This is a genomic window from Nocardioides sp. Z13_37 (assembly GCF_058355585.1).
Genome location: NZ_JBZGDV010000002.1, coordinates 54812 through 167495, shown reverse-complemented (window position 1 = coordinate 167495; position 112684 = coordinate 54812). Strand labels below are relative to the sequence as shown.

107 protein-coding genes (2 of these 107 cut by a window edge) are annotated in these 112684 nt (G+C 72.8%); 51 read left to right on the top strand and 56 right to left on the bottom strand.

The genetic code is table 11. The annotated features are described in order from the left end of the window. Positions 1-192, top strand: partial view of a tyrosine-type recombinase/integrase gene (locus AC4H2S_RS05735; RefSeq protein WP_491496010.1) — the final stretch only. Its footprint begins 924 nt before the window's first position; 192 of the gene's 1116 nt are visible here — the last part of the coding sequence; its start codon lies off the left edge, out of view; its stop codon occupies positions 190-192. 42 nt (positions 193-234) lie between these two features. On the opposite strand, the gene ychF is transcribed toward AC4H2S_RS05735, so the two are convergent. The 3 genes from ychF to AC4H2S_RS05720 all read right to left on the bottom strand — a co-directional run bounded on the left by ychF (position 235) and on the right by AC4H2S_RS05720 (position 3256). After that, entirely contained in the window at positions 235-1311 is a 1077-nt protein-coding gene (ychF, locus tag AC4H2S_RS05730) for a redox-regulated ATPase YchF (protein WP_491496009.1), read from the bottom strand. A 108-nt stretch (positions 1312-1419) separates the two neighbouring features. Next, on the bottom strand, positions 1420-2256 hold the full coding sequence (locus AC4H2S_RS05725) for a M57 family metalloprotease (protein WP_491496008.1): 837 nt from the start codon (positions 2254-2256) through the stop codon (positions 1420-1422). 178 nt (positions 2257-2434) lie between these two features. Next, positions 2435-3256 carry a zinc metalloprotease gene (locus AC4H2S_RS05720; RefSeq protein WP_491496007.1) on the bottom strand — a complete coding sequence of 274 codons (822 nt, stop codon included), beginning with the start codon at positions 3254-3256 and terminating at the stop codon, positions 2435-2437. A gap of 189 nt (positions 3257-3445) precedes the next feature. Here AC4H2S_RS05720 and AC4H2S_RS05715 point away from each other — a divergent pair, with 189 nt between their 5' ends. Continuing rightward, positions 3446-3949: a PH domain-containing protein gene (locus AC4H2S_RS05715; protein WP_491496006.1), complete on the top strand. Its 504-nt coding sequence runs from the start codon at positions 3446-3448 to the stop codon at positions 3947-3949. Continuing rightward, on the top strand, positions 3946-5559 hold the full coding sequence (locus AC4H2S_RS05710) for a PH domain-containing protein (protein ID WP_491496005.1): 1614 nt from the start codon (positions 3946-3948) through the stop codon (positions 5557-5559). Before AC4H2S_RS05715 ends, AC4H2S_RS05710 begins: the two co-directional genes overlap by 4 nt. Positions 5560-5569: 10 nt before the next feature. Here AC4H2S_RS05710 and AC4H2S_RS05705 read toward each other — a convergent pair whose 3' ends face one another. Together AC4H2S_RS05705 and AC4H2S_RS05700 are read right to left on the bottom strand one after the other, a co-directional pair. Then, positions 5570-7375: an acyl-CoA dehydrogenase gene (locus AC4H2S_RS05705; protein WP_491496004.1), complete on the bottom strand. Its 1806-nt coding sequence runs from the start codon at positions 7373-7375 to the stop codon at positions 5570-5572. Positions 7376-7472: 97 nt separating this feature from the next. Next, positions 7473-7595 carry a hypothetical protein gene (locus AC4H2S_RS05700; RefSeq protein WP_491496003.1) on the bottom strand — a complete coding sequence of 41 codons (123 nt, stop codon included), beginning with the start codon at positions 7593-7595 and terminating at the stop codon, positions 7473-7475. A gap of 174 nt (positions 7596-7769) precedes the next feature. Here AC4H2S_RS05700 and AC4H2S_RS05695 point away from each other — a divergent pair, with 174 nt between their 5' ends. Continuing rightward, positions 7770-8549, top strand: a complete 780-nt coding sequence (locus tag AC4H2S_RS05695; protein ID WP_491496002.1) for an exodeoxyribonuclease III — start codon at positions 7770-7772, stop codon at positions 8547-8549. 13 nt (positions 8550-8562) lie between these two features. On the opposite strand, the gene AC4H2S_RS05690 is transcribed toward AC4H2S_RS05695, so the two are convergent. Then, entirely contained in the window at positions 8563-9876 is a 1314-nt protein-coding gene (locus AC4H2S_RS05690) for an MFS transporter (protein ID WP_491496001.1), read from the bottom strand. 72 nt (positions 9877-9948) lie between these two features. Here AC4H2S_RS05690 and AC4H2S_RS05685 point away from each other — a divergent pair, with 72 nt between their 5' ends. The 3 genes from AC4H2S_RS05685 to AC4H2S_RS05675 are packed head-to-tail and all read left to right on the top strand — an operon-like array spanning position 9949 to position 12683. Beyond that, positions 9949-10947 (top strand): GlxA family transcriptional regulator, encoded by a 999-nt coding sequence (locus AC4H2S_RS05685; RefSeq protein ID WP_491496000.1) that lies wholly within the window; start codon positions 9949-9951, stop codon positions 10945-10947. Positions 10948-10999: 52 nt separating this feature from the next. Further along, positions 11000-12220: a DNA recombination protein RmuC gene (locus AC4H2S_RS05680; RefSeq protein WP_491495999.1), complete on the top strand. Its 1221-nt coding sequence runs from the start codon at positions 11000-11002 to the stop codon at positions 12218-12220. A 22-nt stretch (positions 12221-12242) separates the two neighbouring features. After that, positions 12243-12683 carry a DUF6542 domain-containing protein gene (locus AC4H2S_RS05675; protein WP_491495998.1) on the top strand — a complete coding sequence of 147 codons (441 nt, stop codon included), beginning with the start codon at positions 12243-12245 and terminating at the stop codon, positions 12681-12683. Positions 12684-12698: 15 nt separating this feature from the next. Here AC4H2S_RS05675 and AC4H2S_RS05670 read toward each other — a convergent pair whose 3' ends face one another. After that, on the bottom strand, positions 12699-13322 hold the full coding sequence (locus AC4H2S_RS05670; RefSeq protein WP_491495997.1) for an L-threonylcarbamoyladenylate synthase: 624 nt from the start codon (positions 13320-13322) through the stop codon (positions 12699-12701). A 13-nt stretch (positions 13323-13335) separates the two neighbouring features. After that, the gene (locus AC4H2S_RS05665; RefSeq protein WP_491495996.1) at positions 13336-14334 is read right to left on the bottom strand and encodes a 4-hydroxy-3-methylbut-2-enyl diphosphate reductase; all 999 of its coding nucleotides are present in this window, start codon (positions 14332-14334) and stop codon (positions 13336-13338) included. Positions 14335-14404: 70 nt separating this feature from the next. Between AC4H2S_RS05665 and xseA the strand changes: the two genes are divergently transcribed. Next, positions 14405-15658 carry an exodeoxyribonuclease VII large subunit gene (xseA, locus tag AC4H2S_RS05660; RefSeq protein ID WP_491495995.1) on the top strand — a complete coding sequence of 418 codons (1254 nt, stop codon included), beginning with the start codon at positions 14405-14407 and terminating at the stop codon, positions 15656-15658. Continuing rightward, positions 15651-15851 carry an exodeoxyribonuclease VII small subunit gene (locus tag AC4H2S_RS05655; protein WP_491495994.1) on the top strand — a complete coding sequence of 67 codons (201 nt, stop codon included), beginning with the start codon at positions 15651-15653 and terminating at the stop codon, positions 15849-15851. The genes xseA and AC4H2S_RS05655 overlap by 8 nt, the downstream gene beginning before the upstream one ends. A gap of 30 nt (positions 15852-15881) precedes the next feature. Here AC4H2S_RS05655 and AC4H2S_RS05650 read toward each other — a convergent pair whose 3' ends face one another. Continuing rightward, positions 15882-16418 (bottom strand): DUF4245 domain-containing protein, encoded by a 537-nt coding sequence (locus AC4H2S_RS05650; RefSeq protein WP_491495993.1) that lies wholly within the window; start codon positions 16416-16418, stop codon positions 15882-15884. 141 nt (positions 16419-16559) lie between these two features. Here AC4H2S_RS05650 and AC4H2S_RS05645 point away from each other — a divergent pair, with 141 nt between their 5' ends. Genes AC4H2S_RS05645 through glpX form a run of 5 tightly spaced genes read left to right on the top strand, consistent with a single transcriptional unit; the run spans position 16560 to position 20496 of the window. Further along, the gene (locus AC4H2S_RS05645; protein ID WP_491495992.1) at positions 16560-16967 is read left to right on the top strand and encodes a TOBE domain-containing protein; all 408 of its coding nucleotides are present in this window, start codon (positions 16560-16562) and stop codon (positions 16965-16967) included. Next, positions 16964-17716 (top strand): molybdate ABC transporter substrate-binding protein, encoded by a 753-nt coding sequence (gene modA / locus AC4H2S_RS05640; protein WP_491495991.1) that lies wholly within the window; start codon positions 16964-16966, stop codon positions 17714-17716. Before AC4H2S_RS05645 ends, modA begins: the two co-directional genes overlap by 4 nt. After that, positions 17713-18504, top strand: coding sequence for a molybdate ABC transporter permease subunit (modB, locus tag AC4H2S_RS05635; RefSeq protein WP_491495990.1), 792 nt, complete (start codon positions 17713-17715; stop codon positions 18502-18504). The genes modA and modB overlap by 4 nt, the downstream gene beginning before the upstream one ends. A 23-nt stretch (positions 18505-18527) precedes the next feature. Beyond that, positions 18528-19481 (top strand): sulfate/molybdate ABC transporter ATP-binding protein, encoded by a 954-nt coding sequence (locus tag AC4H2S_RS05630; RefSeq protein WP_491495989.1) that lies wholly within the window; start codon positions 18528-18530, stop codon positions 19479-19481. Positions 19482-19491: 10 nt separating this feature from the next. Next, positions 19492-20496, top strand: coding sequence for a class II fructose-bisphosphatase (gene glpX, locus AC4H2S_RS05625; protein ID WP_491495988.1), 1005 nt, complete (start codon positions 19492-19494; stop codon positions 20494-20496). On the opposite strand, the gene AC4H2S_RS05620 is transcribed toward glpX, so the two are convergent. Next, entirely contained in the window at positions 20461-21294 is an 834-nt protein-coding gene (locus AC4H2S_RS05620; protein WP_491495987.1) for an alpha/beta fold hydrolase, read from the bottom strand. The genes glpX and AC4H2S_RS05620 overlap by 36 nt on opposite strands. A gap of 91 nt (positions 21295-21385) precedes the next feature. Between AC4H2S_RS05620 and AC4H2S_RS05615 the strand changes: the two genes are divergently transcribed. After that, a complete protein-coding gene (locus AC4H2S_RS05615) occupies positions 21386-22315 on the top strand; it encodes an alpha/beta fold hydrolase (RefSeq protein WP_491495986.1) in 930 nt (309 codons plus the stop codon). Between the two features lie 126 nt (positions 22316-22441). Here the strand turns inward: AC4H2S_RS05615 and galK are convergent, their stop codons facing one another. Beyond that, entirely contained in the window at positions 22442-23566 is a 1125-nt protein-coding gene (galK, locus tag AC4H2S_RS05610; RefSeq protein ID WP_491495985.1) for a galactokinase, read from the bottom strand. Between the two features lie 156 nt (positions 23567-23722). Between galK and AC4H2S_RS05605 the strand changes: the two genes are divergently transcribed. The 4 genes from AC4H2S_RS05605 to AC4H2S_RS05590 are packed head-to-tail and all read left to right on the top strand — an operon-like array spanning position 23723 to position 28067. Continuing rightward, the gene (locus tag AC4H2S_RS05605) at positions 23723-25009 is read left to right on the top strand and encodes an extracellular solute-binding protein (RefSeq protein ID WP_491495984.1); all 1287 of its coding nucleotides are present in this window, start codon (positions 23723-23725) and stop codon (positions 25007-25009) included. Further along, positions 25006-25956 carry a carbohydrate ABC transporter permease gene (locus AC4H2S_RS05600; protein ID WP_491495983.1) on the top strand — a complete coding sequence of 317 codons (951 nt, stop codon included), beginning with the start codon at positions 25006-25008 and terminating at the stop codon, positions 25954-25956. Before AC4H2S_RS05605 ends, AC4H2S_RS05600 begins: the two co-directional genes overlap by 4 nt. 1 nt (position 25957) lies before the next feature. Next, on the top strand, positions 25958-26797 hold the full coding sequence (locus AC4H2S_RS05595) for a carbohydrate ABC transporter permease (RefSeq protein ID WP_491495982.1): 840 nt from the start codon (positions 25958-25960) through the stop codon (positions 26795-26797). Positions 26798-26804: 7 nt separating this feature from the next. Next, positions 26805-28067 (top strand): ABC transporter ATP-binding protein, encoded by a 1263-nt coding sequence (locus AC4H2S_RS05590; RefSeq protein WP_491495981.1) that lies wholly within the window; start codon positions 26805-26807, stop codon positions 28065-28067. 64 nt (positions 28068-28131) lie between these two features. Here AC4H2S_RS05590 and AC4H2S_RS05585 read toward each other — a convergent pair whose 3' ends face one another. From AC4H2S_RS05585 to AC4H2S_RS05575, 3 genes are all read right to left on the bottom strand, one after another. Beyond that, a complete protein-coding gene (locus AC4H2S_RS05585) occupies positions 28132-29214 on the bottom strand; it encodes an ABC transporter ATP-binding protein (protein WP_491495980.1) in 1083 nt (360 codons plus the stop codon). 131 nt (positions 29215-29345) lie between these two features. Then, positions 29346-29990: a DUF1707 SHOCT-like domain-containing protein gene (locus AC4H2S_RS05580; RefSeq protein WP_491495979.1), complete on the bottom strand. Its 645-nt coding sequence runs from the start codon at positions 29988-29990 to the stop codon at positions 29346-29348. Between the two features lie 46 nt (positions 29991-30036). Further along, positions 30037-31125, bottom strand: coding sequence for an NAD(P)-binding domain-containing protein (locus AC4H2S_RS05575; protein ID WP_491495978.1), 1089 nt, complete (start codon positions 31123-31125; stop codon positions 30037-30039). Between the two features lie 79 nt (positions 31126-31204). On the opposite strand from AC4H2S_RS05575, the gene AC4H2S_RS05570 reads away from it, so the two are divergent. After that, on the top strand, positions 31205-31975 hold the full coding sequence (locus AC4H2S_RS05570; RefSeq protein WP_491495977.1) for an isocitrate lyase/PEP mutase family protein: 771 nt from the start codon (positions 31205-31207) through the stop codon (positions 31973-31975). A 4-nt stretch (positions 31976-31979) separates the two neighbouring features. On the opposite strand, the gene AC4H2S_RS05565 is transcribed toward AC4H2S_RS05570, so the two are convergent. From AC4H2S_RS05565 to AC4H2S_RS05550, 4 genes are all read right to left on the bottom strand, one after another. Continuing rightward, positions 31980-33029: an ABC transporter ATP-binding protein gene (locus AC4H2S_RS05565; RefSeq protein ID WP_491495976.1), complete on the bottom strand. Its 1050-nt coding sequence runs from the start codon at positions 33027-33029 to the stop codon at positions 31980-31982. Beyond that, positions 33026-33814 (bottom strand): ABC transporter permease, encoded by a 789-nt coding sequence (locus AC4H2S_RS05560; protein WP_491495975.1) that lies wholly within the window; start codon positions 33812-33814, stop codon positions 33026-33028. The genes AC4H2S_RS05565 and AC4H2S_RS05560 overlap by 4 nt, the downstream gene beginning before the upstream one ends. Beyond that, complete coding sequence (locus AC4H2S_RS05555) at positions 33811-34572, bottom strand: ABC transporter permease (protein ID WP_491495974.1); 762 nt, start codon at positions 34570-34572, stop codon at positions 33811-33813. The genes AC4H2S_RS05560 and AC4H2S_RS05555 overlap by 4 nt, the downstream gene beginning before the upstream one ends. Before the next feature lie 119 nt (positions 34573-34691). Further along, positions 34692-35816: an ABC transporter substrate-binding protein gene (locus AC4H2S_RS05550; protein ID WP_491495973.1), complete on the bottom strand. Its 1125-nt coding sequence runs from the start codon at positions 35814-35816 to the stop codon at positions 34692-34694. A gap of 250 nt (positions 35817-36066) precedes the next feature. Between AC4H2S_RS05550 and AC4H2S_RS05545 the strand changes: the two genes are divergently transcribed. After that, complete coding sequence (locus AC4H2S_RS05545) at positions 36067-36489, top strand: PLD nuclease N-terminal domain-containing protein (protein ID WP_491495972.1); 423 nt, start codon at positions 36067-36069, stop codon at positions 36487-36489. A gap of 11 nt (positions 36490-36500) precedes the next feature. Beyond that, positions 36501-38195, top strand: a complete 1695-nt coding sequence (locus tag AC4H2S_RS05540) for a fumarate hydratase (protein WP_491495971.1) — start codon at positions 36501-36503, stop codon at positions 38193-38195. A 45-nt stretch (positions 38196-38240) separates the two neighbouring features. Here AC4H2S_RS05540 and AC4H2S_RS05535 read toward each other — a convergent pair whose 3' ends face one another. Next, positions 38241-39107 (bottom strand): MerR family transcriptional regulator, encoded by an 867-nt coding sequence (locus AC4H2S_RS05535; RefSeq protein WP_491495970.1) that lies wholly within the window; start codon positions 39105-39107, stop codon positions 38241-38243. A gap of 113 nt (positions 39108-39220) precedes the next feature. Here AC4H2S_RS05535 and AC4H2S_RS05530 point away from each other — a divergent pair, with 113 nt between their 5' ends. After that, the gene (locus tag AC4H2S_RS05530; protein ID WP_491495969.1) at positions 39221-39472 is read left to right on the top strand and encodes a hypothetical protein; all 252 of its coding nucleotides are present in this window, start codon (positions 39221-39223) and stop codon (positions 39470-39472) included. A 161-nt stretch (positions 39473-39633) separates the two neighbouring features. Here AC4H2S_RS05530 and AC4H2S_RS05525 read toward each other — a convergent pair whose 3' ends face one another. Beyond that, the gene (locus AC4H2S_RS05525) at positions 39634-40503 is read right to left on the bottom strand and encodes a MerR family transcriptional regulator (protein WP_491495968.1); all 870 of its coding nucleotides are present in this window, start codon (positions 40501-40503) and stop codon (positions 39634-39636) included. A 143-nt stretch (positions 40504-40646) separates the two neighbouring features. On the opposite strand from AC4H2S_RS05525, the gene AC4H2S_RS05520 reads away from it, so the two are divergent. After that, on the top strand, positions 40647-41357 hold the full coding sequence (locus tag AC4H2S_RS05520) for a spermidine synthase (RefSeq protein ID WP_491495967.1): 711 nt from the start codon (positions 40647-40649) through the stop codon (positions 41355-41357). 26 nt (positions 41358-41383) lie between these two features. Here the strand turns inward: AC4H2S_RS05520 and AC4H2S_RS05515 are convergent, their stop codons facing one another. The 3 genes from AC4H2S_RS05515 to AC4H2S_RS05505 are packed head-to-tail and all read right to left on the bottom strand — an operon-like array spanning position 41384 to position 44290. Continuing rightward, on the bottom strand, positions 41384-43306 hold the full coding sequence (locus AC4H2S_RS05515) for a penicillin-binding transpeptidase domain-containing protein (RefSeq protein WP_491495966.1): 1923 nt from the start codon (positions 43304-43306) through the stop codon (positions 41384-41386). Between the two features lie 58 nt (positions 43307-43364). Beyond that, positions 43365-43907, bottom strand: coding sequence for an SRPBCC family protein (locus AC4H2S_RS05510; protein WP_491495965.1), 543 nt, complete (start codon positions 43905-43907; stop codon positions 43365-43367). Continuing rightward, entirely contained in the window at positions 43904-44290 is a 387-nt protein-coding gene (locus AC4H2S_RS05505; protein WP_491495964.1) for an ArsR/SmtB family transcription factor, read from the bottom strand. The genes AC4H2S_RS05510 and AC4H2S_RS05505 overlap by 4 nt, the downstream gene beginning before the upstream one ends. A 102-nt stretch (positions 44291-44392) precedes the next feature. On the opposite strand from AC4H2S_RS05505, the gene AC4H2S_RS05500 reads away from it, so the two are divergent. Together AC4H2S_RS05500 and AC4H2S_RS05495 are read left to right on the top strand one after the other, a co-directional pair. After that, positions 44393-45784: a class II fumarate hydratase gene (locus AC4H2S_RS05500; protein WP_491495963.1), complete on the top strand. Its 1392-nt coding sequence runs from the start codon at positions 44393-44395 to the stop codon at positions 45782-45784. A gap of 20 nt (positions 45785-45804) precedes the next feature. Next, positions 45805-46395: a GNAT family N-acetyltransferase gene (locus tag AC4H2S_RS05495; protein ID WP_491495962.1), complete on the top strand. Its 591-nt coding sequence runs from the start codon at positions 45805-45807 to the stop codon at positions 46393-46395. A gap of 7 nt (positions 46396-46402) precedes the next feature. On the opposite strand, the gene AC4H2S_RS05490 is transcribed toward AC4H2S_RS05495, so the two are convergent. From AC4H2S_RS05490 to AC4H2S_RS05475, 4 genes are all read right to left on the bottom strand, one after another. Next, positions 46403-47953, bottom strand: a complete 1551-nt coding sequence (locus AC4H2S_RS05490; protein WP_491495961.1) for an MFS transporter — start codon at positions 47951-47953, stop codon at positions 46403-46405. 269 nt (positions 47954-48222) lie between these two features. Beyond that, a complete protein-coding gene (locus AC4H2S_RS05485; RefSeq protein WP_491495960.1) occupies positions 48223-48960 on the bottom strand; it encodes an aggregation-promoting factor C-terminal-like domain-containing protein in 738 nt (245 codons plus the stop codon). Between the two features lie 258 nt (positions 48961-49218). After that, a complete protein-coding gene (gene phoH2, locus AC4H2S_RS05480) occupies positions 49219-50544 on the bottom strand; it encodes an RNA 5'-3' helicase PhoH2 (protein WP_491495959.1) in 1326 nt (441 codons plus the stop codon). A gap of 217 nt (positions 50545-50761) precedes the next feature. Then, the gene (locus AC4H2S_RS05475) at positions 50762-51541 is read right to left on the bottom strand and encodes an isoprenyl transferase (protein ID WP_491495958.1); all 780 of its coding nucleotides are present in this window, start codon (positions 51539-51541) and stop codon (positions 50762-50764) included. 91 nt (positions 51542-51632) lie between these two features. On the opposite strand from AC4H2S_RS05475, the gene trhA reads away from it, so the two are divergent. After that, complete coding sequence (gene trhA / locus AC4H2S_RS05470) at positions 51633-52373, top strand: PAQR family membrane homeostasis protein TrhA (protein WP_491495957.1); 741 nt, start codon at positions 51633-51635, stop codon at positions 52371-52373. Between the two features lie 10 nt (positions 52374-52383). Here the strand turns inward: trhA and AC4H2S_RS05465 are convergent, their stop codons facing one another. Genes AC4H2S_RS05465 through AC4H2S_RS05430 form a run of 8 tightly spaced genes read right to left on the bottom strand, consistent with a single transcriptional unit; the run spans position 52384 to position 61885 of the window. Continuing rightward, on the bottom strand, positions 52384-53307 hold the full coding sequence (locus AC4H2S_RS05465) for a DUF1353 domain-containing protein (protein WP_491495956.1): 924 nt from the start codon (positions 53305-53307) through the stop codon (positions 52384-52386). A 31-nt stretch (positions 53308-53338) separates the two neighbouring features. Further along, on the bottom strand, positions 53339-54610 hold the full coding sequence (locus tag AC4H2S_RS05460) for an FAD-binding protein (protein ID WP_491495955.1): 1272 nt from the start codon (positions 54608-54610) through the stop codon (positions 53339-53341). Then, positions 54607-55278, bottom strand: a complete 672-nt coding sequence (locus tag AC4H2S_RS05455; protein ID WP_491495954.1) for a polysaccharide deacetylase family protein — start codon at positions 55276-55278, stop codon at positions 54607-54609. The genes AC4H2S_RS05460 and AC4H2S_RS05455 overlap by 4 nt, the downstream gene beginning before the upstream one ends. Continuing rightward, positions 55275-57620: a glycoside hydrolase family 3 N-terminal domain-containing protein gene (locus AC4H2S_RS05450; protein WP_491495953.1), complete on the bottom strand. Its 2346-nt coding sequence runs from the start codon at positions 57618-57620 to the stop codon at positions 55275-55277. Before AC4H2S_RS05450 ends, AC4H2S_RS05455 begins: the two co-directional genes overlap by 4 nt. Next, positions 57617-58681: a LacI family DNA-binding transcriptional regulator gene (locus AC4H2S_RS05445; protein ID WP_491495952.1), complete on the bottom strand. Its 1065-nt coding sequence runs from the start codon at positions 58679-58681 to the stop codon at positions 57617-57619. Before AC4H2S_RS05445 ends, AC4H2S_RS05450 begins: the two co-directional genes overlap by 4 nt. Positions 58682-58695: 14 nt before the next feature. Next, the gene (locus AC4H2S_RS05440) at positions 58696-59553 is read right to left on the bottom strand and encodes a carbohydrate ABC transporter permease (protein ID WP_491495951.1); all 858 of its coding nucleotides are present in this window, start codon (positions 59551-59553) and stop codon (positions 58696-58698) included. 5 nt (positions 59554-59558) lie between these two features. Beyond that, a complete protein-coding gene (locus tag AC4H2S_RS05435) occupies positions 59559-60551 on the bottom strand; it encodes a carbohydrate ABC transporter permease (RefSeq protein WP_491495950.1) in 993 nt (330 codons plus the stop codon). A gap of 50 nt (positions 60552-60601) precedes the next feature. Next, the gene (locus AC4H2S_RS05430) at positions 60602-61885 is read right to left on the bottom strand and encodes an ABC transporter substrate-binding protein (RefSeq protein ID WP_491495949.1); all 1284 of its coding nucleotides are present in this window, start codon (positions 61883-61885) and stop codon (positions 60602-60604) included. 441 nt (positions 61886-62326) lie between these two features. On the opposite strand from AC4H2S_RS05430, the gene AC4H2S_RS05425 reads away from it, so the two are divergent. The 7 genes from AC4H2S_RS05425 to AC4H2S_RS05395 all read left to right on the top strand — a co-directional run bounded on the left by AC4H2S_RS05425 (position 62327) and on the right by AC4H2S_RS05395 (position 69623). Beyond that, complete coding sequence (locus AC4H2S_RS05425) at positions 62327-62569, top strand: hypothetical protein (RefSeq protein WP_491495948.1); 243 nt, start codon at positions 62327-62329, stop codon at positions 62567-62569. Between the two features lie 80 nt (positions 62570-62649). Further along, on the top strand, positions 62650-63807 hold the full coding sequence (locus AC4H2S_RS05420) for a glycosyltransferase (RefSeq protein ID WP_491495947.1): 1158 nt from the start codon (positions 62650-62652) through the stop codon (positions 63805-63807). After that, complete coding sequence (locus AC4H2S_RS05415) at positions 63804-65999, top strand: peptidase domain-containing ABC transporter (RefSeq protein ID WP_491495946.1); 2196 nt, start codon at positions 63804-63806, stop codon at positions 65997-65999. The genes AC4H2S_RS05420 and AC4H2S_RS05415 overlap by 4 nt, the downstream gene beginning before the upstream one ends. Then, positions 65996-67261, top strand: coding sequence for a glycosyltransferase family protein (locus tag AC4H2S_RS05410; protein WP_491495945.1), 1266 nt, complete (start codon positions 65996-65998; stop codon positions 67259-67261). The genes AC4H2S_RS05415 and AC4H2S_RS05410 overlap by 4 nt, the downstream gene beginning before the upstream one ends. 63 nt (positions 67262-67324) lie before the next feature. Continuing rightward, positions 67325-67735 (top strand): GntR family transcriptional regulator, encoded by a 411-nt coding sequence (locus AC4H2S_RS05405; RefSeq protein WP_491495944.1) that lies wholly within the window; start codon positions 67325-67327, stop codon positions 67733-67735. Next, positions 67732-68874, top strand: a complete 1143-nt coding sequence (gene nagA, locus AC4H2S_RS05400; protein WP_491495943.1) for an N-acetylglucosamine-6-phosphate deacetylase — start codon at positions 67732-67734, stop codon at positions 68872-68874. Before AC4H2S_RS05405 ends, nagA begins: the two co-directional genes overlap by 4 nt. A 140-nt stretch (positions 68875-69014) precedes the next feature. After that, complete coding sequence (locus tag AC4H2S_RS05395) at positions 69015-69623, top strand: class I SAM-dependent methyltransferase (RefSeq protein WP_491495942.1); 609 nt, start codon at positions 69015-69017, stop codon at positions 69621-69623. 25 nt (positions 69624-69648) lie between these two features. On the opposite strand, the gene AC4H2S_RS05390 is transcribed toward AC4H2S_RS05395, so the two are convergent. After that, entirely contained in the window at positions 69649-74394 is a 4746-nt protein-coding gene (locus AC4H2S_RS05390) for a 3-keto-alpha-glucoside-1,2-lyase-like domain-containing protein (protein WP_491495941.1), read from the bottom strand. A gap of 140 nt (positions 74395-74534) precedes the next feature. Between AC4H2S_RS05390 and AC4H2S_RS05385 the strand changes: the two genes are divergently transcribed. Further along, on the top strand, positions 74535-76679 hold the full coding sequence (locus AC4H2S_RS05385) for an MMPL family transporter (protein ID WP_491495940.1): 2145 nt from the start codon (positions 74535-74537) through the stop codon (positions 76677-76679). On the opposite strand, the gene AC4H2S_RS05380 is transcribed toward AC4H2S_RS05385, so the two are convergent. Both AC4H2S_RS05380 and mca read right to left on the bottom strand, forming a co-directional pair. Then, positions 76676-76915, bottom strand: coding sequence for a hypothetical protein (locus tag AC4H2S_RS05380; RefSeq protein ID WP_491495939.1), 240 nt, complete (start codon positions 76913-76915; stop codon positions 76676-76678). The genes AC4H2S_RS05385 and AC4H2S_RS05380 overlap by 4 nt on opposite strands. A gap of 23 nt (positions 76916-76938) precedes the next feature. After that, the gene (gene mca / locus AC4H2S_RS05375) at positions 76939-77853 is read right to left on the bottom strand and encodes a mycothiol conjugate amidase Mca (protein ID WP_491495938.1); all 915 of its coding nucleotides are present in this window, start codon (positions 77851-77853) and stop codon (positions 76939-76941) included. Between the two features lie 37 nt (positions 77854-77890). Between mca and AC4H2S_RS05370 the strand changes: the two genes are divergently transcribed. Both AC4H2S_RS05370 and greA read left to right on the top strand, forming a co-directional pair. Beyond that, a complete protein-coding gene (locus AC4H2S_RS05370) occupies positions 77891-78289 on the top strand; it encodes a DUF4307 domain-containing protein (protein ID WP_491495937.1) in 399 nt (132 codons plus the stop codon). Positions 78290-78469: 180 nt separating this feature from the next. Beyond that, complete coding sequence (greA, locus tag AC4H2S_RS05365; protein WP_491496741.1) at positions 78470-78961, top strand: transcription elongation factor GreA; 492 nt, start codon at positions 78470-78472, stop codon at positions 78959-78961. A gap of 10 nt (positions 78962-78971) precedes the next feature. On the opposite strand, the gene ilvA is transcribed toward greA, so the two are convergent. The 5 genes from ilvA to AC4H2S_RS05340 form a co-directional block, all read right to left on the bottom strand. Next, complete coding sequence (gene ilvA, locus AC4H2S_RS05360; RefSeq protein WP_491495936.1) at positions 78972-80183, bottom strand: threonine ammonia-lyase; 1212 nt, start codon at positions 80181-80183, stop codon at positions 78972-78974. After that, entirely contained in the window at positions 80180-81574 is a 1395-nt protein-coding gene (locus AC4H2S_RS05355) for an AI-2E family transporter (RefSeq protein WP_491495935.1), read from the bottom strand. Before AC4H2S_RS05355 ends, ilvA begins: the two co-directional genes overlap by 4 nt. Positions 81575-81584: 10 nt before the next feature. Then, positions 81585-82988: a glutamate mutase L gene (locus tag AC4H2S_RS05350; protein ID WP_491495934.1), complete on the bottom strand. Its 1404-nt coding sequence runs from the start codon at positions 82986-82988 to the stop codon at positions 81585-81587. A 32-nt stretch (positions 82989-83020) separates the two neighbouring features. Continuing rightward, the gene (locus tag AC4H2S_RS05345) at positions 83021-84181 is read right to left on the bottom strand and encodes a cystathionine gamma-synthase (RefSeq protein WP_491495933.1); all 1161 of its coding nucleotides are present in this window, start codon (positions 84179-84181) and stop codon (positions 83021-83023) included. A gap of 81 nt (positions 84182-84262) precedes the next feature. Next, a complete protein-coding gene (locus AC4H2S_RS05340; protein WP_491495932.1) occupies positions 84263-85021 on the bottom strand; it encodes a hypothetical protein in 759 nt (252 codons plus the stop codon). Positions 85022-85175: 154 nt separating this feature from the next. On the opposite strand from AC4H2S_RS05340, the gene msrA reads away from it, so the two are divergent. After that, the gene (gene msrA / locus AC4H2S_RS05335) at positions 85176-85826 is read left to right on the top strand and encodes a peptide-methionine (S)-S-oxide reductase MsrA (RefSeq protein WP_491495931.1); all 651 of its coding nucleotides are present in this window, start codon (positions 85176-85178) and stop codon (positions 85824-85826) included. A gap of 28 nt (positions 85827-85854) precedes the next feature. Here the strand turns inward: msrA and AC4H2S_RS05330 are convergent, their stop codons facing one another. Further along, positions 85855-86868, bottom strand: coding sequence for an NAD(P)-dependent alcohol dehydrogenase (locus tag AC4H2S_RS05330; protein WP_491495930.1), 1014 nt, complete (start codon positions 86866-86868; stop codon positions 85855-85857). Positions 86869-87068: 200 nt separating this feature from the next. Here AC4H2S_RS05330 and AC4H2S_RS05325 point away from each other — a divergent pair, with 200 nt between their 5' ends. Further along, entirely contained in the window at positions 87069-87803 is a 735-nt protein-coding gene (locus tag AC4H2S_RS05325; protein ID WP_491495929.1) for an alkylmercury lyase family protein, read from the top strand. 16 nt (positions 87804-87819) lie between these two features. Here the strand turns inward: AC4H2S_RS05325 and AC4H2S_RS05320 are convergent, their stop codons facing one another. After that, positions 87820-88227, bottom strand: coding sequence for a DUF6220 domain-containing protein (locus AC4H2S_RS05320; protein ID WP_491495928.1), 408 nt, complete (start codon positions 88225-88227; stop codon positions 87820-87822). A gap of 45 nt (positions 88228-88272) precedes the next feature. After that, positions 88273-89331 carry an FAD-dependent monooxygenase gene (locus tag AC4H2S_RS05315; RefSeq protein WP_491495927.1) on the bottom strand — a complete coding sequence of 353 codons (1059 nt, stop codon included), beginning with the start codon at positions 89329-89331 and terminating at the stop codon, positions 88273-88275. 211 nt (positions 89332-89542) lie between these two features. On the opposite strand from AC4H2S_RS05315, the gene AC4H2S_RS05310 reads away from it, so the two are divergent. From AC4H2S_RS05310 to AC4H2S_RS05300, 3 genes are all read left to right on the top strand, one after another. Beyond that, a complete protein-coding gene (locus tag AC4H2S_RS05310) occupies positions 89543-91099 on the top strand; it encodes a multicopper oxidase family protein (RefSeq protein WP_491495926.1) in 1557 nt (518 codons plus the stop codon). A gap of 39 nt (positions 91100-91138) precedes the next feature. Further along, entirely contained in the window at positions 91139-91513 is a 375-nt protein-coding gene (locus AC4H2S_RS05305; protein WP_491495925.1) for a PaaI family thioesterase, read from the top strand. 77 nt (positions 91514-91590) lie between these two features. After that, complete coding sequence (locus AC4H2S_RS05300) at positions 91591-91932, top strand: YciI family protein (protein WP_491495924.1); 342 nt, start codon at positions 91591-91593, stop codon at positions 91930-91932. A 6-nt stretch (positions 91933-91938) separates the two neighbouring features. Here the strand turns inward: AC4H2S_RS05300 and AC4H2S_RS05295 are convergent, their stop codons facing one another. Then, positions 91939-92484 (bottom strand): hypothetical protein, encoded by a 546-nt coding sequence (locus tag AC4H2S_RS05295; RefSeq protein ID WP_491495923.1) that lies wholly within the window; start codon positions 92482-92484, stop codon positions 91939-91941. An 82-nt stretch (positions 92485-92566) separates the two neighbouring features. Next, positions 92567-93196: a GNAT family N-acetyltransferase gene (locus AC4H2S_RS05290; RefSeq protein WP_491495922.1), complete on the bottom strand. Its 630-nt coding sequence runs from the start codon at positions 93194-93196 to the stop codon at positions 92567-92569. 143 nt (positions 93197-93339) lie between these two features. On the opposite strand from AC4H2S_RS05290, the gene AC4H2S_RS05285 reads away from it, so the two are divergent. Both AC4H2S_RS05285 and AC4H2S_RS05280 read left to right on the top strand, forming a co-directional pair. Then, the gene (locus AC4H2S_RS05285; RefSeq protein WP_491495921.1) at positions 93340-94464 is read left to right on the top strand and encodes a sensor histidine kinase; all 1125 of its coding nucleotides are present in this window, start codon (positions 93340-93342) and stop codon (positions 94462-94464) included. After that, positions 94461-95123, top strand: coding sequence for a response regulator (locus AC4H2S_RS05280; RefSeq protein WP_491495920.1), 663 nt, complete (start codon positions 94461-94463; stop codon positions 95121-95123). Before AC4H2S_RS05285 ends, AC4H2S_RS05280 begins: the two co-directional genes overlap by 4 nt. 109 nt (positions 95124-95232) lie before the next feature. On the opposite strand, the gene AC4H2S_RS05275 is transcribed toward AC4H2S_RS05280, so the two are convergent. The 3 genes from AC4H2S_RS05275 to AC4H2S_RS05265 all read right to left on the bottom strand — a co-directional run bounded on the left by AC4H2S_RS05275 (position 95233) and on the right by AC4H2S_RS05265 (position 98650). Further along, entirely contained in the window at positions 95233-95790 is a 558-nt protein-coding gene (locus AC4H2S_RS05275; protein WP_491495919.1) for an RES family NAD+ phosphorylase, read from the bottom strand. Positions 95791-95802: 12 nt separating this feature from the next. Next, complete coding sequence (locus AC4H2S_RS05270) at positions 95803-96465, bottom strand: antitoxin Xre/MbcA/ParS toxin-binding domain-containing protein (RefSeq protein ID WP_491495918.1); 663 nt, start codon at positions 96463-96465, stop codon at positions 95803-95805. Between the two features lie 82 nt (positions 96466-96547). Beyond that, on the bottom strand, positions 96548-98650 hold the full coding sequence (locus AC4H2S_RS05265) for an MMPL family transporter (RefSeq protein ID WP_491495917.1): 2103 nt from the start codon (positions 98648-98650) through the stop codon (positions 96548-96550). A gap of 339 nt (positions 98651-98989) precedes the next feature. On the opposite strand from AC4H2S_RS05265, the gene AC4H2S_RS05260 reads away from it, so the two are divergent. Next, complete coding sequence (locus AC4H2S_RS05260) at positions 98990-100342, top strand: ABC1 kinase family protein (RefSeq protein ID WP_491495916.1); 1353 nt, start codon at positions 98990-98992, stop codon at positions 100340-100342. Between the two features lie 12 nt (positions 100343-100354). Here AC4H2S_RS05260 and AC4H2S_RS05255 read toward each other — a convergent pair whose 3' ends face one another. From AC4H2S_RS05255 to AC4H2S_RS05245, 3 genes are read right to left on the bottom strand one after another with little or no spacing between them, the layout of a single operon-like run. Further along, positions 100355-102352, bottom strand: coding sequence for a VWA domain-containing protein (locus tag AC4H2S_RS05255; RefSeq protein WP_491495915.1), 1998 nt, complete (start codon positions 102350-102352; stop codon positions 100355-100357). After that, the gene (locus AC4H2S_RS05250) at positions 102349-102894 is read right to left on the bottom strand and encodes a GNAT family N-acetyltransferase (RefSeq protein WP_491495914.1); all 546 of its coding nucleotides are present in this window, start codon (positions 102892-102894) and stop codon (positions 102349-102351) included. Before AC4H2S_RS05250 ends, AC4H2S_RS05255 begins: the two co-directional genes overlap by 4 nt. Further along, positions 102887-104296: a sigma 54-interacting transcriptional regulator gene (locus AC4H2S_RS05245; RefSeq protein ID WP_491495913.1), complete on the bottom strand. Its 1410-nt coding sequence runs from the start codon at positions 104294-104296 to the stop codon at positions 102887-102889. Before AC4H2S_RS05245 ends, AC4H2S_RS05250 begins: the two co-directional genes overlap by 8 nt. 115 nt (positions 104297-104411) lie before the next feature. Here AC4H2S_RS05245 and AC4H2S_RS05240 point away from each other — a divergent pair, with 115 nt between their 5' ends. The 4 genes from AC4H2S_RS05240 (at position 104412) to AC4H2S_RS05225 (ending at position 107788) form a co-directional block, all read left to right on the top strand. Then, the gene (locus AC4H2S_RS05240; RefSeq protein ID WP_491495912.1) at positions 104412-104675 is read left to right on the top strand and encodes a hypothetical protein; all 264 of its coding nucleotides are present in this window, start codon (positions 104412-104414) and stop codon (positions 104673-104675) included. 49 nt (positions 104676-104724) lie between these two features. Next, positions 104725-105657, top strand: a complete 933-nt coding sequence (locus AC4H2S_RS05235) for an SPFH domain-containing protein (RefSeq protein ID WP_491495911.1) — start codon at positions 104725-104727, stop codon at positions 105655-105657. 73 nt (positions 105658-105730) lie between these two features. After that, complete coding sequence (locus AC4H2S_RS05230) at positions 105731-106171, top strand: pyridoxamine 5'-phosphate oxidase family protein (protein ID WP_491495910.1); 441 nt, start codon at positions 105731-105733, stop codon at positions 106169-106171. 33 nt (positions 106172-106204) lie between these two features. Then, positions 106205-107788 carry a GAF domain-containing sensor histidine kinase gene (locus AC4H2S_RS05225; protein ID WP_491495909.1) on the top strand — a complete coding sequence of 528 codons (1584 nt, stop codon included), beginning with the start codon at positions 106205-106207 and terminating at the stop codon, positions 107786-107788. Between the two features lie 59 nt (positions 107789-107847). Here the strand turns inward: AC4H2S_RS05225 and AC4H2S_RS05220 are convergent, their stop codons facing one another. Beyond that, on the bottom strand, positions 107848-108441 hold the full coding sequence (locus AC4H2S_RS05220; protein ID WP_491495908.1) for a hypothetical protein: 594 nt from the start codon (positions 108439-108441) through the stop codon (positions 107848-107850). A gap of 129 nt (positions 108442-108570) precedes the next feature. Then, complete coding sequence (locus AC4H2S_RS05215) at positions 108571-109221, bottom strand: response regulator (RefSeq protein WP_491495907.1); 651 nt, start codon at positions 109219-109221, stop codon at positions 108571-108573. A 318-nt stretch (positions 109222-109539) separates the two neighbouring features. Between AC4H2S_RS05215 and AC4H2S_RS05210 the strand changes: the two genes are divergently transcribed. Next, a complete protein-coding gene (locus tag AC4H2S_RS05210) occupies positions 109540-112266 on the top strand; it encodes a beta-glucosidase (RefSeq protein ID WP_491495906.1) in 2727 nt (908 codons plus the stop codon). A 39-nt stretch (positions 112267-112305) separates the two neighbouring features. Further along, positions 112306-112684, top strand: the beginning of a protein-coding gene (locus AC4H2S_RS05205; RefSeq protein ID WP_491496740.1) for a NosD domain-containing protein. The gene runs 1076 nt beyond the window's last position; only the first 379 of its 1455 coding nucleotides appear in the window; its start codon is at positions 112306-112308; its stop codon lies off the right edge, out of view.

Sequence of the window (112684 nt, the reverse complement as noted above, 5' to 3'; positions counted from 1 at the left end):
GGGCTGATCGCCTCGGGCTGTGACGTGGTCGCCGTCCAGCGCGCCCTCGGGCACGCCAAACCAACCACGACGCTCACCACTTATGCGCACCTGTGGCCAGCGACCGAAGACCGCGTGAGGGACGCCGCGGCGCGCCTCGTGGCTGAAGTCGTTGCTTCTGGTGAGGGCACAGTGAGGGCAGAACAGGCCTGAAGAGGCTCCACATGCCCTCTGACCTGCGCAAACAGCGAACCGTCAGACGTTGAAGCGGAACTCCACGACGTCGCCGTCGGCCATCACGTAGTCCTTGCCCTCCATGCGCACCTTGCCGGCCTCGCGGGCCTTGAGCATGGAGCCGGCGGCCATCAGGTCGTCGAAGGAGACGACCTCGGCCTTGATGAAGCCCTTCTGGAAGTCGGTGTGGATGACACCGGCGGCCTCGGGGGCGGTGGCGCCCTTGGGGATGGTCCAGGCCCGGGTCTCCTTGGGGCCGGCCGTCAGGTAGGTCTGCAGGCCCAGGGTGTCGAAGCCGACGCGAGCGAGCTGGTCCAGGCCGGACTCGGTGATGCCCATCTCGGCGAGCATCTCGTGCGCCATCTCGTCGTCGTCCATCTCGGCCAGGTCGGCCTCGAACTTCGCGTCGAGGAAGATCGCCTCGGCGGGCGCGACGATCTCGCGCATCCGGTCCTTGAGCTCCTCGTCCGCGAGCTCGTCGGCGTCGCAGTTGAAGACGTAGATGAACGGCTTGGCGGTGAGCAGCGAGAGCTCGCGCAGCAGCGACCGGTCGATGTCGGTGGCGATGATCGGGGTGCCGGCCTCGAGCGCGTCCTTGGCGGCCCGGGCCGCCTCCAGGTTGGGGACGAGCTCCTTGACCTTGCGCGACTCCTTCTCGAGCCGGGCGATCGCCCGCTCGACGGTCTCGAGGTCGGCGAGGATCAGCTCGGTCTGGATGGTGGAGATGTCGTTGGCCGGGTTGACCTCGCCGTCGACGTGGGTGACGTCCTCGTCGCGAAAGACGCGGGTGACCTGGCAGATGGCGGCCGACTCGCGGATGTGGGCGAGGAACTTGTTGCCCAGCCCCTCCCCCTGCGAGGCGCCGCGCACGATGCCGGCGATGTCGACGAACTCGACCGTCGCCGGCAGGATCTTGGCCGACCCGAAGACCTCCGCCAGCCGGGGCAGCCGCTCGTCCGGCACCCCCACGACACCGACGTTGGGCTCGATCGTGGCGAACGGGTAGTTGGCCGCGAGCACGTCGTTCTTGGTCAGGGCGTTGAAGAGGGTCGACTTGCCCGCGTTGGGGAGACCGACGATGCCGATGGTGAGAGCCACGGGCGGGGAGTCTACGGGCGCGCGGCGTGCCGGGCGAAACGCGGAGGGGCGACGGGGAAGGGCCCGGCCGGTCGGCCGGGCCCTCCTCCGTGCGTTGCTCAGCGCAGGTCAGGACCCGTAGACGGCGCGGACGCCGGAGCGGTCGGTGTTGGTCATCGACAGGTTGCTCGAGGACCCGTTGCACTGGGGGTAGTGCATGATCGAGGCCGAGTCGTACGGCGTCAGCGGGCGCCAGTTGTTGTCCTCGAAGCACGTCCGCGCCTCGGGCCGCGTGTGCTCGTGGCGGAAGCCGAGGGTGTGCCCGAGCTCGTGGGCCATGATGTTGGCCGGCGTCCAGGAGCCGCTGCTCACCAGCGACCTCGCGTTGACCAGCACGTTGCGCTGGCTGTCCGGGCTGCTGGGGAAGAACGCGCGGGCGATGTACTGGGTGGTGGTGGTCGGCTCCACGGAGAACAGCACGGCGTTGTTGGAGGTGCGGCAGTTGCTGTCTGCCGAGGGGACGTAGGTGAAGTTGACCCCCGACGAGGCGGCCTCCCACTGGGCTGCGCCGCTGGCCATCGCGTTGACGACGGTGGTCTTCTGGGTGCCGAAGCCGTTCGACACGCAGTAGGTGAGGGTGCGCGCCTGGGTCGCCGACCACCGGTCGTCGCGACCGTAGACCCGGTTGATGATCAGCTCGCTCGACGGACCGCCCTCGACGTCGTGCTCGTAGGAGGCGATCATCTCGTCGTAGTAGGCGCGGAGCTCCTTGGCGTTGACGATCGTCTCGTCGCCGTTGACGACGTACTGGCCGCCGGCGTCGATGAAGGTGGCGGCCTGGAACTCCTCGAAGGAGGGGACCTGGTCCCTGGCGGGGGCTGCGGTCGCGGACGAGCCGAGGGTGACGGCGACCGCGGCTGCGGCGAGGGCCGCGGTGGCGGCCCTGATGATCCTGCTGTTCGACATGGGTGCGTCCTCTGGGGCAGGGAGTGGATGGTGTCCCTCCAGACCACACCCGGTGCACGGCGCCCGGGAAGCGCACCCGGGTCGCAGGTGTGTGCACTGCAGGAACTTGCACGTCCGGACACGGCAGAGGGCCCGGCCACCGGCCGGGCCCTCCCTCCCTCGGGCGCGTGAGCGTCCGTCAGGAGCCGTAGACCGACCGCACCCCCGAGCGATCCGTCTCGGTCATCGACAAGTCGCTCGACGATCCGTTGCACTGCGGGTAGTGCATGATCGACGACGAGTCGTACGGGGTCAGCGGGCGCCAGTTGCTGTCCTCGAAGCAGGTGCCTGCCTCGGGGCGGGTGTGCTCGTGGCGGAAGCCGAGGCTGTGGCCGAGCTCGTGGGCCATGATGTTGCTCGGCGTCCACGAGCCGCTGTTCATCAGCGCCTCGGCGTTGACCAGCACGTTGCGCTGCGAGTCGGGGCTGCTCGGGAAGAACGCCCGCGCGATGTACTCCGAGGTGTCGGTCGGCTCGACCGAGAACACCACGGCGCTGTTGGACACTGCGCAGCTGCTGTCCGCGGAGGGGACGTAGGTGAAGTCCACCCCGCCCGACGCGGTCTCCCACTGGCCGGCACCCGACTCCATCGCGGAGACGACGGCGGCCTTGTCGGCACCGAAGGCGTCGCTGACGCAGTAGGTGAGGGACTGCGCCTGGCTGGCGCTCCAGACGTCGTCGGCCCCGCCGACGGTGTTGACCACGAGCGAGGTGGAGCCGGTGTCCTTCGTGGTGACCATCGCGTCGTAGTAGTCGCGAAGCTTCTTCGTCGTCGAGATCGTCTCGTCGCCGTTGACGACGTACTGCCCCCCGACGTCCTGGAAGGTGGCTGCCTCGAACTCCTGGAAGGTGGGTACGTCGTCCTGCGCGCGGACAGCGTTCGCGCCTGACTGCGCCGAGACGGCCAGGGCGGCGGCCCCGAGTGTCGCGGTGGCGAGCCGGCTGATCCTGCTGTTCAACATGCGGTTTCACTTCTTCCGGTTGGGTACGGATTGACCCCTCCAACCAACCGGCCCGCTCCGCGCGGTGGAAGGTTCGGGACGGGTCAGGTGTGTGCACTGCACGAACCTGCAGAAGTCGGCGATCCGCCACCAACGGCGCACGCCGTTGCACAAGTTCGCCGTCATCGGTGGACCTGCAAGACTCAGCGCATGACTGACGTGGGGGCTACGCCGGTGCTGCGCGCGCCGGCCAACCGGGTCTCGCCGCAAGCGATCCCGTTCTGGACCGTGGGGGCACTGATCGGCGACAGCGTGCTCGTCGTCGGCGCCGCGCTCGTCTGGCTGCTCGTGCCGGGCGTGCCGGGATGGGCGGGGTTCGTGGTGCTCCTGCTCGCGGTCGCGGCGGTGCTCCACGTCGCGTTCATGCCCCGCATCCGCTATCGCGTGCACCGCTGGGAGGTCACCGACACCGCGGTCCACACCCGCTCGGGGTGGATCGGTCGCGAGACGCGCATCGCGCCGATCAGCCGCGTGCAGACCGTCGACTCGCGCCAGGGTGCGCTGATGCGGCTGTTCGGGCTCGCCTCGCTCACGGTCACCACCGCGTCGGCGGCCGGGCCGATCACCGTCGACTGCCTCGACGCCGAGACCGCCCGCGCCGTCGTCGCCCGGCTGACCGAGATCACCGCCGCGACGGAGGGCGACGCGACGTGATCCCGGCCCCCGGCGAGGGCTACGTCCGGCTCAGCCCGCGCAAGCTGCTGCTCGACCCCGTCAAGGCCATCGGCCAGGCGATCGTGCCCGTCGTCGTCGCGCTCGTCGGCATCAGCCGCAGCGACACCAAGTACTGGCCGATCATCCTGCCCATCGCGGTGCTGGGGCCGCTGATCCTCGGCGCGCTGCCCTGGCTCACCACCTACTACCGCCTCACCGACACCCAGCTGCAGGTGCGCCGGGGCGTCCTCAACAAGACCACCTCGACCGCGCCGCTGGACCGGGTGCGCAGCGTCGACCTCGAGGCCTCGCTGCTCCACCGCATCCTCGGGCTGCAGAAGGTCCAGATCGGCACCGGCGTCGACGACGACCGCATCACCCTCGACGCCCTGGCCGCCGCCGACGCCCACGCCCTGCGTACGACGCTGCTGACGCGCCGCACCACCGCCGACCAGCGGCAGGCCGTCGGGCAGGGCCGGGCGGTCGCGCAGGGCCAGGGGGCCGCGCCCGTGCCCGGGGCGCCCGGCGCCGCGGACGGGTCCGCCGATCCCACGCCCCACGGCGCGCCGGTCGATCCCGCTGCCGCTCCGGTCGCCGCGCCGCCCTTCACGCCCCCGGCACCACCCGTCGCGCTCGCGGCCATCGACTGGTCCTGGCTGCGCTTCGCCCCCTTCAGCCTGGGCCGCCTCGTGCTGCTGCTCGGCGGCCTCGGGGTGCTCTCCCAGTTCGCCGACAACCTGCCCATCTGGAACGAGGACACCGCGACGACCGCGTGGGAGTGGCTCACCCAGTTCGCCGTGCTCGCCATCGTGCTGGCGCTCGCCGTGGGCGGCACCGCGCTGTGGCTCGTCGTCTCGGTCGCCGGCTACGTCCTGCAGTGGTGGGGCTTCCGCCTGGTCCGCGAGCAGGGCTCGCTCCACCTCACCTCCGGGCTCGTCACCACCCGCTCGATCACGGTCGAGGAGGCCAAGGTCCGCGGCGTGGAGCTGACCGAGCCGGCGCTGATGCGTCTGGTCGGTGGCGCCGAGCTCGCGACCCTGGCGACGGGCGTCGAGAACGGCGTCACCCAGGTCCTGCCGCCGTGCCCGCGCGACGTCGCCGTCACGGTGGGCGAGGCGGTGCTCGACCGTCCCGGCCCGCTCACCGGCCCGCTGGTGGAGCACGGGCCCAGGGCCCGCCGCCGCGCCTGGTTCCGCCAGCTCCGCAACGCGCTGGAGGTCACCGCGCTGCTGGCCGTCGGGTGGTGGTGGTTCGACCTCGACTGGTCGTGGCTGGCGGGCATCGCCGTCGTCCTGCTCGGGCTCGCCGCGGCGGCCGGCGAGTCGTCCTACCGCCACCTCGGGCACGCCCTCGCCACCGACCACCTGGTCGCCGGCAGCGGCACCTTCGCCCGCGTCCGCACGGTGCTCGAGACCGAGGGCATCATCGGCTGGGTGGTCTCGCAGTCGTGGTGGCAGCGCCGCAGCGGCCTCGCCGACCTGACCGCCACGACGGCGGCCGGCGCGGAGCGCGTGGTCGTGCGCGACGTACGCCTCGACGTGGCCGTCGCGCTGGCCGACGGGGCCACCCCCGGGCTGCTGACCCCGTTCGTGGAGCCGGCTCCGGCCTAGAAGCTCCGGCCTAGAACCAGTCCCGGCGCATCTCCAGCGTGGTCGTGTCGCCGGAGGCGAGCAGGTCGAGCATCGAGCCGACCTTCGGCAGCTCCCAGCGGTGGAAGAAGCGGGCCGCCGCCCGCTTGCCGTCGTAGAAGTCGCCCTGCCGGTCACCGACCGCGACGAGCTGCTCGAGCCACATCCAGGCGACCACGACGTGCCCGGCGGCCTCGAGGTAGACCGTGGCGTTGGCCAACGTCTGCTCCGGGTCGTCGAACGCCGCCAGCGTCGCGGTGACCACGCCCAGCCGGTCGAGCGCCGCCGCGAGGGCGTCGGCGTGGGCCGCCGGCTCGCCGCCGAGTTCGCGCGCGCGGGCTACGGTGTCGCCGACCCGGGCAGCGAGCGTCGCCAGCGACGCGCCCCCGCCACCGAGCACCTTGCGACCGAGCAGGTCGAGGGCCTGGATGCCGTGGGTGCCCTCGTGGATCGGGTTGAGGCGCTGGTCGCGCCAGTGCGCCTCGACGTCGTGGTCGCGGGTGTAGCCGGCGCCGCCGAGCACCTGGATCGCCAGGCTGCAGCCCTCCTGGCCCCACTGCGCGGGCCACGACTTCGCGATCGGGGTGAGCAGGTCGAGCAGGTGGGCCGTCTCGGTGCGCTCGCGCTCGTCGCGGGCGGTGGCCTGCAGGTCGAGCAGCCGCGAGCAGTAGAGGTTGAGCGCCAGCGCGCCCTCGGCGTACGCCTTCTGCGCCAGCAGCATCCGGCGCACGTCGGCGTGCTCGATGATCGGCACCTGGGGCGAGGCCGGGTCGGCCGCCGTCAGCCGGCGACCCTGCGGGCGGGAGCGGGCGTAGTCGAGCGACTTGAGGTAGGCCGTGTAGGCGGTGGTCGCGGCGGACATCCCGACGCCGAGGCGGGCGGCGTTCATCATGTGGAACATCGCGGACAGTCCCCTGGCGGGCTCGCCGACGAGGTGGCCGACGGCCCCCGGCGCCCCACCGGGTGTGAAGGCGCCGCCGCCGAAGACGGGCGCGGTGTTGACCGTGCCGCGGTTGCCGAGCTTGTGGTTGATGCCGGCGAGCGCGACGTCGTTGCGCTCGCCGACCGTGCCGTCCTCGCCGACGAGGTGCTTGGGGACGATGAACAGCGAGATGCCGCGGGAGCCGGGTGGGGCGTCGGGCAGCCTGGCCAGGACGAGGTGGACGACCGTGTCGCCCATCTCGTGGTCGCCGCCGGAGATCCACATCTTGGTGCCGAAGATCCGGTAGGTGCCGTCGTCGGCGGGCACCGCGCGGGTGACCACGTCGCCGAGGCTGGAGCCGGCCTGCGGCTCCGACAGCGTCATCGTGCCGAAGAACCGCCCCTCGAGCATCGGCCGCACGAAGCGGTCCACCTGCTCGGGCGAGCCGTGGGCCAGCAGCAGCCCGGCGTTGGCGACGGTGAGGAACGCGTAGGCCGCGGTGCCGATGTTGGCCGCGGTGAACCACGCCATGCACGCCGCGGTCACCACCTGCGGGACCTGCTGGCCGCCGACCTCCTCGTCCAGGCTCAGGGTGAGCAGGTCGGCGCGGGCGAAGGCGTCGAGGGCCGCGGCGATCTCGGGGATGAGCCGGACCCGCTCGCCGTCGAATGCCGGCTCCTCGGTGTCGCTCCTGCGGTAGTGCGGCGCGAAGTGCTCGGTGGCGAGCTGCTCGCACAGCGCGAGCAGGGCGTCGTAGGTCTCGCGGTCGTGCTCGGCGAACCGGGGGCGCTCGGCCAGCCGCTCCACGTCGAGCCACTCGTAGAGCATGAACTCGAGGTCGCGCGCGGAGAGGATCGTGGACATCGGCGTGGGCACGCGCCGACGCTACCCCGCGGTGCCCGGCCGGAGGAGCCGTCCGAACGGGACGAACGCCCCCTCCGCTCGGGACGGAAGGGGCGTTCGCGCTTGGTCCTCAGACGAGGCGACCGGGGCAGGTCGGGAGCCGGGCCGGCCCGTCGCCGTCAGGCTGAGGTTGCTCGAGGTGGCGGCGCGCCGAGGCGCCGAGGGCGATCGCCCCGGGTCGGCTGCGCTGCATGCTGATCTTCTCTCGTGAGGGGGTTGGCACCCGCCGTCTCGGGGGTCGAGCAGCATGGGAGGTCGTCCGAGGGGGTCCAGCGCAGGGCTGGTGCACGAGTACCCGAGAGAGGTGCGTACCTACGAACGTCCCCCACGGAACGCCCCGTGTAAAGACCCTCCTTAGGGTGGGCCCGTGCGCATCGCGACCTGGAACGTCAACTCACTCCGCTCCCGCATCGACCGCGTCGAGGCGTTCGTCCAGCGCCACGACATCGACGTGCTGGCCCTGCAGGAGACCAAGGCACGCGAGGACCAGCTGCCCCTCATGGGCCTGCAGGCACTCGGCTACGACGTCGCGGTCGCCGGGGTGAACCAGTGGAACGGCGTCGCGCTGCTCTCGCGCGTCGGCCTCGACGACGTCGAGGTCGGCTTCCCCGGCATGCCGGGCTACGGCGACCCCCTGGCGGCCGAGTCTCGGGCCATCGGCGCCACCTGCGGCGGGGTGCGGATCTGGTCGCTCTACGTCCCCAACGGCCGCAAGCCCGACGACCCGCACTACGTCTACAAGCTCGACTGGCTGGCCCGCCTGCGGGCCGCCGCCAGCGGCTGGCTCGACGGCGAGACGGCGCTGGTCGGCGACTGGAACGTCTGCCCCACCGACAACGACGTCTTCGACGTCAAGCAGTTCGCCAAGTCCACCCACGTCACCCCGCCCGAGCGGGCCGCCTTCCAGGCGTTCCTCGACGACGGCTACGCCGAGGTGACCCGCGCCCACGACCCCGGCTACACCTACTGGGACTACTACCGTCAGCGCTTCGAGCGCGACCGCGGGCTCAAGATCGACTTCGTGCTCGCCTCCCCCGCGCTCGCCTCCCGGGTGACCGGCGCGTTCGTCGACCGCGACGAGCGCGACCCGGCCCAGGGCACGGGTGCCCCGTCGGACCACGCGCCGGTGGTCGTCGACCTGGCCTGACCCGGCCCGAGCGTCACATCACTCCGGCGGACGGCTGTGCGGCCGGCTGCGGCGTGCGCCGGATGGCGTACGACATCACCGCGGCGACCGCGCAGAGCCCGGCCGCTGCGTAGAACGCGGGGTCGTAGCCGCCGGTGAGGTCGCGCACCACGCCCGCGCTGGTCGCGGCGATGGCGGCGCCGACCTGGTGGCTCGCGAAGACCCAGCCGAAGACGATCGGGCCGGCAGCCGCGCCGAACCACTCGCGGCACAGCGCCACGGTCGGCGGAACGGTCGCCACCCAGTCGAGGCCGTAGACGATGATGAAGACCCACATGCTGGGCGCGACGTGCGGGGCCATCAGCGCGGGCAGCACCATCAGGCCGACACCGCGCAGGGCGTAGTAGCCGACCAGCAGCAGCCGCGGGTCGACCTTGTCGGTGAGCCACCCCGAGGCGATCGTGCCCACGACGTCGAAGATGCCCACCACGGCCAGCAGCGAGGCGGCGGTGGTGGCCGGCATGCCGTGGTCGTGGGCGGCCGGCACGAAGTGGGTGGCGATGAGGCCGTTGGTGGTCATCCCGCAGATCGCGAACCCGCCGGCCAGCAGCCAGAACGTACGACTGCGCGCCGCGTCGCGCAGCACCCCGAGGGCGCGGCCGGCGCTCGAGCCGACCTGCTGGTGGGGCGGCGGCCCGGGCTCTGCGTCGGTGGCGCCGAAGGCCCGCAGGCCGAGGTCGGCCGGGTGGTTGCGCAGCAGGAGCAGGACCAGGGGCACGACGGCCAGCGCGGCCGCGGCGGCCAGCAGCGCGGCGGTGCGCCAGCCGTGGTGGGTGGCGAGCCAGGCCACGACGGGCAGGAAGATCAGCTGCCCGGTGGCGTTGCCCGCGGTGAGGATGCCGCTGACCAGCCCACGACGCGCGACGAACCAACGGCTGGTGATCGTGGCGACGAAGGCCATCGACATCGAGCCGGTGCCCAGGCCGACGAGCAGGCCCCAGCAGAGGATGAGCTGCCAGGGCTCGGTCATGAAGACGGTCAGGCCGCTGCCGAGGGCGACCGTCAGCAGCGCGAAGGTGACGACCGGCCGGACGCCGAACCGGTCCATCAGCGCGGCGGCGAACGGCGACATCAGGCCGAAGAGCATGAGGTTGAGCGAGACCGCCGAGCCGATCAGCCCGTGCGACCAGCCGAACTCCTCGTGCAGCGGGTCGAGCAGCACGCCGGGCACCGAGCGGAAGGCGGCCGCACCGACGAGCGTCACGAACGCGACGCCCGCCACCACCCACGCCCAGTGCAGGCGCTGGGGTCGCTCGACGGCGGGCTCGGGAGGGGTCGTCGTGGTCACGCGCACCATCCTCGAGGCCCTGCGGCCACGCTCACGAGTGGCCGGAATGCCAAGATGTGAAAGGATTCGGCCATGACGTCCCGAGCCCCCGAGCCGCACCGTGTCGTGGTGCTCGCGGTCGCACCGGTCATCGGCTACGACCTCACCATCCCGCCCCAGGTGCTCGGCGAGGCGTACGACGCCGCCGGGCACCCGCTCTACGACGTCCAGGTGGTGAGCCTCGACGGCGCCCCCGTGCGAGCCACCCGCGGCTACGCCATCGCCCCCTCGGCCGGGCCCGAGGCCCTCGCCACCGCGCAGACCGTGATCGTCCCCGGCACCCAGCTCGCGGGCCCGCGCCGCGACGGCACGCTTCCCGACGACCTGCGCGCCGCCCTCGCCACGGTGCCCGCCGACGCGCGCTGGGTCTCGATCTGCACCGGGGCGTTCGTGCTGGCCGCGGCCGGCGTGCTCGACGGCCACCGCGCGACCACGCACTGGAAGTACGCGGCCGACTTCCGCCGGCTGCACCCGGACGTCGCGGTCGACGAGGACGTGCTGTTCACCGACGACGGGCGGGTGCTCACCTCCGCCGGGCTGAGCGCCGGCATCGACCTGTGCCTGCACCTCGTGCGCAGCGACCACGGCACGGCCGTGGCCAACGCCGTCGCGCGCCACATGGTGGTGCCGCCCTGGCGCGACGGCGGGCAGGCGCAGTACATCGAGCGCACCGTCCCGCAGCGCGCGGACGAGACCACCGCTGCTGCGCGCGCGTGGGCCGAGGCCCGCCTCGACCAGCGCCTCGACGTCGCGACGCTGGCCGAGCACGCGTCGATGAGCGTGCGCACCTTCACCCGCCGCTTCCGGGAGGAGACCGGCCAGTCGCCCGGCGCCTGGGTGACCCAGCAGCGCGTCCGGCACGCCCTGCACCTGCTCGAGGCGAGCGACCTCGGCGTCGACGAGGTGGCGACCCGCGCCGGGATGGGCACCGCGGCATCGCTCCGCCAGCACCTCCGGGCCAGCGTCGGGGTATCGCCCTCGGCCTACCGGCGCACGTTCCGCGGCGCACCTCCCGCGACGACGGACGCCTGAGCGCGGGCCCGACCTCCGCGGGGGTGTCGGTGCCGCGGTCCATGCTGGGGCCATGGACACCTTCCCCCTCGTGCTCACCCTGGCGGCCGTCCTCGCCCTCGGCCTGGCCCTCGGCGCCGTCATCGGTGTGCTGTGGTCGCGCAGCCGTCCTGCCGACGACCCCGCGATCGCCGCGCTCCAGCAGCGGGTGGCCGACCACGCCGTCGTCCAGGACGGGCTCGAGCGCCTCCAGGACCAGCTCAGCGACCTCGCCCACGACCGCACGGCGTGGCAGGCGCAGCTGCACGAGCAGGTCGCCGACATGCGCCGGTCCACCGAGACGCTGCGCCGCGAGACGACCACGCTCGCGACCGCGCTGCGCAAGCCGCAGGTGCGCGGGCAGTGGGGCGAGCTCCACCTGCGCCGCACGGTCGAGCTGGCCGGGCTGGTCGACCACTGCGACTTCGCCGAGCAGGTGCGCGTCGACGACGGCCGGCTGCGTCCCGACCTCGTCGTCACCCTCGCGGGCGGACGCACCATCGCGGTCGACGCCAAGGCGCCGCTGGCCGCCTTCCTCGACCTCACCGCCGCCGACGACCCCGACGAGCAGGACCGGGCCCTGGCCCGCCTCGGCCAGCACGTCCGCACGCACGTCGCCGACCTCGGCTCGCGACGCTACTGGGAGGCGCTGGCCGGCACCCCGGAGTTCGTCGTGCTGTTCCTGCCCGGCGAGGCGATCCTCCAGGCGGCGCTGCAGGCGGTGCCCGACCTGGTCGAGCAGGCGGCGGCGCGCAACGTCGTGCTTGCCACCCCCTCCACCCTGATCGCCCTGCTGCGCACCGTCGCCCAGGGCTGGCAGCACGAGGTGCTCAACGCGCAGGCCGCGCAGGTGCAGCGACTCGGGCAGGAGCTGCACGCCCGCCTCGCCTCGATGGCCGGTCACCTCGACCGGGTGGGCCGCTCGCTCAACGCCAGCGTCGTCGCCTACAACCAGGCGATGGGCTCGCTCGAGGGCCGCGTGCTGGTCTCGGCCCGTCGCTTCGCCGACCTGGGCGTGACCACCGAGCAGCTCGACGGCCCACGCCAGGTCGAGACGGTGCCCCGCTCGGCCGCCGCCCCCGAGCTGACGACCCACGAGACCGGGGCCACCGACCTCAGCCTCCTCGACGACGTCCCCGGGGCCACCGGCGACCCCACCCTCGACGACCTGCTCGACGAGCAGCCGTCCAGCCCAGCGTCCGGCCCCGTGTCCGGCTCGGTGTCCGACGCGGCGCGCCGCGCGCGGGGCGCCTGAGATCGGTCCTAGGTTGAGCCTCGTGACACGGACCGGCGCGTTCTGGCAGGTCGGGCAGGAGCCGGGCCGGCAGGTGGTGTGCCTCGGGGTCGCCCTCGCGCTGAGCGCCGTGGCCCTCGACGTGCTCGGGGTCGGTCGCCTGACGCTGTTCTTCGACCTGTGCTTCGTGGCGCTGTGCCTGGGCCTGGCCGCGCTGGTGCGCCGGCAGGACTTCTACCTGGTGGCGGTGCTGCCGCCCGTGCTGATGCTCGGCGTGTTCGGGTTCGTCGCCCTCGTCGAGCGCGGCGCGGTGGCCGACCCCCGCGACAGCGTCCTGCAGGCGGTCGTCTCCGGGCTCGCCACCCACGGCATCGCCCTGTTCGCCGGCTACGCGGTGTGCCTGGGCTGGCTCGGCTGGCGCCTGCACCGCAGGGGCGACCTCGCCTCCGAGCTCGAGCGCGAGCTCGGTCAGTCGCCCGGCTGAGCCGCGCTCGCCCGCTCAGACCTCGAAGCGGTCCGGGTCGCCCGCCCCGCGGCGTACGACGACAGGCTCGGGTCCCGACCAGTCGATGACGGTGGTCGGCTCGGCGGTGACCTCGCCCGACTCGACGACGACGTCGACGACGTGGTCGAGGTCCTCCTTGATCTCCCAGCCCATCGTGCGGGCCTCGGTCTCGCCGGGCAGGATCAGGGTGCTGGTGAGGATCGGCTCGCCGAGCTCCTCGAGCAGCGCGCAGACCAGCCGGTGCTCGGGGATGCGCACGCCGACGGTGCGCTTCTTGGGGTGCATCAGCCGCTTGGGCACCTCGCCGGTGGCGGGGAGGATGAACGTGTAGGGGCCGGGCGTGGCCGCCTTGATCGCCCGGAACGCCGAGTTGTCGACGTGGACGAACTGGCCGAGCTGGGAGAAGTCCTTGCACATCAAGGTGAAGTGGTGGCGCTCGTCGAGGTCGCGGATGCGCAGGATCCGGTCGCGACCGTCGCGGTTGCCGAGCTGGGCGCCGAGGGCGTAGCCGGAGTCGGTGGGGTAGGCGATGAGCTGGTCGTCGCGCAGCGCCTCGACGACCTGCCTGACCAGCCGCGGCTGCGGGTTGTCCGGGTGGATGTCGAGGTAGCGGGCCATCTCGTCTCCCGGCTCAGGCCCGCTGCGCCGCGCGGAGGTCGCGCCGCAGCTCGGGCGGCAGCGCGAAGATCAGCGACTCCTCGGCCGAGTGGACCGCGCGGGCGTCGGGGAAGCCGCGCTCGGAGAGGAAGGCGAGCACCCCCTCGACGAGGTCCTCGGGCACCGAGGCGCCGGAGGTGACCGACACGGCCTCGACCCCCTCGAGCCAGGCCTCGTCGATCTCGGTGTGGTCGTCGACGAGGTAGGAGGCCCTGGCGCCGGCCTCGAGCGCGACCTCGACGAGCCGCACGGAGTTGGAGGAGTTGCGCGAGCCGACCACGATCACCAGGTCGGCGGCCGCGGAGATCTCCTTGATGGCGAGCTGGCGGTTCTGGGTGGCGTAGCAGATGTCGTCGCTCGGCGGGTCGAGCAGCAGCGGGAACCGCTCGCGGATCGCGGCGACCGTCTCGAGGGTCTCGTCGACGCTGAGCGTGGTCTGCGAGAGCCAGGCGACCCGCGACGGGTCGCGGACCTCGATGCCGGCCACGTCGGCGGGGCTCTCGACCAGCTGGATGTGGTCGGGCGCTTCGCCCGCGGTGCCCTCGACCTCCTCGTGGCCGGCGTGGCCGATCAGCAGGATGTCGTAGTCGTCGGAGGCGAACCGCTTGGCCTCGTGGTGCACCTTCGTCACCAGCGGGCAGGTCGCGTCGATGGTCTTGAGGCCGCGCTCGGCCGCCTGGGCGTGCACCGCGGGCGAGACGCCGTGGGCGGAGAAGACCACCGTGCGGCCCTCAGGGACCTCGTCGAGCTCCTCGACGAAGATCGCGCCGCGCGCCTCCAGGTTGGCCACCACGTGCTTGTTGTGGACGATCTGCTTGCGCACGTAGACCGGGGCGCCGTAGAGGTCGAGCGCCTTCTCGACGGTGATGACGGCCCTGTCGACGCCGGCGCAGTAGCCGCGGGGCGCGGCGAGCAGCACGTTCTTCGCGGTCTCGGGATCGAGGACTCGAGGATGGCCGAGGTCGGTCGTCATGCGCCGAGTCTACGGGCCGCGCATGGCCCGCCTGCCCGGCCGTGTCCGAGGCCTCCCCTATCCTCGCCGCGTGCCCACACTCCGCGACGCCACGGCCGAGTCACCGGCCCCGGTGCGGGCCGTCGCCAACGCCGTCGCCCAGTGGATCGACCGGCTCGGCGGGGTCTGGGTCGAGGGGCAGATCGCCCAGGTCAACCGGCGCCCGGGCGTCAACACCGTCTTCATGACGCTGCGCGACACGGTCGCCGACATCTCGGTCACCCTCACCTGCGCGCGCTCGCTGTTCGACTCGATGAACCCGCCCCTCGTCGAGGGCGCGAGCGTCGTCGTGCACGCCCGGCCCACCTTCTACGCCAACCGCGGCTCCTTCTCCCTGTCCGCCCGCGAGATCCGCATGGTCGGCATCGGCGAGCTGCTCGCCCGCCTCGAGCGGCGGCGCCAGCTGCTGGCCGCCGAGGGCCTCTTCGCGCCCGAGCTCAAGCGCGACCTGCCGTTCCTGCCCGGCTGCGTCGGCCTGGTCACCGCGCCCAACAGCGCCGCCGAGCGCGACGTCCTCGACAACGCGCGTCGCCGGTGGCCGGCGGTGCGGTTCGAGGTGGTCCACGCCGCGATGCAGGGCACCCGCTCGGCCACCGAGGTGATCGAGGCGCTCGAGCGGCTCGAGCGCCATCCCGACGTCGACGTGGTCGTCGTCGCCCGCGGCGGCGGCTCCATCGAGGACCTGCTGCCCTTCTCCGACGAGGCGGTGCTCCGCGCGGTCCACCGCATGCGTACGCCGGTCGTGTCCGCCATCGGCCACGAGCCCGACCAGCCGCTGCTCGACCTCGTCGCCGACGTGCGGGCCTCCACGCCGACCGACGCCGCCAAGCTGGTCGTGCCCGACATGGCCGAGGAGGTGCAGGGGGTGATCTGGGCCCGCGAGCGGCTGCGCCAGGTGGTCACCCAGCGCATCGCGCGCGAGCAGGAGTGGCTGGCCCAGGTGCGCTCGCGCCCGGCGATGGCCGACCCCCGCAACCTGCTGACCGCCCGCTCCGACGAGCTCGACGAGCTGCTCGCCCGCGCCCGCCGCACGCTGTCGCACCGCCTCGACCGCGCCGCCGACGACATCGGCCACCAGCGCGCGCGGGCTCGGGCGCTGTCGCCGCTCGCGACCCTGCAGCGCGGCTACGCCGTCCTGCAGGACGCCGACGGCCACGTCGTCACCTCGGTGGCGCAGGCCGCGGTCGGCGCCACCGTGTCGGTGCGGGTCGCCGACGGCCGCATCCACGCCACGACGGACCGCGTCGAGGAAGCCACCATGGTCGAGGAGGACCCCGATGAGTGACGCCCCCAGCTATGAAGAGGCCCGCGAGGAGCTCATCGAGGTCGTGCGCACCCTCGAGGCCGGGGGCACGACCCTCGAGGAGTCGCTCGCCCTGTGGGAGCGCGGCGAGGCGCTGGCCAAGGTCTGCCAGCAGTGGCTCGACGGGGCACGCCAGCGCCTCGACGACGCGATGGGCGCCGAGTCAGACGACTGACCCGCGTCGTCGCCCCTCGGGGTGGAACGCTCAGCGGGTGAGCAGGCCCATGAAGGTCTCGATGTCCTCGACGGGCGCGGAGCCGTAGACCAGCAGCGCCTCGTCACCGACCTCGGTCGAGTAGCCGTGGTCCCCGCCCTCGTCCGACCACGTCTGCCACGTGTCGGTGATGTCGGAGTCGACGGTGGCGTCGCCTCCGGGCTCGGCGTCCTCGTCGATGTAGCGCTCGACGAGGTCGCGCACCGGGGCGTCCTGCTGGCGGAGGCCGACGAACTTGCCGTCGTCGGTGAGCACGCCCATCCCCCATCGCGGCTCGTCGCCCGCCACCAGGTCGGTGCTCGTCGCCGTCCAGCCGGCCGGCAGCTCGCGTGGGCGGACCACGCCGAGGTCGGCCCGTTCGGCGATCTCGACGCTCTCCTGCCAGTCGACCGCCTCGACGCTGTCGTCGATGTCGGCGCGCCACAGCCCGCGCCAGGCCACGAAGACCAGCACGGCGATGACGGTGACGATGAGGGCGCCGGTCATGCCGCTGAAGGAGCGGGTGTAACGGCTCGGCTGCTCACTCACGCCACCCATTCTCCCAGCCCGCCGGTCACGGCGCGTCGCCGGGTTGCAACCCTCCTCGTGGCGCGCGGACGCGGCGCGCCCTGGTTCCGCACGTGCGGGCGATCCTGTCCCACGGGGCCGCAGGTGCGGCATACTCCCCGCATGGTCACCTACCGAGTCGCGGAGGCCGCGGAGATCCTGGCCGTCAGCGACGACACCGTACGCCGCTGGGTGGACGCCGGGCGGCTGCCCGTGCACCGCGACGGTGGGCGGGCCACGGTGACCGGCCGCGACCTCGCCGACCTCGCCGAGCAGCTGGTGGAGTCGGGCGAGCTGGCCGAGCGCGACCGCACCCGGGCGGGCACCGTCAGCGCGCGCAACCGGATGAGCGGCATCGTCACCCGGGTCAAGCGCGACCCTGTGATGGCGCAGGTGGAGATGATCTGCGGCCCCTACCGCGTCGTGTCGCTGATGAGCACCGACGCCGCCGACGAGCTCGGCCTCGAGCCCGGCGTGCGCGCCATCGCCAGCGTGAAGTCGACCAACGTCGTGGTGGAGGTGCCCCGATGAGGCGGCTGGCCGCGCTGGTCCTGCTGCTCCCCGTCGCCGCCTGCGGGGGCGCCGGCGACGGCGGAGACGCGGCCGGAGGCGGCGGGGGCGGCGAGCTGACCGTCCTGGCGGCCTCGTCGTTGACCGACGTCTTCGCCGAGCTCGCGGCGCCCTTCCAGGAGGAGCACGGCGCCGAGGTGGGCTTCTCCTTCGGCTCGAGCACCGACCTCGCCGGGCAGGCCGCCGACGGGGCCCCCGGTGACGTGCTGGCCACGGCCGACGACGCCTCGATGGCGGTGGCGGAGGACGCGGGCGTGACCGGCGACGTCGAGACCTTCGCGACCAACGTCCTGACGATCGTGGTGCCCGCCGGCAACCCGGCCGGGATCACCTCCCTCGACGACCTCGAGGGCGCGACGTGGGTGCGGTGCGCCGACGAGGTGCCGTGCGGCACGGTGGCCGTCGCCGTGCTCGACGCGGCCGGGGTCACCGCGGAGCCGGTCAGCCTCGAGGACGACGTGCGGGCCACGCTCGACAAGGTCGTCTCGGGCGAGGCCGACGCCGGCCTGGTCTACGCGAGCGACGCCGTCGCCGCGGCCGACGACGTCGACAGCGTCGAGATCCCGGCCGCCGAGGAGGTGCCGACCTCCTACGCCGTGGTGGCGCTGAGCCAGTCGCAGGACCCCGCGCTGGCCGCCGACTGGGTGGCGTGGGTGACCTCCGACGAGGCCCGCGCGATCCTCACCGACGCCGGCTTCGGCGTCCCGTGAGGGACCGGCTCGGCCGGCCGCCGGTGCTGCTGGTCGCACCCGCGGCCCTCGCCACGCTGCTGCTCATCGTCCCGCTCGTCGCGATGGTGGCCGGCGCCGACTGGCGGGCGCTGCCCGGGCACCTGACCTCCCGCACCGCGCTCGACGCCCTGCGGCTGTCGTTGCTCACCTCGACGATCGCGATCGCCTTCTGCCTGGTCCTCGGGCTGCCGCTCGCGTGGCTGCTCGCCCGGGTCGACTTCCGCGGGCGCGGCGCGCTCCGGGCGCTCGTCACCGTCCCGCTGGTGCTGCCCCCGGTGGTCGCCGGCGTGGCGCTGCGGGCGGCGTTCGGCCGCACCGGCCTGGTCGGCGAGCCGCTGCTCGACTGGACGGGCTTCGCCTTCCCCTTCACGACGTACGGCGTCGTGCTGGCCCACGTCTTCGTCTCGATGCCCTTCGTCGTGATCGCGATCGAGGGGGCCCTGCGCTCGGCGGACCCGAGGTACGACGACGCGGCCGCCACGCTGGGCGCGACCCGGTGGACCACCTTCCGCCGGGTCACCGTGCCGCTCGCCCTGCCCGGCGTGGTCGCCGGGACCGTCCTGGGGTGGGCGCGCTCGCTGGGCGAGTTCGGCGCCACGATCACCTTCAACGGCAACTACCCCGGCACCACGCAGACGATGCCGACGCTGATCTACGTCACCCGGCAGGCCGACCAGGACGCCGCCCTGTCCCTGAGCCTGGTGATGCTGCTCGTCTCGATCGGCGTGCTCGTCGCGCTGCGCGACCACTGGCTGGGGACGCCGTGAGCGGGGCCCCGACGAGGCGGCTCGTGGCCGACCTCCGGGTGGCGGACCGGGTCGAGGCCGCGTTCACCGCCGAGCCGGGCGAGGTGCTGGCGATCATCGGCCCCAACGGCGCGGGCAAGAGCTCGCTGCTCCACGCCGTGGCGGGCCTCGTCGACGTCGAGGGGACCGCGCACCTGGCGGGCACCGACCTGCTGGCGCTGCCCGTGCGCGAGCGGCGCGTCGGGCTGGTGTTCCAGGGCCAGCTGCTCTTCCCGCACCTGTCCGCGCTCGACAACGTGGCGTTCGGCCCGCGCTCGCGCGGGGTGCGGCGCACGACCGCGGAGGCGGTGGCGCGCGACTGGCTCGACCGCTTCGGCATCGCCGACCTCGCGGCCCGCAGGCCACGGGAGCTGTCGGGCGGCCAGGCCCAGCGGGTGGCGATCGCCCGCGCCCTGGCCACCGACCCCGACGTGCTGCTCCTCGACGAGCCGTTCACCGGCCTCGACGTCTCGGTGCAGATGGCGCTCCGGATCGAGCTGGGGCGGCACCTGCGCGACTTCCCCGGCATCGCGCTGCTCGTCACCCACGACGCGATCGACGCGCTGACCCTCGCCGACCGCGTGCTCGTCCTCGACGAGGGGCGGGTGGCCCAGGCGGGGCGGCCGGCCGAGGTGGCCGCCGAGCCGCGCACGCCGCACGTCGCCCGCCTCGTGGGCCTGAACCTGGTCGCCGACGGCGACGAGCTCATCGCGTTCACCCCCGACTCCGTCGTGGTGTCGCTGCACGAGCCCGAGGGGTCGACGCGGCTGCGCTGGCACGGCCCGGTCGGCACCCTGGCCCCGCACGGCGACGCCGTACGCGTGCTGGTGCACGCCGGACCCGACCTGCTGGCCGACCTCACGCCCGCTGCCGCGACGGAGCTGGGGCTGCTGCCCGGGCGGGAGGTGTGGCTCTCGACCAAGGCGACCGCGGTGAGCCGCTACCCCGCACGTCGATAGAGTTCCCGGCATGAGTGCCAGCGCCCCGAAGCCCGAACGCAACCTCGCCCTCGAGCTGGTGCGGGTCACCGAGGCGGCCGCCATGGCGGCCGGCCGCTGGGTGGGCCGCGGCGACAAGAACGACGCCGACGGCGTCGCGGTCGAGGCCATGCGGGTGATGATCTCCACGGTCGAGATGCGCGGCACGGTGGTGATCGGCGAGGGCGAGAAGGACAACGCCCCGATGCTCTTCAACGGCGAGGAGGTCGGCGACGGCACCGGTCCCGAGTGCGACGTGGCGGTCGACCCGATCGACGGGACGACCCTGACCGCCAAGGGCATGAGCAACGCGGTGTCCGTGCTGGCGGTGTCGCCGCGCGGCACGATGTACGACCCCAGCGCCGTGTTCTACATGGACAAGCTCGCGACCGGTCCCGAGGCCGCCGACGTGGTCGACATCCGGCTGCCGGTGAAGGAGAACATCGCCCGCGTGGCCAAGGCCAAGGGCATGTCGATCCACGACGTCACCGTCGTCCTGCTCGACCGGCCCCGCCACGCGCGGCTGGTGGAGCAGATCCGCGAGACCGGCGCACGGATCAAGTACATCACCGACGGCGACGTCGCCGGCGCGATCATGGCGGCCCGCCCCGACACCGGGGTCGACCTGATGCTGGGCGTCGGCGGCACCCCCGAGGGCATCATCACGGCCTGCGCGATGAAGGCCATCGGCGGCACGATCCAGGGCCAGCTCTGGCCCCAGGACGACGACGAGCGCCAGCGCGCCCTCGACGCCGGGCACGACCTCGACCCCGACTTCGTCCTCGGCACCGACGACCTGGTCACCGGCGACGACACCTTCTTCGTGGCCACCGGCATCACCGACGGCGAGCTGATGCGCGGCGTGCGCTACCGCGGCGACGGCGTCACCACCCACTCGCTCGTGATGCGCTCGCGCAGCGGCACGGTGCGCTCGATCACCGCCGAGCACCGGCTCTCCAAGCTACGCGGTCTGTCCTCGATCAACTTCGACAGCTGACGCGGCAGCGCCCGGTCGCAGCGCGGCCGACACCGCGGCGATGACGACGGGGTCGAACGCCATCCCCACGTGGGAGGAGCGCACCTCCACCGCCCGCGCGGCCGGGTCGAGGCAGGCGCGCCAGTCGACGATGCCGTCGCGCCGGGAGAAGAGCGCGGTGAAGTCGACGCCCTCCGGCATCGGCGCGCGCGCCTGGTCGAAGCTCTCCCGGGCGCAGGCCCCGGCGACGCAGTCCTCGGCCATCAGCCCGCGCACCCCGGCGCGGTTGAGCCGCACCAGCACCTCGACGCTGCGCGCGAGCGACACGTGGTGGGCGCCGGGCGCCAGCACCGGGCTGCCCATGGTCACGATGCCCGCGACCAGGTCGGGGCGCCGGGCGGCCACCCCCCTGGCGAGCATCCCGCCGAGGCTGTGGCCGACGACGCGCACCCGCGAGCCGCGCCGCCGGGCGACCTCCGCGATCCGCTCCTCGAGCTGGGCGGCGGCCGACAGCGTGCAGCCGACGTTGGCGCGTACGTCGGCGCGGTAGGTGCGGAAGCCCAGGTGGCGCAGCGTCCGGCTCATCGGGCCCAGCGAGGCGTCGCCGGCCAGGAACCCCGGCACCAGCACCACCGGCTCCCCCGCCCGCTGGGGGCGGGCGCCGAGCGGCGTACGACGGCGTGCCCCGCGGGCGCCCCAGGCCGACACGGCGTAGCGGCCGGCCTCGGTGAGCGCGGAGCCCTCGCGCAGCACCGCCACCCCCGAGGGCTGTGAGAAGCCCTCCGGGGTGAGGAAGGCGGCGAGTGTGCGCTGCGTCACAGTCGTCGAACCTAGCCCACAGCTCGCTTCGCAGGCGGGATGTGGGCGGCATCGGCTGCTCCGGCCGACGGCCGTCGTGTTGACTGGGCCCATGTCCGAGCCCCGTCCAGACAACCCCCAGCCGCCCGTCGGGTCCGACGAGCTCCGCGCTCCGGTCGGCAACGAGGTCGAGCTGTGCTACCAGACCTTCGGCGACCCCGACGCCGAGCCGCTGCTGCTCGTGATGGGGCTGAGCGGTCCGATGACCTGGTGGGACCAGTCCTTCTGCGAGCAGCTCGCCGCGGTGGGCTTCCACGTGGTGCGCTACGACAACCGCGACACCGGCAGGTCGTCGCGGGTCGCCGCCCCGGTGCACCCGGGCCAGCTCGTGCGCGCCTTCGTCACCGGCAGCGCGCAGGCGCCCTACTCGATGTCCGACCTCGCCGGCGACGCCGTCGGCCTGCTCGACCACCTCGGCATCGACTCGGCCCACCTCGTCGGCGTCTCGATGGGCGGCATGATCGCCCAGACCATCGCCGTCGAGCACCCCACGCGGGTGCGGTCGCTGACCAGCATCAGCTCCACGACCGGGCGCCGCACGGTCGGCTGGCAGCACCCCTCGCTCCTGCCGCGGCTGATCGCGCCGCGCCGGGCCGGGCGCGAGGCCTACATCGAGAGCAGCCTCGCGATGTGGTCGCTGATCGGGTCGGCGGGCTATCCCACCGACCCCGACGCGCTGCGCTCGCGCGCCGCCGAGACCTTCGACCGGGGCGTGAGCAACCCGGGCGCGCTGCGCCAGATGCTGGCGATCCTGACCCAGGAGGACCGCACGCCCCGGTTGCGCCGCGTGCACGTCCCGGCCCTGGTCATCCACGGCACCGCCGACAAGATGGTCCACGTCAGCGGCGGCCGCTCGACCGCGGCCGCGATCCCGGACGCCGAGCTGCTGACCATCGACGGCATGGGCCACGACCTGCCCCCCGGCCTCTTCCCCACCTTCGTCGAGGCGATCCGCCGCACCGCCGACCGCGCCTCGGCCTAGCGGGGGCGTCTCCCCCGGCCCTCGGGGTTTCCCCGGCTAGCCGGGGAAACCCGAACTTCCGGTGTGTTGCAAGCACCGAGAAGTTCGCGACTCGCGGAAGAAGTCCGTCTTGAGTCTCCGGGCGACTCAGGGAGCAGGGTCGGGGGCAGTCACCCGGTGGGCGCCACGGGCGGGCCGGGCGGTGAAGAGCGAGGGCTCGGTGAACGCCGCGTCCGCGAAGGCGGCGCGTACGGCGTCGCCGGCGCGCTCGACGTCGCGCTCGGGCACCAGTCCGATCACGCACCCGCCGAATCCCCCGCCCGTCATGCGGGCACCCAGCGCGCCTGCCCCGAGCAGCGCGGCGACGGCCGTGTCGACCTCGGGCACCGTGATCTGGAAGTCGTCGCGCATCGACCGGTGCGAGGCGGTGAGCAGCGGGCCGATGTCGGCGAGCCGGTCGTCGTCGAGCAGCCCGACCACCGACAGCACCCGGTCGTCCTCGGTGACGACGTGGCGCACGTAGCGGCGCAGCTCGGCGTCGTCGAGGCGCGCGAGCGCGTCGTCGAGGTCGTCGGCGGTGACGTCGCGCAGCGCGGCCACCCCGAGCCGGCGGGCGGCCTCCTCGCAGCCGCGGCGGCGCGCGCCGTACTCGCCGTCGGAGTGCCGGTGGGGCGCGCGGGTGTCGGCGACCAGGACCGCCAGGCCGTGGCCGGCGAGGTCGAGCGGCACCGGGCGGGTGTCGTGGCTGCGCATGTCGCAGAAGAGGGCGTGGCCCTCCTGCCCGCGCAGGCTCACCAGCTGGTCCATCCCGCCCGTCGGCGCGCCCACGGCGTCGTTCTCGACGTCGCGGGTCAGCGCGAAGAGGGCGTCGTCGTCGAGCCCGAGGCCCAGGTGGTCGTCGACGGCCCGGACGACCGAGCACACCAGCGCCGCCGACGAGGAGAGCCCCGCCCCGGTCGGCACGTCGGAGTCCACCTCGACGGCGAGCGGGGGGACGTCGACCCCTCGGTCGGTGAGCAGCCACAGCGCGCCGAGGACGTAGCGCGACCAGTCCGGCACCTCGGGCGCGTCCCCGAGGCCGGTGCGCGGCACCGACACGGGCTGCGACTCCTGCGCCGAGCGCACCCGCCAGCCGTCGTCGCCGGACCCACGCGGCGTCACCCCGGCGGTGCAGCCCACCTCGAGGGCGAAGGGGAGGACGAACCCGTCGTTGTAGTCGGTGTGCTCCCCGACCAGGTTGATGCGCCCCGGGGCGCGCCACACCGCCGTCATGTCGTTCCCTTCCCCACCCTGCCCGTTGGAGTGGGATCTGTTGCCAAATGGGTCGTGGGCCACTAGACCAGAGACTCAGACTAGGCATGAGGAGGGGCGCGGATGTCACGAGCATCGTCGATCCGGCAACGAGGTCGGCCCAGGCCGATACGGAGAGTGGCATCGCTCGCCGCCCTCGCGCTCGCGGGCGGGCTGCTGTCCGCGTGCGGCGGCGACAGCGGGAAGGCGACGCTCAACTGGTACGTCAACCCCGACGGCGTGGACACGTTCCGCACCTGGGCGGAGAAGTGCAGCACCGACCAGTACGACGTCGAGGTCCAGCAGCTGCCCTCCAGCGCGACCGACCAGCGCACCCAGCTCGCGCGGCGCCTCGCGGCCGAGGACTCCTCGACCGACATCATGAACCTCGACCCGGTCTTCGTCGCCGAGTTCGCCAACGCGGGCTGGCTCCAGGAGATCCCCGAGGAGCTCGCCACCGAGATCACCGACGGCGGTGACTACCTCGAGGGTGCCGCCGACACGGTGGTGTGGGACGACACCGTCTACGCGATCCCGCTGTGGGCCAACACGCAGGTCCTCTGGTACCGCAAGTCGATGGCCGAGGCCGCCGGCCTCGACATGGCCAAGCCGGTCACCTGGGACCAGATCATCGACGCGGCCGCCGAGGAGGGCGGGACCGTCGGCGTGCAGGCCAACCGCTACGAGGCGTACGTCGTGTGGATCAACGCCCTCATGCAGGGCGCGGGCGGCGCCATCATCACCGACACCGAGGCCGGCCGCGACGCGACCGTCGAGCTCGACACCGATGCCGGGCGCGAGGCCGCGGCGATCATCGCGAAGCTTGCCAAGAGCGCCGCCGCCCAGCCCGACCTCACGGTGTCCAACGAGGGCACCAGCCTCGGCCAGATGTTCCCCGCCGACGGGCCCGGCGAGTTCATGGTCAACTGGACGTTCGTCTACGCCAACTACAAGGGCCTGATCGGCAAGCCGGGCGGCCCGGCCGACGAGCAGGAGTTCGAGGACCTCGGCTGGGCGCGCTACCCCGAGACCGTCGAGGGCGAGCCGTCCAAGCCGCCGATCGGTGGCATCGACATCGGCGTCGGCGCCTACTCCGAGCACCCCGAGTGGGCCATGGAGGCCGCGCAGTGCATCACCTCCACCGACGTCCAGGTCGACCTCGCCATCAACGACGGCCTGATGCCGTCGACCAACTCGGCCTACGACGAGGTGGTGGCCAGCGGGGAGTTCCCCGAGAGCCTCATCGAGCTCTACCGCACGAGCGTGGACGAGGGCGGGCCGAGGCCGAAGAGTCCCTTCTACAGCCAGATCTCCAGCGCCGTGCAGTCGGTCTGGCACTCACCGACGTCGGTCAACCCTGACTCGACACCCCGGGAGTCGGAGAAGTTCCTGTCCGACGTCCTCGCCGGAAGGAGCCTGCTGTGACGCACACGACCGTGGCGCCCGATGACAAGCGCGACGTGCGGCGGGCCGAGAAGGCCGCCGCCAGTGACCGGTCCAAGGCGGAGAACAGCCTCGGGATGAAGCTGGTCGCACCGGCCATCGTCCTGATGCTGCTGGTGACCGCGTTCCCGATGCTGCGCGCGATCTACCTCAGCCTCTTCAACTACAGCCTCACCGCCCCCGACGACCGCGAGTTCATCGGGCTCTCCAACTACTTGACCGCCCTGACCGACTCGCTGTTCTGGGAGACGACGCTCAACACCGTCTTCATCATGGTCGTGACCGTCGCGTTCGAGCTGGTGATCGGCTTCGCCTTCGCCATGGTGATGCACCGCGTGATCTTCGCGCGCGGCATCATCCGCACCTCGATCCTCATCCCCTACGGCATCATCACCGTCGTCTCGGGCTTCGCGTGGCAGTTCGCGTTCAGCAACAACAACGGCTTCGTCAACGAGTGGCTGCCCTTCGTCGAGGACGGCTTCAACTGGTTCGGCCAGTACGGCTCGGCGATGGCGGCGATCATGGTCTCGGAGATCTGGAAGACCACGCCGTTCATGTCGCTGCTCCTGCTCGCCGGACTGGCGCAGGTCTCGGAGGACATGCTCGAGGCCGCCAAGGTCGACGGCGCGACCTGGTGGCAGCGGCTGTGGAAGGTGATCCTGCCCAACATGCGCTCGGCGATCATGGTGGCGGTGCTCTTCCGCGCCCTCGACGCCTACCGCATCTTCGACAACATCTACGTCATGACGGCGGGCGCGCAGGGCACCGAGTCGATCTCGTTCCTCACCTACCGCCAGGTGATCGAGCAGTTCCAGCTGGGCATCGGCTCGGCGTTGTCGGTGCTGCTGTTCCTCTCGGTGCTGCTGATCGCCTTCCTCATCGTCAAGATCTTCCGCGTCGACCTCGCCGCGGCCCGACAGGAGGGATGACATGTCCGCGAAGAACAAGGTCGGCGTCGTCGTCGGCGCCATCCTCATCCTGGTCTGGTGCCTGCTGCCGGTCGCGTGGATCATCTCGCTGTCGTTCAAGAGCCAGGAGTCCATCACCAACGGCAGCCCGGGCTTCCTGCCCGCCGAGGGCGGCAGTGCGGGCTGGCAGAACTACCGCGACGTGCTGGCCGACGACCAGTTCCTGCGCGCGATCCTCAACTCCGTCGGCATCTCGCTGATCGCGACGCTGCTGTCGGTCGTCATCGCCACGCTCGCCGCCTACGCCATCGCCCGCCTGGAGTTCACCGGCAAGAAGTTCGTGCTGACGCTCGCCCTGGTGATCGCGATGTTCCCGGTGGTGTCGCTGGTCGGGCCGCTGTTCGACATGTGGCGCACCTTCGGCATCTACGACACCTGGCCGGGGTTGATCATCCCCTACATGTCGTTCACGCTGCCGCTGGCGATCTGGACCCTGTCCGCCTTCTTCCGCGAGATCCCGTGGGAGATGGAACAGGCCGCCCAGGTCGACGGCGCCACGTCGTGGCAGGCGTTCCGCAAGGTGATCGTCCCGCTCGCCGCACCCGGTGTGTTCACCGCGGCGATCCTGACGTTCTTCTTCGCCTGGAACGACTTCGTCTTCGGGATCTCGCTCACCTCGACCGAAGCCGCACGACCCATCCCGGCGGCCCTGTCGTTCTTCGTCGGGTCCGACCCGTTCAACCGGCCGGCGTCGCTGCTGGCCGCGGGGGCCGTCGTCTCGACGATCCCGATCATCGTCATCGTCCTGCTGTTCCAGCGCAAGATCGTCGCCGGCCTCACCTCCGGCGCAGTGAAGGGGTGATCAGCTCATGGCTGGCATTCAGATGAAGAACATCGTCAAGCAGTACGGTGACGGCTTCCCGGCCGTCAACGACATCAGCATCGACGTGGACGACGGGGAGTTCCTGATCCTCGTCGGGCCCTCGGGCTGCGGAAAGTCCACCCTGCTGCGCATGATCGTGGGACTCGAGGACATCACCTCCGGCGACATGATCATCGGCGACAAGCGGGTCAACGACCTCGCTCCGCGCGAGCGCAACCTGGCGATGGTGTTCCAGAACTACGCGCTCTACCCGCACCTCACCGTCTACGAGAACATCGCGTTCCCGCTGCGGCTGGCCGGCAAGTCCGACGCCGAGGTCGACGAGAAGGTCCGCGCGGCGTCCAAGACGCTGGAGCTCGACGAGCACCTCGAGCGCAAGCCCGGCAACCTGTCGGGTGGTCAGCGCCAGCGCGTCGCCATGGGCCGCGCGATCGTCCGCGACGCCGAGGCGTTCCTCTTCGACGAGCCGCTGTCCAACCTCGACGCCAAGCTGCGCGGCCAGATGCGCACGGAGATCTCGCGCCTGCAGAAGCGGCTGGGGATCACCACGGTCTACGTCACCCACGACCAGACCGAGGCGATGACGCTGGGCGACCGCGTCGCGGTGCTCAAGCGGGGCGTGCTCCAGCAGCACGCGACGCCGCGCGAGCTCTACGAGAACCCCGCCAACCTCTTCGTCGCGGGATTCATCGGCTCCCCGCCGATGAACTTCCTGCCGGCGAAGGTCGACGGCAACCGGGTGGAGCTGCCCTTCGGGACCGTGACGATGCCCGAGGACCGGGTCGCCCGAGCGCAGGGCAAGGGCCTGCTGATCGCCGGCATCCGGCCCGACCACTTCGAGGACGCCAGCGTCGTCGACAGCGACAAGGTGACCGACGAGGCCACCTTCAAGGCCACCGTCGACGTGGTGGAGTGGCTCGGCAACGAGGCCTACGCCTACATCCCCTTCGAGGCGCCGCCGGAGGTGCGCGAGCAGCTCGCCCAGCTCGAGAAGGACCTCGACGGCGAGTCGCTGCGCACCCAGCTGGTGGTCTCCCTCGACGGCTCGAGCCGGATCCGGGAGGGCGACGAGGCCACGATCTGGGTCGACGCCCGCCAGATCCACCTCTTCGACCCGGCCACGGGAGACAACCTCACGATGGACGCCGAGCACGCCGGCATCATCCCGGGCGAGAACGCGATGGCGAAGGCGGAGCAGGTCGGGGAGCAGCAGGACAACGTGGAGCCCGCCGCCGACCAGGCCACCTGAGGCGCGCGACAGGGCCCCCGGGAGCAGTGCTCGCGGGGGCCCTGTCGTCGTCGGGGCAGACGCGTCACTCGGAGAGGCGCTCGCCCGACTCGGTGTCGAACACGTGGACGTGCTGGGGGTCGGTCGTCACGTAGAGCATCTCGCCCTTCTGCGGGTGCTTGCGCCCGCTCAGGCGGACGATCACGTTGGCGGGCGTGCCCTCCACGTCGCAGGTGCCGTAGACGAAGCTGTCGGCCCCGAGCTCCTCGACGACGGTCACCCGCACCGGGAGACCACCGTCCTCGGCGCCGACAAGGCGCCAGCTCTCCGGGCGGACCCCGACCGTGACCTTGCCCGACATCTTGCGCTCCGCCGCCGGGTCGACCGGGACGGTGTAGCCGCCGACCTTGACGTCGCCGTCGACGGCGACGCCCTCCATCAGGTTCATCTGGGGCGAGCCGATGAACCCGGCGACGAAGAGGTTGGCGGGCTCGTCGTAGAGCTTGAGCGGGGTGTCGACCTGCTGGAGCACGCCCAGCTTCATCACCGCGACGCGATCGCCCATCGTCATCGCCTCGACCTGGTCGTGGGTGACGTAGACCGTGGTCACGCCGAGGTCCTGCTGCAGCCGGGCGATGTCGGTGCGGGTCTGCACGCGCATCTTGGCGTCGAGGTTGGACAGCGGCTCGTCCATGCAGAAGACCTGCGGTGCGCGGACGATCGCGCGGCCCATGGCGACGCGCTGGCGCTGGCCGCCGGAGAGCGCCTTCGGCTTGCGCTCGAGGAACTCGGTGAGGCCGAGCAGCTCCGCGGCCTTCGCCACGCGCTCCTTGCGCTCGGCCGTGGGCACCTTGGCCATCTTGAGGGAGAACGCCATGTTCTCCTCGACCGACATGTGCGGGTACAGCGCGTAGTTCTGGAAGACCATGGCGATGTCACGGTCCTTGGGCGGGACGTCGGTGACCTCACGGTCGCCGATGTAGATGTGCCCCGAGTTGACCTCCTCCAGCCCCGCGAGCATCCGCAGGGTGGTGGACTTGCCGCAGCCCGAGGGGCCGACGAGCACCATGAACTCGCCGTCCTTGATCTCGAGGTCGATGCCGGGCACGGCCGGCTCATCGGTGCCGGGATACCAGCGCTGCGCGTTCTCGAACGTCACTGATGCCATTTTCTGCTCCTTCACCGGCAGGTACGTGCCGGACGATCCGTAGTGAAGTGACCCGGGCCACAGTAGGTGCCGGAGCAGGGTGGGGCAATCAACGGTCCACGGGCGCCGTTGCGGGGCGCGACCGGGCGGGCTCAGTAGGTGCCGAGGTACTTCTTGGGCGTGCCCGGGGCCGGCTGGCGCTGCACGGTGACCGAGCCCATCAGCGCCATCCCGCGGACCCGCACGACCGGCGAGCCCGGGCCGAGCTCGGCGGGCACCTTGTCCTTGGCCTGGCTGAACTCGCCCATGATCGGGGTGCCGTCGAGCACGATGTGCATGTCGGCCGGGACGATCACCTTGACCTCGCCCATGATCGCGCTCGCGTTGATGAGGGTCTCGTGGGCGGAGAGCTGCGCCTGCCGCAGGTCGATGACCACGGCACCCATCAGCGCGAACGCACTGTGGTGCTCGGGCACCGCCCAGACCCCCTTGCGCGCGGTCTCGCTCATGATCGCGATCGAGGAGTTGTGGCCGACCGCGGGCAGCCCCGGATCCGGGCGCCGCACGGGGGACGCCGGGTGCGGCGCCGGACCGGGCGCCTGCAGGTCGAGGGTGATGGGCACCAGCTCGCCGTAGGTCTTGGCCTGCCAGGTGAGCTCCAGGCGCTCCTCGAGCTCGTCGAGGTCGAGGCGGCCGTCACCGGCGGCGTCACGCAGCACGTCGGCGACGCGCTGACGGTCGGCGTCGGAGATGCGCATCTGCGACGGGTCGTGCGGGCGGTTCTCGATCTCCCCCATGGGGACCAGCCTAGCGAGGTCGCGGCGCGCCGACCCGTGACGGGCGTCAGGCCGCGACCGCGCTCAGGTGCCGCGACACCGCGAGCGCGGCCTGCCGCCCGGCTCGCGAGGCGCCCAGCGTGCTGGCGGACGGCCCGTAGCCGACGAGCTGCACGCGCGGGTCGCGGGCCGCCGTGGTGGCCCCCTGCACGTTGCCGGGCACGGGGACGAGCGCGATCCCGCCCGACGGCGAGCGCAGGCCGAGCGGCGCCAGGTGGTCGACGGCCGGCCGGAACCCGGTCGCCCAGATGATCGCGTCGACGCGCTCGAACCGGCCGTCCGCCCACCGCACGCCGTCGGGCTCGATCCGCTCGAACATCGGCAGCCGTTCGTAGGCCCCGAGCCGCGCCGCCTCCTGCTCCTGGGGGCGCACCAGCAGCCCGGTCACGCTGACCACGCTCGCCGGCGGCAGCCCGCGGCGTACGCGCTCCTCGACCGCGGTCACCGCGGCGAGCCCGGCGGAGGAGTCGAAGTCGCCCTCGCGCCACACGGGCGGGCGCCGGGTCACCCACAGCGTGTCGGTCACCGGCGCCAGCTCGCCGAGGTGCTGGACTGCCGAGGCACCGCCGCCCACGACCAGGACGCGCCGGCCGCGGAAGTGCTCGGGGCCGGGGTAGCGCGCGGTGTGGACCTGCTCGCCGCGGAACGACGCGGCGCCCGGGTAGTAGGGCACGAACGGACGCGTCCAGGTGCCGGTGGCGTTGACCAGCGTGCGCGTGCGCCACACCCGCTCCCCCGCGTGCACCACGAGCAGCGCGTCGTCGCTCTCGACGCGGTCGACCCGGACCGGACGCACGACCGGCAGGTGGTGCCAGCGTTCGTAGTCGTCGAAGTAGTCGGGCACGACGAGGTTGGCCGCGCGCTCCGAGCCGTCGGGCGCGCTCGAGCCGGGGAGGTCGGACACCCCGTGCACGTCGTGCATGCTCAGCGAGGCCCAGCGGTGCTGCCAGGCGCCGCCGGGCTGCGGGTTGGCGTCGAGGACGAGGTGGTCGATGCCGCGGCGGCGCAGGAAGTAGGACGCGGCGAGACCGGCCTGGCCGGCGCCGATCACGACCGCATCGAGCACGTGGTCGCGCCCGGTGTCAGGAGCCTGCATGACGGGTGAACGCCCGCGGGCGCGAACCTATGCCCCCGCAGGCCTGTGCGGGGCCGCTCGCGCGTGGCAACCTCGGGGCATGGCCTCCCTCCCCGCCCTCGCCACCCGCCTCCTCGAGCTCCACCACACCGGCTCGACGCTGGTCCTGCCCAACGTCTGGGACGCCTGGTCCGCGACGGTCGTCGCCGGCGCGGGCTTCGAGGCGCTGAGCATCGGCAGCCACCCGCTGGCCGACTCGCGCGGGCAGGGCGACAACGAGGACATGACGCTCGACGACGCCCTCGACGGCGTGCGCCGCATCTGCTCGGCCGTGCCCGACGTGCCGGTCACCGCCGACATGGAGGCCGGCTACGGCGCCGCGCCCGCCGACCTGGTCGAGCGTCTGCTCGAGGCCGGGGCGGTCGGGCTCAACGTCGAGGACACCGTCCACTCCGAGGGCGGGCGGATGCGCTCGGTCACCGAGCACGCCGACTACATCGGCGGGCTGCGCCAGGCCGCCGACGCCGCGGGCGTCGACCTGGTCATCAACGCGCGCACCGACGCCTTCGTCGCCAAGGGCCGGTTCGACGACCCGGTCGCCGAGGCGATCACCCGGCTGCTGGCGTGCGAGGAGGCCGGGTCGCGCTGCAGCTATCCCGTCGCCGCGCCCGACGCCGACTCGCTCCGGCGCATCCTCGACGCGCTGGCCGGCCCGGTCAACGTGATCGCCAACCCGCGGCAGGGCTCGGCCGCCGGGTCGCTGGACGACCTGCAGGCGATGGGGGTGCACCGGGTGACCTTCGGGCCGCTGCTGCAGAAGGAGCTGGCCCCCGACCTCGCCGCGCTGGTCGCCCCCTGGAAGCGGGACTGACGACTCAGGCCACCACGAGCACCGCGGTGGGCGCGATGTCGAGGCGCACGGCGTCGCCCGGCGAGAGGCGCAGGGCGTCGGAGCTGGCGAGCTGCGCGATCACGTCGGTGCCGTCGGCCAGCGTGCAGGTGACCCGCGACGTCGCCCCGAGGAACATCACGGTCGCGACCCTGGCGTGACCGTCGGCGTCGGCGACCAGCGAGACCGACTCGGGCCGGATGAGCGCAAGGCCGCGGTCGGTGGCAGACCCCGGCAGGACGGGCACGTGGTGACCCAGCACGGACGCGACCCCGTCGCGGACCTCGGCGGGGAGACGGTTGCTCAGGCCGACGAACTCGCCGACGAACGCAGTCGCCGGAGCCTCGTAGAGCTCGGCCGGGGGCGCGATCTGCTCGAGCCGGCCGGCGTTGATGACGCCGACCCGGTCGGCCACGGCGAGCGCCTCCTCCTGGTCGTGGGTGACGAACAGGGTCGTGGTGCCGACCTCGATCTGCACGCGGCGGATCTCCTCGCGCAGCTGCACGCGCACCTTGGCGTCGAGGGCCGAGAGCGGCTCGTCGAGGAGCAGCACCGACGGCTCGATGGCCAGGGCGCGGGCCAGGGCGACGCGCTGCTGCTGGCCGCCGGAGAGCTGGTGGGCGTAGCGGTCGGCGTGCTCGGAGAGCCCGACGAGCTCGAGCATGTCGCCTGCCCGCGCCCGTCGCGCGGCGCCGTCGCGACCGCGGAGCTTGAGCCCGAAGGCGACGTTGTCCATGACCGTCATGTGGGGGAACAGGCTGTAGGCCTGGAACACCATCCCCATGTCGCGCTTGTTGGCCGGCACCCTGGTCACGTCACGACCGCCGACCGACACGGTGCCGGACGTCGGCTGGTCGAGGCCGGCCAGGATCCGCAGTGCCGTGGTCTTGCCGCAGCCCGACGGGCCGAGCAGCGCGACGAGCTCCCCCGGCGCGAGGCTCAGCGTCAGCCCGTCGAGCGCCCGCACCGCGCCGTAGACGCGGGTCAGGTCGGACAGCTCGACGGCGAGACCCCGCTCGCCCGGGTGGTCGCTCATGAAGAGGCTCCTTGCTTGTGCCGGTCGCGGCCGAGGAACGTGAGCCCGACGAGGAGCAGGGCCACGAGGATCATGGAGGCGAGCGCGGCGGCCATCGCGGCCGGCCCGTTGTTCTTGTAGAGCGCTGCCATCGCCACCGGGAGGGTGTCGAAGTGCAGCAGCGAGGCGAAGACGTACTCGCCGAGCACGAGCGCCACCGAGATGAACGCCGCTCCCAGCACACCTCCGGTGATGTTGGGCAGCACGATGCGCACGATGACGGTGATCCACCCGGCGCCCAGCGACCGCGCCGCCTCGGCGAGGGTGGCGACGTCGATGGCCGACAGCGCGGCGTCGATCGCCCGGTAGGAGTAGGGCAGCACGAGCACGACGTAGGCGAACGTCAGCACCAGTGGCGAGTCGCCCAGCAGGTAGGTCACCCACGAGTAGACGTTGCTGATGCCGACCACGATGACCAGCGCCGGGATGGTCAACGGCAGCAGGCACAGGAACTCGATCAACCGGCGCGCACGCGGCACGCGCAGCCGCACCCACACCATCGTGGGAACCAGGATGACGACCATCAGCACCACGGTGAACAGCGCCAGCAGCAGCGAGGCGACGATCGAGGAGCGCAGGTCCTCGTCGGTGACCATGAATCGCCAGTTGTCCCACGTGCGCCCCGGCGCGCTGCCGCGCACCTGGGTGGAGAAGTCGAACATCGCCAGCAGCGGGACGAAGAAGTAGGCCGCGAAGACCACCAGCAGGACGGCACGGGCGATCCGGAAGCCACGGGTGGGGGTCATCGCATCCACCTCGACGCACGCCGCAGCAGGAGGTTGTAGGCCACCATCACCAGGGTCACCACGACGATCATCTCCAGCGCCAGCGCGAACCCGACGTTGGCCTGGCCCAGCAGCACCTCGCTCGTGATCGCCTGGCGGATGAGCAGCGGCAGGATCGGCTGGCCCTGGCTGACCAGCACGGCCGCCGTCGCGTAGGCCGCGAAGGCGTTGGCGAACAGCAGCAGCAGCGCGCCCAGGAACGCGGGGGTGAGCAGCGGGAGCGCGACGTGGCGCCAGTAGTCCCACGTGGTCGCGCCGAGGTTGACCGCCGCCTCGCGCCACTGGGGACGGAGCCCCTCGAAGGCCGGGGCGAAGACGATCACCATCAGCGGGATCTGGAAGTAGGCGTAGACGACCACGAGGCCGGGCAGCGCGAAGAGCCAGCCCGAGCCGTAGAGGTTGGCGCCGGTGAGCTCGAGCACCGCCTTGGTCACGACGCCGACGGGCCCGATGGTCGCGATCCAGGCGAACGCCAGCACCACCCCGCCGAACTGTGCGAGCACGCCGCTGACCGCGAGCGTGGCGCGGCGCAACAGGCTCTGCGGCGGCATGGAGACCACGAGGTAGGCCAGCAGCGCGCCGAGCAGGGCGCCGATCAGCGCCGTCGACGCCGCGAGGATGAGCGAGCCCCGCAGCGCGGTGAGCGCGGCGTCACTGGTCAGCGCGTCGAGGTTGCCGAGCGTCGGGCGGCCGTCCCCGTCCTGGAAGGCGCCGACCACCACGGTCAGCGTCGGGACGACCAGGAAGATCAGGACGAAGACGAGGAAGGGCAGCAGCGCGAGGGCCGGGCCGACGGTGAACCGTCGGGCCCGCCCCCCTCGGGTGGCCGCCGCCGTGCTCAGCGGATGGCCTTGGACCAGTTCGCTGCGAGGTACTCGCCGGCGGCCTCCGTCTGCGCGTCGGTGAGGATCACCGGGTCGCCGGTGACCTCCGGCAGCGCGTCCCACAGCGCGGCGTCGATGGTGCCGTCCTCGGCCATCTGCTCACCGCGCACCGGGCGGGCACCCCCCGCAAGCCAGAGGTTCTGGCCCTCGTCGCTGTAGAGGAACTCCTGCCACAGGCGCGCCGCGGCGGGGTGCGGCGCGTCGGCGTTGATGGCCTGGAAGTAGTAGCCCGCGATGACCGCCTCCGAGGGCACGACGGTCTTCCAGGTGTCGACGTTGGCCGCGGCGGCCTCACCGAGGTAGTCCCAGTCGATGACGACCGGCGTCGTGCCCTGCTCGATGGTGGTCGAGTCGGGGTCGACAGTGAGGAAGTTGCCGGCCTTCTTGAGGTCGGTGAAGAAGTCGACGCCCGGTGCGATGTCGTCGGGGGACCCGCCGTTGGCGATGGACGCCATCATCACGCCGCTGAAGGCGGCGCCGGCCTGGGTCGGGTCGCCGTTGAGCGCGACCTTGCCCTTGAACTCCGGCTCGAGCAGGTCGGCCACCGACGTCACGTCGGGGACGACCGCGGAGTCGTAGCCGATCGACATGTAGCCGCCGTAGTCGTTGACCCAGGCGCCGTCGGCGTCCTTGAACTCGTCGGGGATGTCGTCCCAGGTCTCGACCTTGTAGGACGCGAACATGTCGGTGTTGGCCAGGGCGACGGACTGGCCGAGGTCGAAGACGTCGGGCGCGCGCTCGGTGCCCTTGAGGTCGTTGGCCGCGTTGATCTCGTCCTGCGAGGCTGCGTCGGGCTGGGCGGAGTTGACGTCGATGTCGTACTTGTCCTCGAAGGTCGAGATGATCTCGCCGTAGTTGGCCCAGTCGGGCGGCAGCGCGATGACGTTGAGCTCGCCCTCGTCCTGGGCGGCCTTGACGAGCTCGTCCATCCCCCCGAAGTCCTCGGCGCTCGTGGCCGACGCCGCGTCGACACCGCCCTCGGTGGTGGTGTCGTTGTCCTTCTCCGGCGCGGCGCACGCCGCGAGCGAGACGACGGTGGCTGTGGCGGCGAGCGAGGCGAGCATCGTGCGGGTGTTCATCGAACCTCCAGGGGAGCAGCTGCTGCGGGTCGGCGTACTGTGCCGCGGGGAGCCTCGTCGGTCCCGTCCATTCGGAGGCTACCCCCGAACGGACGTGGTGCGTCCGGCGGGTGAACACCTGGCCCGCCGCCGCACCGGTGCGGCGGCGGATCTGCCTGCGCCACGGCTGCGCTCGCGCTACCCTCCGGACACGCCGGGTCGCTCCCCGTCGTCCGGGGCCCCGGCAGGGCCGACCTGCGGGGGTCCTCACGTGCGGATTCTGCTGTTCCTGGTGCCACTGGTGCTGGCCGTCTATTGCCTCATCGAGGCGATCTCGAGCCGCGACGACGAGGTCCGCCACCTCCCCAAGCTGTGGTGGATCCTGCTCGTGCTGTTCTTCCCCTTCGTGGGGTCGATCGCCTGGCTCGTCGCGGGACGACCCCAGCGCGCGCCCCGACCGCGCGGCGGCTACGAGCGGGGCGCGGGGGCGTTCCCGGAGTACGACCGGACCGGCCGCTTCGCCGCGTCCGACCCCGCCGCCGACGAGGCGTTCCTCAAGCGGGTGCGCGAGCGCGCGGAGGAGCAGCGCCGGATCGCGCGCGAGCAGAAGGCGCGCGAGGCGGAGGAGGCAGAGCGACCCGCGTCACCGCCGGAGCCCGAGACCGGATCCGGCGAGGAGCCCGGCCGGGCGTAGCATCTGGCGCCGTGAGCGCCGCCGACTTCCACTACTCCGACCTCCTCCCCACCGCCGGGTCCAACGGGGCACCGGCCACTCCCTACCGGCTGGTGACCACGGAGGGCGTCTCGAGCGTCGAGGTCGGGGGACGGACGTTCCTGCAGGTCGAGCCCGAGGCGATCCGCCGGCTCACCGAGGAGGCGATGCACGACATCAGCCACTACCTCCGGCCCGGGCACCTGGCCCAGCTGCGCCGGATCATCGACGACCCGGAGGCCTCGGGCAACGACCGCTTCGTCGCCCTCGACCTGCTCAAGAACGTCAACATCTCCGCCGGCGGCGTGCTGCCGATGTGCCAGGACACCGGCACCGCGATCGTGATGGGCAAGAAGTCCGAGGGCGTGCTCACCGGCGCTGACGACGGTGAGGCGATCAGCCGCGGCGTGTACGACGCCTACACCCGGCTCAACCTGCGCTACTCCCAGCTCGCGCCGCTGACGACGTTCGAGGAGAAGAACACCGGCACCAACCTGCCTGCGCAGATCGAGCTCTACTCCACCCCCGCCCAGGACGTGCCCGAGTACAAGTTCCTCTTCATGGCCAAGGGCGGCGGGTCGGCCAACAAGTCGTTCCTGTTCCAGGAGACCAAGGCGGTCCTCAACCCGACGCGTCTGATGGAGTTCCTCGACGAGAAGATCCGCTCGCTCGGCACCGCCGCGTGCCCGCCCTACCACCTCGCCGTCGTCATCGGGGGCACCAGCGCGGAGTTCGCCCTCAAGACCGCCAAGTACGCCTCCGCGCACTACCTCGACGACCTGCCGACCGAGGGCTCGATGAGCGCCCACGGCATCCGCGACGTCGAGCTGGAGGAGAAGGTCTTCGAGCTCACGCAGTCCTTCGGCATCGGCGCGCAGTTCGGCGGGAAGTACTTCTGCCACGACGTGCGCGTCGTCCGCCTGCCGCGCCACGGCGCCTCGTGCCCGGTCGCGATCGCCGTGTCGTGCTCGGCCGACCGGCAGGCGCTCGGCAAGATCACGCCCGAGGGCGTCTTCCTCGAGCAGCTCGAGACCGACCCGGCGCAGTACATGCCCGACGCCGGGATGGCCCACGACATCGAGGGCGGGGCGGTCGTCCCGATCGACCTCAACCAGCCGATGCCCGACATCCTCGCCGAGCTCACCAAGCACCCCGTCAAGACGCGGCTCTCGCTGACCGGCCCGCTCGTCGTGGCGCGCGACATCGCGCACGCCAAGATCAAGGAGCGGCTCGACGCCGGCGAGGAGATGCCGTCCTACCTCAAGGACCACCCCGTCTACTACGCCGGGCCGGCGAAGACCCCCGAGGGCATGGCGTCGGGCTCCTTCGGCCCGACCACGGCCGGCCGGATGGACTCCTACGTCGAGCAGTTCCAGGCCGCGGGCGGCTCCTTGGTGATGCTGGCGAAGGGCAACCGGTCCAAGCAGGTCACCGAGGCCTGCGGCGCCCACGGTGGCTTCTACCTCGGCTCGATCGGCGGTCCCGCCGCACGGCTGGCCCAGGACTGCATCCGCTCCGTCGAGGTCGTGGAGTACGAGGAGCTCGGCATGGAGGCGGTCTGGAGGATCGAGGTCGAGGACTTCCCCGCGTTCATCGTCGTCGACGACAAGGGCAACGACTTCTTCACCGACCCGTCCGGGACGGTGACGGTGCCCGTCTCGGGGATCCGCGTCCGCTCGGCGCAGTAGGCGCCACCCGGCAGCCAGGTCAGTCGGCGGGGTCAGTCGGCGGGATCAGTCGGCGGGCTCGCCGTTGAGCCGGTCGGCGAGACGGGCCGCCGCCTCCCCGATCCGGTGCCCGAGGGCGTCGACGCCCTCGACGCGCGACTGGTGGGCGCCGCCGAGCAGCACCGGGGCGATCGGGCCGATCGCCTGCGCCGCCTCGCGGACCGCCGGGAGGTCCTCCACGGTCGGCACGGCCAGCACCACCGCGTCGGGCAACAGCGCGCGGACCGTGTCGATCCAGCTCTCCACGGGCAGGTCGGCGCCGAGGTAGGTGACGTGGACGCCCCTGCTGCGCAGCACCATCGCGAAGGCCATGATGCCGAGCTCGTGGCGCGCGCCGCGGGCCAGTCCGACCATCACGTGGGGCGCGTCGGGAGCGGGGTGCGGGAGCTGGTGGAATGCCTGCGCGAGCCGGCGCAGCACGGCCGCGCTGACGAAGTGCTCGCCGGCGACGCCGACCGTGCCCCGCTGCCACGCCTCGCCCAGGCGCACGAGGGACGGCATCAGCCACTCGTCGACGGCGACGGCGAGGTCGGGCTCGGCGAACCCCTTGTCGAGCACGCCCTCGAGCCGCACCACGTCGAAGTCCTCGCCGCACGCGGCGAGGTCGTCGATCCGCGTGAGCGGCGATCCCTCCGCCGCCGGGGTCGTGGCGCGCTCCGGCTCGGCGAGCACGCGGCGCGCCGCCTCCCGTGGCGACCACCCGGAGTCCACGAGGTCGCGCATCACCGACAGGCGGCGGACCGCCTCGTCGTCGTAGAGGCGGTAGTTGCCCTCGGTGCGGGCCGGCGCCACCACGCCGTACCTCTGCTCCCACTTGCGCAGGGTCTCGCGTGGCACTCCGGTGAGCTGGGCGGTGCGTCCGACGGTGTACACACCCCGAGGGTAGCGAACTTTGGACAAACCGTGGACAGCGTTCTAGTCTCGGTTTGTCCACCAACAGTGGACAAACTGTGGACAAGCCGCAGGGGTACCCCCAGGAGGACCCGATGATGACGACGGCGATCACTGCACGACCCTCCGCCCGGCCGGGCCTGCGTCCGCAGGACCGCGCGGGCCAGCGCCTGCGCGCGGCCGGCATCGCGGCCCTCGCCGCGGCCGCCCTCGGCTCCGTCCTCGGCGCCTCGCCGGCGGCGACCGACGCTCCGGGCACCGGCAACCCGTGCCGGATGGACATCGTGGGCAGCTACTGGTTCAGCACCGGGTGCGCCGAGGGGTCCGGCGGGAGCACGGCGCGCTGACGCTAGCTCACCGCCCTACCGGGCGCGCGCCATTGGGCGGTGAGCCAGCAACCGAACCGGCCCAGCAGAAGGTTGCCTGCTCACCGCCGACCAGACGTACGCCGACCCGCGGTGAGCCAGCAACCAAACCAGCCCGGCAGAAGGTTGCCTGCTCACCGCTTTCAGCTCACCGCACCGAGGCGGGTGGCCAGGGCGGCAGCGGCTGCCCCGGCATCGTGGCCGAGGTGCGTCCCCCCCGCGACCCGGTCCTGGAAGGCGCCGCCGAGCAGCACGTCGGTGAGGGGGGTGAGGGCGCGGACCGCCTCGCGGACGGCCGGGAGGTCCTCGAGCGTCGGCGCGGCCAGGACGGCCGCCGCGGGCCGCACCAGGCGCACGGCGCTCAGCCAGGCCTCGAGCGGGAGGTCGCCCCCGAGGTAGGTCACCGCGACGCCCCGCGAGCGCAGCACCGTCGCGAAGGCGAGGACCCCGATCTCGTGCCGCGAGCCCCGCGCGAGGCCGACGACGACACGCGGCCCGCCGCTGGGCGCGGGCGCGATCGACTGGAAGGCGAGCGCCAGGCGCCGGTGCACGGCGGCCGTCACGAAGTGCTCCCCCGCGACCGAGATGAACCCGCGCTGCCAGGCCTTGCCGAGGTGGACCATCGACGGCAGCAGCCAGTCGTCGACCACCGACACCACGTCGATGTCGCCGAAGCCCTCCTCGAGCAGGCGCTCGAGCCGGGGCTCGTCGAAGTCCTGGGCGCAGCCGACGAGCGCCTCGAAGCGCTCCTCGAACGGCGGCTCCTGCGGTCGTCCGAGCTCGGCCTCGGCCGCGGCCACGTTCTCGACCACGTGGCGGGCCGCCTCCTGCGCGCTCCATCCGGCGTCGACGAGGCTGCGCATGACGCTGAGCCGGCGCACCGCCTCGTCGTCGTAGAGGCGGTAGTTGCTCGGCGATCGCTGGGGCACGACCACCCCGTAGCGCTGCTCCCACTTGCGGAGGGTGCCGGTCGGCACCCCCGTCAGCTTTGCGGTGCGCCCCACGGTGTACACGGAGCCACCGTAGACGCGGAACATGCGGCTGGGCAGGCATTTGGTCCAGCGTCTCGTCGCGGCGACATTCGACAGATCCTGCCCGGGAGGGCCGTCGCACAGCCCACTTCCGCGTGCCCGCGACCGGTTGGCAGGATGGCGCCATGGCCGGCCCCCTGAGTCCCGAGAGCGCGAGCGCCGGGACCCCCGAGAGCTCCGAGATCGCCCGGGCGGAGTCCCCACGAGGGGAGGTCGTGCTCCGGCGGCGCAGCTCCGGCGCCGGTGCCGACGTGCTCGAGCTGCGGGTCAACGGGGTCTTCGTGATGGACACCCTGGAGACGACCAGCGAGATCGAGCTCGCCGCCCAGGCCCTCGACCTGGTCGAGCAGCCGGCCTCGGTGCTGGTCGGCGGGCTCGGGCTGGGGTTCACGCTGCAGCGGGTGCTCGCCGACCCGCGGGTCGAGCGGGCCGTGGTGGTGGAGATCGAGGAGTCCCTGATCGGGTGGATGCGCGACGGGACGGTGCCGCACGGGCCGGCCGTGCTCGCCGACACCCGCGCGAGCGTGGTCAACGCCGACATCGCGATGGCGATCGCCGAGGCCCGCTCCACCTACGACCTGGTGCTCCTCGACGTCGACAACGGGCCCGGCTACCTCGTGCACGAGCGCAACGAGGCGGTCTACGAGGAGCAGTTCCTCGAGCGGTGTCGCGCCGTGCTGTCGCCCGGGGGCGTGCTGGTCGTGTGGTCGGCGAGCGCCGCGCCCGAGCTGCTCGCCGCGCTGCGCACGGTGTTCGGCGCGGCCGAGGAGCAGGCCCACGACGTGCTGCTGCAGGACCGGCCCGAGGAGTACTTCCTCTACCTCGCGCGCCGCTGACCCCGCGCGCCGCGCTCCGGGCACGCTCAGCGCAGGAACGCCTCCAGCAGCGGACCGGCGGTCTGCGAGCCGGAGGCGCCGGTCTCGACGAACACCGCGACGGCGAGGTCGCCCCGGGTCGCGATCATCCACGCGTGCGTCGGCAGGTTGCCCGCCGCGTCCGGCTCGCCGTGCTCGGCCGTGCCGGTCTTGGCGCCCACCCTGCCCGGCACGTCCTGGAGGAAGCGACCGGAGCCGGTGGTCACCACGCTGCGCATCAGCCCGCGCAGCGCGCCGGCCTCGGCACCGGTGAGCGGCCGCTCGGGGACGACCTGCTCGACCTCGTGGTCGGGCAGCAGGACCGGCAGCACCGCGCGACCGGCCTGCACCGAGGCGGCGACGGTGGCCATGGCGAAGGGGCTGGCCAGCACCGTTCCCTGGCCGATCATGTCGGCCGCGGCCCCGGTCTCGGTCTCGGGCGGCGGCACCTGGCCGAAGTAGACCGGGAAGCCGAGGTCGTGGTCGGTGCCGAGGCCGAGCGCCCCGGCCGCGGCGGCCAGCTCGCCGTCGGCCAGCCGGTCGGCGTTGCCGATCAGGGCCGTGTTGCACGACTGCGCGATCGCCTGGGTGAAGGTGATGTCGCCGAGCGCGGCCTCCGGGTAGTCGTCGTAGTTGGTGAACGTGCGGCCGTCGACGACCGTCGAGGCCGGGCACGAGACCACGTCGCCCACGCCCATCCCGCTGCGCAGCAGGGCGAGGGACGTGACCACCTTGAACGTGGAGCCGGGGGCGTACTGCCCCGTCATGGCCAGGTCGGCGCCGCCCGCCCCGGCGCCGTTCGCACTCGCGAGCACCGCGCCGTCGGAGGGACGGATCGCGACGAGCGCCGTCGCCGGGGCCCCGTCGCCCAGGCCGGCGAGGACGGTCTCCGCCTTCTCCTGCAGCGCGGGGTCGAGGGTGGTCGCGAGGTCGGTCCCGTCGGTGGGGGCGACCTCGACGAGCGTGCGCAGCCGGTCGTCGGCGTCGCGGGCGACGACGGCCGTGCCGGGGACGCCCCGCAGCTGCTCGTCGTAGCGGGCCTGCAGCCCGGACAGGCCGACCTCGTCGCCGGCGGCGACGCGGCCGCCGGACTCCTCGACGAGCTCGGCGGTGGCCGGACCGACCCGCCCGAGCAGTGCCGCGGCGAACTCGCGGGTCGGGGCGAGGGGCAGGGTGTCGCGCACCGCGAGCGCACCGCGGATGTCCGCGAAGGCGGGCAGCACGTCGAGGGCGTCGTCCTCGCGCAGCACCACCGCCTCGACGAAGGCCTCCGGTCCCATCGCCTCCGCGCGCTCGACGAACGACGCCGCGTCGACGTCCAGCACGCGCGCGATCCGGCGCGCGCTGCGGGCCACCTGCGGTCCGCGGACCTTGGTCTTGTCGAGCCCGTAGCGCAGCACCGGGCGCTCGGTGACCAGCACCTGGCCGCCGGCCCCGGTGATGTCGCCGCGGCTCGGGGGCAGGGTCCGCAGCCCGAGGGTGTCGCCGTCGGCGAGGTCGGGCACCAGCACGCCCGGCGACCAGTCGACCACCCAGCCGCTCCCCTCGCGTACGAGCGTGGCCGTGGTGTCGTACTCCCACGGCTCGGTGTCGGTGAGCTCCCAGCTCCAGGCGAGGGTGGCGGTCGCGGTGGCGGGATCCTCGCCGGAGGCGGCGTCGCCCTCGGCCGGCTCGTCCTCCTCGACGGAGGCGACCCGCACCGCGACCGGCACCTCGTCGAGCGGGGCGACCAGCTCGTCGAACGCGGCCCGGTCGGCCTCGTCGGTCAGCGGCACCTCGCCGAGCGAGTGACCGGCGAGGGCGGCGGCGAGGTCGCCGGCCACGTCCTCGGGGGGATCGGCGTCGTCACCGCCGAGCACGGAGCAGGCCGAGGCGGCGACGGCGAGCACGAAGGACGTCGCGCAGGCGATCGCGAGGCGCAGTGGACGCATCGGACCATGCTGGCGAGCCGGGGCGCCGGAGCCAAGCCGCAACGCCGCGACGGTGTGGTCAGGCGAAGAGCTCGCGGTAGTGCTCGGACCCGGTGGCGTAGGCCTCCCAGTCGATCGCGTCCACCGCGTCGCCGGACAACGCGGCGCCGAGGCGGTCGAGGTAGTACTCCCAGCCCGGGCCCACGCTCGCGGCCATGTCGACGCGAGGCCCTGCGGGATCCAGCACCTGGACGAAGCGGAGGGAGGTGACGCCGTCGGCCTCGGTCAGCTCGAGCTCGACCTCCCAGTGGGCCTGGTCCCCCGAGCCGTCCTCGCTGAAGGGCTGCGGGTCGCGGCCACGGAGGGCGAAGCGGTGCGGCGGCTCGCACGCCAGCACGTCCCACTCCTCGCCCGGCACGTCGTCGCCCTCCGCCGTCATCCAGAACGTCACCGACCCGGAGGCAGGGTCGCCGCTCCACGTCCCGATCCAGCGCTGCATCCGGGCGGGCTCGGTGCAGGCCGCCCACACGTCGGCGACGGGGGCCCGGAACTCGCGCTCGATCACGACCAGGGTGCGCCCGTCGCGCTCCTCCCGCCGGCCGGTCATCAGGGTGCTGCTCATGCGGTGTCCTCCTGGTGGGGGGTTGATGGGTCCGTGGCGGCATCGCCCGCCCGGCGCTCGCGTCCCGTGCGGCGGACCTCGAGGTCGAGCCCGTCGAACGCCGACTCGGCGAACCAGGGCTGCGGCACGCCGGTGCCGTCGAGTGCCGACAGCCACGCGGTGACGGGCCGCAGCCCGTCGGGCCGGAGACGGTAGTGCCGCTCGCGTCCTCGGTCCTCGGCCTCCACCAGGCCTGCCTCGCCGAGCACCCGGAGGTGACGACTGATGGCCGGCCGGCTGACGTCGTGGCCGGCCGCGAGGTCGACCACCCGCGACGGCCCGCGCGACAACCGCGCCACGAGGTCGCGGCGCAGCGGGTCGGCGAGGGCGGCGAACGGGTCCACACCCCCATTGGTAACTCATATGTTACCAATGGTCAAGGAGTGTCCCTGCCCGCGCCGCCCTCGCCCGTCGCGAGAAACCGGCGAACTGGGTACGGTCGAGCCGTGAGCGAGACACGCATCGAGCACGACTCCATGGGCGAGGTCGAGGTGCCTCGCGACGCCTTGTGGCGGGCCCAGACGCAGCGCGCGGTCGAGAACTTCCCGATCAGCGGACTGACGCTGCAGCCCCGGCACGTGCAGGCGCTGGCCCACGTCAAGGCGGCCGCCGCCACGGCCAACGCCGCGCTGGGCGTCGTACGCCCCGACCAGGCGCAGGCCATCGTCGCGGCCGCCGACGCCATCGTCGACGGCACGCACGACGCCGAGTTCCCCATCGACGTGTTCCAGACCGGCTCGGGCACCAGCTCCAACATGAACGCCAACGAGGTGATCGCGACCCTGGCCTCCCGCGAGGGCGTCGACGTGCACCCCAACGACCACGTCAACGCCTCGCAGAGCAGCAACGACACCTTCCCGACCAGCATCCACGTCGCCGCGACCCTCGCCGTCGTCGACGACCTGATCCCGGCCCTCGACCGGCTCGCGACCTCGTTCGAGGCCAAGGCCGAGGAGTTCGCCGACGCGGTCAAGTCCGGGCGCACCCACCTGATGGACGCCACCCCCGTCACGCTCGGACAGGAGATGGGGGCCTACGCCGCCACCCTGCGCCTAGGGGTCGAGCGACTCGAGGCGGTGCTCCCCCGGGTGCGCGAGCTGCCGCTCGGCGGCACCGCCGTCGGCACCGGCATCAACACCCCCGCGGCGTTCGCCGAGCGCGCGATCGCCGCGCTCAACGACCGGACCGGGCAGGAGTTCACCGAGGCGCGCGACCACTTCGAGGCGCAGGGCACGCGCGACTCGCTGGTCGAGCTGTCCGGCGTGCTGCGCACCCTCGCCGTCGGCCTGACCAAGATCTGCAACGACCTGCGCTGGATGTCCTCGGGTCCCACCACAGGCCTCGCGGAGATCCACCTCCCCGACCTCCAGCCCGGGTCGAGCATCATGCCGGGCAAGGTCAACCCGGTGCTGCCCGAGGCGACGCTGATGGTCTGCGCGCGGGTCGTCGGCAACGACGCGACCATCGCCTGGGCCGGGGCGTCGGGCAGCTTCGAGCTCAACGTGATGATGCCCGTCATGGCGCACGCGCTGCTCGAGTCGATCCACGTGCTGTCCACATCGACGGTCCTGCTCGCCGAGCGGTGCGTCGACGGCATCACCGCCGACACCGATCGGATGCGACGCTACGCCGAGTCGTCGCCCTCGGTGGTGACCCCGCTCAACGCGCACCTCGGCTACGAGGAGGCGGCCAAGGTCGCCAAGAAGGCGCTCGCCGACGGGGCGACCATCCGGGAGACGGTGATCGCGATGGGCTACGTCGAGCGCGGCGACCTGACCGAGGAGCAGCTCGACGCCGCCCTCGACGTCGAGTCGATGACCGGACGCCGATCGTCCTGATCTCGTCCTACCGTCACCGGATGAGCGACGACACGACGTACGAGGTCCGTCCCCTCACTCCGGAGACCTGGCCCGCCTTCGAGGCGCTGGTCGAGCGGCACAACGGCATCTTCGGCGGCTGCTGGTGCATCTGGTTCCACCCAGACGGCCCCGAGCGCGGGCAGGGGGCCGAGGCCAACCGCGCGCTCAAGAGGTCCTACGTCGAGCGGGGCGAGGCGCACGCCGCGCTGGTCCTCGACGGCGACGAGGCGATCGCGTGGGCGGAGTACGGTACGCCGGTCGAGCTGCCCAGCCTCCACCACCGCAAGCAGTACGACGCCGAGAAGGCCGCCGACCCCGACTGGCGCATCACCTGCGTCTTCGTCGACCGCCGCCACCGCCGGCTCGGCGTCACCGAGGTCGCGATCCGCGGCGCGCTGGACCTCATCGCCGAGGCCGGCGGCGGGGTCGTCGAGGCGTACCCCCACGACCTCACCGAGCAGACCAGGAAGATGTCGTCGTCGTTCCTCTACAACGGCACCCGGCGACTCTACGAACGGCTCGGGTTCGCCTACGACCGGCCCAAGGGACTCAAGAACTGCGTGATGTCGACCGTGGTGCGCCCCGCCTGACGCGTGCTCAGGGGTGCCCCGCCTCGCCCTCGACGGTCTCCTCGAGCACCGTGGCGAGGTCGTGGGGCGGCTGCTCGCGCAGCCGCAGCGCCAGCAGCGCCACCGCCCAGACCAGCACGGCGGAGACCACGAGGCCGGTGTGCAGGCCGCCCATGAACGCCTCGGACGCCTGCGGCAGCCCGGGGATCGGGACTCCGGCCGACGCCGCCTCCTCCGTCCCGGCGGGCGCGGAGGTGCCGTTCAGCGAGGTCGACACCTTGCCGGCCACGACGGCCGACAGCACGGCGGTGCCCAGTGCGCCTCCGAGCTGGATGCAGGTGGTCTGCACGCCGCTCGCCACGCCGGCGAGGTGGACCGGCGCACCACCGACCAGCAGGTCGGCGCCCGAGGGGATCGCGAACCCGGAGCCGAAGGCCAGGACGACGAACGGCACGGCCATCTGCCAGTAGGGCGTGCTCGGCTCGACGAGCGTCAGCAGCAGCAGGGCCGCCCCCATCAGGCCCAGGCCCAGCGCGGCGGTCCGGCGGGCTCCGATCCGGGTCACGAGCACCGCGCCCAGCGGCGCGGCGGGCACGGCGAACAGGCTCAGCGGCAGCATCCGCACGCCGGCCTCGACGGTGCCGTGGCCGAGGGTGTTGAGCAGGAACAGGGTGATGAGGAACGTGACGCCGAGGATGGCGAAGAAGTTGGCCACGAAGACCAGGCCGCCGACGCTCACCCCGGCGGAGCGGAACAGCGCCAGCGGCACCAGCGGGTGGCGCACCCGGGTCTCGACGACCACGAACAGCGCGAGCAGCACGACCGCGGCCAGGAGGGTCCCGATGGTCGCCGCGCTCCCCCAGCCCCACGACTCGGCCTGCACCACCCCGACGACGAGCGCGAGGAGGACGAGGGCGAGCAGCACCACACCGGCGACGTCGAAGCTGCCCTCGCGCACACGCTCGGTCTCGCGCAGCACCAGGGCGCCGAACACCACGGCGACCACCGCGATGGGTGCGTTGATGTGGAACACCCACTCCCAGCCCCACTGGGCGACGATCACCCCGCTGACCAGCGGCCCGATCGCGATCGACAGAGAGGAGACGCCGCCCCAGATGCCGATGGCCATGCCGAACTTCTCGCGCGGGAACGTGGCGCGCAGCAGCGCCACCGTCTGCGGCATCAGCATCGCTGCGCCGAGGCCCTGCACGGCACGGAAGGCCAGGACCCCGTTGACGCTGCCGGCCAGCCCGATCGCCACGCTGGAGACGCCGAAGACCACGACGCCGGCGAGGTACATCCGTTTGCGGCCGAAGCGGTCACCCAGCTTGCCGCACAGGATGAGGAACACCGCGAGGGCGAGCAGGTAGGAGTTGATGATCCACTGCAGCTCGGCGAAGGTGGCGCCGAGGTCGGCCTGGATCGCCGGGTTGGCGATGTGCACGACGGTGGAGTCGAGACCCACCATGAAGAGGCCGAAGCACACGGCGGCCAGGGTGAGGCCGGGGCTGCCGGCCCGGCCGCGGCGCAGTGCGGGCGAGGTGTCGGGGGCAGGAGGACGTACGGCATCGACGGACATGGGCGACCCTTCGGGAGGCGACTGGCGGGAGACGACACGGCCAGTCGACGGAGCCCGGGGACCCACGCGGCGACACGGTCAGAACAGCCGGCACGAAGGCCGGCGGCGGCAACCCTGCCACGCGGACGCGTCGTCGCGCCAACAGCAGCGGCTGTGGCCTTCGTCGCACGGGCGACGGGACGCTGGCCGCGGGTCAGGCGGTGCGGATCAGGCGGTGCGGCGGGGGCGAGACCGCGGCCGCAGGTACCGCGACCGGCGGGCCGCAGGGATCAGTACCAGCCGTTGCCCTGCTTGAAGCTCCACGCGCTGCAGGGGGTGCCGTAGGTGTCCCGGATGTAGTCGAGCCCCCAGCGGATCTGCGACTCGGCGGAGGTCATGTAGTCGTCGGGCAGGTCGTGCAGCTGCGTCAGGGCCTGCGGGATGCCGTAGGCAGACGAGGTCGGGTTGTCGGCGTCGACGCGCCAGTTGGACTCGCTGACGTAGAGCGAGTCGAGGCACGAGAACTGCTCGGCGGAGAAGCCGTAGGCGGGAAGCAGCGCGCGGGCGATGTCGCGCGGGTCGCCCTCGGACAGCTTCTCCGAGCGGGTGACCGCCGAGCCGCCGGACATCTCCAGCGCGGTGGCCTTGGCCCGGTCGGTGCGGCGGTCCGAGCGCGAGACGACGGCGCGGAAGCGTCGCTCGACCAGGCCCGCGCTGGGCGCAGAGGCGGCGGCCGTATCGGCGCCGTCGGTGGTGCCCTCGGCGGTGCCATCCGTGGTGTCGGCCGCGGTCTCGACGGCGCTGGTGTCGCCGGACGCGGCGGGGGTCAGGCTCGCGGTGTCGGCGGCGACGGGCGCGAGCACGTCCGGCTCGTCGAGCGCGAGACCTCCGGTGACGCTGATGCCGGTCACGGCGGCGGCCAGGCCGCTCAGGGCCACGCTGGTGCGCAGGGCTCGGCGTGGGGCGCGCACGGACTTGTGCTTGCCGGGTGCGCGGTGCTTCGGGACGTGCTTGTCGGACTTCGACACGGGGACTCACGGGGGTAGACGACGGTGGTGCCACCCCCGGTGGAGCCGGGCGTAGCGCGACCGCGCGGACCCGGGCCGAACGGCCCAGGTCACGAAGCGGTCACGAGTCACCATGCAGGAGCCCTTCAAGGCGTGCAAACCGAACGCCGGAATTGCCCCGGTCTCTTCCGTCACAGGAGCCTCAGGAGATCGCTGCAACCACACCGGCCACTGGCGCCGGCTGTCTGGTGCGACACAGCAGCCGGCGCCTCGTGCGGGTCAGAGGGTGACGTCCTCCAGCATCTCGGTGACCAGCGCGGCGATGGGCGAGCGCTCCGAGCGGGTGAGCGTGACATGGGCGAACAGCGGGTGGCCCTTGAGCTTGTCCACGACCGCGACGATGCCGTCGTGGCGACCCACGCGGAGGTTGTCGCGCTGGGCCACGTCGTGGGTGAGCACGACCTTGGAGTTGGCGCCGATGCGCGACAGCACGGTGAGCAGCACGTTGCGCTCGAGCGACTGGGCCTCGTCGACGATGACGAAGGCGTCGTGGAGCGAGCGACCGCGGATGTGGGTCAGCGGGAGCACCTCGAGCATCCCGCGGTCCATCACCTCGTCGACGACCTCGCGCGAGACCAGCGCGCCGAGGGTGTCGAAGACCGCCTGCGCCCAGGGCGACATCTTCTCGCCCTCCGAGCCCGGCAGGTAGCCGAGCTCCTGGCCGCCCACGGCGAACAGCGGCCGGAAGACGACGACCTTGGTGTGCTGGCGTCGTTCCATCACGGCCTCGAGGCCCGCGCACAGCGCCATCGCGGACTTGCCGGTGCCGGCGCGCCCGCCGAGGGAGACGATGCCGACCTCGGGGTCGAGCAGCATCTCCAGCGCGACGCGCTGCTCCGCCGAGCGGCCGTGGATCCCGAAGGCGTCGCGGTCGCCGCGCACGAGGTGCACGCGCTTGTCCGCACCGACGCGGCCCAGCGCCGTGCCGCGCTCGGAGAGCAGGACGAGGCCGTTGTGGCAGGGCAGGTCCCGCGCCTCCGCGAGGTCGATCACGCCGTCCTCGTAGAGCTCGTCGAGGTCGTCGGCGGGCACCTCGAGCTCGGCCATGCCGGTGTAGCCGGTGTCGGAGCTGCTGACGGCCTCGGCGCGGTACTCCTCGGCGTCGAGCCCGACGGCCGAGGCCTTGATCCGCAGCGGGAGGTCCTTGCTGACCAGGGTGACCCGGTGCCCCTCGTCGGCGAGGTTGCGCGCCACGGCGAGGATGCGGGTGTCGTTGTCGCCGAGCCTGAACCCGGACGGCAGCGAGTCGGCGTCGGTGTGGTTGAGCTCGACGCGGAGCGTGCCGCCCTCGGTGCCGACGGGCACCGGCTGGTCGAGGCGCCCGTTGACGATGCGCAGCTCGTCGAGGGCCCGCAGCGCGGAGCGGGCGAAGAACCCCAGCTCCGGGTGGTGGCGCTTGCCCTCCAGCTCGGTGATGACGACCACTGGCAGCACCACCTCGTGCTCGGCGAAGCGTTTGGTCGCGGCCGGGTCGGCGAGCAGGACGCTGGTGTCCAGGACGTAGGTGCGGCGGGCGGTGCTGGGTGAGGTCTTGCTGCTGGCCACGACTAACCCCTTGCTGCGGGTCGGCGCGCGCACTCCTCGCCCGGCCCGATGTCATTCAACGGACCGGAGAGCTCCCCTCTGAGTGCCCACGGTGTGCCTCCCGGTACAGCAGGCTTCCCCACCTGCCGATGTCGCGAAAGTACGCCGCGTCACACCGCGATCCGTGACGACACGCCCGAACGCGAGGTGACGACGAGATGACGGCTGACGGCTCTGCTCAGCCGCCGAAGCGGCGCTCGCGGGCGGCGTACGCGCGGATCGCGCGCAGGAAGTCGACCCGGCGGAAGTCGGGCCAGAGCGCCTCGCAGAAGTAGAACTCCGAGTTGGCCGACTGCCAGAGCAGGAAGCCGCCGAGGCGCTGCTCGCCCGAGGTGCGGATCACCAGGTCGGGATCGGGCTGGCCCTTGGTGTAGAGGTGCTCGGCGATGTGCTCGACGTCGATGATGTCGGCCAGCTCCTCGAGCGAGGTGCCCTTGGTGGCGTGGTCGGACAGCAGCGCGCGGACCGCGTCGGCGATCTCGCGGCGCCCGCCGTAGCCCACGGCGACGTTGACCAGGAGCCCGTCGATGTCGCGGGTCGCCTCCTCGGCCGCCTTGAGCCGCTCGGCCGTCTCGGTCGGCAGCAGGTCGAGGGCTCCGACCGGGTGGATCCGCCAGCGGCGTGCCTCGGCCAGCGACTCGACCGCGCCCTCGATGATCGTCAGCAGGCCCGTGAGCTGCTCGGCGGGACGGTTGGTGAGGTTGTCGCTCGAGAGCAGCCAGAGCGTGACCACCTTCACCCCGACCTCCTCGCACCAGCCCAGGAGCGGACGGATGTTGTCGGCGCCGGCCTGATAGCCCTCGGCGGTGTCGAGGCCGACCGCCTTGGCCCACCGCCGGTTGCCGTCGAGCATCACGCCGACGTGCTGGGGGATCTGGTCGTGGGGCAGCCGCTTCACCACCCGGGACTCGTAGGCCGGGTACAGCACCCGCCGCGCGACGTCCTTCACGTTGATCACCGACCGATCGTAACGCCGGGCCCGCAGCCACTCGTCAGACACGTGCCGCCGACGACTGCGCGTCTCCCACCCCACCGGGTAGTTTCGTCGTATGGACCACCCCGCCATGACCCCCCGCGACCGCGTCGAGCACGCCGTGGATCGTGCCGGCGAGGTGATGGCCGACAAGATGGCCGAGATCAAGCCTCGCCTGCGCGGCTGGCTGCACGCCGCGACCGCTCCGGTCGCGGCTGCCGCCGGCATCGTGCTCGTCGCGCTGTCCCCGACCGCCTCCACCCGCATCGGCTCGGCGGCCTTCGCGCTGTCTGCCCTGCTCGTCTTCACCGTCTCCGCGATCTACCACCGCGGCAACTGGTCGCCGCGCACGTGGGCCTTCCTGCGGCGCTTCGACCACGCCAACATCTTCGTGCTCATCGCCGGCACCTACACGCCCTACGCCCTGCTCTTCCTCGACGGCACCGCGCGTACGACGCTGCTGGTCGTCGTGTGGGCCTCCGCCGTCGCCGGCGTCGTGTTCCGCGTGTTCTGGACCGACGCGCCGCGCTGGCTCTACACGCCGATGTACATCGCGCTCGGCTGGGCAGCGGTCTTCTTCATCCCGCAGTTCATGGAGGGCGCCGACCGGTTCAGCAGCGGCGTCGCGGTCACCACGCTCGTGCTCGTCGCCGTCGGTGGTGTCCTCTACACGCTCGGCGGCCTCGTCTACGGCCTCAAGCGGCCCAACCCCTCGCCGCACTGGTTCGGCTTCCACGAGGTGTTCCACTCGTTCACGGTCCTCGCGTTCGCCGCGCACTACATCGGCGTGTCGCTCGCGACCTACTCGCTGCGCTGAGCGCGGCGGATCAGCCGAGGCTGAGCAGCACGAACAGCACCAGCGCCGCGGCGGTGACCACCCCCGCCAGGGCCCACGCCGCCACCGACGAGCGACGCGCCAGCCACTCCACCGCCTGATAGGTCGCGCCGATGGCGGCGAGGGCGACGGTGACGTGGAGCAGCACCGCCAGCATCATCCCCGCGATGGCGCCCGCCGTCCGCAGCCGTCCCCACAGCAGGCTGAGCACCAGGGGCAGCACCACGGCCCCGGCGAACCCGCCGGCGAGCTCGACCCACCACGGCCGCTCCCCCATCCACGGCAGGTCGACCGCCCCCACCCACGACCGGTCGAGCAGGTCGCCCGTGGCGCTGTAGCCGAGGTAGACGATCACCGCGATGGTGAGGGCGGCCGCTGCCCGGTAGGTCCACGTCCGAGCCGCGGACCAAGGCACCGCGCGGCCCACGAAGATGGTCGCGACGGTGACCGCCGACCAGACGATCCAGCGCCGCACGACGCCCGTGCCGGTGTCGGCCATCGCGTCGCGGAAGACCCGGTCGGCCTCGACCCGGTCGACCACGTGGCCCTGTGTGGAGACGTAGGACGTCGGGTCGTCGCGACCCGCCACCAGGGCGTCGTGGAGCAGCGCGGCCGGCAGGTGGGCGCCCGTCTTGGGCACCAGCCAGGTGAAGAGGGCGGGCACGGACGTCAGGTCGGTGCGGAAGTCGGGGCGCGCCGGCACGAGCAGCTCGCCGAGGTGGCGGTCGCGATAGGCCAGGCGTCGCGCCAGCGCGAACGTCTCGACGCCCTCCTCGGAGTGACGCTCGAGCACGATGCGGGGGTCGGAGCCGGGATCGGGCGGCTCGCCGGGCCCGGTCGGCGTCGGGAGGGTGCCGCCGCCGTAGAACCGGCGCGGCTGCACCTCGACCTGCTCCAGGCGCTCCCGAGTGCTCATGGCCCCAGTGTGGCGCTGCCGACCGACAGCGTCAGGGAGCCAGCAGGTCGTTGCGGAACGCGCCGGCGGGGTCGAGGCGCGCACGCAGCGCCTCGAAGGCGGCGCGGTCGTAGGCGCCCGCAGGGTTGCGCAGCGCCGGGGTGGCCGTGATCTTGCCCCAGTGGGCGCGCGGGTCCCACGGCGCGAGCGCGTCCTCCACCGCACGCAGCGCCGGGCGCACCAGCGCCGGGTCGGGGCGCCACGTGAAGTGCGCGGCGACGGTGTCGCGGCCACGGAACGGGCTCAGCCACAGGTCGTCGGCGGCGATCGAGCGGATCTCGTGGACGAGGAGCGCCGGCGCGACCACCGGAGCGATCGCCGTCATCGTCGGCAGCAGGTGGGGCGCCGCGGCCCTCGGCAGGAAGAGCTCGCTCTGCAGCTCCTCCCCCACGCTCGGCAGGTGCGCGGCCCGGAAGTGCGGCAGCCGCTCGTGCCACGGGCCCGGCACGCCCTGCTGCGGCGACGTGGCGACCGGATCGATCCCCTGCACCGGGTGCAGCTCGCGGTCCGCCGGGGCGCGCGAGGCCAGGCACGGCGCCAGCGCGCGGGGGCGGTCGAGGCGCTCCTTGACCCACACCGAGGTGACCCGCCCCGGGTCGGACAGGTCGGTGAACACGCTGACGCTGTCGCCGCTGGCCAGCACCGCCGGCAGCTGCTCGGCCACCTCGGCTGCGGGCAGGTCGGCCCAGACCCGCTGGCGGACGTCGTAGGCGGGCTCGGTCCGCAGCCACAGCCGGGTCACCACGCCGAGCGCGCCGAGCGACACCACGGCCCCGCGCAGGTCGGGGTCGTCGCCGCCGATGCGGACGAGCTCGCCGCCGGACGTGACCAGCTCGAGGGCGGTGACCGCAGTCGACAGGGAGCCGTTGACGTCGCCGGACCCGTGGGTGCTGGTGGCGCAGGCGCCGGCCACGGTGATGTGGGGCAGCGACCCGAGGTTGTGGAGCGCGCGGCCCGCGGCGTGCAGCACCGGGGCGACCTCGGCGTAGGTCGCCGCCGCCGGCACGACCGCGACCGGCCCGTCGGGGCCGTCCTCGAGCTCCACCGGCAGCCCGAGGTCGCGGGCGCTGACGTGGAGTCCGTCGGTGTCGGCGACCGTCGAGAACGAGTGGCGCGAGCCGAGGGCGCGCACCCGCCGGCCGTCGGCCGCGGCCGCGGCGACCACCTCCTGCAGCTCGGAGGTGCTGCCGGGCGCGACGAGCTCGCGGGCGCGGTAGGTGACGTTGCCCGCCCAGTTGGTGCGGGCGTGGTCGGAGGTGGTCACGGGTGCTCCTCGGCGCCGCCGCGCGGCAGGGTGAAGTGGAAGCCGTCGGCGATCTTCTCGGCGACGACGAGGGCGACGGCCTCGACGGTCGTGGCCCGGTCACCGCCGCCGTCGTGCGCCAGGACGACCGCGCCCGGGGTGATCGCGGCGCGCAGGTGCTCCGAGAGCGTGGTCACACTGCGATCGTCGCAGTCGTCCCAGTCGTGGATGACGTTGCCCAGCCCGAGCGGCTGCATGCCGAGCGAGGCGGCCACCTGCCCGGTGCGGCCGAACGAGCCGTTGGGCGCGCGGAACCAGGGCACCGCCGCCTCCGGGTCGCCGAGGGCCCCGCGGATGATGCGGAGGGTGGCCAGCAGCACGGCCGCGGCCTCGGCCTCGGAGGCCGACCCCAGGTCGGCGTAGTCGAGCGAGTGGTTGGCCACCGCGTGGCCCTCGGCGACGGTGCGGCGCAGCAGCTCGGCCCCACCCGGGGCCAGGACGCTCTGCCCGACCACGCAGAACGTCGCCGGGACACCGAGGTCGGCGAGCACGTCGAGCAGACGCCCGGTCTGGCGGGGGTCCGGGCCGTCGTCGAAGGTCAGCGCGGCGACCCGCCCCGTGCCCCGGGCCACCTCGACGGGCGTCGCCGTCGGCGCGGAGGCCCCGCCGGGCACGAAGGCGTCGCTCACGAGGACACGTCGACCTCGACGACCTCGGGCTCGAGCACGCGGTCGGGACCGACGGCCCGCTCTGAGCCGACCAGGGTCAGGTCGAGGACCGCCTCGTGGTCGGCGCTGGAGCGGCCGACCCGCAGCTCGACCGCACCCGGCTCGACGAGCCGGACGTGGTCGCGACCCGTGAACGACGTCAGGTCGGCGTGCAGCCGCAGGTCGAGGCGGCGACGCTCGCCGGGCGTCAGGTCGACCCGGGCGGCCGCCACCAGGCGCTGGACCGGGCGCACCACGGAGGCGGCGCAGTCGTGGAGGTAGACCTGCACGACCTCCGAGACCTCGCGGTCGGTCTCGTTGGCCAGCTCGACGCGCACCTCGGCGACGCCGTCGGTGCGCCACGTCGGCCCGGAGAGCAGCTCCACCCCGCGCCAGGTCGCCCGGGCGTAGGCGAGGCCGTGCCCGAAGGGGAACAGTGGCGTGGGGTCGAGGGTGGTGACCTCGGTGCGGTGCGCCAGGGGCGAGCCGAGGTAGGTCGACGGCTGGACCGTGCCGGCGCCGGGGAAGCCGACGGGCAGCCGCCCCGACGGGTTCGTGCGGCCGGAGAGCACCTCGGCGACCGCCGTGGCGCCCTCCTCGCCCAGGAAGAACCCGCACACGATCCCGGCGAGCCGGTCGGCGTAGGCGCTCAGGTCGTAGGGACGCCCGACGAGCAGGACGGCGACGACGGGCGTGCCGGTCTCGAGCAGCCTGTCCAGCAGCTCCTCCTGCCGCCCGGGCAGGTGCAGGTCGGCCGCGTCGCAGCCCTCGCCCGAGGTGCCGTTGCCGAAGAGCCCGGCCCGGTCGCCGAGCACCGCGACGCACACGTCCGCGTCCCGCGCCGCCCCCACCGCCGCCTCGAGGGCGCCCTCGGGGTCGGCCGGCTCGTCGTCGACGAGGCGCGCCACCCCCACCGCGCACCCGCGCTCGTGCACGACGTCGTACGACGCGGCCAGCACCTCGCGCAGGGTCGGGATCGCCAGGCCCGCCTCGGTGCCGGCGTGGTGCGGCAGCACGTGCATCGGGAAGGAGTAGCAGCCCAGCATCGCCTCGCCGGTGTCGGCGTTGGGACCTACCAGCGCCACCCGGGTGCCCTCGGCGAGCGGGAGCGTGCCGTCGTTGGCCAGGAGCACGACGGAGCGCCGCGCCATGTCACGGGCGAGCGCGCGTGCCTCCGGGGGGTCGAGGTCGACCGGACGCGCCGGGGCCGGCTCCCAGTCGGCGTCGAGCAGCCCGAGCTCGCACTTCTGCCGGAGCACGCGCCGCAGGGCGCGGTCGACCACCTTCTCGTCGACGCGGCCGTCGGCGAGCGCCTCCAGCAGCGGGGCGCCGTAGGCGTCGACGGTCGGCAGCTCGACGTCGATGCCGGCGTCCAGCGCGAGGCCGGCCGCCTCCCCCAGGTCGGCGGCCATCCGGTGCAGCGTGTGCAGGAAGGCCACGGAGAAGTAGTCGGCGGCGACCGTGCCCTCGAATCCGAGCAGGTCGCGCAGCAGCGTGGTGAGCAGGGCCGGGTCGGCCGCGGAGGGGATGCCGTCGATGTCGGTGTAGGCGTTCATGACCGAGCGGGCACCCGCGCGCAGGGCCATCTCGAACGGCGGGAGCATCACGTCGTGGAGCTCGCGCGCGCCCATGCCGACGGGGGCCAGGTTGCGCCCGCCGCGCGAGGCGGAGTAGCCGAGGAAGTGCTTGAGGGTGGCCACCACGCCGGCCGACTGCACGCCGCGCACGTAGGCCGAGGCCATCGTCCCGACGAGGTAGGGATCCTCGCCCATCGTCTCCTCGACCCGCCCCCAGCGGAGGTCGCGGGTGACGTCGAGCACCGGCGCCAGGCCCTGGTGGATGCCCAGCCGCGCCATCAGGGTGCCGATCTGCGCGCCCATCCGCTCGACGAGGTCGGGGTCGAACGCCGCCGCCCAGCTGAGCGGCGTCGGGTAGATCGTGGCGCCCCACGCGTTGAGCCCGGTCAGGCACTCCTCGTGCACCTGCGCCGGGATGGCGAAGCGGTTGGCCGCACGCACCTGGGCCTGCCGCTCGGCGAGCGTGCGGAGCCCGTGCTCGACCTCGGCGGGCGCGGTCCCGAACGGGCGGGTCAGCTGGCCGAGGCCGTCGGCGACGATGTCCTCCCACGCCAGGTCGGGACCCGACTCGTGCAGCATGGGCGCCATCTCGCCGGCGTCCGCGGCGAGCAGCCACACGCCCGAGAGCTGGGCGACCTTCTCGGCGGGCGTCATCCGCGCCACCAGGTCGTCGACCCGGTCGTCGACGCCCAGGGTGGTGTCGCGCCACGGCTCGTGCGCGTCGGTCGGGGAGAGCGGGGCGGTCACGAGGCGACACCTCCGGGGGATCGGGTGGAACGCCGCAGCACCAGCTCGGTGCCCAGCGTGTGGTGCGGGTCGGCGGGCTCGCGGCCCTCGATCAGCCCGAGGAGCATGGAGACCGCGTCGCGTCCCATCTCGCGGATGGGCTGGGCGACCGTGGTCAGCGGCGGCTCCGACAGCGCCGACTCGGGGATGTTGTCGAAGCCCACGAGGGACAGCTCGTCGGGCACGTCGATCCCGAGCTCGCGGGCGACGTCGAGCACCGCGAGGGCCATCTGGTCGTTGGCGGCGAAGACCGCCGTCGGCCGGTCGCTCCGGTCGAGCAGCTGGTGCGCGACCTCGCGGGCCACGTCGGCCTCGAACGCGCCGCGCACGACCAGCGACTCGTCGACCGGGACGCCGGCCTCGCCGAGCGCGTCGCGGAAGCCCTGCTCGCGCAGCTGCGCCGAGACCAGGTCGGCGCGGCCCGTCACCATGCCGATGCGGGTGTGGCCGAGCTCGAGGAGGTGGCGTACGCCTGCGTGGGCGCCCTGCAGGTTGTGGGCGGTCACCGTCGGGATGGTGGTGCTCCCGGTGTGCGGGTCGATGGCGACGACGGGACCGTCGGCGTCGACGTCGGTGACCGTCGGCGTCACGAGGACCGCACCGTCGACCAGGGTGCCCATCAGGCGGGAGAGGTAGCGACGCTCCCACCCGACGTGCTCGTCGACCCGGCCACCGGCGGAGTAGGCGACGAGCTCGAAGCCGGAGCCGCGGATGGCGTCGGCCGCGCCCTTGAGGACCTCGGTGCTGAAGGGCTCGAAGTCCGCGACCAGCACGCCGACCACGTTGGTGCGCTGGTTGCGCAGGCTGCGCGCGACGAGGCTGGTCTCGTAGCCGAGCCGCTCGATCACGCTGCTGACGTGGGCCGCGGTCACCGCCGAGATGCCGTAGCGGCCGTTGATCACCTTCGACACGGTCGAGACCGACACCCCGGCCTCGGCGGCGACCTGCTGCATGGTCACCCGGCGGGCGGTGCGGTGCCCGGTGAGGGGCCTGAGGCCGTCGACATCCTGGGCGCCCGTCATCTCCACCATCCTCATCAGCCCTTCACCGCACCCTGCAGCCCGTTCACGATCCGGCCCTGGAGGGCCAGGAAGAGTATGAGTGCGGGCAGCGCCGCCACCGTCGTGAAGGCCAGCACGCCGGCCGTGTCGGCGGAGTACTGGGTGGAGTAGTCGGCGACGCCGAGTGGGAGCGTACGCATCTCGCCCTGCAGCAGCAGCAGCGGCAGCAGGTAGGAGTTCCAGGACATCACGAAGGCCAGGACGCCGACGGTGACCAGGGCGGGCAGGCTGAGCGGCAGGGCGATCCGCCAGAAGACGCCGACCCGGGAGGCGCCGTCGATCAGGGCCGCCTCCTCGAGCTCGCGCGGCAGCGCCATCAGGAAGGGGCGCAGGATCACGACCGTCACCGGCAGCGCGAACGCCGCCTGCGGCAGGGCCACGCCCCACCAGGTGTTCGACAGCTGCAGGTCGCGGCTGATCAGGATCGAGAGCGGGATGATCGCGGTGGCGAGGGGGAAGAGCAGGCCGAGCACGAACACCATGAACAGCGGCTCGCGCAGCCGGAACTCGTAGCGGGCCAGCGGGTAGGCCGCCATCACCCCGGCGCCGACCGCGATGAGGGTGGTCAGGCCCGCGACCACCAGCGAGTTGGTGGCGTAGCGCCAGAAGTCGGGGTTGGTGAGCACCGCGGTGTAGTTGTCGAGGCGCCACGGGCTGGGCAGGCCGGCCGGGTTGCTGGCGAGCTGCTCGTTGGACCGGAAGCCGTTGAGGGCACCGTAGACGACCGGTCCGACGCTCAGGGCCACGACGGCGAGCGCGATGACGTAGACGGCGGGGTTGGCGCGGCCGATCGCGCGGGGGACGGCGCGACTGGCGGCACGGGGAGGGGTCACGGCGCTCACCTCAGGTCTCGGGTGTCGCGCCGCAGCACGAGACGTTGGTAGAGCGCGGCCATGGCCACGCCGATGACGAACAGGACGACGGAGGCGGCACCGGCGATGCCGTAGTTGCCGCGCTGGGTGCCCTGGGTGACGAGGTAGGTCGCCATGGTCGTGGTGGCGTTGGCCGGCCCGCCGCCGGTCAGCACCCAGACCATGTCGAAGAGCTGGAGCGAGCCGATCATCGACAGGAAGCACCAGGTGCGGATGGTCGGGCCCATCAGCGGCACGACGACGCGCCACTGGGTCTGCCACCACGAGGCGCCGTCGAGCTGCGCCGCCTCGTAGACCTCCTCCGGCACCGACTGGAGCCCGGCGAGGAGCAGCAGGATCGCCAGCCCGAGGTACTTCCACGTGAGCACGGCCACGACCGCCCACAACGCCAGCCCCGGGGTGCCGAGGAAGCCCTGCTCCGGCGGGACGACGCCGACTCCGCGGAGCACCCCGTCGACCACCCCGGTGTCGGGGATCATCAGCTGGAACCAGATGACGCCGGCGATCACCTCGGCGAGGACGTAGGGGACGAAGATGAGGGTGCGCACCAGCCCGCGCCCGCGCATCCTCCGGTTGAGCAGCAGCGCGACCCCGAGCCCCAGCGGCAGCTGGATGGCGATGCTGAGCACCACGATGACCAGGTTGTGGGTCACCGCCTGGGTGAAGACCTCGTCGGTCAGCACCCGACGGTAGTTGGCCAGGCCGACGAAGTCGTCCATCGGCCCGAACCCGCGCCACCGGTAGAGCGACATCCGCACCGCCGAGAGCACCGGCCACGCGACGAACAGGCCGAGCAGCACCAGGGCGGGCGCGACGAAGACGACGATCTCCAGCCGCTGGCGCGCGGTGGGTCGGGGCCCGCCCCGGGAGCGGGCCGACCGCACCATGTCGGTCCGCTCCCCCGGGGCGGGGTCGCCGGTCCCCAGATCCGGGGCGGCGGTCAGTGAAGGCAGGGTCACGGAGTCTTCCTGGGAGTCTTCCTGCGAGTCTTCCTGGGAGTCTTCGCGGCTCAGCCCTGGTCGTCGGCGGCCTGCTGCATGGCGTCGACGACGTCCTGCGGCGTGGCCTTGCCGGCGAACATGAGCGCGATCGCGTCGTTCATCGCACCGCCCACGGACTCGCCGAACGCGGTGTCGAAGTAGAGCTGGACGTAGGGCGCGCTGTCGCGGACCTCGATCAGGTCGGCGAGGACCGGGTCGCTGACCGCGTCGGTCGCGGCGGGCACCGTCGGCAGGCCCATGTCGTTCTCGGCGAACCCCCGCTGCACCTCCTCGCTCAGCAGGTAGGTGACCAGGTCGACGGCGGCGTCGGGCGACCCCTCCGCGACGGCCCACGCGTCACCGCCGCCGAGGGCCGCGGCCGGGTCGCCGGCACCGCCCTCGACCGCGGGGAACGGGAACCAGCCGGTCCGGTCGCCGAGCCCCTTGCCGTCGTCGGTGAGGCCCTGCATGACGCCGGGCTCCCAGTGGCCCTGCATCTCGCTGGCGACCTTGCCGGTGGCGAGCAGGCCGGAGGCCGAGTTGGCACCCTCCTGCGCCGGGGTCGCCAGGAAGCCCTTGTTGAACGGCTCGGTGGCGACGAAGTCCTCGACGACCTCGCCGGCCTCGACGAAGCAGGGATCGGAGAAGTCGAGGTCGGCGACCGCCTGGGTCAGCACGTCCTCGCTGCAGGTGCGCACGGCGGCGTAGTACCAGTAGTGGGCGGCGGGCCACTTGTCACCCGCGCCGAGGGAGAGGGGCGCCATCCCGGCGGCCTCGAGGTCGGCGTTGACCTGCTCCCACTCCGCCATGGTCGTGGGCGGGGTGACGCCGGCCTCTTTGAACTGCTCGGTGTCGTACCAGACGCCGACCACGCCGAGGGAGAAGGGAAGCGCGTAGGTGCGGCCGTCGACCTGCCACCCGGCGACCGAGCCGCCGATGGCCTCGATCTCCTCGGCGGCGTCCTCGGTCAGGTCACGGGTGAGGCCCGCGTCGACGTGGGCGGCGAGCTCCCCGCCACCGCGCTCCATGTAGACGTCGGGGAGGTCGCCGCTCTGGAAGGCGGCGGCGAGCTTGTCGACCATGTCCTCGTGGGCCATCGCGGTGACCTCGACGGTGACGCCCGGGTTGTCGTCCTCGAAGTCGGAGGCCACCTTCTCGTAGAAGCCCTTGCCCGGCTCGTTGTTGGAGTTGTGCCACCACGTGATGGTGTTGTCGTCCCCGTCTGCCGTGCTGTCGTCGGCGCCGCAGGCTGCCGTCAGCGTGGTCCCGGCGCACAGCAGGGCCAGCGCCGCGACTCGTGTCTGCTTTCGCATCTCGATCGATCCTCTCCGACCCCGCCGCCTATGACGTGGATCACACTCGTGCAGCGTGCCCGAGCGATCGCCGCGGTGTCAATCGTTGTCGATAACGATTTCCAGCGGGTACGCCGAGGGCAGACGCCTCGTCGTCGGCGACCCCGCGCCCGCCTGCCCGGCGATCTCGGACGCCATCCGCGTGGCCCACGTGCTGCTCATCGGTGTCCCTCGGTGGGCCGTCGGGCGAGGTGGACCGTGGGCCTCAACCGGTCCGTACCAGGCGTACCGATCCCGCTCGCCGCGGGCGAGGGGCGTGCCACGCTGCCTGTCGGCGTTTCGAGTCGGGCGGAGGCGGGCATGGTCGTCCATGCATCCGCCGGTCGCGGTCGTCCGACCGGGCAGGTGGGTGTCGTCGGAGGAACTCCCCTTCGACGAGCCAACACGAAAAGAGTGATGCAGATGTCGTCGCGCGAGTTCCTGCTTCAGGAAATCATCGACAAGGACAAGCTGAGCACGATTCGTGGAGGGAGCTGGATCGACGACCTCCGCAACTGGTACTACCGCTACGGGCCGAAGTGTGGCTCCGTCGGACTGACCGGGATCGGGTCCACGGCCTGGATGGGGAGGATGACGGCCTACGCCATCGACCACTCCAAGCCCACCCCGCCCCGCCAGACGTGCGGAACGTGCGTGTGCCAGTAGCCAGGGCGTCGTGACCAGCTCAACCCGGGTGGCCGTGCTTCGCGCGGCCACCCGGGCCGTTCCTGCTCGAGGAGGTGCCGGTGGGGTCCTACGACGTCTTCGACGCGACGGACGACGACAGTGAGGCGCTGGCGGTCGTGCGAGCCACCACGCTCCTCGACCCCGCCTTCGCCGGCGAGACGCCCGGCCCCGCCGCCGGGTCGACCGCCCTCACGTTCGTGGTCCTGACCCGCGACGCCGAGGAGACCGTGGCGCGCTGCCTGCGCAGCATCCCTGCCGACGCCGCGATCCTCGTCCTCGACAGCGAGTCGCGGGACCGCACGCGCGAGATCGTCGCAGAGGTGCGACCGCGCGCCCGGGTCGTGGTCCGCGCATGGACCGACGACTTCTCTGCGGCGCGCAATGCCGCTCTCGACCTCGCCGCGCCCGGCTGGGTGGCCTACGTCGACGCGGACGAGTTCCTGCTGCCCGGGCACGCCTCGCGGCTGGTCGCGGCCGCCGGGCTGCTGGAGCGCCACCCCGCACGCGACCGGATGCGGTGCGGTGTCGCACTGCTCGACAGGACCGCCGGGGTGACGCCTTTCCTGCCTCGGATGGTGCGCGCCGCTGGCGGCGTGCGCTGGGCAGCCCCCCTGCACGAGGACCTCGTGCCCACCGACCCGCGCGACACGCTCCTCGACGTCGCGCTCGACGCGACCATCGCCCACGACGGCTACGCCCGCGACGACGACGGCCGAGCCGAGCGCAATCGGAGGATCATCGCTGACTGGCTCACTCGCGAGCCCGATGCCGGACGGGCGCACCTCGCGCTCGCACGGGAGCTGACCCGGGAGCACCAACATCGCGATCGCGCGCGCCACCTGTCGGCGGCACTCGCCGACCGTTCCCTCACCGAGCGGGAGCACCACAGTGCGCTGTTGTCGTCCCTGGTCAACGAGCTGCTGTCCCGGGGACCCGTGGCGCTCCTCGCCCGGCTCGAGGAGCACGGCGACATCGAGCCGGGCCTCGAGGAGCTGGTGCTGAAGGCGCGAGCACTCCACCTGCTGCACGACACCGAGCTGCCCCGCACCCGATCCGCCATCGCCCAGCTGCTGCTGGCCGTGCCCGTGGCCGCCGACCCGGAGGACGACATCGCGAGCCGCGCCCTCGACGCACTGCTTGCGCTGACGGAGCTGATGGGCGAGGACAGCCACGCCCTGGCCCACCAGCTGCACGGCGCCGGGAAGGACGTGCGATGACACGGCACCGCGGCACGCCCTCACTCGTCGCCGAGGCTCAGGTCCCAGCAGACCCCGAGGCCGACGAGAGCTCCCCGGCCCGCACCGCCGTCACCGGTCCGCCGAGCGCCGGCGGGCGTCCGCGGAGGCTGCACAAGGCACACCACGTGCAGCAGCGCGTCGCCACCGACTGCGGTGTCGCCGCGCTCTCCTCCGCCATGAGCTGCTACGGCGTGCGGCGATCGGTGGGGCGGCTGTGGCAGCTCTACGGCAGGTCCAACACCGCCATGTCGCTGCTCGAGCTGCAGGAGGTGGCGGCAGCCAACGGCTTCACCGCACGGTGCTTCGAGTTCGAGCGCCTCGCAGAGGTCAGCCGGTCCTACTTCCCTGCCGTGGTGCACCTCGACCAGGCCGGCGGTCACTTCGTCACCGTCGACCGGCGCATCGGCAGGAGGGTGCGCTGCTCCGACCCCGCCGACAGCCAGTCCTGGGTGCGCCAGAACCTCCTGGCCACGTCGGGCTACCTCATGACCGTCGAGCCCGCTGGCACCGAGGAGATCGCCTCGGATCCGTCCGGGGCGTCCATCCTCGCCCGACTGCTGAGCGGTGCCCGGCGACGGTTGGTGGTCATCGCGCTCCTGTCCGTGGTTGCCACGATCGCCGGGCTCGCGGTGTCACAGTTCGTGCGCGTGCTCATCGACCTGGTCTCGACCGGGTCGGCCCGTCCCGGCGCGCTGGTGGTCCTCGGCGGCGCCACCGTGGCCGTGTCGGCCCTCGGCACAGCCGCGAGCTACGCCTCCATGCGCAAGGCGTTCACCAGCTCGGTAGGCATGGAGCGCGACCTCGCGGTCAGCTACGCCGACACGATCGTGTCGCTGCGGGGCACCGCCTTCCGGTCCTACTCCCCCGGCGACTTGATGGCGCGCTTCTCGGACCTGTCGGAGATGCGGTCGTTCGTGCACGACTCGCTGCTGTCCGGTGTCCTCAGCGCCATCACGTTCCTGGGCGCGGGGCTCGTGCTCGCCCTCCAGAGCCCGCTGCTCGCCGTGCTGTGCACGGCAGGAGTGGCGGTGGTCGCCGGGGCTCGCTGGTGGGGAGGGCGCCGCATCGAGGGGCTGCAGCGACGCTCGGCCGCCGCCGAGAGCCAGCTCACCCAGGCGATGGTGGAGATGGTCGAGGGGTCGGTGTCCAACCGCGGGAGCGCTTGGCGCAGCTACCAGACGCCGCGGCTGGCAGCCGCGTTCGACGGTCTCATCGAGCGGACCCGGCGCGTGTTCCTCACCTCGTCGCTGCTCGAGACCGGTGCCGCCCTCGCCGGCACCGTGATCCTCGTGTCGTGCATGGTCGTCGCCGGGCTGCAGGTGCAGTCGGGAGCCCTCAGCCTCGGCTCGCTGGCGTCGCTGGCCGTACTGCTGCCGATGATGAGCACCGCGGCGTTCACGCTGGTCGGCCTGCAGCAGGACGTGCAGCGCGCGACGGTCAGCGCCGAACGCATCGAGGAGATCTCGTTCGCGACCGCACGAGGGGCCGAGACCTCCCGCGACCTTCCGCCGGTCGGGACGACGCCGGGCCGCACCGCACCGCACGTGGTCCACGTGCGCGACCTCGAGGTCCGCTCGTCAGGGGCGCGGCTCGCGCTGCTCCCCGAGCTGTGGATCGACAGCGGCGAGGTGGTGGGCCTGCGGGGCCCGAACGGCTCCGGCAAGTCCACCGTCTGCCGGGTGCTGGCCGGGATGGAGGACGAGTGGACCGGTGAGGTGTGGATCGACGGAGCTGCCATGCATGACGTCGAGTCGCCCGCGTGGGAGCGACACGTCGGTTACGTGCCCGACTCGGTGTCGGTCACGGCCGACACCCTCCTCGGCAACATCGCCCTCGGGCGAGACGTCCCTCGGATCGACGACATCTGCGCGGCGGTCGGCCTCGACACGCTCGCCGCACGCCTGCCGCTCGGTTACGCCACACCCATCGGGCCGCCGCACGTCCGGCTCTCCGGGGGCGAGGCGCAGCGGCTCGGCATCGCCCGCGCTCTGGCGGGGCGCCCGACCCTGCTGGTCCTCGACGAGGCGACGCGCATGCTGGACGTGGAGACCCAGCGAGAGGTGGTCGGGCGGATCGCGGACAGCGGACTGTGCGATGCCGTGCTGCTGGTGTCGCACAGCGAGTCGCTGGAGTCGCTGGTCTCGCGCATGGTCGAGATGCGGGTATCGTGAACGACGTCGACGCATGGGACCTGCCCGCGGTCCACGCCCGTCTGGCGAGCGTCCGCGACGAGCGTGAACGTGCGCGGCTCCTCGACCGGATCGAGGTACTGACCACCATCGTCCGGCCGGACGCACTGCGACGGGCCGCCGCAGTCGGCACCACCCGACGCGACGACCGGCCCTCGCCACCGCTGCAGGTGACCTACGTGATCCTGGCGCCCGAGGACGGACCCGGCCTGCGTCGCTGCCTGGCGTCGCTGCCCAGCTCGGCGACGCGGCTGGTGGTGCACACCGGAGACGGTCACCTGGCGCGACACGAGCCCGAGGGCACCTGGCCGCCCGAGGTCGAGATCACGAGCTTCGCGTGGCGTCACGACTTCGCCGCCGCCCGCAACCACGCCGCCGCGGTGGTCGGTCACGGCTGGATCGTCTTCGTCGACGCCGACGAAGTGCTGCTCCCGAGCAGCGCCGCACGCCTGAGCCTCGCGCTCGAGCACCTCTCGGCACACCCCCGTTCCCGCCGGCTGGCCGCGTCGCTGCGCGTCTGGGACGGCGAGACAGGTGCGCCCGCGCGGATCGGCCGCGTCTTCCGGGCAGACGGCGACGTGCGCTACCGCGGGGCGGTGCATGAGGAGCTCGCGACGCGGTCGGGGACGCTGGTGGAGGTCGACCTCGACTGCGACGTCCTGCACGCGGGCTATGGCGGCGCCGCCGGTGAGGACCGGCTGCACCGCAACCTGGCCATCCTGGACCGGGTCATCGCCGCGGGCGACGGGCGACCCAAGGACCACTTCTACCGCGCTCGCGACGGCGCCCGGCTGCGCGACCCCGATGCGGTCGAGACCGACCTGCGCCTCGCCGCCGGCGGCGAGTCCGAGCACGTCGCGTTCCAGGGCGATCCGCGCCGCGTCGCGCTCGAGCGGCTGGTCGTCGCAGCGCTCGATGGCGGCGACCTCGATCGGGCGCACGGCCTCATGGCCGGGAGCAAGGACGACGACACGGGCGGTGCCGACCGGGCGCTCGCCGCCGTCGTCGCCCGACGCACGCTGGAGTCCTACGCGGCCGACCTGCGCCCCGCGGCGGCGCGTGCCCTCATGGACGCTGACGACCCGGCAGAGGTCGCACGGCACCTGGACGTGCTCGCGATGACGTCCCTGGTCCTGGGCGACGTCGACACGCTCCGACGCATCGTGGCCGGCGAGCTCGGCAGCACCGAGCCGCCGGGTCTGGCCCGCCTGCTGGGTGCGCTCGACAACCCACACGAGGATTGACACCCCCCGGGAACGGTGTGCCACCGTCCTCCACTGGTACGTACCAGTGGGAGGTGGGCCGAGATGCCACGCGGGATCGACGACCGCCCCCGGCCCGTGCACGCGCAGCTCAGCGACGTGCTGGCCGAGCTGGCGACTACGGAGCTCGGCCCGGACACCGCCATCGCGTCGGGGCGCGACCTGGTGGCGACCGACGACGTCTCCCACGCCACGGTCCGCAAGGCGATCGACAGCCTCGTCGCGGGCGGCCTGCTCACCACGATCCACGGCAAGGGCACGTTCCTCGCCCTTCCGCCCATCGAGAGCACGCTGCACCTCCCCTCGTTCTCCGAGGACATGCGCCGCCGCCTCGTGCCCTCGGACCGCCACCAGATCCACATGAGCCTCGGCGGGCCCGGACCCCGGCTCGTGACCTCACACCATCAGCAGCCGTCCCGTGAGCCCGAGGCCCTTCCGAGGCTCGGATGCGGATGATCCTCACGGCAGCACGCGTGGTCACCCCGGCGCGAATACTCTCGCCCGGGTGGCTCCAGCTCGACAGCGACCGCATCGTCGGGGTCGGCGAGTGCCCGCCACCACGGCCACCCGACGGCCGCGCCACCGTGGACCTCGGCGACGTCACCGTCGTCCCCGGCTTCGTCGACCTGCACGTGCACGGCGGCGGCGCCGCCTCCTTCGACACAGGCACTGCGGACGCCGCAGACGTCGTGGCCGCCACCCACCTCGCCCACGGCACGACGTCGATGGCCGCCAGCCTCGTCACCGACACCCTCGACCGGATGGCGACCGCCGTGCGCGAGCTGGCCCGGCTGGTCGACGACGGCCGGCTCGCCGGGATCCACCTCGAGGGCCCATGGCTGAGCCCACGGCGCTCGGGCGCCCACCAGCCGGGAGCGCTTGCCCACCCCGACCCGGCAGCGGTCGACTCCCTGCTGGCCGCCGGCGACGGCGCCGTCCGGATGGTCACCCTCGCCCCCGAGCTGCCCGGCGGACTCGACGCCGTGCGCCGGCTGGACGCGGCGGGAGTGGTGGTCGCGATCGGCCACACCGACGCGACGTACGACCAGGCGCGTGCCGCCCTCGACGCGGGTGCACGCCTCGGCACCCACCTCTTCAACGCCATGCGACCGCTCCACCACCGCGAGCCGGGCACAGTCGGGGCGCTCCTCGACTCCACCGCCGCCGTCGAGCTGATCGCCGACGGGGTCCACCTGCACCCCGCCGTCCTGCGCACCGCCTTCGCGGCGGCGCCAGGGCGCTGCGTCCTCGTCACCGACGCGATGGGTGCCGCTGGTGCGTCTGACGGCGACTACCGCCTCGGCCCCATGGACATCGAGGTGCGCGCCGGCGTCGCGCGGCTGGCGTCCGGGAACGGCGACGGGGCGATCGCCGGCTCGACACTCACCATGGACGCGGCGCTCCGGTTCGCCGTACGCACCGCCGGGCTGCCGCTGCTCGACGTCGTACTCGCTGCCAGCACCACGCCGGCCGCGACGTGGGGGCTCGACGACGTCGGCGCCCTGCTCCCGGGTCGGCGCGCCGACCTCGTCGTGCTCGACCCCGAGCTCGAGGTCGTCCGGGTGATGCGGGCCGGCGCCTGGCTCGCTCGCTGACCCGCAGCCGCCGCTGGTTCATCAAGGTATGCAGACCAACCGGCACTTCCCTGGGTGAGCTCACCGTGGGAAGTGCGGGTCCAGCGACATACCTTGATGAACCGTCGGGGCCGGCGGCAGGCGGGCCTACCCTGCTGGACATGGACGCACATGCGTGGGACGAGCGGTACGCCGCGAGCGAGCTGGTGTGGTCGCGTGAGCCCAACCGGTTCGTGGCCGCCGAGCTCGCCGACCTGCCGCCCGGCACCGCGGTGGACCTCGGGGCCGGTGAGGGTCGCAACGCGATCTGGCTCGCGTCGCGCGGCTGGTCGGCCACCGCTGTCGACTTCTCGCAGGTCGCCCTCGACAAGGGCGCGCGCCTGGCCGGCGACCTCGACGTCACGTGGGTCTGTGCCGACGCGACGACGTGGCAGCCGCCCACCCCGGTCGACCTCGTGGTCGTCGCCTACCTCCAGGTCCCGGCCGCCGACCGGCGGCGGGCCGTGCTCAACGCGGTGGGGATGCTGCGGTCCGGCGGGACGTTCCTGCTGGTCGCCCACGACTCGACCAACCTGGCCGACGGGACCGGGGGACCCCAGGACCCGTCGGTGCTGATGACGGGGCAGGACGTCGTGGCCGACCTCGCCGGCTCCGATGTCCAGGTCCTGCGCGCCGAGCGCGTCGCACGCGAGGTCGCGGCGGCCGACGGCCACGGCGGCGAGGAGCGGCGTACGGCGTGGGACTGCCTGGTGCGGGTGGTCAGGCGCTGATCCGCGCCTGACCACCCGGGACCGGTCAGCGCGTGAGGCGCACCTTCACGCGCTGCGCGAAGCCGTCCTCGTGTCGGACGACCAGCACGGCCTTCACCGTCGCCTTCCTGCCCAGGAGCGCACGCGCCCGCTTGGTCAGCGTGATCGTGACGGTGCCCTTGTCGCGGGCGTCGAGGCCGAACCCGCCGGCGCCGAGGCGCTTGCCCTTCGCGCCGCGGGTGCGCAGCACCACCTTGCCCTCACAGGCGACCGAGCCGCAGCTCAGCACCATCCTGGCCCGGCGACGGTCGCGCGTCGCGTCGACCTTGCCACCCTTCTTCACCACGACCGAGGGTTCGGCCGCGGGCGGGACGGGCGGCACGGGCGGGGTCGACCGCACCACCTCGAGCCGACGGCTCCCCCGGGCCGCGTCGGTGGCCACGTCGCCGGCGTAGTCGGCCACCAGCTCGACCGTGCCGGCGTCGGCGAACGGGCCGACCGTGAAGGTCGCCGTGCCGTCCTCGAGCTCCGCGGCGGGCAGGTCGGTGCCGCCGACCGACAGCACCACCTCCCCCGTCGGCACCTCCTGCGCGGCCGAGCTCACCTCGACCTCGACCGTGGCCTTCTGGCCGGTCGTGACCCGGTCCGGGGCGGTGACCGTCACCGTCGCCGGCACGTTCTCCGGGTCGGCGTACTCCTTGACCTGGACGTCGCGGTAGTGGACGTTCTCCCCGCCTCCGTGGTTCTGCAGGCCGACGTACGACGGCCACTGCAGCCGGTCGGGGGCGGTGCTGGTGAAGTCGTTGACCAGCACGTCGTTGAGGTAGATCCGGATCCGCTTCCCCTCGACCCTGATCTCGTAGTGGTTCCACTGGCCCACCGGCTTGAGCGCGGCGTCGCGCGCCGCCAGGTCGGCGGACTGGAAGTTGTAGATCGCGCCGGTGGTGCTGTCGGGGTCGTCCGTCGCGTCGATCTGGATCTCGTAGCCACGGTCGACCGCGACCCACGGGTCGTTGCCCGGGTCGGGGAACCCGACGAAGACGCCGCCGTTGTCGTCCTTGACCAGCTTCCAGTCCAGCTGCAGCGAGTAGTCGCCCTCGAGCGGCTCGGAGTGCCACAGCAGCCCGAGACCACCGTGGGTCATCAGCGAGCAGTCGGCCTCGCGGGTGAACAGGCCGGGTCCGGCCATGTTCCAGTCCTCGAGGCTCTCGGCGGTGCCGTCGAAGAGCGTCCGGTAGCCGGGGTCGGCCGCCGTCGGCTCGCAGGTGTCCGGCTCGACGACCGGGTCGCTCGTCACGCGGAACCAGTCGAACGCGCCGACCTGGCGGCCGGTGCCGTTGTAGGCGGCGACGCCGATCTTGGGCTCGACCAGCCCGGTGGCCGGGTAGCCGGCGCCCATCGACGACCAGGTCGCGCCCTGGTCGGTCGACCACCGCGCCTGGATGGCGCTGCCGGTCGAGACCATCTGCAGCTGCAGGTCGTCGGGAGCGGCACCGTCGGGCAGGTCGGCGTTGGTGTAGACCATCTCGCCGTTGATCCGGCGGCCGAGCTCGAGCACCCAGTCGCCGTCGGGCGTCTCCATCGCGACGAACTTGGCGTAGTTGTCGGCGTCGGTCCAGGCGACCAGGCCGCCCTGGAGGTAGTCGTCGGTGCCCGTCATCGTGAGCTGCGTCGTGGCGGCCCAGGGGCCGTCGGCGGGAGCGTCCTGCAGCACCACGTTCCTGGCGTCGACCGCGCCACCGGACAGGTCGCCGGCCTGCGCGTTGATCCTCAGCCGGCCACCGGAGACCTCGAGCCCGCCGGGGGTGCGGTTGCGGATCGTGGTCCAGCGGCAGGCGTCGAGCCGGTCGCCGTCGAACTCGTCGTCGGACGCGACCTCGGCCTCGGGGTCGCAGACCTCGCCGGGCTGCCCGACGTCGAGGTAGTCGAGGTTGACGCGACCGTCGGTCGGCCCGCCCGCGGCGGGAACGGTGTACGAGAGGGTGTTGGCGCCCTCGTCGAGCTCGACGGTGTCCGTCGCGGTGCCCCACGCGTTCCAGGCGCCGGTGTTGGCGAAGGTGACCGCCTCCACCGGGCCGTCGTTGACGGAGAGCTCCAGCGTCTTGGTGAGGCCCGGCGAGGGGTGCGGGCCGTTGGCGTACCCCATGGTCAGGGGGTGCTGGCCGGCCTCCTCGGCGTCGACGGTGAAGGTGACCGTGGCGCCGGGCGCCTCGAGCCCGCCGACGTAGCCGCTGCCGCTGAACCCGGCGTGCTCGTCCTGCACGTTGGCGCCGCCTGACCTGTCCGCGGTCTCTGCCTCGTAGCGCCGCGACGTGGGCTCGAGGACCTGGGCGTAGTCGAGGTTGACGTGCCCGTCGTCGCCGGGGTCGCGGACCAGCCTGAGGCTCGTGGGCCCGGCCGGCAGCTCGATGCGCCGGGTGATCGACCCCCACGTCTTCCACGTGCCCGTCGAGGGCAGGGTCAGCTCGGTGCGCTCGTCGCCGAGGTAGAGGCTCAGCGACTTGGCGCCCTCGAACGGGTTGGGGCCGTTGGCGTAGCCGATCGTGAGGTCGTAGGTGCCGGCCTCGTCGACGACCACCTGCACCTCGGAGCCTGCACCGTCCTCGCCCATGCCCGCCACGAAGCCGCTGCCGCTGTAGCCGGCGTGCTCGGTGTCGATCCGGGCGGAGCCGGACAGCTCGCCGTCCTCGAGCTCGTAGAGGCCGAACGGCGCGGGCGTCGGCGGCGGCTCGACGTAGCCGGGATAGCTGTTGAGCGTGTACCAGGCCTCGGTGCTCCACAGCGTCTCGCCCGACGCCGAGTCGAACGGGCGGGGCGAGCGCAGGTGCACGACGCGGTCGGGCTTCATGCCCTCGACCTGGAGTGTGACGGTGCGGCCGTCGTCGCTGGCCGTCGCGCTGGTGACCTCGAGGGTCTCCTCGTCGAGCTTGGGGCCGCCGTACTGCGCGGTGGCGCGGTAGCGCCACTGCTCGAGGCGGTACTTCGACGCGAGGTCGGTCAGGGTCTCGGCCGACAGCGGCTCGGTGTAGGTGATCTCGAAGCCGCCCTCGACGACGTCCATCGACTCCATGTCGAAGGGCACGTCACCGCTGAGGTCGAGCTTCTGCAGGCCGTAGCGCAGCTTGCCGGTCTGGCCCCAGTTGCCGCCGGCGCCGAGGCCGCCGACGATGAGCGATCCGTCCGGGGCGGCGAGGACACGGCTGACGCCGGCCTCGAGGCCCTGGGTCATCCGGAACAGCGCGCCCTGGTAGCGGCCGTCGACCTTCTCCAGGTCGGCGCGCTGCAGGCCGCCGTAGGTCACGTCGCCGATGAACATCTGGCCGGCGTAGGGACCCTCCTCCACGACGATGGGCGTGCTCGGGGAGTTGGCGATCTCGTTCTGCGGCATCCACAGCACCGGCTTGGTCACCGGCTGGTCGTCGAAGCGGCCCGGGCTGCCGTCCGGCTCGGTCGTGAAGTGGTTGTAGAACTCGCCCGGCTTGATCTCGATGAGCTTGGACGCGGGCAGCCAGCCGCCCTGGTTGTCGGTCACGAAGATCTCGCCGTCGGCACCCCAGCCCATGCCGTGCGGGGTGCGGAGGCCGCCGGCGACGAAGTCGATCGCGCCGGTCTCCTTGTCGATCGTGATGTGCGTGCCGCGGTCGTACGAGCCCTGGGGCACCGTGGTGGCGCCGCCGAGGTTGATCGACACCGACAGGTTCACGTGGAACTTGCCGTCGCGGTAGAGCATCCCGAAGCCGAACTCGTGGAAGTTGCCGTCGAACGGGTACTCCGCGATCTGCTCCCGGGTCTGGAAGACGCCCTGGGGGTCCTCGCCGGTGAGCTTGACCAGGCCGGTCTTCTCCGAGACGTAGATGTCGCCGTCGACGACCTTGATGCCCTGCGGCTCCTTGAGCTCGCCGGCGATCCGGGTGCGGGTGACGTCGGCGGGGGAGGTCGCGTCCTCGACGCCCTCGAGGCGCCAGAGCTCGCCGAGCTCGACGTTGCCCTGGTCGTTGCCGTTGCCGCCCCACGTGAGGACGAGCAGGTCGTCTCCGTCCCACTCCAGGCCGGTGACCTGCGGCTCGAAGCCGGCGGGGCGCAGGTCGACGAGGTCGTAGGCGGGGTTGAGGCCGTCGAGCTGGAGCCCGTCGCCGGCGGAGTCGCTCTGGCCCTCGCAGTACTTGAAGCCGGGTGCCGTCACCCGGGTCACGTTGGCCTCGGTGCTGAGGGCGGATGTCGGGACGACGGTGAAGCCGGGGTCGCCGGGCTTGCGCCACGACAGCGTGAGGCGCTCGCCGCCACCGGCCTCGAAGTAGTTGACGCGCAGCGGGTGGACCCCGGCGCCGAGGGTGATCGAGCCGTCCTTGGCCGTGTCGCCGTGCATGCCGTCGTGGTCGACGACGACCTGGTCGCCGATGATCAGCTCGGAGCCGTCGTCGCTGACGAGGCGGAACTCGTAGGTCCCCGCCTGCTCGATGGTGAGGTTGGCCAGCACTTCGACGACGAAGTTGTCCTGCAGGCCGCCGAAGTCGGCGGGGGTGGCCCAGTCGACGACCGGCTTGAGCTGGTCGACGTTGGGGGTCTGCCCCGACTTGAGCGTGCACAGCTCGGAGATGGGCTGGCCGAGCTGGAAGGCCCGCATCGTGACCCCCGCCTCGTCGCCCGGCGGCACCGCCGACGCGCTCGGCATCGCCGCCGCGAGGCTGGCGGCCACCGCGACGGCCAGGGCGCCGGCGCCCCAGCGGGAACGGCGACGCGACCCGGTGCGGGCGGCACGCGGGCGCGGGTGGAGCACGGGGGACTTCGACACCGGGACCTCCTGGGACCCCGACGGCACGACGCACGTCGGGTCGGTTGTGACGTCGCTCACCCTAGGGCGCATCCGACACTTTGTGAACAACTTTTGACTGTCAATCGCCAAAAGAGAGGAGGGTGGCTACAGTCGCGCTCGTGCTCGCGGACCTCGGACGGCTGCTCCACCGGTGGCGACGTCCCGTCCTCGCAGCGTGGGCGGTCCTCGTCGTCGCCGGCGCGGTCCTCGGGGGATCGGTCTTCGACGTGGCGCAGACCCCCGATCCGCTGCGAGCCGACGCCGAGTCCGCCCAGCTCGAGCGGCGCCTCGCGGTCGACGACCCGGAGGGCGAGCTGGTGGTCGCCGTGCTGTCCGGGGCCGACATCTACGGCATCGACCTCATCGACCAGGCCAGCCGGGTCCTGCACGACGTGCGCGACCTGCCCGACGTCGTCGAGGTGCGCGACCCGTGGACCACCGGGGCCCAGGACCTCGTCGCACCCGACCGCAGCGGCACCGTCGTCACCGTGGAGATCGATCCCACGGTCGACGACGAACGCGCCCGCGAGGCGGTCGAGCGAGTGGCGGCCACGCTGCGACAGGTCGCCATGCCGACGGTGCTCGTGGGCGGTCCGCTGCTCGCCGAGGAGGCCTTCGCCGAGCAGGCGATCCAGGACGCCGCGCGGGGCGAGGGCGTCGCGGTGCTGGTGCTGCTGGTCGTGCTGGCGCTCGCCCTGGGCGGTCTCGTGGTCGGCGTCCTCCCCGTGGTCACCGCGCTCGGCGCGGTCGCGGTCTCGCTGCTGGCGCTCGCCGGGCTGGCCCGGGTGAGCATGGTCAGCGAGTACGCCGTCAACGTCGTCACGCTGCTGGGCCTGGGACTGGCCGTCGACTACGCGCTGCTGGTGCTCGGCCGCTTCCGCGAGGAGCGGGCCGCGGCGCCCGGTCGCACGGGCACCGCCGACCTGCTCGGCACCACGCTCGCCACCGCAGGACGCACCGTGCTCGTCTCCGGGCTGACCGTCGGCACGGCGCTGGCGGGCCTGCTGCTGGTCGGCGACCCGGTGCTGTCCCCCATGGCCGTCGGCGGCCTGGTCGCCGTCGCGACGGCCACCCTGGCGGGGCTCACCCTCGCCCCCGCGCTGGTCGCTGTCGCCCACACGCGGATCCCCGCCCCGGCACCGCGTCGGGTGCTCGGCGGCACCCCCAGCGCCCACGCCCTGCTGCCGCGGCTGGCCCGGCTCGCGCTGGCGCGACCGTGGCCGGTCCTGCTGGGCGGCACGGCCCTCCTGCTCCTGCTCAGCACGCCCCTGCTGTCGCTCGACCTGCGCAACTCCGACGCCCGCTCACTGCCCGCCGACAGCGAGCCGCGGCAGGTCCAGTCGGCGATCGAGAGCGGCTTTCCCGAGCAGGTCGCGACACCGGTCACGGTGCTGGTCGACGAGCCCTACACCTCCCAGGAGACGGCCGACGCGATGGCCCGCATCGTCGGCCTGCCCGGCGTGGCCGACGTGATGCTGCTCGACCCGGTGCCCGGCGACCTCAGCCAGGTGCTCGTCGAGCCGGAGCCCGACGAGGCCGGCGACTACGACGGGCCGCCCGCCCAGGACCTGGTCCGGCGGCTCCGGGCGGCCGACCTCGGGTCGGACGTCCTCGTCGGCGGCCCGACCGCCGAGCTCGTCGACACCCGCGACGCCCTCGCCGAGCGCGCGCCGCTGGCCATCGTGGTGGTCGTGCTGCTCACGGCGCTCCTGCTGGGGCGCCTGACCCGCTCCGTGGTCGTGCCGGTCAAAGCCGTGCTGCTCAACCTGCTCTCGCTGTGCGCCACCCTCGGCGTGGTCGTCGCCGTCTTCCAGTGGGGATGGGGCTCCTCCCTGCTCGGCTTCGAGCCGTGGGGGGCGCTCGACGTCACCACTCCCCTGCTGCTGTTCATGTTCGCGTTCGGGCTGTCCATGGACTACCACGTGTTCCTGGTCGCCCGGATCCGCGAGGCGTGGGGCGCGGCCGCCGCGGATCGCTCCACGCGCCGGCGCGCCCGCCACGTCGACCCGCGCGCGGTCAACGACCGCGCGGTGCTGGAGGGCATCACGGCCTCGGGGCCTGTCGTCACCCTCGCCGCCGTCGCGATCGGCATCGTCTTCCTCGGCTTCGCGATGGGCGAGCTCGTCGCGGTGAAGGAGATCGGCGTGGGCATGAGCGTCGCCGTGCTGCTCGACGTGACCGTCGTGCGCGGCCTGCTCCTGCCGTCGTCGATGACGCTGCTCGGGCGGTGGAACTGGTGGCTGCCGAGCCGGCGGGCCGGTTAGCGCTCGTCGGTGGTGCGGGTCGAGTCGGTCGTCTCGTCACGCTGGGCGGGCTCGTCGCCGTAGACGCCGGCGTCCTTGGCCGCCTGCGCCTTGCGCAGCTGCTTGACCAGGCTGAACGCGATGACGACGACCGCGAGGATCATGAAGATCCACACCGCGAAGCCCAGCGGGCCGGCCTTGACCTCGGTCGGCTCGGGGGTGGGGTCTTCGAGGAGGACGATCAGCAGGTCGAGCATGCCCCCAGTGTCCCACCTTCCCCCTAGCGAGCGGGTGTCGGGATCCCCGCGAAGAGGTCGTCCTCGGGCAGCGAGGTCTCGACCGTCGACTCGACCAGCTCGTAGTCCTCGGTGGGCCAGACGGTCTGCTGGATCTCGCGCGGGATCGCGAACCACATGCCGTCGGGGTCGATCTGCGTGGCGTGGGCGAGCAGGGCCTGGTCGCGCACGCCGAAGTAGTCGCCGCACGGCACCCGCGTGGTGATGCGTTCGTCCCAGTCGGGCTCGCGCGTCCACGTGGCCAGCCGCTCGGCGTAGGGCGACTCGAGGCCGTGGGCGAGCATCGCCTCGTGCAGGGCGTTGGTCTTCGCCCAGCTCCAGCCGTGGTGGTAGTACAGCTTCATCGGCTGCCACGGCTCGCCCGCGTCGGGGAACCGGTCCGGGTCGCCGGCCGCGCGGTGGGCGGCCACGGAGACCTCGTGGCAGCGGATGTGGTCGGGGTGGGGGTAGCCGCCGCGCTCGTCGTACGTCGTCATCACGTGGGGGCGGAACTCGCGGATCAGGCGCACCAGCCGCTCGGTCGCCTCCTCGAGCGGCACCAGCGCGAAGCAGCCCTCGGGCAGCGGGGGCGGCGGGTCGCCCTCGGGCCAGCCGGAGTCGACGAAGCCGAGCCAGTCCTGCCGGATGCCGAGGATGTCGCGGGCGCGGTGCATCTCCTCGCGGCGGATCTCGGTGATGTTCTCCCAGACCTCGGGGCGGTCCATCTTGGCGTTGAGGACCGAGCCGCGCTCCCCGCCGGTGCAGGTGACGACGTGGACGTCGACGCCCTCCGCGACGTACTTCGCCGTCGACGCCGCGCCCTTGCTCGACTCGTCGTCGGGGTGGGCGTGCACGTGCATGAGTCGGAGGCCGGCGCGGGGCGTCTCGCGGGGGTGCCGGTCGGCGGAGGGCTGGGCCATGCGAGGAGTCTAGGAGGGGGGACTTACCCTTCTGTGCGTGACCACCGACCTCACCGACCACAGCGAGCGGTACGGCGCGCCGGCCCGCTGGGGACGACCCGCCGCCATCGCGCTGACGGCCGTCCTGGCGGTCGTCGGGCTCACCTGGCTGGGCTGGGCCGCGTGGTTCCACGGCAGCCCCGAGGTCCGCTCCGACGTCGTCACCTTCGAGGTGACCGGCGACCACGAGGTGCGGGCACGGGTCGACGTCGAGCTCGCGGACGACGTGCAGGCGACCTGCCGCGTACGCGCGCTGGCGGTCGACAAGACCGCTGTCGGCGAGCTGGCCTTCACCCCCGTCGACGGCGTCAACGAGGTCGTGATCCGCACCGAGCGCCGGGCGACCTCGGTCGAGAAGCTCGGCTGCACCGCGCCCGGCCAGCCCCGCCCCCGCTGAGCGCGGGCCTGCACTTTTGCGCCAGTCTTGCTAACCTGATCGTTCTGCCCGTCCGGGTGCGCTGGCCGACGTCCGTCTCCGCGCCCACTCCGATCGGACGGAAGACGGAACACACCGACCCCATGCGGGGCGGCTGAGGCACACCCTCGTCCAGTTACCCACGTGAGCAGGAGCACCGACATGACCGACCAGGGCACCATCTGGCTGACCCAGGAGGCCTACGACAAGCTGAAGGCCGAGCTCGAGGACCTCAAGGGACCCAAGCGCCAGGAGATCATCGAGCGCATCTCGGCCGCCCGCGACGAGGGTGACCTCAAGGAGAACGGCGGCTACCACGCCGCCAAGGACGAGCAGGGCAAGCAGGAGGCCCGCATCCGCCAGCTCGAGGACATGCTGCGCAAGGCCGAGGTCGGCGAGACCCCGCCCAACGACGGCGTGGTCGAGCCCGGCATGGTCGTGACCGTCGACTTCGGTGGCGGCGACCACGAGAAGTTCCTCCTCGGCGCCCGCGAGAACCTGACCGAGGGCGACGAGCTCGACGTCTACTCCCCGCAGTCGGCGATGGGTGCGGCGATCAACGGCCGCTCCCGCGGCGACGAGGTCACCTACACCACGCCCAACGGCAAGGAGCTCAGCGTCACGATCGTCGACGCGGAGCCCTACCGGTCCTGACGGCGCCCGCTCAGGAGTCGACGCGGTAGCCGCGCTCGCGCAGCCGTTGCACCAGGTGCGCGGCGTGCGGCTCGCCGCGCGTCTCGAGCTGGATGCGCACCTCCACCTCGTTGAGGGTCAGCGACGGCGAGATCCGCTCGTGGGCGACCTCGAGCACGTTGGCCCCCTCCGCGCCGACCTCGGCGAGCAGGGACGCCAGCCCGCCCGGGAGGTCGGGGATGCACACGCGCAGGTAGAGGTAGCGCCCGGCCGAGGCGAGACCGTGGCGGATCACCTTGCCGAGCAGGAGCGGGTCGATGTTGCCGCCCGATAGCACCGCGACCGCGGGCGTCTCGAAGCCGGCCGGGTGGTCGAGCAGCGCCGCGACGGCGGCCGCACCGGCCGGCTCCACGACCTGCTTGGCGCGCTCGACGAGCGCGAGCAGCGCGCGCGAGAGCGACTCCTCGGAGACCGTGACGACCTCGTCTACGTGGTCGCGCACGGCCGCGAAGGTGATCTCGCCCGGCATCCCGACCGCGATGCCGTCCGCCATCGTGCTCATCGACTCCAGCGGCACCGGGCACCCGGCCGCGAGTGACCCGGGGTAGGCCGCCGCGCCCTCGGCCTGCACCCCCACCACCCGTACGTCGGGTCGCAGCGCCTTGATCGCGATCGCGACCCCGGCCAGCAGGCCGCCGCCGCCGGTCGGCACCAGCACGGTGCGTACGTCGGGCGCCTGCTCGAGCACCTCGAGCCCGAGGGTGCCCTGACCCGCCACGACGTCGGGGTGGTCGAAGGGGTGGATCAGCACCGCCCCGGTCTCCGCGGCGAACTGTCTCGCGGCGACGAGCGAGTCCTCGAGGTAGCGGCCGTGGAACACCACGTCGGCGCCGTAGCCGCGGGTCGCGTTCTCCTTGGGAATCGGCGCCCCCTCCGGCATGAAGACGGTCGCGGGGATGCCGAGCGTCGCGGCGGCGAGCGCCACCCCCTGGGCGTGGTTGCCGGCGGAGGCCGCGACGACGCCGCGGGCCCGCTCCTCGGGGGACAGGCGGGCGATGCGCACGTACGCCCCGCGCGACTTGAACGAGCCCGTGCGCTGGAGGTTCTCGCACTTCAGCGAGACCGGGCCGCCGACCAGCGCGGAGAGCCAGCGCGACTCCTCCATGGGCGTGGTCACCGTGACGCCGTCGAGCAGCTCGCGCGCGGCGACGATGTCGGCGAGGGAGACCTGCGGGGCGGTCATGACGGGTCCTTGTCGTGCTGCTTCCCGGCCTCGACAGGGTCGTCGGGCGCCTCGGGGCCGGCGAGCGGGCTGTCGTCGTCGGGGAGCTCGTCGGCCTCGGTCGGTGGTGGCCCGATGTCCTGGTCGAGCGCCTCGTCGTGGTCCTCCTCACCGATCTCGGTGTAGGACGCGAGGTGCTGGGCGACGGCGTTGCCGGCGGCAGCCAGGGGCACGGCGATGAGCGCGCCGGCGACCCCCGCCACGAGCACCCCGCACCCGATCGCCACGATCACGCCGAGCGGGTGCAGCGAGACGAAGCGGCCCATCAGGAACGGCTGGAGGACGTGGCCCTCCACCTGCTGCACCAGGATCACGCCGCCGAGCATCAGCAGCGCCGTCCACGGCCCCTGGTCGACCAGCGCGACGAGGATGGCGACCGTGCCGGCCACGGTGGCGCCGATCATCGGCACGAACGCGCCGAGGAAGACCAGCACGCCGATGGCCACGACGAAGGGCACCTGCAGGAAGTAGGCGACGAGCATGATGCCGATGGCGTCCGCGAGCGCCACCAGCACCGTGGCACGCACGAACTGCGTCAGCGACACCCAGGCCACGCGCCCCGAGGCGTCGACGCGCTCGCGCGCGGCACGCGGGGCGAGGCGGACCATCCACGACCAGATCCGCTCGCCGTCGGCGAGGAAGAAGTAGGTGGAGAACAGCACGATGAAGAAGCCCGCGACCACGTGTCCGAGGGCCGTGCCGACCTCGGTGGCGCGGGTGACCACGCCGTCGGCGCCGGTGCTGCCGGAGACGGCGGACTGCACCTGCTTGATGTAGCCGTCGAGCTGGGAGTCGGAGACGTTCAGCGGCCCGGTGCGCAGCCACTCGCGGACCTGGCCGAGCCCGGTGACGACCGAGTCGGCGAGGTCGCTGGCCCCCTGCGCGACCTGCTGGCCGACGAAGGTGAGCAGCAGCGCGACGGTGCCGATCCCGACGATCATCACCATGCCCGTCGCGAGCCCCCGAGGCAGCCCGATCCGGCGCAGCCACACGACCAGGGGCGAGGCCATCGCCGCGAACAGGAGCGCGATCGCGATCGGCAGGGTGATGACGGCGAAGTAGCGCAGCGTCCACAGCAGGCCGAGCGCGGCGACCACGATGACGATGAGGCGCCAGGACCAGGCGGCGGCCAGGTCGAGCCCCCACGGCACCTGCGCGCGGCTGAAGTTGGACGGCCCGGTGCTGAAGGCGGGCTCGGACCGGCGCTCGGCGCGTCCCTGGGCCCACTGGCTGACGATGCGCTCGGCGAGGCCGTCCTCCTCACGGGCCAGCGCCGCGAAGAAGCGGCGCCGCCCCGACTCGACCTCGGTGTCGCCGGGGACGTCGGAGGCGGGCCTGCCGTGATCGGTCACGTCGGTCACGCTACCGATCCCCCGCGGTCCTGAGACCACCCAGCAGTCGGTGTGCCGCGACGGGATGGTCGGCGGCGAGCAGGCCGGCGGCGGCCAGGACGTAGTCGTGGTCCACGACGACGCGCGGCGCGCGGGGCAGCTGCCAGCCGCCCTCGAAGGCGTCGCCGGTCGCCGGCACCAGCACGCGTCGTACGGCCTCGGGCCCGCCGTGGCGCAGCACCCCGCCCGAGCCGACGAGCAGGTCGACCTCGCGGAGGTCCTTGCCGCTGCGCTCCACGACCCGCCCCTCGGGGCTCACCACGACCTTGCTCCGACCGGCGTGGCGCTCGAGGGCGATCCGCACGGCGGCCGCGGCGATGGCCAGGTCGGCGTCGCGCTCGGCTGCCGGGTCGGCGCAGGCGTCGGGCAGCAGGTCCGGGTGCTCGCGGCGGCGCCGGGCGGCGTCGAGGAGGTCGTCCAGGCCGGCCGCCTCGACCGTCGACAGGGCCGACCAGCGCATGCCGAGGTCGCCCTCGACGGTGCGGGTCACCGGGGTGGTGGCGACGACCTCGCGGGCCAGGCCGCTGTCCTCGGGGTCGAGCTCCACGACGCTGTGGACGTCGGTGGTCGCGCCGCCCACGTCGACGACCACGACGTCGCCCGCCCCCGGGTGCTGGTCGTGGAGGCCGCGCGCGAGCAGCTCGACGCCGGTGAGCACGACGTCGGGCGTGGCGCCGCGCACCATGTCGGTGAAGGTGCGCCCGCGCGCGTCGGTGCGGCTGCTGAGGTGCTTGCCGCCGATCACGTGGCTGAGGAAGATCTCGCGGATGGCCCGGCGCGCGCTGTCGGGAGCCAGGACCCCGATGCGCGGCACGACGTTGTCGGCGAGGACGTGCGGGGTGCCCGCGGCGGCGAGGAGCTCGGCGACCCGGGGCTGCGACTCGACGTTGCCGGCCACGACGACCGGGCCAGGCCAGGGGACGTCGGACAGGAACCGGGCGTCGCCCTCCAGCACCTCGGCGTTGCCGCCGTCGGTGCCGCCGACCAGCAGCACGACGTCGGGCGCCGCGGCCCGGAGCTCGGCGAGCCCGGCCGCGTCGAGGCCGCCGTGGAGGACCAGCACGACCTTGCCGCCGCTGGAGAGCGCGACCCGCCGGCCCGCCTCGGCGGTGACCAGCTCCTCGTTGCCCACCACCGCGATCCGCAGCCCGCCGCCCGCGGAGGAGCAGGCGAGCACGTCGGCGTCGAGGGCGCGGGCGTCCTGCTCGGCGAGCGCCGCGAGGCACGCGTCGTAGCCGTCGAGGACGTCGCCGTCACCCGCTGCGTCGGGGAGGGTGGTGGGGTGGCTCGCGGTGGCGAGCAGCTCCCCGCTCCCGGCGTCGACGAGCGCCGCCTTGGTGAACGTCGACCCGAAGTCGACGCAGACGATGCTCACATCGACGTCCGGCGGCTCGACAGGCGCACGCCTCAGCCCAGGGCCCGGTCGAGGTCGGCGAGCAGGTCGTCGACGCTCTCGATCCCCACGCTCAGCCGCACCAGGTCGTCGGGCACCTCGAGGTCGGTGCCCGCGACGCTGGCGTGGGTCATCCTCCCGGGGTGCTCGATGAGCGACTCGACGCCGCCGAGGGACTCCCCGAGGGTGAACACCTCGGCACGCTCGCAGACGGCGAGGGCGCGGTCGAGGCCGCCCGCGACGCGGAAGGAGACCATCCCGCCGAAGCGCCTCATCTGGCGGGCGGCGACCTCGTGGCCGGGGTGGCTGGCCAGACCCGGGTAGATCACCTGGGAGACACGCTCGTCGCCGTCGAGGAAGTCGACGATCCGCTCCGCGTTGTCGCAGTGACGGTCCATCCGCACGCCGAGGGTCTTGAGGCCCCGGTGGGTGAGGAACGCGTCGAAGGGCCCGGCCACCGCTCCCATGGCGTTCTGGTGGAAGCCGATCTTCTCGGCGAGCTCGAGGTCGCGCACGACCACCGCTCCCCCGACGACGTCGCTGTGCCCGCCGACGTACTTGGTCGTCGAGTGCACCACCACGTCGGCACCCAGCGTCAGCGGCTGCTGGAGGTAGGGCGAGGCGAAGGTGTTGTCGACCACCAGCAGCGCGCCGGAGTCGTGGGCGACCCGCGCCAGCGCCTCGATGTCGCCGATGGTGAGCATCGGGTTGGTGGGGGTCTCCACCCACACCAACCTGGTGCGGCCGGGCTCGATCGCCGCGGCCACGGCCTCGGTGTCGGCGACCGACGCCGAGCTGTGGTCGGTGCCCCAGACCTTGGCGACCTTGTCGAAGAGGCGGTGCGTGCCGCCGTAGGCGTCGTCGGGGATGACGACGTGGTCGCCCGGCCGGGTCAGCGCCCGGATGATCGCGTCCTCGGCGGCGAGTCCGGACGCGAAGGCGAAGCCCTTCTCGCCGTCCTCGACGGCCGCGAGCGCGCCCTCGAGCGCCGTACGCGTCGGGTTGGCCGAGCGGCTGTACTCGTAGCCGCCACGGAGCCCGCCGACGCCGTCCTGCTTGTAGGTGCTGCTGGCGTAGATGGGCGGGTTGACCGCCCCCGTCATCGCGTCGGGCTCGTAGCCGGCGTGGATCGCACGCGTCTCGAACCCGGCCTTGTTGGCGCGTTCCTGGGTCACCCGCCGAGCGTAGTCCCCGCGCGGGGATGGGGCCCCGCCCGGGGACTGCGCAGCTGGGTGTGGTGCCGTCCTGCTGGTCGTTCAGGGAGTCGCGGAGCCGCTCCCGACGCCGGGGTTCACCGATCCGGGCGACGCCTTGGCGAAGCCCGGGCTGACGACGGGCGAGCCGGGACGCATGGCCCAGCTCCCGCGGAACCACGCCGTGGCGGCGGCGTTCACCGGGAAGCCGATGATCGTCGCCCCGTAGACGGCGGAGCCGAAGGACGTAGAGGCCGGGTCGTAGACGGCCTTCCCACTCACGTTGGCGGAGCCGGTCTCGAACACGCACAGGTGGCCCGCCGCCGCGTTGGGCGCCGCCGCGGTTCCCGCACATCCGGCCGGCAGCGGGTCTCCGGTCGGGATGTAGTGCGCCTCCGGCGCGGTGGTGAGGTTGAATCCGAAGCCGACGGCTTCACTCAGGAGGCCGGTGCCCGGTCCGACCTGCGCCAGGTAGACGCCGCGGACGAGGCCGTGCGCCTCCGCGTACCTCGCGTCGCTCTCGGCCTTGGTGTACGACGACCCGGCGCCGGCGTACCTGCCGTCGCTCTCGCCCTTGGTGTAGCCCGACCCGGCGGGCTCGTAGGAGCCCTTCGGCTGGTAGGCCGCGTCGCTCTGCTTCTTGGTGTGGTAGCGCTTGTCGGCCATCGGCCGCAGCTCCTTCTTCCAGACCTTCTTCCACTGGGTGGCGACCGCGCTGCTGACCTCGGCACCGGCCGGGGTGACGGCCATGAGGCCGCCCCCGACCAGGATCCCGGCCAGGACGGCGACGAGGAGCGGCCTGGCTGATCGACGTGACGACATGACGATTCCCTTCGACGGATGGTGCTGACGCCTCCACACCGTCCTCCGCCGCCACGGGCCGCGCATCGGTGACAGCACGACGTCTAGACCGCGTGGAACTACGTACGCCGCTCCCCGGCCCGAGCGCGCTTGCCCGGCGCGCGACACTTGAGCCATGTTCGGATTCGGCAAGCCCACCACCCTGCCCACCCCCGACCAGGCGCTCCCGGGGCGTGAGCAGCAGCCCTGGACCCTGGGCGAGCACGTGGTCCTGCACACCCCCGTCGTCAGCGACGAGGTCCCCGAGGGCCACGAGGTCGCGATCCTCGGCCTGGGCTGCTTCTGGGGGGCGGAGGAGGTCTACTGGCAGATCCCCGGCGTCTGGTCGACGTCGGTCGGCTACGCCGGCGGCAGCACCCCCCACCCGACCTACGAGGAGGTCTGCAGCGGACAGACCGGCCACACCGAGGCCATCCGCGTCGTCTTCGACCCCTCCGTCGTCTCCTACGCCGACCTGCTGAAGAGGTTCTTCGAGATCCACGACCCGACCCAGGGCATGCGCCAGGGCAACGACGTCGGCACCCAGTACCGCTCCGCGATCTACTGGACGACCCCCGAGCAGGAGCAGACCGCCCGCGAGCTGACCAAGGTCTACGGCGACGAGCTCGCCCGCCGCGGCCTGGGCGAGATCACCACCGAGATCCGTCCCGCCGCCGAGACGCCGTACTACTACGCCGAGGACCCCCACCAGCAGTACCTGGCCAAGAACCCCTTCGGCTACCGGTGCCACGCCAACACCGGGGTGAAGTTCCCCGAGACCGCCTGAGGTACCCGCGGCGGAGCGACGCCGTGGCTCAGTCGTCGATGCGGAGGACGACTCGTCCCACGGGCCGGCCGGCCATGAGGTGGCGCATCGCCTGGGCCGCCTGGTCCAGGGGGAAGGCCCGGTCCACCACCACGCGCAGCTGACCCGTCTCCAGGTAGCCCGCGAGCGTGCCCATCAGCTCCCTCTTGTCGGGTGCTGCGAAGGATCCTCCGCGCAGCTGGGGGGACAGCGCCGAGCGTGCCACCAGTCCGAGGAGGCGCGGGATGCTGCCGAGCCAGCGGTGCCCGGTCGCGCCGAACGCGTCGTGCGCGATCAGGATGTAGCTGCCTCGCGGGTCCAGTGCACGGCGGATCTCCCGGAAGGAGTGGTTTCCGGGCACGTCGAAGACGAGGTCCCACTGCTCGCCTGTTCGCGTGAAGTCCTCGGACGTGTAGTCGATGACCCGGTCCGCGCCGAGGGAGCCCACGAGTGCGAGCTTGCTCGCGTGGTCGACCCCGGTGACGTGCGCGCCGTACGCCTTGGCGAGCTGCACGGCCATCGCGCCGACGCCTCCCGCAGCGCCGTTGACCAGGACTCTCGAGCCGGCCGGCACCCGACGTCGGGGCAGGTTGTTCAGCGCGATGAGGCCGGCGGTCGGCACCGCAGCCGCCTCTTCGAAGCTGACACCCGACGGCTTGAGCGCCAGCCCCTCCTCAGGGGCGGTGGCGTACTCGGCGAACGCCCCGCCGTTGCGCCACTGGACACCGCGAACAGTCTCTCCGAAGACCTCGTCACCCGGCTCGAACCGGGTCACCGCGGTGCCCACGGACTCCACCACCCCAGCGACGTCGGTCCCCGGCACCTGCTCTCGAGGACGCCTGACCCCGGAGCCCATGAGGCGGAGCACCGCGGGTCGGCCGGCCACGACGTGCCACACATCCGGGTGCACCGAAGCCGCCCGGACCCTGACCAACACCTCGTCCGGGGCGGGCTCCGGCATCGGCACCTCGCTCACGGTGAGGTCGTCGACGGATCCGTAGCCGCTCTGGACGATCGCTCTCATGCCCGGAAGGTACTGGAGCGGCCTCACCGGGGAACGACGAATGGCTGAGCGGCTGTTGGTCGGGTCCCGACGCAGCACGGGGACGCGCGTCCGCGACGCGCGTGTCGCCCCACGGCGACTCCGGGAGGCGGGTGGACGACCTAGCGTCGGCAAGGTCGGCTCGTGAGACCGGCACCGACGACGGAAGCGCAGGACCGTCCATGGAGCAGCGCGGGCGACCGGACCCGATGAGCAGCGCCGAGGGGCGCCGCCTGCGCCTGCTCGCGCTGGAGGCGTTCGCGCGGGAGGGGCGGGCGCCGACGCTCGCCGAGCTCGCCCGGAGCACCGCCGCGACGCCCGGGCAGGTGCGAGAGCTGCTCGGCGACCTCGCGGACGCCCACCTCCTGGTCCTCGACGGGGCCGGCGACTCCATCCGCATGGCGCACCCGTTCGCCGCCACCCCGATGGGGTTCGTCGTCGCCCCGCTCGACGAAGGGGACGAGCGACGGTGGTGGGGCGGCTGCGCGTGGGACTCCTTCGGGATCAGCGCCGCCCTCGACCTCGACGTACGCGTCGACACGACCTGCCCGCACTGCGCCGAACCCCTGTCCGTCGCGACGGGCCCGGGCACGCCTCCGCCCGAGCAGCTCGTGGTCCGCTTCCCCCGTCCGGCACCCGAGTGGTGGGACGACGTCGTCGCGACGTGCTCGTCGATCCGGATGTTCTGCTCACGCGACCACGCCGACCGGTGGACTTCCGCCCACGCACCGGGCCGCGGACAGGTCGTGCCCGCAGTCACCGTGTGGGACCTCGCCCGCGCCTGGTACGCCGACCGGCTCGCCCCCGACTTCCGACGCCCCACGCGCGAGCACCAGCAGGCCCTGCTGGACGAGCGCGGGCTGGACGGGGACTTCTGGCGGCTCCCGCCCGCGGCCCGGCCTGAAGGCGACGGGTGAGGGCGACGGGTGAGCGCTACGGCGTGGCACCCTCCCGCGCCACGGCCTGGTCCGCCTCCGTCGCTCCCCGCCGGGGCGTCGGCCGGCGCAGGGCGACGACGAGGAGGGCGACCATCACCACGGCGTTGAGGGCGTGGAGCCCGAAGAAGAGGCCCCCGCCGGCGTCCGAGGACTTGCCCACGTGGACGAGCACCGGCTGCAGGAACATCAGGGCGAACGCGCCGGCGGTGCACGCCACCGCCCGCCGCGGTGCACGGGCCACGAGTCCCGCCACCGTCGTCACCAGCCCGAGCACCAGGACGCCGTAGGCGAACGCCCGGTGGGGCTCGAACGAGCCGGTGCCGACCCCGCGGCCGGCGAGGAAGATCTGGACGGCCACCGCCGTGAGGAGGGCGGCGCACAGGATCCGGTAGGTCGCGCGCATCATCGTGCTCCTTCGTCATGGTGGGTGTGGAGGTCTTGGTCATGACTAGCGCGGGCTCACCGGGCGGGTGAGGCGGAGCGCGAGGTCGCGCACCGGCGCCCAGCGCGGCGACAGCTGGAGCGCCAGCAGCCGCCTGGACCGGCGCACGAGCCGCTCGCCGACGGGCCGCTGGAGGCGGTCGTAGCGGATGAGGGCCGGGACCACGTCGTCCTCGTCGAGGAACCTGGCCAGGGCCAGGGCGTCGAGCACGGCCTGGCACGCGCCCTGGCCCAGGCTCGGCGCCATCGCGTGCGCCGCGTCGCCGACCAGGACGAACCTGCCGCGCGAGTAGGCCGGCAGCGGCGGCAGGTCCTGGAGCGGGTGCCGCAGCAGGGCACGCGGGTCGGTGCGGGCGACGGTGTCCCGGATCTCCGGCGGCCACCCGGCGAGCCGGTCCTGCAGGTCGCCGAAGGAGGACACGGGCGCGCTGTCGGCGACCGGCACGTACCAGTTGGTCCGGCCGGTCCCGGCGGGCGTGACGCCGGCGAACATCCCGCGCCCCCAGATCTCGCCCCAGTGCGCGACGGTGCCGTCGCAGGACCCGCGCCACACCTCCGCTCCCAGGCTTCGCGGGTGCACGACACCGGCCACGTGGCGGCGTACGTCGCTGTTGATGCCGTCGGCGCCGATCACCACGTCGTGGCCGGCGGCCCGGTCGGCTCCCCCGAACGCCGTCCCGAGCGCGAGGTCGACGCCTTCGGCCCGGGCGCGGGACACGAGCTCGCCCATCAGTGCGGGCCGCGTCACCAGGCGCACGGGCGCGCCGGCCGCCTTCTCGATCCGCCCGAGCGGCAGGTGGCCCATGACGCGCCCGTCCACCGAGCGGATCGTGGCTGCCCGGTAGGGCTGGGCGTCGCCGAGGCCGGGCGTGACGTGCACGTCCTCGAGCCCCCGCCAGGCGGCGGGCCAGAGGCCCAGCGCGGCTCCGCGGGAGTCCACGGTGTCGCGCACGTCCTCCACGCGCACGTCCCACCCGCGGGCGGCCAGGGCGATGGCTGCCGTCAGGCCGCCGACGCCCGCCCCGACGACGAGGGCGGAGCGCGAGGTGCTCGGTGCAGGGCTCATGTGTCCTCCAGACGGCGGCGGTGGGCGGCGGCGGGGCCGCGGACGCGACGCTACGGAGCACCAGCGGGCGGCGGAGTCCCCGCAGAGCGTGACCGCGGACGCCGGGGCGCGACGCGTACCGGGGCTCGTGGCTCCACGGTCGCCCGGGAGCGAGGCAGGTGTCGCCCCGGCACGCATGGCCGCGGGCGCTGTCGTCCCTAGCGTCGAGAAGATGTCGCGTCCACACCGCACCCGCACCTCCCGTCCCCCTCACCTCCCCGACCGGCGACCGGTCCGCCTGAGCCGCCGGCGGCTGCTCGAGGCCGGGCTCGCGGCGTTCGCGGTGACGACCCTGGCCAGCGCGTGCAGCGGACCGGGCAACGTCTGGAAGCCGCCCGTCGAGTTCGACACCCCGCTCCCGATCCCGCCCCTGGCCGACTCCCGGCTGGAGGACGGCACGCGCGTCTTCTCGCTGACGATCCAGCAGGGCACCCACGAGTTCCGCCCGGGCGTGCGGACCCCGACGTGGGGCTTCAACGGCAGCTATCTCGGGCCGACGCTCCGGGCGGCCGTCGGGGAGGACGTGCGGGTGGACGTGGTGAACGACCTCGACGTCGAGACGACCGTCCACTGGCACGGCATGCACCTGCCGGCGGAGATGGACGGAGGCCCGCACCAGCCGATCGCCGCCGGCGGCGGGACGTGGAGCCCGTCCTGGCAGGTCCGGCAGGCTCCCGCCACCCTGTGGTACCACCCGCACCCCCACGGGGAGACCGAGGAGCACGTCTACCGCGGTCTCGCCGGGCTGTTCGTCCTCGACGACGCGGCGGACGCCGAGAGCCCCGCGCTGCCCAGCACGTACGGGGTCGACGACGTCCCGATCATCGTGCAGGACAAGTTGATCGACGTCGACGGACGCCTCGTCTTCGACGACGGGGGCAACGAGATCGGCCTGCTCGGCAACCTGGTGCTCACCAACGGCGTCGCGGGCGCCACCTTCACCGTCTCCGCCGCCCGGACCCGCCTGCGGCTGCTCAACGGGTCGACCGCCCGCACCTACGACATCGGCATGTCGGACCGGCGCACCGTGCAGCTGGTCGCCTCCGACGGCGGCCTGCTCGAGGCACCCGTCGCGGTGGAGACCGTCCGCCTGTCGCCGGGCGAGCGGGCCGAGCTGGTCGTCACCTTCGAGCCCGGGGAGACCGTGCACCTGCGCACGTTCGGGGCCGAGCTGGGCGACGTGGCCGCCCCGCAGGCGTTCGGGGCCGAGGACGAGGCCGGCCTCGTGGAGTTCCGGGTGGGTGCCCGGCCCCGCGCCGGGGTCTCCGTGCCCGCGACCCTGGCCGCGATCGAACGGCTGGAGGAGTCGAGCGCCGACGTGCGGCGCACGTTCGAGCTCGAGGGTCGTGACATCAACGGCCAGCGGATGGAGATGGATCGCGTGGACGTGACCGCCCACCTCGGAGCCGTCGAGGTCTGGAGCGTGCACAGCCGCAACCTGTTCCCCCACAACTTCCACGTGCACGACGTGCAGTTCCAGGTGCTCGCGATCGACGGCTCACCGCCGCCGCCGGAGCTGGCGGGACTCAAGGACACCGTCTACCTCGAGCCGCTGCGCACCTACGACCTGATCATGCGCTTCGACGACTACGCCGACCCCACCCACCCCTACATGTTCCACTGCCACCTGCTCCTGCACGAGGACGACGGCATGATGGGCCAGTTCGTCGTGGTGGCGCCGGGCGACGACGACCTGGTCGAGCTCGAGGGCACCGACCACGACCACTGAGTCCGGGGATCAAGCGCCGGGTCAGGGGTACGGCGACACGTGACGCACACCCAGCACGACTTCCTGTCGACGATCGGCGCAGACACCCCCGACGCGGCGGACGGACGGTCCACGCTCACGGTGGAGGCGGACGACCGGCACCTCAACGCAGCCGGCACGGTCCACGGCGGCATGCTCGCCACCCTGGTCGACGCGGCGATGGGCGCCGCGATCCGGAGCGCCGTCGACGGCGAGACCCCCGCCACCAGCCAGCTCACCCTCACCTACCTGCGTCCCGGCAGGCCCGGGCAGCTCGTCGTCACCGCCAGGGTGCGCAAGCGGGGGGACAGCCTCACCGTCTGCGAGGCCGACGTCGAGCAGGAGGGGAGGACGCTGGTGCACGCGCTCGCCACCTTCGCCCTCCTGGCGGACTGACGCCTGTCGATCTCGGCGGTGCTCGTCCGTCAGAGTGGTGACCGGCCGCACGGGGCGGCCGCAGGAGGAGGATCGACATGACGAAGTACGCCATCTACTTCCAGCAGCACTGGGTCGGCGACCACCCCGCCGAGTGGTTCCAGAGCAGGGTGGCGCCGAGCAAGGCGGTCATCGAGGAGATGAAGGACGCCGGGGTCCTGGTCTTCGCCGGCGGCCTCGAGGAGGACATGGCCGACGCGTTCACTGCCGACGCCACCAGCGGCACCATCACCATCACCGACGGGCCCTACACCGAGAGCACGGAGTACCTCGGGGGGATCACCATCGTCGACGTCCCCGACATCGAGGCCGCGAAGCTGTGGGCCGGCAAGGTCGCCGAGGGATGCGGGTGGCCCCAGGAGGTCCGCGTCGTCAAGTAGCGCCGGCTACCGGGCGACCCAGTCGGTGAAGCTGCGCGGCTCGCCGAGCCAGTCCGTGCCGGCGCTCGAGCCGTCGGAGCGCGTGCCTGCCACGTGCACGGCGACGCGGACCTGCTCCGGTGAGCCGAGCGCCGCACGGGCGACCCGCATCCGCACCTGCTCGCGGTCGTAGTCGATGCGCAGCCGGTAGCTCCCCTCGACCGGCTTCCCCCACTTCCTGACGGCGAAGCCGTCGACCGACAGCAGCTGGTAGTCGGTGCCGTCGAAGTAGCCGCTGGCGAAGACGTACTCAGGCCCCGGGTCGGTGGGGTCGGTGTCGAGGAAGACCGAGCCCGAGGAGCCGCTGCGCCAGGTCTTGCGCAGGTTGGTGTGGGTGGTCGTCACGACGATGTTGCGCGCCTTGTGCTCGACCCGCACCGCGCGGAGATCGACGCCGTGGCGCAGGTCGGCGGGGTCGGTGACGTCGATCGCGTCGGCGCTGGCCGGGGCGAGCGGGATGAGGGCGAGGGCGGCGACCGCCAGGGCCGTGGCGCTCAGGAGTGTCGTACGCATGGCGTGTCCGTTCTCGTGTCGTGTGCCCGGGCGGGGACGAACAGGAGACGCACCGCCCGGCTCGGAGGTTGCCTCCGAGAGGTCAGGTGGTCTGGACCGGCGCCACCGGGGGGCGTCGCATGAACCAGTTGTCGACCCCGATGACCGGCGCCGACCCCACGACCTCGAAGCCGCACCTCTCGTAGAAGGGCACGTTGGCGGCCTTGTCGGTCTCCAGGTAGCCCGGCAGTCCCGAGGTGTCGAGCTCCGCGCAGACGGCCGCCATCAGGCGGGTGCCGAGCCCGCGTCCCTGCAGGCCCGGTTGCACGCCCACGGGACCGACGTGCACGTGCGGCTCGCACAGGTCACGTCGGGACCACTCGCCGAGCCAGCCGACCACCCGACGCCCGGCACGGGGTCCCAGCCTCGCCAGGACCGGCAGCAGCTGGAGCCGTTGTCGCGCCGTGGGCCGGCAGTGACCGGCCGGGACCATCCCGGCGACGCCCACGACCCGTCCGGAGGACCTGAGCACCAGGACCTCCAGCGCGTCCATCACATCGATGGCACCGCCGACGAGCCTGCGGTGCGCGACGAGGCGCTCGTGCGGGTCGTCGCCGTAGGCGGCCACGTGCAGCGGGTTGTCGACCATCGCTCGGGCCACGAGGTCGACGGCCGCGCCCCGCTCGGCACGCACCAGGCGTCCGACCGCGGGCGGGGCAGGAGATGGCGTCACGACGCCCACCGTAGGAACGCGGAGGACGGGTGCCCATCGACTGGAGGCGACACGCGCCCGCCGGTCTGCACACAGAGATGTCGCCTGCGAGCGACGCCGCGGGGCGCGGTGTCGTCCTAGCATCGAGCAATGGACGGTGCGAGGTGAACGCCCGCAGGGTCGACGTGCTGCTGGCCGTCGGGGTGACCGTCGTCCTGGCCACGATCGTCACCTCGGGGCAGGGCGGCACGTTCACGGGTCCGATCAACCCGTTGGCCTACGTGTGGACCGTGGGGCTGGGACTGCTCATGCTCATCCGGCGCAGCCATCCGCTGCTCGTGCTGGTGCTGACGACGATCGGCTACTTCAGCTATCACGCGGCCGGGTTCCCCGCCATGGGCGTCGCCGTGCCGGTGGCGGCCGCCCTCTTCTCCGCAGCCGAGATGGGCCACACCAGGGCCGCGGCGGTGACCGGCGCCGTGACCCTGCTCGGGTCCACCGCCTATCGGCTCGCCACGAAGCAGAACCTGGCCTACGTCCTCGGCTACGAGCTCACCACCCACGTCGCGCTCATGGCCGCGGTGATCGCGCTCGGGCACAGCCTGCGCACCACTCGCCAGCTGCGCCTGAGGCGCGACCAGGTGACCCGACTGCTGGCGCGCCAGCGCCACCTCGACGCGGAGGTGACGAAGCGCGACGACCGCCTCACGCTGGCCCGCGACCTGCACGACTCGATCGGTCACTCGCTGACGGTCGCGTCGCTCTATGCGGGGCTGGCCCTCGAGCGCGACGTCGGACCCGAGCGCAGGGACCAGAGCCTCACGATGGTCAGGGCCGCGGTCTCGGAGGCACTGTCCCACCTGAGACGCACCGTCCGGCTGCTGCGCGAGCAGGGCACCAGCCAGGCCGGTCCGGGGCTGGAGGACATCCGCCACCTCGCCGAGGCGCCGCGGGCCGCGGGCTACGACGTACGCGTCGACGTGCCGGACGTCCCCGTCCCCGTGCCCGTCGGCGCGGCGATCTACCGCCTCGCCCAGGAGGGGATCACCAATGCGCTGAAGCACTCCACCGGCCGCCGCATCGAGGTCCGCGTCTCCTGCGTGGGCCCGCACACGGTGGACGTGAGCATCAGCGACGACGGCGCCGGCGAGCGCACCACGCCGGTCGAGCTGGGGCACGGGCTGAGCGGCATGCGCGAGCGGGTGGCGGACCTGGGCGGCGTCCTGACCGTCGTCAGCGCACGCAGCGGCTGGCGGGTCCACGCCACGATCCCGTGGGAGGCGGCATGATCAAGGTGCTCCTGGTCGACGACCAGCGGCTGCTGCGCGAAGGGCTTCGCGCCATCCTCGACGTGGCCGACGACCTGACCGTGGTGGCCCAGGCCCGCAACGGGCGAGAGGCCCTCAGCCTGGGGCGCGAGCACTCCCCCGACGTGTTCTTGATGGACCTCCAGATGCCCACGATGAACGGCCACGAGGCGATCCGTGAGATCCGGCGGGACCCGTCGCTGAAGAAGGCGGCCGTGCTGGTCCTGACGACGTTCGACGAGGACGACGACGTCGTGGAGGCCCTCGCCGCCGGAGCCAACGGCTACCTGCTCAAGGACATCGACGCCGAGGACCTGCGGCGCGCCGTGCGGCGGGCGGCGGCCGGGGAGGCGGACATGGCGCCCGGCGTGCTGCGGCAGATGATGGACCGGATCGCGCGACTGCCGACGAGGCGCAGCCGCGAGGAGCAGCTGGCGGGCCTGACCGAGCGCGACCTCGAGATCCTCACCCACGTCGGCCTGGGCCTGTCCAACGAGGAGATCGGCCGCGCCCTCTTCCTCAGCCCGGAGACCGCCCGCACCTACGTGAGCCGGCTGATGACCAAGCTCGGCGCGCGCGACCGCGCCCAGCTCGTGGTGCTGGCCCACCGCGCGGGCCTGGTCGACCCGACCGTGGACTGAGGGGGTCCCGCTCTACCCGAACAGCCGAAGCAGGGCGCGCACGGCAACTGCCAAGAGGTCCTGTGCCGCCGCGCGCCGAGCCAGCGACCGCCTGCGCGTTCGCTGCCGGTCAGACGATGGTCTTGCCGAGCGAGGTCGCCGCGCTCGTGACGTAGTGGTGGGTGATGTCGATGTGCTGCACGTCGACAGGGGTGGCCGGGCACGGGTCGCCCACGGGCACCCACAGGCAGTAGATGGTCCAGTGCGGGCGTTGGAAGGACCACCAGCGCACGCCCGCCCACCGGTGCTCGTCGTGGATGCGTAGTCCCCAGGCCTGGGTGACGGGCCGGATGCGTTCGACCACCTGGGTCGGGCGCAGGCCGCGATCCAGGAGCGTCTGCGCGTCGTCCATGTTCAGGACGCCGATGGAGTCGCCGACCTCGTACATGCCCATCGACTTCCACGACTCGGGCAGGTCGGGCAGTAGGAACATGTCGGCGGACCACTCGCGCAGGTCGCCGAACACCTCACCGATCGCTGCTTCGGGTGTGAGCCCGAAGTACCAGGTGTCATAGGCGCTCGGGTTGTCGAGCCGGTTGTTGCCCTGCGGTCGGTGCAGGTAGGTCGCGGAGCCGGGGTCGCCAGGGTCGGCGCCGTCGATGTACGGGAAGACGCGGTAGAGGATCAACGCCCTTCTCCCTCAGCCGCCATAGGCGATCTGAGTGGCCGCGTCGAGGGCATTGAGGACCTCCGAGGCGCCGCGGGTCTTCAGGACGTCGATGGGGCGCGAGCCTCCGAGATAGTCGTTCGAGCCGGTCATCCAGGAGTTGATGACGCTTGGGGCGAAGATCATCGCGGCGCGGGAGTAGACGTGCTCCAGGTCGGTCAGGAGGCGCGCCTTGTCGGGAGACGGCGAGCCCTGGCCCTTGCGCCACCGGGTCGGCTGCGACTTGTCGACACCGAGGAGTTCGGCCACCGCGGTGACGGAGCCGACGTTCTGGATGAGGGACTCGGTGCGGAACGAGAGGATGCCGACCGGGTCACCCTGGACGACGACAACCTTGGCGTGGGCCGTGCCGGCGTTGCGGCCGACCTTGCGCTCCGCCACCGTGGCGTCCGTGCGGCCGGGAAGGACGAACGCGGCGGTCTTCATCCCGGAGGGGGCGCTCTTCGACGCCGCCCGAGGAGTGGAGCGCGCCGTCGGCTTCGTGGCTGCGGGCTTCGCCGCGGCGCTCTTGCGTGGGACAACCGTCTTGGACGCGCGTGACTTCGCAGTCGACTTCGCGGTGCTCTTGGAGGCGGCCTTCTTCGACGGCGCCTTCTTAGCGGTCGTGGTCTTGGGGGGTGTCTTCCTGACTGCCATGAACCGATCCTACGGCACGCAACGAAATTGTTGCGCCGAGTGCCCGCGGCACCGACCTCCACCCCGTTGCGCAGGCCGCCGTTCATGCCGGCTCCCCCTGCCGGGGTGCCGGCCGCTCGACGTCGAGCGTGGGCAGCACGCGGTCGAGCCGTCGTGGCAGCCACCACGCCCGGTCGCCCAGCAGCTGCATCACCGAGGGCACCAGCACCAGGCGCACTAGGGTCGCGTCGACGAGGACGGCGAAGGCCAGCCCGAAGCCGAAGAGCTGCAGCTCCCTGCTGCTGCCGAGGACGAAGCTGCCGAAGACGCAGATCATGATCGCAGCAGCAGCCGTGATCACCCGACCCGTGCGGGCCACGCCTTCCACGACCGCTGCGGAGCTGTCGCCGGTGCGGTGACGCTCCTCCTTGATGCGCGACAGCAGGAAGACCTCGTAGTCCATGGAGAGGCCGAACACGATGGCGATCAGCATCATCGGCGCCCAGGCCTCCACGGGAGCGCCGGCGCCCAGGTCGAGCAGGTCCACGCCCCACCCCCACTGGAAGACCGCGACCGTCGCCCCGAAGGCAGCGCCGATCGACAGCAGGTTGACGACGACGGCCTTCACGGCGACCGCGATCCCGCGGAACACCGCCACCAGGAGCAGCATCGCGAGACCGAGCACCACGGCGAGGAACACCGGGAGGCGCTCGGCGGTGTAGTCGGCGAAGTCGACGGCCGCCGCTGTCGTGCCGCCTATGGCGACCTCGACGTCCTCGCCGGCGACGGCCGAGGGGACGACGTCCTCACGGAGGCGGTGGACCAGGTCGGTGGTGCGCTCGTCGCGCGGCCCCGTCTCGGGGACGACCTGGAGCACCGCCACGTCCCCGGCCTCCCCGACCGCCGGTGGGCTGACGGCGTCGACGCCGGGCGTGCCTGCCAGCTCCTCCTGCAGGTGGTCGAGGACCGCTGGCCCGGACCCCTCGCCGGTCCTGACCGCGACGACCAGCGGGCCGCTGGAGCCCGCGCCGAACCCCTCCGCCATCAGGTCGTAGGCACGCCGGGCGGTGTCGGTCGGCGGCTTGGTGCCGGCGTCGGAGAAGCCCAGGCGCATGTCGAGAACCGGGATGCTCATGACCAGCAGCGCGGCGCTGGACGCCAACGCCCACGGCAGCGGGTGGCGCTGGATCCGCCGGCTCCACCTCCGCGCGATCGCTCCGTCCACCGCTGCGCCACCGCGCCTGCGGAGATGGATCGAGTACCGGTCGATGCGGCGCCCGACGACGGCCAGCATCGCCGGCAGCAGGGTCACGGCGGCCAGCATCGTGAGGAGCACGGAGACCGCGATGCCGAGCGCCACGCCGGTGATGAGCTCGAGGTCCATCAGCACCAGGCCCAGGGACGCGATGACGACGGTGACGCCGGCGAACAGCACCGAGCGGCCGGCGGTGGCCTGCGCCGACACGACGGCCTCGGCGGGCTCCTCGCCGGCGGCGAGCGCCTCGCGGTAGCGCGTCACGACGAGGAGCGCGTAGTCGATGCCCACACCGATCGCGATCATGGCGCTCACCGGTGCCGCGAAGCTCGGCATGTCCACCCACCGCGCTCCGATGCCGACGGCCGCGATGCCGCTCGCCGCCCCGATGACGCCCACCAGGATGGGCAGGCCCATGGCGATGACGGAGCCGAAGGCGAACAGCAGGATGACCACGGCGGCGAGGATGCCGACCAGCTCGCTCGGCGGGCCGCCCTCGGCGTCCTGCTCGACCGCGATCCCGCCGACCTCGAGGCGCAGGTCGGCGGACGTCTCGCGGATGTCCGAGAGGGTCTCCTGCACGTCGGCGAGCTCCGCCGCGTCCATGCGGGGGAGGTCGACGGCGACGTAGCCGATCGACCGGTCCGGCGAGAGCTGGCGAGCACCCTCCGGCTCGTACGGGCTGACCACCCGCGCCTCGGGGACCGCGTCCCGGACCCGGTCGGCGACCGCGTCGACCTCGGCGCGCAGGCCGTCGTCGTCCGCCCGGTCGATGCGGAACACCAGCTGGGCCTGCGTCCCGGCGCCCACGTCGAACCCGGCCTCCTGCAGGATCTCGGCGGCACGCTCGCTCTCCGAGCCCGCCAGGGCGTAGTCGTCACTGGTCTCCCCGGCCACCGCCCCGGAGAGCACCGACACCGCCACCACCAGGACCACCCACACGGCCAGCACCACGTACCGTCGGCGCGCACACGCTCGCGCTAGTCGTTCCACCTCTCGCTCCTCCGCTCGGCTGCTCGAGCCCACGACGCTAGGCACGAGCCGGAGCCCGCACAGGCCGCGGCAGGCGAGAGCGGCGTCGTCGCCAGGAGACGGGCGGATCGGTGAGGAGGGACGGAAGAGGTGGGTGCGGGCGGGGGACCCCACGACCCTCGCCCGCACTCCGCCACCGCCCCCCTGTCGCGCGGTGGCGTCCTCCTGACGGGTCGTCATCCCGCCACCTGTGCCAACGAGCGGACCCGGCAGCAGGTCACGGCTCAACGCGATTGCGCGGGCGGGGACAATGGGGGAATGACCGACCTCCCCCGCAAGGCCGCCGCCCGCACGGCCCGCCTCGCCGCGCTCCCCCTCGGGTATGCCGGCCGCCAGGCGATGGGGCTGGGCAAGCGGCTGGGGGGCAGGCCGGCCGACGCCGTCCTCACCGAGGTGCAGCAGCGCACGGCCGAGCAGCTGTTCCGGACGCTGGGCGAGCTCAAGGGCGGCGCGATGAAGTTCGGCCAGGCACTCAGCGTGCTCGAGTCGGCCCTGCCCGAGGACGTCGCCGCGCCCTATCGCGAGCACCTGACCGCGCTCCAGGACTCCGCTCCCCCGATGCCCACCTCGACCGTGCGCGAGCAGCTCACCACCAACCTCGGCCCCGACTGGCGCGAGCGCCTGGTGTGGCTCGACGGCGCGCCGACGGCAGCAGCCTCGATCGGGCAGGTGCACCGCGGCACCTGGCGTGACGACCCGGACGACGCCGACGACGAGGTCGACGTCGCGGTCAAGGTGCAGTACCCCGGCGCCGGGGAGGCGCTGATGTCCGACCTGCGTCAGATCGCCCGCGTGGCGCGCGGCGTCGCGCCCGTCTTCCCCGGCATCGACGTCAAGCCGCTGGTGGCCGAGCTGCAGGAGCGGGCCGCCGACGAGCTCGACTACGAGCTCGAGGCGCAGGCGCAGGCGGCCTACGCCGACGCGTTCGCCGACGATCCCGACATCGTGGTGCCCGACGTGGTGGCCGTCGGCACCGAGGTGCTGGTCACCGAGTGGCTCGACTCCGCCCACTCCCTGGCCCACGTGATCCGCGAGGGCACCCAGGAGGAGCGCGACCACTACGGCGAGCTCTTCGTCCGCTTCCTCTTCGAGGGCCCGCGGCGCACCGGCATGCTGCACGCCGACCCGCACCCGGGCAACTTCCGCGTGGTCCCGGCGCCCGACGGCGGCCTCGGCAGGCTCGGCGTCCTCGACTTCGGCGCCGTCGCCCGCCTGCCCCAGGGCCAGCTGCCCGAGGCGATGGGCCGGCTCATCCGCATCGCGCTCGACTCCGACGAGGAGTCGCTGGTCGCCGGGCTGCGCGAGGAGGGGTTCATCAAGGACGGGATCGACGTCGACCCGGCGATGCTGCTCGACTACCTCGCGCCGTTCGTCGAGCCCGCGGCGCAGGAGCGCTTCGCCTTCACCCGCGAGTGGATGCGCGAGCAGTTCGAGCGGATCAACGACCCCAGGGCCGAGACGTTCTCGCTGGCCACCAAGCTCAACCTGCCGACGTCCTACCTCCTCATCCACCGCACGTGGCTCGGCGCGCTCGGCCTGCTCAGCCAGCTCGGCGCCACCGCGCCCTTCCGCGAGATCCTCGAGGAGTCGCTGCCGGGCTTCGCCGACTGACGCCGGCCTGGCTCAGACCCAGAACCCCCGCCCGCCGCCGTACCAGTCGCCGAACTGCTCGCGGTAGGACGACCCGGGAGCCCGCGAGCCGAGGTAGGACCCGACCACCGCGGCGCCGAGGTCGTCGAGCTCGGGGCTCACCATCCGGCCGTCGACGCGGCGCGCCATCGAGTCGATGAAGCGCGCCAGTCCCGGGTCCTCGCCGAGGCGGAAGAACGTCACCTGCGCGCCCAGCCGGGCGGCGGCGTCGAGCTCGCGCACCGAGTGGGCGATCGTGAGCGGGTGCGGCGGGTAGGAGAACCACACCTCGCCGTCGGGCTCGAGGTGGGCGGTCGGCTCGCCGTCGGTGACCACCAGCAGCACCGGCTGGGCGTTGGGGTGCTTGCGGAAGAACCGGTTGGCGAGCAGCAGCCCGTGGTGGAGGTTGGTGCCCTTGTCCCAGCGTGCGTCGAGGGCGGTGAGCTCCTCGATCTCCATCACCTGGGCGTGGCGACCGAAGGCGATCAGCTGGAGGTCGTCGCCGCGGAAGCGGGAGCGTACGAGCTGGTGCAGCGCCAGCGCCGTGCGCTTCATCGGCACCCACCGGCCGTCCATCGCCATCGAGAACGACGTGTCGACCAGCAGCGCGACCGCCGCCTGGGTGCGCGCCTCGGTCTCGACCACCTCGATGTCGTCGACCCGGATCCGCACGGGCGAGGAGCCGCCGTCGCGCAGCACCGCGTTGGTGATGGTGCGCGGCACGTCCCACGGCTCGGTGTCGCCGAACTCCCAGCGCCGCGTCCCGCCCGACGGCTCGCCCGCCAGGCCCGTCGTCCGCGTCTCGCGGGCGCCGCTGCGCCCGCTCATCCGCTCGGCCACGTCGCGCAGCAACGCCTTGCCGAGCTGGCGCATCGCCTTGGGCGAGAGCCGCAGCTCGCCGTCGGAGCCGCGCTTGAGGTAGCCGCTGTCGCGCAGGGCCCGCTCGAGCTCCTGCAGGGTCTTGGCAGCGACCGCCGCGTCGGGGCCGAGCTGCTGGGCCAGCGCGTCGAGGTCGACGTCGTCCATCCGGGCACCGTGGTGCGACTGGGCGAGCTGGTCGGCGAGCGCGTCGAGCTGGGCGAGGTCCTGCAGGGCGCCCGTGCCGTCGCCGAGGCCCATCCCCTGCTCCCCCTCGAAGCTCTCCGAGCCCGACCAGTCCTCGCCGGGGCGCAGCGCCTGGAGGTTGGCGTCCATCCGCGCCAGCTGCTCCATCAGCTGCGGCGAGCCGAAGGCCTGCTGCGAGAGCTCCATCAGCTCCTGGCGCTGCTCGGGCGTCATCGAGTTGAGCATCCGCTGCGCCGCCGCGGCGCGCTGGGCGAGGGAGTCGAGCAGCGCGTCCATGTCCTGGGGGTCGTCGGGGAAGAAGTCGCCGTGCTTGTCCATGAAGTCGCGGAACTCGTCGTCGGTGACGCCGCCCGCGGCGTGCTTCTCGAGCAGGTCGTTGAGGTCGGACAGCATCTCGTTGACCGCCGCCCGGTCCTCCTCGGTGGCGCCCTCGAGCGCCTGCTTCATGCCCGCGAAGCGCTGGTCGAGCAGCTCGCGGCCGAGCAGGTCCTTGATCTCCTCGTACGCCTCGCGCGCCTCCGTCGACTGCCAGTCGTAGGACGACAGCTCGCTCACCGCCGCCGGCGTGGAGGTGGGGAGGTTGTCGAGCAGGACCTCGCGGAAGGCGCGGTCGCCGTCGTCCATGGTGATGTCGCGCGCCAGCTGGCCCCGCTCGGCGAGCACCGCCCGGTCCAGCAGCTCGCGCACCTCGCGCATCGTGCCGTCGAGGTCGTTGCGCTGCAGGATCTCGCGCCGGCGCTCGGCCACCCGCCGGGCGAGCTCGTCGAGCCCGGCCTGGTCGGTGCCGCCGCGGCGCAGGAACTCCCGCATCGCGCGCTCCGGCGAGTAGCCGGCCATCACGTCCTGGCCGATGGCGTCGAGCGCCTCGGCCAGGTCGACCGGCGGGGCGAGCGGGTCGCCGCCGTCGTACTTGCGGAAGCGGCTCATCGCTGCCCGTCCCCCAGCTGCTTGCGCAGCCACACGTCGTCGGGCCAGTCACGGTCGGTGACCCGCTCGACCTCGACGAAGCCGTGCGCGCGGTAGAAGTCGTAGGCCTGCTGGTTGCCGTCGACGACCTCGAGCCACAGCACGTCGCCCTCGACCACCGCCTCGACCTCGGCCAGCAGGCGGCTGCCGATGCCGCTGCCCTGGTGGTCGGGGTGCACGTAGAGCTTCCACATCACCTCGCGGTCGCCGGTGACGTGGGGGAACTCCCGGTGCGACTGCGAGAGCCGGCCGAAGCTGGCCATCGCGACGACCTGGCCGTCGACCTCGGCGACGAGGTGCGCGTTGCGCGCCAGCGACCGCTCGAAGACCTCCGGGACCCACCACTCGTCGAGCATCCGCTGGGCGTACGCCGCGTCGATCGGGCCGTAGGTCGGCGGCACCACCGCCTCGCCGAGGGCGCGGAAGGCCGGGATGTCGGCCGTCGTGCCGGGGCGCAGCGTGATGACGCCGTCACCCCGCGCGTGGCCGGCCGCCTCACCCATAGACGGTCTCCCCGGCCTCGGTGTCCTTGCCGATCTTGCGCGCGAGGTAGAGGCCCTCCAGCGCCAGCTCGATCGCGGCGGCACGCTCACCGTCGTTGGTGGCCTCCAGCCGGTCACAGACCGCGTCGTAGAGGTCGGACTCCCCCAGCACCGGGAGGCCGGCGAGGAAGTCGCGGGCGCCCACCCGGGCGCCGGTGCTGACCATGGCGCCCTCCTCGATGGCCTCGACCAGCAGCCGCAGGTCGATGCCGGCGAGGTGGGCGCGCACCGTCTCGGCGACGGCGGTGCGGAGCAGGTGGGTGAGGATCTCGGTCTCCCGGCCCTCCTCGCCGGTCTCGAACTCGATCTTGCCGCCGAGCACGTCGACGGCGGTCTCGAGGTCGACGACGCGGGCGACGGCCTCGTCCTCGCCCTGCGTGGTGGCGCGGTGCAGGGCGGCCGCGGCGATGGTCTCGGCGCCGGCGATCGCGAAGCGGGCGCTCACGCCCGAGCGCTGGTCCACCGACTGCGAGTCGCGCAGGTGGCGGGTGAACCGCGCCAGCACCTCCAGGAGGTAGGGCGGCACCTGGGCGACCAGGTCGGCCTCCTGCTCGATGACCGCGATCTCCTCCTCCACCTGCCGCGGGTAGTGGGTGCGGATCTCGGCGCCGAAGCGGTCCTTGAGCGGGGTGATGATGCGACCCCGGTTGGTGTAGTCCTCGGGGTTGGCGCTGGCGACCACGAGCACGTCGAGCGGCAGCCGCAGCACGTAGCCGCGGATCTGGATGTCGCGCTCCTCCATCACGTTGAGCATCGCGACCTGGATCCGCTCGGCGAGGTCGGGCAGCTCGTTGATCGCCACGATGCCGCGGTGGCTGCGCGGGATCAGGCCGAAGTGGATCGTCTCCGGGTCGCCGAGGTGGCGCCCCTCGGCGACCTTCATCGGGTCGACGTCGCCGATCAGGTCGGCGACCGACGTGTCCGGCGTCGCCAGCTTCTCGGCGTACCTCTCGTCGCGGTGCCGCCACGAGATGCGCAGGTCGTCGCCGTACGTCGCGACCGCCTGCTGGGAGGTCACCGTGACCGGCTCGTAGGGGTGCTCGCCCAGCTCGGAGCCGGAGATCACCGGGGTCCACTCGTCGAGCAGCGACACCAGCGAGCGCAGCAGCCGGGTCTTGCCCTGGCCCCGCTCGCCGAGCAGCACGATGTCGTGGCCCGCGAGCAGCGCCCGCTCGACCTGCGGGATCACGGTGTCGTCGAAGCCGTGCAGCCCCGGCCACGGGTCCTCTCCGGCACGCAGCCGCGCGAGCAGGTTGTCGCGCAGCTCCTGCCGCAGCGGCTTGAGCTGGTGGCCGCTCTCGCGGAGCTGGCCGAGGGTGCTGGGCTCGGGGTGGGGGTGGTGGTGCTGGGTCGCTTCCGTCACTCCTCCACGCTAGACCGGCCCGTCAACGTCGAGTGCGCTCGAAGACGCCGGGAAGAAGCTCCCTGACCGGCGCGTGCCGAGGGTCGAACCGGTCGCGACAGGGCAGGATGCCGCCATGCCCGCGGTCACGCTGCTCGTCCTGCTGCTGGTCGTCGTGGCCGTGCCGGTGGCCTACTGGCTCGGTCGTACGTCGGCGCCGCCCGCCGTTCCGCCCACCGCCGATCCGGCCGAGCTCGCCGAGCGCGACGCCTTCATCGAGCAGCTGCGCGAGCTCGCCTGGCAGCACCGCGACGTCTCCCCCGAGCTGTCCACCATCGTCATCGACGAGATCGCCCAGCGGCACCGCAAGGGCCGCGGCCTGTCCGGCCCGGACGTCTGAGCCCACTCCCGGCCCACCTACCGACCACCCACCGCACCCAAGGACCGCCATGCCCTCCATCGCCCCCGTCTCCCAGCGTGCCGGACGCGCCGGCAAGGTCCTGCTGGGCCTCGGGCTCGTCGTCGCCGTCGTGCTCGCGGTGCTCGTCGTCGTGCGGCCGACCACCGTCTCGACCGGCCCCGACCAGGTGGCCCTGCACTACAGCGACGGCGCCTTCACCCCCCGCCGGTTCAAGGACTGCGTGGAGAGCTCGCAGCGGGCCTGGCACGGACCGGGCGACAAGCACTACGCCTACCCGTCCTCGCAGCGCAACTACGTCTTCGGCGAGCAGGGCGACCGCGCTCCGGTGACGTTCGTGAGCAAGGACGGCATCGAGATGTCGGTCGACGGCGTCGCCGCGTTCCTGCTCAACACCGACTGCCGCACGCTTCAGAAGTTCCACGACCTCATCGGCAACCGCTACGCCGCCTACATGGACTCCGCCGACGGCAACGGCTCAGCCGGCTGGCTGTCGATGCTCAGCGTCTACATCAGCCGACCCCTGGAGACCGCGATCGACCGCGCCAGCCAGAACTACACCTACACCGAGCTCTACACCGACCCCAACGTCAAGGCTCAGTGGGAGCAGGACGTCCTCGAGCAGATGCCCGACCTCGTCGGGCGCCAGATCGACGGCGACGAGGAGTTCTTCACCAACTTCGCCATCACCCTGCAGAAGCCGGTCCCGCCGGAGTCGGTGAAGGCAGCCCTGGTCGCCCAGCAGGAGGCGGTCGCGCGGGCGAAGGCGAAGGAGGCGGAGGCCGCGGCACAGGTGAAGGCGGCGCAGGCGCAGGTGGAGGTCGAGCGCGCCGAGGCGGCGAAGATCGCCGAGCGGATCAAGGTGCTCGGCCGCGAGGGCTACCTGCGGCAGTACGCGATCGACAAGGGCCTCAACCCCTACCAGCCGACGACCGGTGCCCTCATCACCAACTCCGGACCCTGACGCGCGGGACCTTCGGCCCTGCTGACGACCGCGCCGTCCGGCGAGGCTGGGAGGCAAGCTGAAGGAGGCCCCCATGCACACCACGCACGACCTGTCCCGTGAGGACTGCACGCGCCTGCTCACCGCCGGTGTCGCCGGCCGGGTCGCCATCACGACACCGACGGGACCGCACATCGTCCCGGTCAACTACGCCGTCGACGACGACTCGATCCTCATCCGCACCACGGCCTACAGCCTTCTCGGCACCTACGGTCGCGACGCGCAGCTGTGCTTCGAGGTCGACCAGTTCGACTACGAGCTCAAGCGCGGCTGGAGCGTGGTGGTGCGCGGGCGCGGCAGGTTCGTGGACGACCAGGACGAGCTCGCGGAGATCGCCCGGTCGTGGCAGCCGCGTCCGTGGGCCACGGGGCAGCGCAACCTGATCGTCCGCATCCCGTGGACCGAGGTGAGCGGCCGCCAGCTCGGCGACGGGTGGGACCCGTGGCAGCACCTGCCCGTACGCCGCCTGGCCTGACGGCGCCCCGCGCCTGACGGCACACTGGTGCGCGTGACCCCCACCCCGCCACCACCCCCCGACCTCGGTGCCGACGCCCGCTCGCTGCTCGAGGCCGTGACCGCCATCTCCAGCGACCTCGACCTCACGAGCGTGCTGACCCGGATCGTCGAGGCCGCGACGGCGCTGACCGGCGCCCGCTACGGCGCGCTCGGCGTCCTCGGCAGCGACGGCGAGCTCGTCGAGTTCATCACCACCGGCATCGACGACCCGACGCGCGCCCTGATCGGCGAGCTGCCGCGCGGGCGCGGCATCCTGGGCGTCATCATCGAGGACCCCTCGGGCCTGCGGCTGGCCGACCTGAGCGCCCACGACGCGTCCGTCGGCTTCCCGCCCAACCACCCGCCGATGACGACGTTCCTCGGCATGCCGCTGCGCATCCGGGGCACCGTCTTCGGCAACCTCTACCTCACCGAGAAGACCGGCGGCGGGCCCTTCACCGAGGCCGACGAGAGGATGGTCGAGGAGCTCGCCCGCACCGCTGGCTACGTCATCAGCAACGCGCGCTCGTTCGCGATCAGCGAGCGGCGGCGCCAGTGGCTGGAGGCCTCCGCCGAGCTCGCCGAGCTCCTGCAGCCGCCCGTCGACCTCGACGCCGTGCTGCCCCAGATCGTCTCCACCGCTCGTCAGGTGTCCCGGGCCCGGGCGGTGGCGCTGCTGTCCTCCCTCGACCCCGAGCGCGACTCGGTGAGCCTCACGCCCGACGCCACGGCCGACGCCGGCCGGGTCGCCGACCTGCTGGCTGCGGCGCGCAAGGTCGTCGAGCCCGGCAGCGGCGCCGCCGTCGTGACGACCGACGCCGACGGCGTACCCCTCGTCGTGGTGCCGCTGCGCTCCCACCTGGCGCCGGTCAGCGCGCTGGTCGCCGTCGCCGACCCCGGCTCGGCCCTGCTTGACGTGCAGGAGCGCGACCTCTTCGCCGGCTTCGCCGACCAGCTGGCGCTGTCGCTCGACCGCACCCAGGCGCTCGCCGACCGTCAGGAGCTCGCGCTGATCTCCGACCGCGAGCGGATCGCCCGCGACCTGCACGACATCGTGATCCAGCGGCTCTTCGCGACCGGCCTGCAGCTGCAGGGCATCGCCGCGATGACCGGTGGCAGCGCGATCGCCGAGCGGCTGGACAAGTCGGTGGCCGACCTCGACGACACGATCAAGGCGATCCGCGGCACGATCTTCGAGCTCCAGGACCGCCGGGGCGACTCGCTGCGCGCCGCGATCCGCAAGCTCGTCAAGGAGTACGTCCCGGTGCTGGGCTTCACCCCGGTGGTCCGCACGTCCGGACCGGTCGACACGGCCGTCCCGGCGGAGATCGGCTCCCAGCTCGTCGCCGTGCTCCGCGAGGCGGTCTCCAACGTCGCCCGGCACGCCCTGGCCGATGCCGCCGAGGTCGACGTGGTCGTCGCCGGGGACCGCCTCGAGCTGCGGGTGGCCGACGACGGCGTGGGCCTGCCGGACGAGGTCTCCGAGAGCGGCCTGCGCAACGCACGCCGCCGCGCGGCCGACCTCGGGGGGACGCTGGAGATCTCGCAGGTGGGCGAGCGCGGGACGCTGCTCGTGTGGCGCGTGCCGCTGTCCTGAGCCCCGGACGCGTGGGGACCCGGCGCCGGGTGGGCGCCGGGTCCGTGAGGGGACTGGTGTCAGCGGAGGACGGGGAACCTGCGGACCAGGCTGGTGTTGCTCCACCAGCGGCCCAAGCCCCAGGTGGCGCCGGCCGCGCCGAGGGCGAGGACGACCATCACGATGACGCCGATGAGGTGGTCGTCGACGACCGGGTTGTTCTCCAGGGGCAGCGACGCGGCGTACATGAAGGCGTACATCAGGGCGCCGGCGGCGGTGCCGATGCGCATCGCGACCCCGAACAGCAGGCTCACCCCGATGCCGAGCAGGCCGGCCATGAAGAGCCAGTCGACCCAGGCGTGTCCGGCCAGGGAGGTGAAGAAGCCGTGGAAGGGGTTGTCGGCGGGCACGGCGAAGGAGAGGAATCCCTCGGTGGGGCTGGCGCCGTTGATCCAGGCTGCGGGACCGAAGCGGTCGAGGTTGCCTGCCTGGTCGTAGCCGGTGTGGAAGCCCAGGGCGAAGGTCTTGTCCAGGAACGCCCACAGGAACGTCACTCCGAAGGCGATCCGCAAGACGGCGAGGGCGCGGGCGAAGCCCGGGCGGGCGACCTCCTCGGTCTCGGAGGTGGTGACGCCCTCGGTGCTGATGTGGTGCTGGCGGTGGATGACGCTCATCGTCATCTCCTCCTCGGTTCCAGGTGCCGGATGTCTTCCGGTACCCCTACTGTCCGCCGACCGGTGGGGTCGCGTTGAGAGGAGGACGTCCGTGATGCGGCGGGACCAAGGTCCCTGCGTCGTGGGACCTCAGTGCGCCGTCCCGCCGAGGAGCTTCGAGGCCAGCACGGCGGCCTGCGTACGACGCTCGAGGCCGAGCTTGGCGAGGATGCTGGAGACGTAGTTCTTCACCGTCTTCTCAGCGAGGAACATCTGCTCGGCGATCTGCCGGTTGGTCAGGCCCTCGGCGATGTGGCCGAGCAGGATGCGCTCCTGGTCGGTCAGCGAGCTCAGCTCGTCGGGGGTCCCGGGTCCCTTGCGGATCCGCTCCAGCACGGTCGCGGTCATGGCCGGGTCGATGAGGGACCGGCCGGACGCGACGTGGCGCACCGCGGTGACCAGGTCGGAGCTGCGGATCTCCTTGAGGACGTAGCCGGACGCGCCGGCCATGATCGCCGCGAACAGCGCCTCGTCGTCGTCGTAGGAGGTGAGGATGAGGGCATTGATCGACGGATCGATCGCACGCACGGCCCGGCACACCTCGATGCCCGACCCGTCGGGCAGCCGGGCGTCGAGCACGGCGACGTCGGGCCGCAGGGCGGGGATCCGCGCCGTCGCCTCGGTCGCGGTCGCGGACTGACCCACGACGACGATGTCCTCCTGCTGCTCGAGGAGGAACTTCAGACCCTCGCGGACGACGTCGTGGTCGTCGAGGAGGAAGACGCGGATCGGCTCGGACATGGGCACATTCCACCAGACGCGGGTGCGGATGACGGCGGACGCACCCCACGTCACGGCAAACGGACGGGGTACGGAGTCGTCGGCACGGTGCACACACGCCCCAGCGCCAGCCCTGGACAAAGGTTGAGCGGGGCAATGGCGGGGCAGCGTCCACCTGCGTCCTCTCGACCCCGTTCTGGCGAGTTTCGGCGCGGTGTGGTCGAGTCACCGGCGCTCGCGAACGGACGCCTCCGGAGGCCGGTACGCCGTCCTTGTTGTCGCTGCAGACGAGGCGCATGCTGAATGACTCACGTCACACCGATGAATGGGACGTAGCTCATGAAGAAATCACTCATCAGCGCGCTTTCCGCGCTCGCCCTCGTGGTCGTGACCAGCGGGGCCACCGTCGGCATCCAGAAGCCGGCTGCCGGACAGGCGGAGCTCCCCTGGATGAACACCGCGCTCTCGCCGACGGAGCGCACCGAGCTGCTGCTGGACGCGATGACGCTCGACCAGAAGCTCCAGCAGATCTTCAACCAGCCCTTCTACAACGACGACCTCGACGACGGCGTCCCGGACAACGGCGAGGGCTGCGACTTCACCCAGATCGGCCGCCACATCGAGGGCATCCCGGAGCTGGCGATCCCCGACTTCCGGATGGCCAACGGTGGCACCGGCATCCGGGGCGGCGACTGCCTCCCGGAGCCGACCGCGACGGCACTGCCCGCCCAGATCTCCTCAGCGGCGACGTTCAGCCGACCCCTCGGAGACCGTTGGGGCCGGGTGCTCGACCTGGAGCTGCGCGCGTGGGCCCACCAGGTGCTGTGGGGTCCGGTCCTGAACCTGATCCGCACGCCCTACGGAGGGCGCAACAACGAGTTCTTCAGCGAGGACCCCTACCTGACCGGCGTGCTCGCGTCGAAGATCATCAGCGGCATCCAGGCGCGCGGGGTGAGCCAGGCGACGGCCAAGCACTTCGTCGCCAACGACTCCGAGTTCCAGTTCGAGCGGTGGACCGCGGCGATCCGGGTCCCGTCACGGGCGATGCACGAGCTCTACCTGCTGCCGTTCGAGATGGCCGTCAAGGACGCCAAGGTCGCGTCCGTCATGTGCGCCTACGGCTACGTCAACTTCAGCTACAACTGCGAGAGCGCGCCGCTGCTGCGCCAGACCCTGCGAGACGACTGGGGCTTCGACGGCTACGTCTTCTCCGACCGGCGGGCCCAGCAGAGCACCGTGCCGTCGATCCTCGCCGGCACCGACGTCGAGGTCGACGAGGCGCCCGAGTGGTACGCCCCCGACCTGGTCAGGGCCGCCATCGCAGCCGGCCAGGTCACCGAGGCCGACATCGACGACATGCTGCGCGAGCGCTACATCAAGATGTTCCAGTTCGGCGACTTCGACGACCCCGCCACCTCCTTCGGCTGGGACCAGCTCCAGGACGAGCTCGCCCAGGGCGGTCCGCACGCCCAGGTCGCCGAGGACGCGGCTGCGGAGAGCCTGGTGCTCCTGCGCAACGCGCGCAAGCAGCTGCCGCTCGACGCCAAGGCGATCGACTCGGTGGCGCTGATCGGCCCGCGGTGGTTCGCCGGCGAGGCGACGCTGCCGCCACGCAGCGGCGACCGGACGCGCAACGTCTCCGTCATCGCCCCGTACGAGGTCACTCCCAAGCAGGGCCTGGAGAACACGCTGCGCAGCCTCGGCGCCGAGGACGCCACGGTGACCTACAACAACGCCAACAACATCGGCAACGCCATCGCCCTGGCCCAGAGGTCCGACGTGACCATCCTGATGGTCGGCGACGTCGCCCGCGAGACGTGGGACAAGAACAGCAACTACCAGGACGAGAACCCGGGCGGCAACGTCTCGGGTGCCGGCAACGAGATCCCCGACCTGGACCTGCCCACGGTGCAGGGCACCAACCAGCAGGAGCTGATCCCCCGCATGCTCGACGCGGTCCCCGACACGGTCATGGTGCTGAAGACCCAGGGTCAGGTGAACATGCCCTGGATCGACAAGGTCGACACCCTGGTGGAGGCGTGGTACCCCGGCCAGGAGGACGGCAACGTCGTGGCCGACGCGCTCTTCGGGGTCACCAACTTCTCCGGCAAGCTCCCGGTGACCTTCGGGCGGACCGACCGCGAGGCGGCCTACCAGACCAAGGAGCAGTACCCGGGCTACCAGGAGGACACGGGAGTCGACGGCGGCATCGGTCGCGACCCGATCCCCGGTGCGCCGCAGCGGGTGGTCCGCTACACCGAGGGGCTCAAGATGGGCTACCGGTGGTACCAGGCGACCGGCACCCAGCCGCTGTTCCCCTTCGGCTACGGGTTGTCCTACACGACCTTCGGCTACAGCAACCTCGACGTGGCCAAGATCCGCCAGGACCGGCGTACGACCGGCCTGAGGGTCAGCTACACCGTGACCAACACCGGCCGCGTCGCCGGCAAGGAGGCCTCGCAGGTCTACCTGAGGCTGCCACGTGACGCCCACGAGAACTTCAACCGCCTCGTCGGGTTCGAGAAGGTCAGCCTCGCCCCCGGGGAGAGCAACCGCGTCTCGGTGGTCCTGGACGCCAAGGCGTCCAACCACCCGTTCTCCTACTTCGCGCCCGAGGACCCCGACGACCTCAAGCTGTGGGCGGACGGCGAGTGGAGGACGCCGGACGGAGACTTCACGGTCTTTGTCGGCGGGTCGTCCGAGGACCTCCCGCTGCGACAGACGATCGACCTCCGCGACCTGGCCACCGGACCCACGAGCAAGACACCCTCGCGGATCAAGAAGCCGACCGTGCGCCCGAAGCGGGTGACGACGAAGACCCGCGCCCGCATCACGTTCGCGGTCGTCTCGGGCGGACTGCCCGCCGCCGGCAAGGTCCGCGTCAGGCAGGGCGGGGGCGTGATCGGACGCGCCACCCTCGACCGACGCGGAATCGCGAAGGTGAGGATCTCGCGGCTCAAGGCCGGCAAGCGCAAGGTCAAGCTCATCTACCTCGGGTCCGAGGTCTCGCAGCGAGCCACCAGGACCCTGGTGATCCGGGTGAAGAAGGCCAAGAGGAGGAGGTAGGCGAGGAGCGGGCGAGGAGCTCGGACCCGGCGCGTGCCGATGCGTCGCCGGTGCGGGACCGTCCTGGGGCTGCTCGCGCTCACCCTGAGCGCCTGCACCGGTGACGCTCCCGCACCCCCGCGCTCGACGCCCGAGACGACCACCGGCTCCCCGACCGGCCCCCGGGCCGGGCTGGTCGCCGCCGACGGGACGCCCGTCGAGGTGCCGGTGCCGGACCCGCCGACCGGAGCGTCGTACGACGTCACCGAGCTGGGGGCCGACCCGGAGCCGGGCACCCGTGACGACGCCCCGGCCATCCGGGAGGCGTTGGCCACGGCGGGGGCGGGCGACGAGGTCGTCCTCCCGGCCGGGGTCTACGACCTGCGTTCGACCGCCCCCGACGACGCGGAGGCCAACCTGCTGCTCCCCGACGGCGTAC

Bases quoted from the DNA above. Each gene is read 5' to 3' on its own strand.
- AC4H2S_RS05725 (WP_491496008.1), bottom strand. From the start codon at position 2,256: ATGTCGAACAGCAGGATCATCAGGGCCGCCACCGCGGCCCTCGCCGCA.
- AC4H2S_RS05720 (WP_491496007.1), bottom strand. From the start codon at position 3,256: ATGTTGAACAGCAGGATCAGCCGGCTCGCCACCGCGACACTCGGGGCC.
- AC4H2S_RS05715 (WP_491496006.1), top strand. From the start codon at position 3,446: ATGACTGACGTGGGGGCTACGCCGGTGCTGCGCGCGCCGGCCAACCGG.
- AC4H2S_RS05700 (WP_491496003.1), bottom strand. From the start codon at position 7,595: ATGCAGCGCAGCCGACCCGGGGCGATCGCCCTCGGCGCCTCGGCGCGC.
- AC4H2S_RS05685 (WP_491496000.1), top strand. From the start codon at position 9,949: ATGACGTCCCGAGCCCCCGAGCCGCACCGTGTCGTGGTGCTCGCGGTC.
- AC4H2S_RS05680 (WP_491495999.1), top strand. From the start codon at position 11,000: ATGGACACCTTCCCCCTCGTGCTCACCCTGGCGGCCGTCCTCGCCCTC.
- AC4H2S_RS05670 (WP_491495997.1), bottom strand. From the start codon at position 13,322: ATGGCCCGCTACCTCGACATCCACCCGGACAACCCGCAGCCGCGGCTG.
- AC4H2S_RS05665 (WP_491495996.1), bottom strand. From the start codon at position 14,334: ATGACGACCGACCTCGGCCATCCTCGAGTCCTCGATCCCGAGACCGCG.
- AC4H2S_RS05655 (WP_491495994.1), top strand. From the start codon at position 15,651: ATGAGTGACGCCCCCAGCTATGAAGAGGCCCGCGAGGAGCTCATCGAG.
- AC4H2S_RS05645 (WP_491495992.1), top strand. From the start codon at position 16,560: ATGGTCACCTACCGAGTCGCGGAGGCCGCGGAGATCCTGGCCGTCAGC.
- modA (WP_491495991.1), top strand. From the start codon at position 16,964: ATGAGGCGGCTGGCCGCGCTGGTCCTGCTGCTCCCCGTCGCCGCCTGC.
- glpX (WP_491495988.1), top strand. From the start codon at position 19,492: ATGAGTGCCAGCGCCCCGAAGCCCGAACGCAACCTCGCCCTCGAGCTG.
- AC4H2S_RS05615 (WP_491495986.1), top strand. From the start codon at position 21,386: ATGTCCGAGCCCCGTCCAGACAACCCCCAGCCGCCCGTCGGGTCCGAC.
- galK (WP_491495985.1), bottom strand. From the start codon at position 23,566: ATGACGGCGGTGTGGCGCGCCCCGGGGCGCATCAACCTGGTCGGGGAG.
- AC4H2S_RS05595 (WP_491495982.1), top strand. From the start codon at position 25,958: ATGTCCGCGAAGAACAAGGTCGGCGTCGTCGTCGGCGCCATCCTCATC.
- AC4H2S_RS05590 (WP_491495981.1), top strand. From the start codon at position 26,805: ATGGCTGGCATTCAGATGAAGAACATCGTCAAGCAGTACGGTGACGGC.
- AC4H2S_RS05585 (WP_491495980.1), bottom strand. From the start codon at position 29,214: ATGGCATCAGTGACGTTCGAGAACGCGCAGCGCTGGTATCCCGGCACC.
- AC4H2S_RS05580 (WP_491495979.1), bottom strand. From the start codon at position 29,990: ATGGGGGAGATCGAGAACCGCCCGCACGACCCGTCGCAGATGCGCATC.
- AC4H2S_RS05575 (WP_491495978.1), bottom strand. From the start codon at position 31,125: ATGCAGGCTCCTGACACCGGGCGCGACCACGTGCTCGATGCGGTCGTG.
- AC4H2S_RS05570 (WP_491495977.1), top strand. From the start codon at position 31,205: ATGGCCTCCCTCCCCGCCCTCGCCACCCGCCTCCTCGAGCTCCACCAC.
- AC4H2S_RS05565 (WP_491495976.1), bottom strand. From the start codon at position 33,029: ATGAGCGACCACCCGGGCGAGCGGGGTCTCGCCGTCGAGCTGTCCGAC.
- AC4H2S_RS05560 (WP_491495975.1), bottom strand. From the start codon at position 33,814: ATGACCCCCACCCGTGGCTTCCGGATCGCCCGTGCCGTCCTGCTGGTG.
- AC4H2S_RS05550 (WP_491495973.1), bottom strand. From the start codon at position 35,816: ATGAACACCCGCACGATGCTCGCCTCGCTCGCCGCCACAGCCACCGTC.
- AC4H2S_RS05530 (WP_491495969.1), top strand. From the start codon at position 39,221: ATGATGACGACGGCGATCACTGCACGACCCTCCGCCCGGCCGGGCCTG.
- AC4H2S_RS05520 (WP_491495967.1), top strand. From the start codon at position 40,647: ATGGCCGGCCCCCTGAGTCCCGAGAGCGCGAGCGCCGGGACCCCCGAG.
- AC4H2S_RS05515 (WP_491495966.1), bottom strand. From the start codon at position 43,306: ATGCGTCCACTGCGCCTCGCGATCGCCTGCGCGACGTCCTTCGTGCTC.
- AC4H2S_RS05510 (WP_491495965.1), bottom strand. From the start codon at position 43,907: ATGAGCAGCACCCTGATGACCGGCCGGCGGGAGGAGCGCGACGGGCGC.
- AC4H2S_RS05495 (WP_491495962.1), top strand. From the start codon at position 45,805: ATGAGCGACGACACGACGTACGAGGTCCGTCCCCTCACTCCGGAGACC.
- AC4H2S_RS05490 (WP_491495961.1), bottom strand. From the start codon at position 47,953: ATGTCCGTCGATGCCGTACGTCCTCCTGCCCCCGACACCTCGCCCGCA.
- trhA (WP_491495957.1), top strand. From the start codon at position 51,633: ATGGACCACCCCGCCATGACCCCCCGCGACCGCGTCGAGCACGCCGTG.
- AC4H2S_RS05465 (WP_491495956.1), bottom strand. From the start codon at position 53,307: ATGAGCACTCGGGAGCGCCTGGAGCAGGTCGAGGTGCAGCCGCGCCGG.
- AC4H2S_RS05445 (WP_491495952.1), bottom strand. From the start codon at position 58,681: ATGACGGGCGCCCAGGATGTCGACGGCCTCAGGCCCCTCACCGGGCAC.
- AC4H2S_RS05430 (WP_491495949.1), bottom strand. From the start codon at position 61,885: ATGCGAAAGCAGACACGAGTCGCGGCGCTGGCCCTGCTGTGCGCCGGG.
- AC4H2S_RS05425 (WP_491495948.1), top strand. From the start codon at position 62,327: ATGTCGTCGCGCGAGTTCCTGCTTCAGGAAATCATCGACAAGGACAAG.
- AC4H2S_RS05415 (WP_491495946.1), top strand. From the start codon at position 63,804: ATGACACGGCACCGCGGCACGCCCTCACTCGTCGCCGAGGCTCAGGTC.
- AC4H2S_RS05405 (WP_491495944.1), top strand. From the start codon at position 67,325: ATGCCACGCGGGATCGACGACCGCCCCCGGCCCGTGCACGCGCAGCTC.
- nagA (WP_491495943.1), top strand. From the start codon at position 67,732: ATGATCCTCACGGCAGCACGCGTGGTCACCCCGGCGCGAATACTCTCG.
- AC4H2S_RS05395 (WP_491495942.1), top strand. From the start codon at position 69,015: ATGGACGCACATGCGTGGGACGAGCGGTACGCCGCGAGCGAGCTGGTG.
- AC4H2S_RS05380 (WP_491495939.1), bottom strand. From the start codon at position 76,915: ATGCTCGACCTGCTGATCGTCCTCCTCGAAGACCCCACCCCCGAGCCG.
- mca (WP_491495938.1), bottom strand. From the start codon at position 77,853: ATGGCCCAGCCCTCCGCCGACCGGCACCCCCGCGAGACGCCCCGCGCC.
- greA (WP_491496741.1), top strand. From the start codon at position 78,470: ATGACCGACCAGGGCACCATCTGGCTGACCCAGGAGGCCTACGACAAG.
- ilvA (WP_491495936.1), bottom strand. From the start codon at position 80,183: ATGACCGCCCCGCAGGTCTCCCTCGCCGACATCGTCGCCGCGCGCGAG.
- AC4H2S_RS05340 (WP_491495932.1), bottom strand. From the start codon at position 85,021: ATGTCGTCACGTCGATCAGCCAGGCCGCTCCTCGTCGCCGTCCTGGCC.
- msrA (WP_491495931.1), top strand. From the start codon at position 85,176: ATGTTCGGATTCGGCAAGCCCACCACCCTGCCCACCCCCGACCAGGCG.
- AC4H2S_RS05330 (WP_491495930.1), bottom strand. From the start codon at position 86,868: ATGAGAGCGATCGTCCAGAGCGGCTACGGATCCGTCGACGACCTCACC.
- AC4H2S_RS05325 (WP_491495929.1), top strand. From the start codon at position 87,069: ATGGAGCAGCGCGGGCGACCGGACCCGATGAGCAGCGCCGAGGGGCGC.
- AC4H2S_RS05320 (WP_491495928.1), bottom strand. From the start codon at position 88,227: ATGCGCGCGACCTACCGGATCCTGTGCGCCGCCCTCCTCACGGCGGTG.
- AC4H2S_RS05315 (WP_491495927.1), bottom strand. From the start codon at position 89,331: ATGAGCCCTGCACCGAGCACCTCGCGCTCCGCCCTCGTCGTCGGGGCG.
- AC4H2S_RS05310 (WP_491495926.1), top strand. From the start codon at position 89,543: ATGTCGCGTCCACACCGCACCCGCACCTCCCGTCCCCCTCACCTCCCC.
- AC4H2S_RS05300 (WP_491495924.1), top strand. From the start codon at position 91,591: ATGACGAAGTACGCCATCTACTTCCAGCAGCACTGGGTCGGCGACCAC.
- AC4H2S_RS05295 (WP_491495923.1), bottom strand. From the start codon at position 92,484: ATGCGTACGACACTCCTGAGCGCCACGGCCCTGGCGGTCGCCGCCCTC.
- AC4H2S_RS05280 (WP_491495920.1), top strand. From the start codon at position 94,461: ATGATCAAGGTGCTCCTGGTCGACGACCAGCGGCTGCTGCGCGAAGGG.
- AC4H2S_RS05270 (WP_491495918.1), bottom strand. From the start codon at position 96,465: ATGGCAGTCAGGAAGACACCCCCCAAGACCACGACCGCTAAGAAGGCG.
- AC4H2S_RS05260 (WP_491495916.1), top strand. From the start codon at position 98,990: ATGACCGACCTCCCCCGCAAGGCCGCCGCCCGCACGGCCCGCCTCGCC.
- AC4H2S_RS05255 (WP_491495915.1), bottom strand. From the start codon at position 102,352: ATGAGCCGCTTCCGCAAGTACGACGGCGGCGACCCGCTCGCCCCGCCG.
- AC4H2S_RS05250 (WP_491495914.1), bottom strand. From the start codon at position 102,894: ATGGGTGAGGCGGCCGGCCACGCGCGGGGTGACGGCGTCATCACGCTG.
- AC4H2S_RS05240 (WP_491495912.1), top strand. From the start codon at position 104,412: ATGCCCGCGGTCACGCTGCTCGTCCTGCTGCTGGTCGTCGTGGCCGTG.
- AC4H2S_RS05235 (WP_491495911.1), top strand. From the start codon at position 104,725: ATGCCCTCCATCGCCCCCGTCTCCCAGCGTGCCGGACGCGCCGGCAAG.
- AC4H2S_RS05230 (WP_491495910.1), top strand. From the start codon at position 105,731: ATGCACACCACGCACGACCTGTCCCGTGAGGACTGCACGCGCCTGCTC.
- AC4H2S_RS05220 (WP_491495908.1), bottom strand. From the start codon at position 108,441: ATGAGCGTCATCCACCGCCAGCACCACATCAGCACCGAGGGCGTCACC.
- AC4H2S_RS05215 (WP_491495907.1), bottom strand. From the start codon at position 109,221: ATGTCCGAGCCGATCCGCGTCTTCCTCCTCGACGACCACGACGTCGTC.
- AC4H2S_RS05210 (WP_491495906.1), top strand. From the start codon at position 109,540: ATGAAGAAATCACTCATCAGCGCGCTTTCCGCGCTCGCCCTCGTGGTC.